The following is a 115,343-nucleotide window of genomic DNA, read 5'->3' as shown; positions in this document are numbered from 1 at the left end:
TTCAGATTCTTGAACCACCCCATCATCACCCGCCCCTGATCGAATTGAATGTCACCCATGTCGCAACGGCGCGCCTGTTGTTCTTCTGAGTGGCGTACCGTTCCCCGCGAGAATTATCATGAAATCTCCCCTGCACCGATCGCCGGAAGAGAAGCGCTTTTATGGCGCAGATGCCTTGCTGCAACACCTTCCTGCACGCCGGGGCAAACCCTGTTAACATGCGCAGCGTTCATGCTGCAGCATCACGTCAGCAAACAGTCAGCAAACAGTCAGGCATCAGTGAGCAATACAGTCGCAACGAAGCACCAATACAGCACCGATACAGTAGCAAACCACCAGCAATACAGCTGAAAGACAGCTGCACGCATCCTCCACCACAAACCGCATCGTCCTGGCCATCGAGGCCCCCGCCTTCGGGCCCTCCTCGCACCAGGCACATGCCAACGCCGCCAATGAACCGATTTCCCCGTCAAGTCACCATGTCCCGGCGCAGCCTGCTGCTGACCGGCGTGAGCCTGCTGGGCAGCTACGTCGCCTTGTCCAGCCTGCCCTCCTGGGCCATCCCGCAGCCTGACAGCCCGCAACTGGCCCCCTTCATGCGCCTGTCCGCGCTGCTGGTCAATCACCGCCTCAATCCGGCGGTGGGTGCGCGCATGCTGGAAGTGGCCGCGCGCGAACACGCCGACCTCGACACCCTGATGCGCCAGTTGCTGGCCATCGCCGAACAAAAGCAGGCCCGCAAGGTGGAAGACTTCTTCGCCGATATCCCCGCCGGCCCGCAGCAGACGCTGGCCTACTGGATCATCTTCGCCTGGTATACCGGCTGCTCTTCGCCCAAGCGCAATGCCACGGTCTTCACTTATGAAGAAGCGCTGACCTACCAGACCACGCTGGACGTGGTCGCCATCCCCTCCTACGGCATCAGCGGTCCCAACCGCTGGCGTCAGGTCACGGTGCCGCTGGCCGACATGCCGCGCTTCTGATCCCTGCAACCTGTGGAAAATCAACGTATGAACAGCAACAACAAGGCCGAGGTGGTCATCGTCGGCACCGGCGTGGTGGGCGTGCTCATCGCCGAACAACTGCTGGATGCCGGCATCCCCGTACTGATGCTGGAAGCCGGTCCGCGCGTGGCGCGCGCCGAAGTGGTGGAAAACTTCCGCAACCTGCCGCTGGCGCTCAAGGGCGATCCTTCCTCCTGCTATCCGCCGCGCCCGTGGGCACCGCATCCCATGCCCTCCAGCGAGAATCCGGACGATCACTACCTGGAACTCTCCGGTCCCGACAAATACGCCCAGACCTTCATCCGCTATGCCGGCGGCTCCACCTGGCACTGGGCCGGTACCTGCTGGCGCCTGACGCCGGAAGACATGCAGCTGCACACGCTCTACGGCGTGGGCCGCGACTGGGCCTTCGGCTACGACGTGCTGGAACCGTATTACACCCGCGTCGAACACAAGCTGGGCATCTGCGGTCCGTCCGACCCGGCCCTGCAATGGCCGCCGCAGCGCTCGGCGCCCTACCCCATGCCGGCCCTGCCCTTCAGCCCGGGCGAGCAGCGCTTCACCGACGTGGTCCGGGAACTGGGTTACCACAACATCCCGACGGCCCAGGCGCGCAACAGCGGCATGCCCTACGATGAGCGCCCGGCCTGCTGCGCCAACAACAACTGCGTGCCGGTCTGTCCGGTCGGTGCCAAGTACGACGCCGCCACCGCACTGGCGCGCCTCGAATCCAAGGGTGCCACCATCCTCACCGATGCCGTGGTGTACCGGGTCGAGACCGATGAGGCCAACCGCGTGAACGCCGTCAACTACTTCGATGCCAACAAGGTCAGCCATCGCGTCACCGGCAAGATCTTCGTGCTGGCCTGCAACGGCATCGAAACGCCCAAGCTGCTGCTGATGTCGGCCAACAGCCGCAACCCGCAAGGACTGGCCAACAGCTCCGACCAGGTCGGGCGCAACATGATGGACCATCCGCAACTGACCATGACGCTCACGCTGTCCGAACCCTACTGGTCCGGTGTCGGTCCGGTGGTCAACAGCGGCATCATGGAAACCTCGCAGGGCAGCTTCCGTTCGGAACATGCGGGGGCCTATTTCCGCTACAACAATTTCGCGCGCAATCGTTTCGTCACGTTCGCCGCCTTGAAGAAGGGACTGGTCGGCCAGGCGCTGGACGAAGAAATCCGCCGCATGACCGCCTGCACCGCCGACGTCGTGCTGGCGCATGAAGTGCTGCCCGATGCCGACAACCGCCTCACGCTCTCGGCCAAGAAGGACTGGCTGGGCCTGCCGCGTCCGTCCATCCATTACGACGTGGGCGACTACACCCGCAAGTCGGCCGAACAGTATTCGCTGCCCATCGGCCGCAAGATCGCGCAAGCCATGGGTGCCACCGACATCAAGGTCAGCCCCGCCTTTGCGCAGAGCAAGCACATCATGGGCGGCACCATCATGGGACTGGATGCGGCCAATTCGGTGGTCGATCCCGACTGCCGCGCGCACGATCACGACAACCTGTTCCTGCCCGGCGGCGGTGCCATGCCCAGCACCGCCTGCGGCAACAGCACCCTGAGCATGGCGGCACTGGGCCTGAAGGCGGCCGATGCCATCGTGCGTCAACTGCAGAAAGCCTGAGGACGAGCATGCGACCATTGAACCTCCTCGCCCTCGCCGCTGCCCTGCTGGCCACGTCTGCAATGGCGCAGACACCCGAGCCGGCGAGCGCGCCACCTGATGTGCCCGCCGCAGCACCGGCCCCGGCCGTCTCGCCCGAAGCGGCACTGATCGAGCGCGGCCGCTACCTGGCGGTGGCCTCCGACTGCATCGCCTGCCACACCGCGCCGCGCGGCAAACCCATGGCCGGTGGCCTGGCCATCGCCTCGCCGGTCGGTGAGATCATCGCCACCAACATCACGCCCTCCAAGTCGCACGGCATCGGCAACTACAGCGAAGCGCAATTCGCCGCCGCCCTGCGGCGCGGCGTGCGCGCCGATGGCGCCAACCTGTATCCGGCCATGCCGTACACCGCGTATGCCGCATTGAACGATGCAGACGTGCATGCCCTGTATGCGTATTTCATGAAGGGAGTGGCACCGGTCGATACCCCGACGCGCGAGACCGCCCTGCCCTTCCCGATGAATATCCGGGCGTCGATGAAGGTGTGGAATGCGCTGTTCCTGAAGGACCAGCCGCTGGCCCCGGCCCCGCAGCGTTCTCCGCAATGGCTGCGCGGACGCTACCTGGCCGAAGGCCCGGCGCATTGCAGCAGCTGTCATACACCGCGCGGCTTCCTGATGCAGGAGAAAACCAATCTCGCGCTCTCCGGTGCCCAGGTCGGCCCCTGGTATGCGCCCAACATCACGCCGCATCCCACGGCCGGCATCGGCACCTGGAGCCAGGATGAGCTGGTCGCCTATCTCAAGACCGGCCGCGTGGAAGGCCGTGCCCAGGCCGCCGGCAGCATGGCCGAGGCGATCACGCACAGCTTCTCCAAACTGACTGACGAGGACCTGCGCGCCATCGCCGTCTACCTCAAGGAGACCCCGGCCATCGGCCCGGATTCGTCGACGCCGCCCACACTCGGCACGCGCTTCGAACAGGGCAAGGCCGGCAATGCGCTGGCGCAGTTCCGTGGCCGCACGCTGGCCGCCGACAGTTCCGAGGAGATCCGCGGTGCGCGCCTGTTCTCGGCCAGCTGCGCTTCCTGCCATGGCTACAACGGACAAGGTACGCGCGATGGCTACTATCCTTCGCTGTTCCACAACTCGGCCACGGCGGGCGTCAATGCCAACAACCTGATCGCCACCATCCTCTATGGTGTGGAGCGCGAGACCGAAGACGGTGGCCATGTCTTCATGCCGCCCTTCGGTGACCAGCCCAATGCGCTCAACAAGCTTTCCAACGAGGATGTGGCAGCGCTGTCGAATTACCTGCTGAAGTATTACGGCAACCCCGACCTCAAGGTAAAACCCGAGGACGTGGCCGTGATCCGCGAGGGCGGCCCGCGTTCGCCGCTGCTGCTGGTGGCGCGCATCGGCATGGGCGTGGGCGCGGTGGTGGTGGTATTGCTGCTGTTGCTGGGGGCACTGATGCTGTTGCGGCGCAAGCGCATCGATCCCGAGCACGACTGGAAATAATTTACGCGCCATACAAAAAAGCGCTGTTCCTCTCAACAAGGAACAGCGCTTTTTTTACTTCTTTTCTACAGTCAGACCGGATCAGGACTTGGCGTAACGTCCTTCCAGATCAGCCTGCGCACGCAGACGCTCATACTCGTTGAGCGGCATCGGCTGGGCATCACGCTCACCCAGTTTTTCCAGCGGAATGCGATAGGTCTCGCGGGCGGACAGCGCTGCCAGTGCCGACACGATGGTGATGCCGAAGGCGATGCTGCCCACGGTCAGCCAGATATTGCTGGAGCCCGGAGGTGCCACGGCGGTGAAAAGTGCCGGCAGCATGGCCGTGATGGCGGTCCCCACGTTCTGCGCGATGGCCATGGCCGAGACACGCGAACGGGCCGGGAACAGTTCCGGATAGAAGCTGGGGAAGACCGCGTTGTAACCCTGGTAGACCACGCCCCACATCAGGATCGACATCACGAAAGCCAGTTCGACGTTGCGGATGCTGATCGCATACAGGTAGGCGAAGGCGAACAGGCCGGCCAGCAGCGAACCGACGATGATGGGCGGACGGCGGCCGATGCGGTCCGACAGCTTGCCCACATAGGGAATCACCAGCACCGCCACGATATTGCCGACCACCGGAATCCACAGGTAGACATCCTTGGCGAAGCCGATGCCATAGGCCGGCTGCACCGCATAGGCCGCGCCGAAGATGGTGGCCACCACCGGGATCACGTTCATGAGCGCCATGCAGACCACGCGCAGCATGTTGGGCGAACTGTCGCGGAAGGCTTCCACCACCGGCGAGCGGCGCTTCAGTTCATTCTTGTCGGCGGCCTTGAACAGCGGGGTCTCATCCACGGTGCGGCGGATGATCCAGCCGGCGATGATGACCAGGAAGCTGAGCAGGAATGGAATGCGCCAGCCCCACACATTGAACTGCTCGGCCGGCATGTAATGCGCCAGCGGCAGGAACACCGCGGCCGCCAGGATCTGCCCGGCCTGCACCCCTTGCAGGGTAAAGCTGGAGTAGTAGCCGCGCCGTCCGAAGGGGGAGTGCTCCAGGATCATGGAACTGGCCCCGGAGATTTCACCAGCCACGGCAAAGCCCTGGGCCAGGCGCATGATGACCAGCAGTGCAGGTGCCCACAGGCCGACCTGGTCATAGGTTGGCAACAGCCCGACCCCGATGGTGGAAAAGCCCATCAGGAACATGCACCACAGCAGCACCTTCTTGCGGCCGTGGGTGTCACCCAGGTGGCCCAGCACGAAGGCACCGATGGGACGCGCCACATAGCCCACGCCATAGGTGGCCAGCGAGGCGATGATGGCGGTGGTCGGATCGCCCTTGGGGAAGAACAGCTGCGGGAAGATCAGCGAGGCGGCCGTAGCATAGATGAAGAAGTCATAGTATTCGAGCGCCGAGCCGATCCAGCCGCTGGCGGCGGCCTTCTTGCTCTGCTGCGAGTGATCGCTGGAATGAGAGGATTGCATGGTGTCTCCGTGGTGTTGCCGGGCAGGCCGTCATGCTGATGCGATGACGGCCCGCCGAAATTAAGAAATGGCTGGCTCGGGGCGAACTCAGAAGCGATGCAGGATCCCCATCTGCAGTCCGATCAGGCTCTTGCCATTGATGTCGGCCCCGGCCAGGTTGCTGCCCGGTCCGGCCGAGCCGCTGAAGCGCCAGCCGGCATTGGCCTGGTTCTTCATGTAGTTGGCGAATCCATAGAGCGTGGTCCGCTTGGAGAGGTCATAGTAGGCGCCCACGTTGCCGCCCTGTGCACCACCATCCTTGTGGGAGGTGTCGACCATCACGCCGTACAGCGCGCCGATGCGCAGCTGCGGGGTCAGGCGATAGTCCGCCGAGACCTGGTAGACGTTGTAGAAGCGCTGGATATTCGGATCGTTACCGGCAAAGAAATTGTTGGGATTGCTGACATTGTTGAGGATGGTCGCGGCATTGTTGCCATTGGCGTTGGCGGTGGTGTTGTTGCTCCGTACGTAGGCCAGGTAGATCTTGCCCGGGCCATAGTCGTAGTCGGCATACACGTTATGGTATTGCACCGTATTGCTGTACAGGCCGCCGGCATTGGGTTTTGCCACCAGGCCGGCATAGCCTGCGCGATACGGGCCGTTAGTGTAATCCAGACCGAACTGATAGACACCACGGCGGCCCAGTCCCTCGCCTGCGGTCTCCGGCATGGCGTAGTGGATATCGAACTGGAAACCGGCCCAGCGCGGCGACTTCCACGACAGGTCATTGTCGAAGCGCGACGGCACGCCGAAGGTATTGATGATGGAGCCGTAGGTGGTGCGCTCGGTATAGTCGATGGCACCGCCGATGAAGAAGGGCACGCTGTTCTGGCGGCCCACGCGGAATTCACCGGCGGCCGGGGTCTTGATGCCGACCCAGGACTGGCGGTCGAACAGCCGCGTGCTGTCGGCCAGGCCGCCGGTGTCGCCGGCGAATCCGTTTTCCAGCGTGAAGGTGGCGGCATAGCCACCGCCCAGATCCTCATAGCCTTTGAGGCCGATGCGGCTGCGCAGGATCGCGCCATCGTTGAGCGCCCACAGGCTCTTGCCGCTGCTGCTGTGCATGTAGCCCAGGTACTGGTCGACCGTGCCATACAGGGTGACGTTGCCGGTGCTCTGCGCCAGGGCCGTGGTGGAGGCGGCCAGCAGCAGGCCCATGGCGACGGGCCTGCGCAGTGCGCTTGTTGGGCGGGTGGATCGTGTTGTCATGTCTCGGATCTCTGTTGTGTTTGTGGTTATGGTTGTGATGATGGTGGTGGAGCGTAACTCCCGGCACACGCAATGCGTCCCCTGCCGGCGCGCTGCGCGGCATGTTCCGAACGGGAGGAAACGGTGGGCCCGCTGCACCCTGGCGTGTTCAGGGAAGGGGCCGGTGGATCAGGATGAAGGGCGCTGCGGTGTCATGGGGTCTCCTCTGTTGTGATCATGCGGCCCGCCCCCTGAAGGGACGGTGTCGCATCGTCAAACCCGCTCGCTATGGTTTTGTTGTGGCGAGCCGGTGGTGCTGCTGATGCTGATGCTGATGCTGATTTCTGATTGTTGACTGCAGGTTAAGGATCGCTTTATGCGTCTACGCCGCCACCGCTTCACGCACCCGCAGGCCGCGCCGCAGCACCTGGTCGGTCACCCACTTGGCCGATCGCCGCGCCCGCTCGGCCACCACGGCCGGCGACATCTGCAGGTAATCGTCATTGAACACTTCAAAGCTGTAGTCGCCGCGATAACCGCCGCGATGCAGGCGGCGCACCATGTCGGAGAGCTCCAGCGAATGCTCGCCCTCACCGGGGAAGACGCGCAGATGGCGCGCCGTCTCCAGCCGTTCTTCGGGCGTACGGATCTCGCGCCACATGAAATCGGACAACTGGACCATGACGATGCGGCGGCCGGGAATGGCATCCAGGTCTTCCAGCGCGCCGCGATTGGCAAGGATGTGGAAGGAATCGATCACCACGCCGAGATTGGCGTGATCGGCCATCTCCACCACTTCCCAGGCTTGCATGTATTGATTGATGTGACGTCCCCAGGACAAGGCTTCGAAGCCCACGCGGATGCCCAGCGGCACCGCCAGGTTGGCCAGCTTGGCCAGGTCGCGCGCGATGTGGCGGGTGTCGCCGCTGGCGTGTTGCGAGGTCGAGGAGCACACCATCAGCAGCGGCGCACCGACCGCCTTGCAGATCTGCAGCAGGTTGCGGGCCACGTCCACCTTGTAGTCGTGCAGGCTGCCCTGCAGGCCTTCGTAATCGCGCATGACCTGGATGCCGGTGACGCGCACGCCGCTTTCGCGCACCAGCTTCACGGCCGCCTCCAGCCCGCCGGGATAGCCGACCAGATCCTTGGACCACAGCATGAGCTGCGAGAAACCAGCCGCCTTGGAGGCGGCCAGTTTGGATTCCAGTCCACCCGGCAGGGTGATGGTATCCATGCCGAAATTGTCGAGGTTCACAATGCCTCCAGATGACGGAAGTCGTCCGCGGCCACGCCCGGCCAGCCGAACAGTTCGAGATACAGCGGCGCCTGCTCGATGAGCATCTCCTTGCCCTTCTGGATGCGGCAGCCCTTGGCCTGCGCCTGCACCAGCAACTGGCTCATCTCGATCTTCATGCCGCAGTCGGCGACGATGGCCTCCGTACTCACGCCTTCCAGCGCGAAGGGCATCGGGTCGCCCACGTGCATGCCCAGCGGCGTGCAGTTCACCAGCAGGTCGACACCGCTGGCATCCGGCTGCGCGAAACGCACGCGGGTCGCCGGATAGGCGGCTTCCACGCGCGCCAGCAAGGCTTCGGCCCCGGCGCGATTGGTATCGAAGACGCTGATCTCGGCGATGCCCTGCGCGGCCAGCGAGGCGACGATGGCGCAACCGACGCCGCCGGTGCCGACCACCAGGGCGCGCGTCCTGTTCCACACCAGCGGACGGTCGGCAGCGGTACGCGCCAGTGCGCGGATGAAACCTTCGCCATCGATCAGGTCGCCCCAGACCACGCCCTCGGCATCGCGATAGACCGCATTGCAGGCACCGGCGACACGGGCGCGCAGGGTGGCCTGTTCGACCGCCTCCAGGGTCATGGGCTTGTGCGGAATGGAGACGAAGATGCCGCCCACGTTTTCCGTCTTCATGAACATGCGCACGGCTTCGCAGTAGCGCTCCGGTTCGATCTTGAACGGGATCACGCGCGCATCCAGCCCGTGGCGCTTGAAATACGCGTTGAACAGAGTCGGTGCCTTCACCTGTTCCACCGGCCAGCCGATCACGGGGAAGATGCGGGTGGTGCCTGTGATTTCCTTCATGGTCTCAGTTCTTGTCTTTCTGGCTGCGGACCAGTTCAAAACTGACGCCGCCCTTGTAAAGCTGGGTGAGCGCACCGCGCTCGCTGATCTGGGTAGGCGCGCGGTCGACGAAGATCACGCCGCGCTCCTGCAATTGCCGCACCGCCTGCAGCACGTCGGGCGTGCCCAGGCCGAGGCGCAGCCACTCTTCTTCCCACTGGATGTCTTCGGTGCCTTCGGGGGGTTCCACCAGCTGGATGTAGAACTGGCGGCAGGGGCTGGCCAGCAGGTTGCCCTTGGGCAGGATGCCGAAGAACTGCCCCTCGGGCAGCACCGAAAATCCCATCAATGACGAATAGAAGTCGATCCATTCACGCGTGCGCTCCGGCCCCACGGCCTGCACCAGGCCGAAGAAATGCATGCCCGACAGCGCCGTGGTCTTGCGCCGCTCCTGGCTGGAGGGCTTGAAGTCGACGTCGTAGATGGAGAAGTCGCGATAGCGGTCGACGAAGTAGATGATGGAGTCGCCACAGCCATGCACGCCCGGGATGTTCAGTTCCATCGCCCCGGCGCGGGTGGGAATGGGCCAGGCCCCCAGTTCGGTCACGCGGCGATAGGCCTCGTTGGCGTCGCGCACGCGCAGCGCGATGGCGCTCAGGTTGGTGGCCTGCACCTCATGGTCGAAACCGGACCAGGCCGACACGTCGGCGTTGACGATCACGTTCATCTCGCCTTGCGTGTAGAGCACCACTTCGCGCGAGCGATGGCGGCCGACCTGTTCGAAGCCCATGCGCTCCAGCACGGCACCCAGCGCCAGCGGCTCGGTGGTGGCGTATTCGATGAACTCGATGCCATCGATGCCCAGCGGATTGGTGGGGACAGGATTGTTTTCTATGGTGTTCATCATGATCCCGATGATTTGTCTCGGAGCCGAGTATAGCCAAGCCCACCCCCTGCAAAAAGGCCGATATGAAGCAAAGCGTGCGATAATCGCGCAACTTGTTCGCCAATCACTCATTTCTGGACTTTTTTTACGATGATCGACCAAAACTCGGTAGAACTGGACATCCAGAAGCGAGACCTGATCGAAGGATTGATGAAGGGTTTTGACGTCATCACGGCCTTCACCAGCGAGTCGCCGCAGCTGACCGCCAGCGAAGTGGCCGAGCGCGTGGGCCTGACCCGCAGCGCTGCGCGCCGCTATCTGCTGACGCTGGTGCATACCGGCATGGCGGCCTCGGACGGCAAGAAATTCTGGCTCATGCCGCGCCTGTTGAACCTGGGCCAGTCCTATCTGGAATCGGCGCGGGTGCCGCGCGCGGTGGTGCCCTTCCTGCAGCGACTGACGCAGCAGCTGCAGGAGTCCACCAACTTCTCGCTGCTCGATGGCGACGAGATCGTCTATGTCACCCGCGTCACGGCCGCGCAGCTGGTCAATGCCGGTTTCGAACCCGGCACGCGCCTGCCGGCCTACACCACCACGGCCGGCCGGGTGCTGCTGGGCATGCGCGAGGATGCGGAGATCACCGCCTATCTCGACCGCGTGACCCTGATCCCGCACACCCACATGGCCATGACCGACAAGGCCGCGCTCTTTGCCGAGATCGTCACCATGCGCAAGCAGGGTTACGGCATTACCGAGAACCAGTTCGAGATGGGCATGCGCGGCATCGCCATTCCGGTGAAGAACCGCAATGGCCGCGTCATCGGCGCCCTGAGCGTGACCTCCAACATCGCCGCCTGCTCGCGCGAGGACGCCATCGCGCGCGGCGTGCCGGCCCTGCAGACCACGGCCAACACGCTGATGATGTGGGTATGAGGACCATGCACAAGAGGAATCCGCGATGAGCGATGTGGAGAAAATCGACGCGCCGGAAGATGGCAGCGAGGCCGGCGAAGGCGGCCTGGCCCGGCGCGACTGGATCGCCGGACTGGAGAAGGGCTTGCTGATCCTGGAAGCCTTCGACTACGACAACCAGCGCATGACCTCGGCGCAAGTCGCGGCCCGCACCGGGCTTTCGCGCACGGCCGCGCGGCGCTACCTGCTCACGCTGGAACACCTGGGCTACCTGCACAGCGAAGGCAAGACCTTCGCCCTGACGCCCAGGGTGCTGAAAGTGGGCTGGTCGTATTTCGATTCGGCACCGCTGCCGCGCATCCTGCAACCGCACCTGCAGCAGATCACCGGGCAGACCGGCGAGGCCGTCTATGCCAGCGTGCTCGATGGCTGGGACCTGGTCTTCATCGCGCGCAATGGTACTTCACGCGTAATGACCACCGGCTTCGTGCTGGGCGCACGGGTGCCGGCGCAACTGGCCTCCCCGGGCATCGTGATGCTGGGCGCGCTGCCCGAGCAGCAGGTGCGCGAGTGGCTGGCCACCTGTGCCATGACGCCCTTCACGCCGCACACCATCACCGATCCGGATCGTCTCTACGAGCTGATCGCACAGGCGCGCCAGCAGGGTTATGCGCTGGTGGAGCAGCAATTGCAGACCGGTGTGCGCGGCATTGCGGTGCCGCTCAAGAATCGGCATGCCAAGGTCGTGGGCGCGCTCAGTCTCAGTTTTCCGCTGGCAGTGGAATCGCAGGAACAAACACTGGCGCGCGTGCTGCCCGCTTTGCAGCAGGCAGCCAATGCGCTGATCCATCAGGTGTGAGGGACCAGCGCGTGCTGCCGATTACAGATCGGTGAAGACGGTCTCGGCCGCCAGGCGCGACTTCGGCAGCTTGGCGTTGAAGTCCTCGGCACCGCTGTAGCCCAGGCTCACCAGCACGACACTGGTGAAGCCCTTTTCGCGCAGGCCCAGTTCTTCGTCCAGCACCTTGGCATTGAAACCTTCCATCGGCACCGCATCCACTTCCAGTTCGGCCGCGCCCAGCAGCAGCGTGCCCAGGGCCAGGTAGACCTGCTTTTCCATCCAGTGCTGGGCATCCTTCAGTTCATAGCGATGCAGGTTGCTGTAGAGCAGGCGCGAACCGCGCTGGCCGGCCTTGGCCTCGGCGTTGACGAAACGGCCGTCGGCTTCTTCCTTTTCCAGCAGGGCTTCCAGGTGCGGTTCGCTGATGCCGGTGCGGGCGCACAGCACCAGCACGTGCGAGGCATTCAGGATCTTGGGCAGGTTGTAGGGATAACCGGCTTCGGCAGCCTTGCCGATGCGGGCCTTGGCGGCATCGCTGGAAGCCACCACGAAATGCCAGGGCTGCGAATTCACCGAAGACGGGGCCAGGCGCAGCAGCTCGCGCAGTTCGGCGATGATGTTCTCGGGGACCTTGCGGCTGGGATCGAAGGCCTTGGTGGAGTGGCGTTTGCGGGCGGCGTGGAGCAGGCTCATGGGGGTTCCTTGCGTTTAATGGTGTTGGCGTTGAGCATTCAATTTTGCTTAATGCTCTGAAATGCGCATCAATGATCGACTGCGGCTTGAATGACATCATCGGGCAGGATGCGGTTTCAAAAAAGCGGAGCGTGGCAGAAACATTTTCAAAAATAAATTGAAAGTAGAATGAGCGCGTTGATTCGTCTTCTTCATCGTTCCCGCTCATGATCCGCCTGGAAGACCTTGCCATCTTCGTCTGTGCCGCCGACAACGGCAGCCTCTCCGCTGCCGCCCGTCAACACGATGTCACCCCGGCCGTGGCCAGTGCCGCCATGAAACGCCTCGAAGGCGAACTCGGCGCACGCCTGCTGGCGCGCTCCACCCGCAGCCTGCGCCTGACACCCGACGGCGAACGCTACCTGCAATACGCCCGCAACGTGCTGGCCGAAGTCAATGCCGGACGCGATGCCGTGGCCCATGGCCGGCGCGTTGTCGGCGGCAACCTGTCACTGTCGGTGCCCTCCGATCTCGGGCGCAACCTGATGTGCCAGTGGCTCGATGAATTCCTCGCCCAGCATCCGGCAGTGAGCCTGCAGGTGCGCATCAGCGACCGCGTGGCCGACATGTTCCGCCAGCCGGTAGAGGTGGCGATCCGCTACAGCCCGCCGGAAGATTCCAGCCTGGTGGCCCTGCCCCTGGCCCCGGACAACCGCCGCGTGCTGTGCGCCTCGCCCGATTACCTGGCTCGCCACGGCCGCCCGCGCACGCCGGCCGACCTGCGCCAGCACAATTGCCTGCGCTATCTGCTGTCGGACATGCTGCATTCGCAATGGACCTTCTTCAAGGACGGTACGCCGGTACAAGTGCAGGTCAGCGGCGACCGCGTCTGCGACGATGGCGAACTGGTACACCGCTGGGCCGTGGAGGGCCGGGGCATTGCCTACAAGTCGCGGCTGGACGTGCTGGCCGACCTGCGCAACGGAAAACTGGAAGCGCTGATGGAGGATTACCAGGGCGAGGCGTCACCGCTGAACCTGGTCTGCACGCATCGCATGAGCCTCTCGCCCACCGTGCGTGCCCTGCGTGAATTGCTCGGTGAGCGCGTTGCGCGTTATCTCACCGATCGCTAGTAGAAAACATCAAGCCTTGCTGAGCACGCGACGCAAACCCAGCGAAGGCAGCGCCGGCAACACCAGGCCCAGGCACAGAAGGCCCATGCCCAGCAGCAGGTCCGCCGAGAGCGTCTCGCCGAAGATCAACGAGGACAGCGTCAGTCCCACCACCGGCACCCCCAGCATGCACACCGACACCGTCACCGGCGAGAGGCGCTGGGTCATCTGCAGCACGATCAGGAAGGTCAGCGCAGTGGCCAGCGGACCGGTGTAGGCGATCACGCCCCAGGAGTGCGGATCGGCCAGGAAAGTCGGCGCACCATCCACCAGCAAGGCCAGCACGCACAGCGGCACGGCGGCCACCAGGGTCTGCCAGGGCAGCAGGTCGAAGTCCAGCTTCACGCCCGGCGTCATCTTGATCTGCAGGATGTTCATGGCCCAGGACAGCGACGCCGCGCCCAGCATCAGGTAGCCGATCATGCTGTGCATGTCCGCATGCAGCAGTGCCGGCAGCACGATCACCGCCATGCCCGCATAGCTGCAGACGGTGGCCAGCGATTGCTGGGTGCTCAGCTTGTGCTTCAACACCAGCGCTGCGCCCGGCACCACCCAGATCGAGGTGGCATAGGCGATCAGCGAAGCGCGGCCCGGCATGACGAAGTGCAGCGCGCCGGTCACCAGCGCCGTGAACAAGCCCATCTGCAGCACGCCCACCCCGGCCACCACCGGCCACTCCTGGCGGGTGGGCAGGCGCAGCTTGCCCAGGGCCGCGGCGATGATGAAACTGAGGATGGCCGCCGACAGGAAACGGCTGGCCGCAAACCACAGCGGCGGGATGAACTGGCTGCCGAACTTCATCACCGGCCAGTTGCCGCCCCAGATGCAGATCGCCACCACCACGCACACCAGGAACAGCCGGCTCATCGGCTGCGGCCGGGAGGAAGCGGGGCTGGCGGATCGGGCGGGTGCGGCAATGGCGGTGGACATCAGGGGCTCCAGAGGGGAAACGGCGCGCCGCAGCAGGCATGCTGCAGCGCATCCAAACGGCTCCCATGGTAGAGAAGAGGCGGCCAATAGTGCTGCCGTATTTGATGGCAGGAAACGGCCCTGGCAGCACTTCCTGCTGCCAAATCGCATTTTTGAAAATTATTTATCCGCGATAACGCATTTGGTGCAGCATGCACCACTGCGGGCCGCCGACCGCCCCATGTAAAAGGGGCGGCCTGCCGTCCCGCAGCAACCGCCCCGCTTTTGGTCGATATGAAAGAAAAAGCGGCCTGGCGGCCGCCCAGCCTCAGCGCACGGCCAAGCCCCCCTGCCCCGGTCGATCCAGGGTGAAGACGCCGACCAGATTGACCAGCTTGTCGGCCTGCTCCTGCAGCGACTGCGCGGCGGCGGCGGCCTGTTCCACCAGGGCGGCATTCTGCTGGGTGGTTTCATCCATCTGGGTGATGGCTTCACCGACCTGTTCGATGCCGGCGCTCTGCTCGTGGCTGGCGGTGGCGATTTCGCTGACGACCGTGGAGACGCCCTGGATGCTGGCCACCACTTCCTGCATGGTCTGCCCGGCCTGCTGCACCAGATGGGTACCGGCATCGACCTTGCCGACCGAGTCATCGATCAGCTGCTTGATCTCCTTGGCAGCTGCGGCCGAACGCTGGGCCAGCGAGCGCACTTCGGACGCCACGACAGCAAAGCCGCGCCCCTGCTCACCGGCGCGCGCCGCTTCCACGGCGGCATTCAGGGCCAGGATATTGGTCTGGAAGGCGATGCCGTCGATGACGCTGATGATGTCCACGATCTTGCGCGAGGAGGCATTGATGGAGGCCATGGTCTGCACCACCTGCCCCACCACTTCGCCGCCCTGAATCGCCACCTTGGCAGCCCCCGAGGCCAGCTCGTTGGCGTGCTGGGCATTGGCGGCGTTCTGCTTGACGGTGGAGGTCAGTTCTTCCATTGCGGAGGCAGTCTCCTCCAGCGAACCGGCCTGTTGCTCGGTGCGGTTGGAGAGGTCCATGTTGCCATTGGCGATTTCATCGACCGAGGTCTTGATGGAGGTGGTCGCGCCCTGGATGCCCTGCACGGTATCGACCAGGCGGTCACGCGTGTAGGCCACGGCCGCCACCAGGCTGTGCTGGTCGCCGCCGCTGGTGCGGATGGTGCCGGTGAGGTCGCCGCCGGCGATCTTGCGGGCCATCTCGGCGGCTTCGGCGGGCTCGCCGCCGATGGAGCGGAAGATGTTGCGCGAGACCAGTCCGGCGATGATGGACAGCAGCACGCCCAAGGCCACCAGTACCACGACGGCCTGTACCAGGGCGCGGCGGAAGTCGGCCTCGATGTCATCGGAATAGACGCTGCAGATCAGGTCCCAATTCCAGGGCTTGAAACGCTTGACGAAGCCCATCTTGGGACTGGGCTTGTCGCTGCCGGGGCGCGGCCACCAGTATTCGAGGAAGCCCTTGCCGGCCGGCGAGGCACCGGCTGCGGCGATCATCTTGTAGAGTTCGTTGCCCTTGGCATCCTTGAAGGAGAGCATGTTGCGGCCATCGAGCTTGGTGTTGATGGGATGCATGACGATGGTGGAGTCCGCACCCACCAGGGTGGCGTAGCCGTCACCGGTATAGCGCTGGTCGCGCACGCGGGCGATGGCGCCCTGCTGCGCCTCGGCGCGGGAGAGCTTGCCGTCGGCCTCCAGCTTGGCGAAGCCGGCCACGGTGGTATAGGCCATTTCGGTCACGTCCTCCAGGCCGCGCTGGCGCTCGGCGATCTGCAAATCACGGGTCTGGTAGGCGTGCCAGACGGAGAGGAACAGCAAGGCTATCCAGGAAAACACCAAAGGTAGCCAGAGTTTTTTCTTCAGCGAGAGTCGATTCATCATGGGCGTGGAGGCGTGGTCGTTGTCGGAAATGTCGAACGGAACGTCATTGGCGGGAATGACACGACCATGCGGCCCCAGCTTGCCGCCAGGCAATGCATGGCGATCCTCCCCCCATGCAGATTACGGCTTGCAACACGCGCGCTAAAGGCCAAACTGACAATTAATCGATAAATTATTTATAAATTCCTGTTATTCAGGAATCTGCACCTTGGGCCGAGCCGGATCCGGCAAGCCGCAAGGAAGGAATTGCCCGCGCCCCGGTGTGCCCAGCACCTCGCCATCGCGCCAGACAATCTCGCCGCGTGAGAGCGTGAGCACCGGCCAGCCCGTCAGCTGCATGCCTTCATAGGGGGTGTAGTCGACGTCGTGATGCAGCATGCTGTTGCTGACCGTGACCTGGCGATGCGGATCCCAGACGGCGATGTCGGCATCGCTGCCGATGGCAATGGTGCCCTTGCGCGGATAGAGGCCATACATCTTGGCCGGGTCGGTGGCGGTCAGGGCCACGAAGCGGTTGAGATCGATGCGGCCCTTGCCCACGCCTTCGGAGAACAGGATGGGCATGCGCGTCTCCAGTCCCGGCGTGCCATTGGGGATGTAGCGGAACGGCACCTCCTTGCCGCCCGGCTTCTTGCCTTGCGGATCCTCGTAGCGGAAAGGCGCATGGTCCGAAGAGAAGACCGTGAACAGCCCGCTGGCCAGGCCATCCCAGACGTATTGCTGGTTGGCCTTGTCGCGCGGCGGCGGGCTGCAGACGCACTTGGCACCGTGGTAGCCGTCATCGAGGTGATCCGCCGTCAGCACCAGGTACTGCGGGCAGGTCTCGGCGTGGATGCGCAGGCCGTGGCCGTGCGCCCAGCGGATCTGTTCGATGGCCTCGCGGCCGGAGACATGCACGATCAGGATGGGCACATCCACCAGCTCCGAGAGCGCAATGGCGCGATGGGTGGCTTCGCGCTCGACCATCATCGGGCGCGAGTGGGCGTGATACTTCGGCGCGGTCAGGCCGGCCTCTTCCAGCTGTTCGGTGAGCCAGCCGATGCAGTCGGCGTTTTCCGCATGCACCATGACCAGCGCGCCTTCCCGCCGCGCCAGCGCCAGCAGGTCCAGGATCTGGCGGTCATTGAGCTTGAGATCGTCATAGGTCATGTAGATCTTGAAGGAGGTATAGCCCTCGCGCACCAGTTGCGGCAGTTCGTTCTTGAGGACCTCCTCGCTGGGGTCGCTGACGATCATGTGGAAGGCATAGTCGATCACCGCCTTGCCCTCGGCGCGGCGATGATAATCCTCCACGGCCGCTCGCAGCGAGCCGCCCTTCGCCTGGGCCGCAAACGGGATCACCGTGGTGGTGCCGCCGCAGGCGGCCGAGATGGTGCCGCTGCGGAAATCGTCGGCCATGCGCAGGCCCTCCTCCATCGGCTGGTCCAGGTGGCAATGGGCATCCACGCCGCCGGGCAGCACCAGCTTGCCGCTGGCATCGATCTCCTCGCGGCCGGGCGGCAGGCCCCGTCCCAGCATGGCGACCTTGCCGTCCTTGATGCCGACGTCGCATTGCATGATGTCGGAGGCCGTTGCAACAGTGCCGTTGCGGATCACCAGGTCAAAGCTGTCCATCCGTATTCCTTTCGAACAAGCGTGGTTCACCCCGCGCCGCCGGCATGCGCCGGGGCGTGAGACTGAAGTTGAAAATGGAAGAAGCCGCCGGTGCGGCCGGTGCCCGCGCCGGCGTGAGCGTTAGCGCACGTCGCGGAACAGGCTGCCCCAGCCGCGAATGCGCGAGGGATCGGCACCGGCCTGCTGCAGCGATTTCCAGACCACGGTGGAGATGGTGTCGTAGATCGGGATGCCGACCTCGCGCTCCAGTTCTTCCACCAGCGGTGCGCCGCGCAGGTTGGTGCAGAAGATGGTGATGGCCTGCGGCTTGTCTTTGGCCACCTCATGCACCATGGCGCGCAGCTCTTGCGCGCCCACTTCGGAGAAGGAGAAATTGTCCTGCTTGCGCAGGTGGCGTTCGGAGACGCACTCCAGGCCCGAGGCCGCATAGTTCTTGATGATGGCGGCCTGCACGTCGTCCAGGTAAGGCGTGACCAGCCCGAAGCGCTTCACCCCGGTGAGATCGAAGATCTCGTTCAGGGCCAGTACCGAGGTGCAGGCCGGGATGCCGGTGGCTTCGGTGATGCGGCGGCACAGGCGCTCATCGGCATCGAAACCCAGCCAGCCCGAGGACGTCCCATTCCATGCGATGCTGCCAACCTTGGCATGCGAGAGCAGTTCGGCGGCGCGCAGGATTTCGCTGTCATCGAACTGCGCCAGCGCCTGGTTGGACAGCGCGATCTCGGTCACGCGGAAGCGGCCGAAGTGGGCGCTGGCTTCCGGGATATCGGCCAGCATGGCGGTGGTGACCGGCTCCAGCGTGGTATTGGAGGACGGCGTGAGCATGCCGAGCAGGGTGCGGGGGATCATTGGTTTTCCTTTCAGGCTGCCAGCAGTGCAGCGTCGGCATGGGCCAGCGCCGATTCCTCGCGGATCAGGCTCAGCACGTGGCGTTTGTACTGGTTGAATTCGGGCGTGGTGGTATCGCGCGGACGCGGCAGGTCGATGTCGATCAGCTCGCGCATGCGACCCGGACGATGCGTCATCACCGCCACCTTGGTGGCCAGGATCAGGGCTTCGTCGACGCTGTGGGTGACGAAGACGATGGTGCCCTCATAGCGCTGCCACAGGGCCACCAGTTCTTCCTGCATTTCCATCTTGGTCTGCGCATCGAGGGCGGCGAAGGGTTCGTCCATCAGGATCACCGAGGGGTTCTGCAACAGCGCGCGGGCAATGCCGACACGCTGCGCCATGCCGCCCGAGAGTTCGCTCGGATAGTGGTTCTCGAAGCCCTTGAGCTTGACCGTCTCGATGAAGGGCTGGGCCACCGCGCGCCGCTCGGCCGCACTCTTGCCCTGCAGCTTGAGCGAGAAGGCGACGTTGTCCCACACCGGCAGCCAGGGCATGAGGTTGGCCTGCTGGAACACCATGCCGCGATCCGCGCCGGGGCCGGTGATGGGCTTGCCGGCCACCGTGACCACGCCGCTGGTCGGGAATTCAAAACCGGCGATCATGTTCAGCAGCGTGGACTTGCCGCAACCGGAGGGGCCGAGCAGGCAGAGGAATTCCTTCTTCTCCAGACGCAGGCTCACGTGGTCGATGGCCAGCATGTCGGTGCCGCGCTTGCGGTCCTTGAAGACCTTGACGATATCGTTCAATTCGATGAATGCCATGATGCGATGTCCTTGATGGTTGAATGCGTGCTCAGGCCTTGCCCTGCACGGTGGCCACGTGCTGCCAGCGCAGCATGGAATGCATGATCTGCTTGAGGATCCAGTCGGCCAGGAAACCCAGCAGGCCGATGCTGATCATGGCCGCGATCACCAGGTCATAGCGCAGGAAGTAATACGAATCCCACAGCGCATAGCCGAGCCCGCTCTTGACGGCCACCATCTCGGCGGTGACGGTGAGCATCCAGGCGCTGCCGATGCCGATGCGCAGGCCCGCAAAGATGCTGGGCATGGCCGCCGGCAGGATCACGAAACGCAGCAACTGGCTCTGCTTGGCACCGGCCATGGCGGCTGCGCGCAGCAGATTGCGGTCGGCGGTTTTGACGCCGTGGACGGTATTCATCAGGATCGGGAAGAAGGCCCCCAGGAACACCAGGAAGATGGCCGGCTTGTTGGCGATGCCGAACCAGATGATGGCCAGCGGAATCCACGACACCGGCGGAATCGGCCGCAGCATCTGCACCGTCGGTTCGATGGTGCGCTCGACCCAGCGCCACCAACCGATGGCCACGCCCAGGGCGATGCCCGAGAGCGCCGCGATGAGGTAGCCGGCGGTCACGCGCAGGCAGCTGGCCATGGCGTCGTAGATCCATTTGCCGCTGCTGTCCTGGGCCGCTTCATTGATGCCGAAGATCCAGTCCATCCAGGTGGCGAACACCCGCGAGGGTGCCGGCAGCAGCGACGCCGGAATCACGCCCGAGCGGGAGAAGGCCTCCCAGAACAGCACCAGCAACAGCGGCACCGCAAAGCGCCACTTGGCTTCCGACAGGGATTGTTTCCATCCGCTCATGATGATTCCTTCAATGCTGTGGGGTGCTGGATCAATAACCCAGTTCGGTCTTGGGCTTGCCGGTCACGCTCATCAGGAAGCTGTAGTCCATGTTCTTCTCGGCCAGCGCAGAGACGTCGGTAGAAACGTATTTCAGATCCTTCATCATCCCGGCGATGGCCTTGGTTTGCGTGCGGTACATGCGGTAGTCGGGATAGGCATTGTTGAGGGCTTCGGTGGCGATCTTGGGATCGAGGCCGGTGCCCTTGACGATGCTGTTGATCCAGCCCTGCTTGTCCTTCTGCAGGCCATCCACCAGCCTGACCACGGCGGCCACGGTTTCCTTGACCTCGGCCGGATGCTCCTTGATGACATCCGAACGGGTGACGATCAGGTTGGTCAGACGCCCCGCCGCCTGGTCATACGGATACGCAAAATGCTTGCCAACCCCGGTCATGCGGATCTGCGACGCGAAGGGTTCGACCGAGCAGATCAGTTCCACCTCGCCGCGCGAGAGTGCGGCGGCGTGGTCCGAGGGATTGGGGATGTTGACGAACTGCACGTCCTTGGACGGATCGATGCCGTGGCCGGCCAGTTCGCCGCGCATGTGCAGGTCCTGCGCATTGCCGCGCGAGGCGGCGATGCGGAAGGGCTTGCCTTCGGCCTTGTATTGCGCGATCAGCTTCTTGAGGCCGGCCCAGTCATCCGAGGCCAGCTTGCTGTCCTTGCCGACCAGCATCTCCGAACCGCCGTTGACCTGGCCCGACACGGCCACCAGGTCAAAGCCCTTGTCCAGACCGCTGACGTAGGCCAGGTAGGTGACCTGGGCGATGTCCACGCTCTTGGAGACCAGCGCAGTCAGCGCATCGCTGCCGGCGGTGAAGTTGATGCCTTCGATCTCCACGTTCTGCGCCAGCCCCGGCACCATGGCCATGGACATGCAATGCGCACACTTGGCATAGGCCAGCTTGATCTTGGGCTTGGCCTGGGCCATGGCCGAACCGGCGCCCAAGGTACTGCAGGCCACGAGGCTGGCCAGGGCAAGCGCCTTGAAGAACAGGCCGGAGGGGGACTTGCGGACTTGCTGTTGCATGGTTTTCTCCCAGGTGGACATCGGAACGAATTATTTTGTGACAATCCTGTTTTCTATTGCCACCGTTTATGCAAAGCCTGTGCCAGCTTGAAAAACGCCCGTCGCACGGTTTGGGAAATCGTCCCAAATCCCTTTTGCAACGGGCTTTTCCATAGAATTTTCCGACTTCAATTGCCGACGAGAAACGAGAGCGCACGCACCAAAGCAATCCAATCCAGCCAAGCCGGAGCACAAATCCGCCCCGCAAGAGTGCAACATTCATTACCCAATTTTGTGACAATCCATTCCCACAATTTTCCGCTATCATGGCGGGCAAACCCATGTCATCACAGAGACCCATGCGCCCGACTTCCGCCAGCAGCCCCCGCAAGAAAACCAGCAAGCACGAGCATCCGGACACCAGCCCCCTGCCCGGCCAGGCCTTCAGCGTGCGCCCGCTGGCAGGCGACGCCATCTATGAGCGCATCGTCGGGGCCATCATGGAACACCGCCTCACGCCGGGCACCAAGCTGGTCGAGGAGAAGCTGGCCGGCATCTTCAGCGTGAACCGTACGCGGGTGCGCGAGGTGCTGGCGCGGCTGGCGCATGAGGGCCTGATCACGACCATCCCCAATCGCGGCGCCTTCGTGGCCAGCCCCACGCCGGAAGAGGCGCGCAACATCTTTGCCGCGCGCCGCCTGCTGGAACCGGCGCTGCTGCGCCACCTGTGCGAGCACACGCGGCCCGAGCACATCGCGCTGTTGCGCGCCCACGTGGCCGAAGAAGCGCAGGCCCGCGCCAGCAATGACCGGCGCGCCATCATCCGGCTCTCGGGCGAATTCCACATCCGTATCGCCGACATGGTGGACAACCCGGTGATGAGCAAGATGATGCGCGAGCTGGCATCGCTGACCTGTCTCATCATCGTGCTGTACGATTCGCCGACGGTGCCGGCCTGCACCCACGACGACCATGGCGACATCATCGACGCCATCTCCGCCGGCCGCACCGAAGACGCCGTGGCGACCATGCTGGCGCACCTGCACCACATTGAAAGCGTGCTCGACATGTCCGCGCCGCAGGGCGAGGACGAAGATCTGGAAGCATTGCTGGGCATGGTGTAAGGCAACACACGGCGCCCATCACCAATGGAGGAGACACCATGCAAGACGCAAGCCAGGACCTGTTGCTGCGCCATGACGCCCAGGGCATCACCACCCTCACCCTGAACCGGCCGGCGCAATTCAATGCGCTCTCCGAAGCGATGCTGGAGGCCTTGCAGGCGCAGCTCGATGCACTGGCGCAGGACCCGCAGGTACGCTGCGTGATCCTGGCCGCCAACGGCCGCGCCTTCTGCGCCGGCCATGACCTGCGCGAGATGCGTGCCACGCCCGAGCAGGCGTATTACCAGCAATTGTTTGATCGTTGCAGCCACCTGATGCAATCCTTGCGCGCGCTGCCGGTGCCGGTCATCGCCAAGGTACAGGGACTGGCCACGGCAGCCGGCTGCCAGCTGGTGGCGGCCTGCGACCTGGCAGTGGCCAGCGAGGCTGCGCGCTTTGCGGTCTCGGGCATCAACGTCGGTTTGTTCTGTTCCACCCCGGCGGTGGCCTTGACGCGCAACCTGCCGATCAAGCGCGCCTTCGAGATGCTGGTCACGGGCAAATTCATCGATGCCGACACGGCCGCGCAATGGGGGCTCATCAACCAGGCGGTGCGTGCGGATGAACTCGATGCGGCCACCGAAGCGCTGGCGCGCGAGATCTGCAGCAAGCCTGCCATCTCGATTGCGCGCGGCAAGGCCATGGTGTACCGCCAGCAGATGATGGCGCTGCCCGATGCCTATGCGCATGCAGCCGAGGTGATGGCCTGCAACATCATGGATGCGGAGGCGATGGAGGGGATACAGGCGTTTCTGGAGAAGCGGCCGCCGCAGTGGGAATGAGCTGGCGCTTCTTTATGTGAAGTTTACGGGACCGGGTTCAAGTTTTACCAGGATTAAACGCCGGCGATTCTAAGCTTGCGGCTCTTCAACCCACGGAGCCACCAGCATCATGAATCGCCGCACCCAACAACACATCCAGGATCCCGCACAGCAAGACATGGCACCGCTGGGCCAGCGCCGCCTGCGCAATGCGCAACTGGCCGGTCTGGCTACCCTGGCCGCCGCCGGCGCGCTGCTGGCCATCGCCGTGATCGCACCGGCCCAGGCGCAGGAAGCCGCACCAGCCGCCCCGGATGCCAACGCCTCTCCGCTGCACCTGGCCGGCAACATCGGCATCGTCAGCCAGTACGTCTTCCGCGGCACCACCCAGACCAACCAGAAACCGGCCCTGCAAGGCGGCTTCGATCTGACCCATGACAATGGCCTCTATGCCGGTGTCTGGATGTCCAACATCAGCTGGATCTCGGATACCAACCCGGCCGCCTCGGCCAGCCTCGAAGCCGATGTCTACGGCGGCTGGAAACCGGCGCTCACCGACTGGCTCACCGGCGACATCGGCGTGCTGCACTACGCCTATCCCGGCAGCTATCCGGCCGGCATGACCAAACCCGATACCACCGAGGTCTACCTCGGCGTGGATGCAAAGTGGATCGCCTTCAAGTATTCGTACAGCACCGGCAATACCTTCGGCAATGCCGATACGCGCGGCAGCACCTATGCCGACCTGACGGTGACGCATGAACTCTTCGCCGGCATCACCGGACTGGCCCACATCGGCCGCCAGCGCTATACCGGCTCCAATGCTTCCAACCTCTCCTATACCGACTGGAAGCTGGGCCTCACGCGCGACTTCTCCGGCTACGTGCTGGGGCTGGCCTGGACCGGCAGCAATGCGCCCGACGCCGGCTACACCCTGCGTGGCAAGAACATCGGCAGCAACCAGTGGATCGCTTCGGTCAACAAGAGCTTCTGAGCCCTGTCCGTCTTCTGACAAGACAACATCACAAGGAGGTGCATCATCATGCGTAGCCGTCTGCACTGGAAACGTGGCGAAGATCGCCTCCACCCGCTCTCGCCGCGCCATCTGTTCCTGCGTACCGCACAGCGCCGCCGCTATCGCTGCGTGCTGGTGGCGCTGCTGATCTTCGTGCTCTGCGCCAGCATCGCGCCGCTCACCCAGGCCGTTGCGCCCTACCGCGCACCGGAAGACTACGGCCCCTCGCCGCAGGCCCTGCAGCACCGCGCCGAGTGCCGACAGCAGATCAGTGCCTTCATGCCCGGCAAGATCGAGAGCGAGGAATTCGTGGCCCGCACCGACCACGAATACTTCCGCTACGTGGTGCGCCATGCCCTGCGGGAAGTTCTCTTCATCTGCGATGCACGCACCGGCCAGATCCGCCGCCAGATTGATATCTGGGGGGATCTTTAGGTTCATATCACGCTAGAACCGCCGTCTGGCGGGCCTCCCGGTCCTGCGCACACAGCCGGGCTGGACAATCAGGCGGGCTGACGGCAAGATGCGGCATCCTTATCGATGCCCCTACTGACCGACCTGCCCATGCAAGCCGACTACGCCACCATCCTGCAGTGGATCTACCTGTTCAATTCCCTGGCCCTGGCCCAGCTGGCCCTGAAGCAACTGGGCCGACGCCGCAAGGCGCGCGCGCTGGAACAGCGCTTCCGCGCCGCGCAGACCGCCGAATGGCGCAACACCGCACCTGAGTTCATGAACACGCGGCTCGGCACACCCCATGCCCAGGAGACGCGCGAAGACGGCACCCTGCTCTATCGCTGGCGTGGCGAGCGGCACTGGCTGGAAGCGCTCTATCGCGAAGGCCGCTGCGAGAGCGTGGAGGTCTCCGATCATCTGGAAGAAAGCTTCCCGACCGTCAATACCTATTTCAACTGCGCCGTGCTGGCCGCCCTGGTCTGCGCCTGGAAATTCTCCGGACTGGCCGATGCGCCGGAGTTGCCGGTGGCCGCTGCGGGCAAGCAATACCTGGCCAACTTCATCGTCTTTCTGGCCGGGGCGTGGCTGCTCTCGTTCGTGCTCAAGCGCCAGCGTCTGCTGCTCAATCTGGGCTGCATCGTGATGGTGGTACTGGCCCTGCCGCTGCTGAACTGGCCCTGAGGCCGGTTCACTGCAGTTTCATTCGGCCACCACATCGGCTACCCGATAGCCCACGCCGATTTCGGTGAGGATGTGCACCGGCTGGGCCGCATCCCGCTCCAGTTTCTGGCGCAGGCGCTGCATGTAGATGCGCAGGTAGTGGCCATCCTCCGCATGCGAAGGTCCCCATCCGGCCACCAGCAACTGGCGGTGCGTGATGACGCGCCCGGCATCGCGCAGCAGGGTGGCCAGCAGACGATATTCGATCTGCGTCAGGTGCAGCGCCTCGCCGTTGCGGCTCACGCTGCGGGCCGGCAGGTCCACCACCACATCCCCAAGACGATAGCGGCCGCTGGACTGCCCTGCGCCTGACGCCCGCGCATGGCGGCGCAATTGCGCGCGCATGCGGGCCAGCAGCTCGGGCATGCCGAAGGGCTTGACCAGGTAGTCGTCGGCGCCGGCATCGAGCGCTTCCACCTTCTCGGACTCCTGCGTGCGGGCCGAGAGGATCACGATGGGCACGCTGCTCCAGTTGCGGATCTCGCTGATGACCTGCTTGCCGTCGCCATCGGGCAGACCGAGGTCGAGGATGATGAGGTCGGGCTTGCGGGTCCCGGCTTCGGTGACGCCTTCGCGTGCGCTCTTGGCTTCGTGGACGATGAAGCCCTCCTGTTCGAGCGCACTCCTGACCAGTTTGCGGATGTGCGGATCATCTTCGATGAAGACGATGTTGCCTGCGTGTTCTTGCATGGGGTGTCCTTATTCCTCCGGCAGGGCGGGTTGCGTTTCCACCGGCAGCATGAAGCAGACGGTCGCACCCTGCCCGGCTTCCTGCGGCGCGATCCAGATGCGGCCCTGATGCGCCTCGATGATGGCGCGGCAGATCGCCAGGCCCAGGCCGACGCCGGGGGTGGACGATTCATTGTCGCCGCGCGTGAATTTTTCAAAGGCGTGCTGCGTCATGGCCGGCGGGAAGCCGCGCCCATGGTCGCTCACGCACACCTTGACCTGGGGCTGGCCATCGCTTTCTTCCACATGCGCACTGATGGCAATGGGGCTGCCGGCGGGCGAATACTTGATGGCGTTTTCCACCAGGTTGGCCAGCACGCGTTCCAGCAATACCGCATCGACGCGCAACAGCGGCAGGTCGGGTGCGATGCGCGTTTCCACCTGGCGTCCTTCCAGTGCTTTGGAGAGCAGGCGCAGGGCCGAGCCGGTCAACTCTTCCAATGCATTCCATTGGCGATTCAAGGTCACCACGCCTGCCTGCAGGCGCGCCATGTCCAGCAGGTTGTTCATCAGCCCGACCATCTTCTGCGACTGTTCGCTGATGGTGCGCGCCATGGCGCGGGCATCCTCATCCAGGCGCTCGTTGGCGGCCAGCACGTCGGCACTGCCCACCAGCGAGGTCAGCGGCGTGCGCAGATCATGCGAGATGGCCGAGAGCAGCGAATTGCGCAGGCGTTCCGATTCCATGGTCACCAGCGCATCCTGGGCCACCTCGGCATAGTGCAGGCGCTCGATGGCCATGGCGATCTGCGAGCAGAAAATTTCCAGCATCTGGCGGTTCTCGGGCAGGGCCAGTTGCGCGGCAGCCAGCTGGCGCTCCTCTTCACTGGCGCCTTCGATGGCAAAGGCCAGCACGCCACGCGTGCGCATGGTGGCCGTCAGCGGCAGGTACAGCGCCGCTGCCGAGGGCAAGGTGGCCGTGCCCTTGCCGGCGGCCTGGCCGTTGTCGTAGACCCATTGCGCCACGCCCGCGTCCACGCTTTTGAGGACGTGCGGACCGCCGCTGTCCTGCTCGGGCTCGGCCAGGCGCAGCTGGTCGGCGCTGTCGGGCAGGAAGAAGGCGATGCGCGCCCCGAACACGGCGGCCAGATGGCGGCGGCCGATTTCCAGGATCTGGTCCAGCGTCAGCAGCGCCGACAATTCCTTGCCCAGCATGTAGAGATTGGCGGCGCGTCCTTCACGCTGCATGGCCACGCTGGCCTGGCGGCGCAGGCGCGCGGTGAGCGAGCTGATGAACAGCGACACCGCCAGCATCACCGCCAGCGTCAGCAGGTACTGCGCGTCCGACACCGTGATGGAAAAACGCGGATCGACGAAGAAGAAATCAAAGGACAACACGGACAGCACCGACACCAGCGCCGAAGCCGCGCGGCCATAGCGCATCGCCACCAGCATCACACCCACGAGGTACAGCATGATGACGTTGGCCGGATGCAGCTTGCCATCGAGCACGAAGGCCAGCGTCGTGGTGGCCATGCAACTGGCCACGGCCCACAGCGTGCCACGCGTGCGGCGGCGGCGGGTGAGCAGGGCTTCGGCGGCGCTGGCCGCACTGTCGGTGCGGGCCTGTTCCTGCTGCACGCGGGTGCGGCTGCGGGCGATGGTGTAGAGGTCGATCTCGCCACCGCTACGCGCGATGCGCTGGGCCAGAGTGCCGCGCGGCCAGCGCAGCAAGTGGCGCAGGCCGCCCTCCTCCTGGCCGATCACCAGCTTGCCGGCATTGCGGCTGCGGGCGAATTGCAGCAACGCGGCGGACAATTCCTCACCGCTGATGCTGGCCGTTTCCGCACCCAGGGATTGCGCCAGTTTCAGATAGGAGACCACGCGTTCGCGCGCCTCCATCGCCTGGCGCTGGCCCGGCAGATCCACGTGGACTGCCAGCCATTCGGCCTGCAGCTTGGCGGCCAGGCGGGCCGCTTCGCGGATCAGGCGTTCCTCGCCGGCCCCGCTGCCGACCGCCACCACGATGCGCTCGCGCGCCTGCCACAGCTGGGCGATGGAGCGGTCGGCGCGGTACTGGCGCATGTCGGCGTCGACCCGGTCGGCGGTACGGCGCAAGGCAATCTCGCGCAGCGCGATCAGGTTGCCCTTGCGGAAAAAATGGCGCCCGGCCTTCTCGGCCTGCTGCGGCAGGTAGACCTTGCCCTGCTGCAGGCGGGCCAGCAATTCATCGGGCGGAATATCCACCAGCATGACATCGTCGGCTTCATCGAAGACATGATCGGGCACCGTCTCGAAGACGCGGATACCGGTGATCTGGCCGACCACGTCGTTGAGACTTTCGATGTGCTGCACGTTGAGGGTGGTGTAGACATCGATGCCGGCACGCAGCAGTTCGTCGATGTCCTGCCAGCGCTTGGCATGGCGCGAGCCGGGCACGTTGGAGTGCGCCAGTTCGTCGACCAGGATCACGCCGGGCTTGCGCTCCAGTGCGGCATCCAGGTCGAACTCGGGCAGCTGGCGATCACGGTAGGGCACCATGCGCATGGGCAGGCGCGCGAGGCCGGCAAGCTGGGCCTCGGTCTCGGCGCGGCCATGGGTCTCGACCACGCCGGCGATCACGTCCGTGCCTTGCGCGACCAGCGCCTGGGCGGCTTCCAGCATGGCGAAGGTCTTGCCGACACCGGCCGAGAAGCCGAAGAAGATCTTCAGGCGGCCGCGCGCCTGGCGCTCTTCGTCGCGCATCACGCGTTCCAGCAGGTCGTCGGGATCGGGGCGGGTGTTCATATCGGGCGTTCAGGGTTGCTGCATTGTAGTGGCAAAAAGCCAGTGGCACGCGGGTTGCGTGCCACCGGCCATCCTGCAGACAGCGAAGGGCTTACTTGGCCGCTTCCGTCTTGGGCATGGGTGCGGCCGCATCCAGCGCCAGGTTCAGCTTGAGCACATTGACGCGCGGTTCACCGAACAAGCCCCATTGCGGCGCCTCGCTGTTGACGCGCACCAGCGCACGCACCTGCTCCACCGTGATGCCACGCGCACGGGCGACGCGACCGGCCTGGTACTCGGCCGCGGCCGGGCTGATGTGCGGATCCAGGCCGCTGGCCGAGGCCGTCAGCAAGTCAATGGGAATCGCACCCTTGTTGTCCGGATCGGCTTCCTGCAAGGCCTTGGCGCGGTCTTCAGCGGCCTGCTTCAGGGCCGGGTTGGTCGGGCCCAGGTTGCTGCCGCCGGAGGCCATGCCATTGTTGGGGAAGGTACCAGCGGCCGAGGGGCGGCCCCAGAAATAAGCCGGACTGGTGAAGTTCTGGCCGATCAGTTCCGAGCCGACCACCTGGCCCTGGCGTTCGATCAGGCTGCCATTGGCCTGCTGCGGGAAGAAGGCTTGCGCCAGACCGGTCACCAGCAACGGATACAGGCCGCCCAGCAACACGCCCAACAGGATGAAAAGCGTGATGGCCGGACGCAGCGGATGGGGAGTCGAGGTTTTCATGTGACTTTCCTTGAGAGTCGTAATCGGGTTCAGACCAGACCGAAGGCGGTCAGCAGCAGGTCGATCAGCTTGATGCCCACGAACGGCACCAGCAAGCCACCCACGCCATAGATCAGCAGGTTGCGGCGCAGGAGCACGGCCGCACCCAGCGCGCGATAGCGCACGCCACGCAGGGCCAGCGGGATCAGTCCCACGATCACCAGCGCATTGAAGATCACCGCCGACATGATGGCCGAATCGGGACTGGTCAGGCGCATCACGTTGAGCGCGCCCAGCTGCGGATAGTTGGCCACGAACATGGCCGGAATGATGGCGAAGTACTTGGCCACGTCATTGGCGATGCTGAAGGTGGTGAGACTGCCGCGGGTCATCAGCATCTGCTTGCCGATCTCGACGATCTCGATCAGCTTGGTCGGATTGGAATCGAGGTCGACCATGTTGCCGGCTTCCTTGGCCGCCTGGGTGCCGCTGTTCATGGCCACGGCCACGTCGGCCTGAGCCAGCGCCGGGGCGTCGTTGGTGCCGTCGCCGGTCATGGCCACCAGCTTGCCTTCGGCCTGATGCTGGCGGATCAGGGCCAGCTTCTGTTCCGGCGTGGCTTCGGCCAGGAAGTCATCGACCCCCGCTTCAGCGGCGATGGCCGCGGCGGTCAGGCGGTTGTCGCCGGTGATCATGATGGTCTTGATGCCCATGCGGCGCAGTTCGCCGAAGCGCTCCTTGATGCCGCCCTTGACGATGTCCTTCAGCTCCACCGTACCGAGGATGCGGATAGGTGCGCCCTGGTTGATGACGGCCGCCTCGTTGTTCCATTCGATCACCACCAGCGGTGTGCCGCCACGGCGGGCGATGGCTTCCACATCGCTTTCCACCTGGGCCGGCAGGCGCTGGTCGGCCGAGCGCACCAGCTTGCGGATGGCGTCGGCAGCGCCCTTGCGGATGCGGCGGTTGCCGATGTCGATGCCGGAGACACGGGTCTGGGCCGAGAACGGAATGAATTCCGCGCCCAGGTTGGCCATCTCGCGTTCGCGCAGGTTGAATCGGTTCTTGGCCAGCACCACGATGCTGCGGCCTTCCGGCGTTTCATCGGCCAGCGAGGCCAGTTGGGCGACATCGGCCAGTTCTCGCTCGGCCACGCCCGGTGCCGGCATGAAGGCGGCGGCCTGGCGGTTGCCGAGCGTGATGGTGCCGGTCTTGTCCAGCAGCAGCACGTCGACGTCACCGGCGGCTTCCACCGCGCGGCCGGAGGTGGCGATCACGTTGGCCTGCATCATGCGGCTCATGCCGGCCACGCCGATGGCCGAGAGCAGGCCGCCGATGGTGGTCGGGATCAGGCACACCAGCAGGGCGATCAGCGCCGTCACCGTGACCGGCGAGCCAGCACCGGCGGCAGTGACCGAGAAGATCGAGAACGGCAGCAGGGTCACCGTCACCAGCAGGAACACCAGCGTCAGTGCCACCAGCAGCAGGGTCAGCGCCAGTTCGTTGGGGGTCTTCTGGCGACGCGCGCCTTCGACCATGGCGATCATGCGATCCAGGAAAGCTTCACCCGGATTGACCGAGACGCGTACCACGATCCAGTCCGACAGCACGCGCGTGCCGCCGGTGACGGCCGAGAAGTCGCCGCCGGATTCGCGGATCACCGGGGCCGATTCACCGGTGATGGCGCTCTCGTCGACAGTGGCCACGCCTTCGATGACGTCGCCATCGGCGGGTACCGTATCGCCTGCTTCGATGAGCACCAGGTCACCTTTGCGCAGGCTGCCGCCTTCGACCACTTCGCATTGGGCGGCGGCTGCGGCCACGCCACCGCGTGTCTGGTCGCTGCTGCGCAGCTTCTTGGCCATCACGCTCTTCTTGACGCCACGCAGGGCGGCGGCTTGCGCCTTGCTGCGGCCTTCGGCCAGGGCTTCGGCGAAGTTGGCGAAGAGCACCGTGAACCACAGCCAGGCAGCGACGGCGAAGATGAAGCCCGCCGGGGCTTCACCCTTGCCGGTGATGGCCTGGATGAACAGCAGCGTGGTCAGGATGCTGCCGAGGTAGACCACGAACATCACCGGATTGCGCCATTGCACGCGCGGCGACAGCTTGCGGAAGGAATCGGCCAGGGCCGGCTTGACGATCTTGGGATCGAACATCCAGCGCGCAGTCTGCGCGGCGGAAGGAATGGCATCGGCCGGCACGGCTTGTGTGCTGCTGGCCGGAGTATTGCTGGAAGGGGTAGTCATAAGGGTATCCGTTGCGGGTTGCTCCACCGGGCGCAGTGCCCGGCGGAATCCATCCAATCATTTACATCGCCATCATCTGCAGGTGCTCGACCACCGGTCCCAGCGCCAGCGCCGGCACATAGGTCAGGGCACCGACCAGGATCACCGCGCCGATCAGCAGCGCCACGAACAGCGGGCCATGCGTGGGCAGGGTGCCGGAGGTGGCGGCCAGGCGCCTCTTGCCGGCCAGCGAACCGGCCATGGCCAGCACCGGCACGATGATGCCGAAGCGGCCCAGCCAGGTGCAGATGCCGGTGGTGATGTTGTAGTACGGCGTGTTGGCCGAGAGCCCGGCGAAGGCGCTGCCGTTGTTGTTGGCGGCCGAGCTGAAGGCGTAAAGGATTTCCGAGAATCCGTGCGCACCGGGGTTGGCGATACCGGCCAGGCCTGCCTCCACCATCACCGACAGGGCCGTGAAGATCAGCACCAGCGCCGGGGTCATGAGGATGGCGATGGACATCATCTTCATGTCGAACACGCCGATCTTCTTGCCCAGGTATTCAGGCGTACGGCCGATCATCAGGCCCGCGATGAACACCGCCAGCACCGCAAAGATCAGCATGCCGTACAGGCCCGAACCGACCCCGCCGAACACCACTTCACCCAGCTGCATCTGCAGCATCGGCACCAGTCCGCCCAGCGGCGAGAGCGAGTCATGCATGGCATTGATCGCACCGCAGGACGCGGCCGTGGTGATGGAGGCGAACAGCGCCGAGGCCGGGATGCCGAAGCGGGTCTCCTTGCCTTCCATCATGCCGGGGCCGGAAGCGTGCAGCGAAGCGAGCATGGGATTGGGTTGCGACTCGGCGTACATCAGCACCAGCGTCAACACCACGAACAGGATCGTCATCGAGGCGAGGATGGCCCAGCCCTGGCGACGGTCGCCGACCAGCACACCGAAGCTGGTGCACAGTGCTGCCGGGATGATGAGGATGGCCAGCATCTGCAGGAAGTTGGTCAGCGGCGTCGGGTTCTCATACGGGTGCGCCGAGTTGGCGTTGAAGAAGCCACCACCGTTGGTACCGATCATCTTGATGGCTTCCTGCGATGCCACCGGGCCCATGGGCAGGGTCTGCTTGTCGGTGCTCTGCGCTTCGGTCACCGGTTCGCCCTTGGCATCTTTCAGGGGCTGGCCTGCGGCATCCAGCTTGGGCACGGTGTAGTTGGTCACTTCCAGCGTCTTCACGTCCTGATACGCACGGAAGTTCTGGATGCTGCCCTGCTGCACCAGTACCAGCGCGAACACCACCGACAGCGGCAGCAGCACGTACAGCGTGCTGCGGGTCATGTCGACCCAGAAGTTGCCGATGCCCTTGCTGCTGTGACGGGCGAAGCCACGGATCAGGGCGAAGGCGATGGCGATCCCGGTGGCGGCAGACAGGAAGTTCTGCACGGCCAGTGCGGCCATCTGGGTCAGGTAGCTCATGGTGGCTTCACCCACGTAGCCCTGCCAGTTGGTGTTGGTGACGAAACTGAGCGCCGTGTTGAAGGAGGAGTCCGGGCTGACGTTGGCCAGCGCGGCCGGGTTCAGCGGCAGCCATTGCTGCACGCGCTGCAGCAGGTAGACCACGATCAGGCCCAGGAAATTGAACAGCACGGCCGCGATGGCGTACTGCTTCCAGTCCATCTCGTGCTCGCGGCTGATGCCGCAGAGGCGATAGAAGACGCGCTCGATGCCGCCGAAGAGACGGTTCACGCGGGACTTGCCTTCCATCACGCGGGCCATGTACCAGCCCAGCGGCAGGGAGAGGACCAGCAGGACGGCCAGGTAGAGGCCGAGCTGGAAATAATTGTTGCTGTCCATGTCAGAAATCCTCCGGCTTGATCAGGGCGTAGACCAGGTACAGCAGGAGGGCGATGGAGACCACCAGCCCCAGCAGATACATGAGGTTCATTTCTTCTCCCCTTCCTGCCGTTCCAGACGGCTGCAAAGGGCGATGAAGGCCCACATCGAGAGGCCGCAGACGAGCAGCATGCCTATGTAGAGAAAATCCGTTTGCAACATTTCCCACTCCATTGTTGACGTTGTTGTTCGCTTCCAGGGACGGAAAACGAGACAGTCGAACGATAGGGAAAGCAGCATCAAATCCCGGTAAATGTTTGGCGCAGGAGCGTAAACAAACCGTAAATGAGACGGAGCGGCTCGTCAGCAATGACGAGTCCGGAGAGAGAAAGAAGGGAAAGGAAGGAAAGCGGAAACCGGGCGCGATCGCGCCCGGCGGATCAGACGTCTCCCGCGCGTCCCAGCTCGACGCGGTTCTTGCCCAGGCGCTTGGCGGCGTACATGGCCTTGTCGGCCATGGACAGCAGTTCCTCGGGGCCGACTTCGCCGTCCAGGTTGGGCTGGTAGACCGCCACGCCGATACTGCTGGAGATGTTGACGGTGGAGTGCGTCAGCTGGAAGGGTTCGCGGATGGTATTGAGGATCTTCTGCGCCACCATCAGCGCGTCTTCCTGGGTCTGCAGGTTTTCCAGGATCACCACGAATTCGTCACCGGCCAGGCGGGCCACGGTATCGACATCGCGCACCGAGCGTTGCAGGCGGCGTGCGAACTCCACCAGCAGTTCGTCGCCGGCCTCGTGGCCGTAGCGGTCATTGACGCCCTTGAAACCATCGATGTCCATGAAGAACAGCGCCAGCAACTGGTCGGCCCGGCGCGCCCGCATCATGCCCTCGGGCAGGCGGTCGCTGAAGGCGCGGCGGTTGGGCAGGCTGGTCAGCACGTCGGTCAGGGCCAGCTCGCGCATCTGGTCGCGGAAGGCCAGACGCTCGGTGATGTCGTGCAGGAAGGCGATGAACAGGTGGCCGCTCTGGCGCTTGACGTGGCCGACCGTGATCTCGATGGGCAGCTCGTGGCCATCGTGATGCTGGGCTTGCAGCTCGATGCGGTTGTTGATGACGACGCTGGTGCCATCCTTGAGGAATTGCGCCATGCCGCGATTGTGAGCCGCACGCATGTCCGGCGGAATGATCAGTTCGGCCATGTCGCGTCCCATGGCCTGGTCGCGCGGCCAGCCCAGCAGCAGTTCGGCCTGGCGGTTCCATTCGACCACGCGGCCCTGTTCGTCAGCGGCGATGAAGGCATCCTGGGCGTTTTCCAGAATGGCGCGCAATTCGGCGGCGCTCTCTTCCAGCTGGATCTGGTTGGCCTGCTGCTGGTCCAGCGCTTCCTGCAAGGCACTGGCGGTCTCGTGCAGGCGGCTGGTGCGCTCGGCCACGCGCTGCTCCAGGCTTTCGTTGAGGGAGCGCACTTCGCGCAGGTAGGTCTCTTCGCGCTCGACCATGTTGACCAGGGTCGAGGACAGCAGCTGGATCTCGCGGTAGCTGTTCACCTGCGGAATGGGCAGGTCGCCACGGCCCGCGGCACGCTGCTCCAGCGCGGCCGACAGCGCGTTGATGGGGGCCACCAGACGCCGCGCGAGGAAGAAGGCCAGCAGTACCAGGATCGCCCCGGAGAGCGCACCGACCACGATCACCCGCTTTTCCAGATCACGGAAGGCCTGCAGCGCCACGGTCTCGGGCTGGCGCACGATCACGCTCCAGTGCAGCTTCATGCCGCCCTTGTCGCCCGTGCGGGCATAGCCGCTGACGTAACGGCGGCCATCGGGCCAGGTCTCGATCAGCGAGCCGCCATTGTCGCTGCCTTGCGCAGCGCGCACGCTGGCGGTATCGAGCTTGGTCTCTTCCATGCCCTTGGGGCCGAGGATGACGGTGCCATCGTCGCGCACGATGATGACGTCGACGTCATAGCGGTTGCCGGCCGGGTCGAGCAGCTTGGCGGCGATGTCGCGCGCCCAGGACCACGACAGATGCAGGCCGACCACGCCGAGGTAATGGCCGTTCAGATCATGCACCGGGGCCGAGAGGTCGACGAAACGCCAGGGATTGGATTGCGGCGGCAGCTTCTGCGCCAGCAGCACGGCCGGATGGAAGTCGGCGCTGTACTCGCCCTTGCTGCCTTCCTGGAACCAGGGGCGCTGCGCCACGCTGGCCCCTTCCAGCAAGCCGTTGGTGGCCACCTGCACGATGCCCTCGGGATTGGCCAGGCCGATCCAGGCGTAATGCGGCACGTTGGCCTGCAGTTCGTTGAAGACCCGGCGGATGCGCGGCAGATCGCGGCCGGAACGGACCGACGGCCGCTGCACCAGCAGGCGCAGGTCGATTTCGCGCTCGTTCATGCCGCGCTCCAGCGCATCCTGCATCTGCCAGGCCAGCTGCTTCATGCGCGTTTCGCTTTCGGAACGCGCATAGCCGCGCGTGAACTGATCCACCAGGATCAGTACCGACACGGTCGTGATGAGCACGGTAATGACCACCCCCAGCGTAATCAGCGACGACAGATTGGGCGGGGATGGGGCTTTATTCTTGTTCAATTCAGACAAAATTGCGACGCGGCTTGATGCATGACGGCTCCCCTGTGAACCGCATAGGTTTACGGCATCTTGCCAGAACAGCTATGGTTTTTCATCGCATTTCCAGAAAAACTTCGAGAATTTTTTTCTACGGCAAAAAACTCATCAATCCTCTCGATTCAAAGTGGAGACAAAAGCGATAAAAGAGCGCAATAAGCCTCATTTCCTGTCAAACGGGAAATGCAAAAAGACAACGGAGGGCGAGTCTTGGTGAGGATCTTCGCCCTCCGCGAGAAGCGGCGCGCACACCGGCAGTGCCGGGAGCGCAGAGGATGGCAATGCAGAAAGGACGAGCAGCCCGTCAGACCCCGGCACACACGCCATCGGCACGCGGATCGGTCGCCCCTTCGATCAGCCCGTCCGGATGCACGCACACGGCACCGGCGTGACCCATCATGTCGGTGTAGTCCTCCACCACCTGCACTTCATGGCCGGCCTGGCGCAGGGCGTCGATGGTGGCGGCCGGCACCCGCCCCTCCACCTTCAGGTTGGTGGAGACATCGCCCCAGGTGCGGCCCAGCAGCCAGCGCGGTGCGCTCACGGCCGCCTGCAGGTTCTGCCCGAACAGCACGTGACGGGTAAAGACCGCTGCCTGCGTCTGCGGCTGCCCTTCCCCGCCCATGGTGCCGTAGGCCAGGGTGCGGCCATCGTTGAGGCGTGCCAGCGAGGGGTTCAGTGTATGGAAGGGCAGCTTGCCCGGTTGCAGCTGGTTGGCCCCGTCATCCAGGGTGAAGCTGGCCCCCCGGTTCTGCCACACGATGCCGGTGTCGGGCACCACCACGCCGCTGCCGAATTCCCAGAAGATGCTCTGGATGTAGCTCACCACGCGGCCTTGCGCGTCGGCGGCGCCCATCCAGATGGTGTCGCCCGGCTTGGCCGGATGCGGCCAGGGGGCGGCGCGCTGCATGTCGATCTCTTTGGCTTCCCGGTCCAGCGCCTCGGCCAGCAGCCAGTGCGCGGCATCCACGCTCATGTGGGCCGGATCGGTGACGTGCTGGTTGCGCAGAATGAAGGCGCGCTTGGTGGCTTCCACCAGACCGTGGATGTGGTCGAAGCCTTCGGCCTGCGTGATGCCGAGACGATCGAACAGGCCGATGATCATCAGGGCCGAGACGCCCTGTGTCGGTGGTGGCAGGTTGTAGACGCGGCCTGACGTTAACTGCACCATCAGCGGCTTGACCACTTGCGCGCGGAAGGCTTCCAGGTCGCTGCGGCGCACCGGGCTGCCCGCCGCTTCCAGGCCTGCAGCAAGGCGTTGCGCGAGATCGCCGCGATAGAAATCATCCAGACCGGCCTCGGCCAGGCGCGACAGGCTGTCCGCCAGGGCTGACTGTTTCAGCACCTTGCCTTGGGCCGGGATGCCGTCGGCGGCATAGGTGGCGGCAAAGCCGGGCTGGTCTTTGAGCTCGTCCCACTTGTCGCGGGTCAGTTCATGTTGCGAGCGGGTGATGGGCACACCGTTCTTCGCATGGCGGATGGCATCGGCCAGCAGCACCGGCAGCGGCAGCGCGCGGCCGTAGCGGCGCGCATGCTCCAGTGCCGCGGCCCAGCCACCGACCGCACCGGCCACCGTCAGCGCCGCATGCGGCCCGCGCGTGGGCACGGCGCTGTGGCCGTGCTGTGCATAGAACTCCTTGGTCGCCAGCGCCGCCGAGGGACCGCAGGCGCGAATGGCCACCGGTTCCTGCCCCGGTTCGCTGATGACCCAGAAGCCATCGCCGCCGATGCCGTTCATGTGCGGATAGACCACGGCGATGGCGGCCGCGGCCGCGACCATCGCTTCGACCGCATTGCCACCCTCGCGCAGGATCTGCGCGCCCGCCTGCGCGGCCAGGTGATGGGGAGCGGTGACCATTCCGCCCAGACAGGTCTTGCTGTACAACATGGCTGACTCCTGATGTTCTTGTCGAGATGAAAAAACTGCTGCGAGGATGATACCTGCGGATGGCCGGGCTTTCAGGCGGCCGGCGCTTTGGGCGCATCCATCCACGATACGTGCGCGGCCACGATGCGCCAGCCTTGCGGGCAACGCAGCCAGGTGTGGCTCTGGCGGCCGATGCGCGGTTCACCCTCGCGCATGAATTCGGTATCGGCCACCGCATAGTCCCGGCCATATGTGGTGATGACGGTGGCGCGCAGGCTGCGCATCAGGTTCTTCGGTGAACGTCCCTGACGGAAGGCGCGGATGGCCTCGGTGCCGACCAGATTCTCGGTGGCACCGTAGCGCACGGTGTGCGGGCCGTCGAGAAACAGTTCATCGAGAACTTCGACCTGGTTGGTGGTGAGCGCGACTTCGTAGCGTGCAAACGCTTGGCGTACTTCGGCCACCACGTCGGGCAGGTTGATGGCGTAAGGACGGGTCGATTCCATGTGCAATCCTTGCTGTGACTCAGTGTCAGTGCGCGCCGAGATAGGCCTTGGCCAGCGCATCATTGGCGGCGATCTCGGCGGCCGTACCTTGCGCCACCACGCGTCCGCCTTCGATGACGTAGGCGCGGTCGGCCAGTGACAGCGCCAGTGCCGCCATCTGGTCCACCAGCACGATGGTCATGTTCTCGCGGCGCAGTTGATCGAGGGCGGCAAACAATTCGGCGATCACCTTGGGGGCGAGGCCCAGCGAAGGTTCATCCAGCAACAGCACGCGCGGACGCGACATCAGCCCGCGCGCAATGGCCAGCATCTGCTGCTCGCCACCGGAGAGCAACCCGGCACGGTGATGCAGGCGCTCGCGCAAGCGCGGGAAACGGCCCAGCATGTCTTCCACGCGCGCCTCTACATCCTGCGGATAGAGGAAGGCACCGAGGCGGATATTGTCCAGCACCGAGAGTTCGGGAAACACCTGCCGTCCCTCCGGCACCAGCACTACGCCGTGGCGCACGATCTGTTCGGCGCGCAGGTGCATGAGGTTCACGCCACCGGCGTGGATGCCGCCCTGCACCGGCCGATGCAGCCCGGCCAGCGAGCGCATCAGGGTGGACTTGCCGGCACCGTTGGCGCCCAGCAGCGCAATCATCTCGCCCTGGCGCACCTGCAGGTTGATGCCGTGCAGGACCGGTTCGGCCCCATAGCCGGTGACCAGCTCGCCCACGCCCAGCAATTCGTCCGCGCCAGTGACGGCGTTGCGCACGGCCGCCACGGCCTGTTGCGTGCCCTCGCCGAGATAGGCCTTGCGCACCGCCGGATCGTTCTGCACTTCCTGCGGCGTGCCGATGGCCAGGCGCTGGCCGGCATCGAGCACGACGATGCGGCGCGAGATCTGCATCACCAGTTCCATGTCATGCTCGACCACCACCACACTGATGCCGGCCTCGGCGATGCGGGTCAGCAATTGCGCCAGCAGGGTCTTGTCTTCGCGCGAGAGACCGGCAGCGGGTTCGTCCAGCAGCAGCACATCGGGATCGGCCGCGAGCGCGCGCGCGATTTCCACCAGGCGGCGGTCAACGTGGGCCAGATCGGCGCTGGGGATATCGAGCGCACCGCGATAGCCGCAGAAGTCGAGCAGCTGGCGGCAACGCGCACGCACTTCGCCGGAGACGAAACCCCGCGCCGACAGCAGTCCGCCCAGACGCCCGCGGCCACAGGCCAGGGCCACGTTGTCGGCCACCGTGAGGCTGCCGAACAGTTGCGAGGTCTGGTAAGTGCGGGCCACGCCGTGGCGCGCAATGCGGAAGGCGGGCAGCCCTGCCAGCGGCGTCTGGCCCAGCGTGAACTGTCCGGCGCTGGGACGATAGAAACCGGAGAGCATGTTCAGCGCCGTGGTCTTGCCTGCACCATTCGGACCGATGAGGCTGGTGACGGCACCGCCGGGGACCTCGAAGCCGAGATCGCTGACGGCCCGCACACCGCCGAATACCATGGTCAGGCCGTCGGCAGCGAGGGTGCGGCGCGCGCGTACCGGCAGCGCGACCTCTTCCGCATCCTCCTGCAAGGCGGCAGCGGGAACGGCCTCCACCGGCCTGCGCAGGCGTGCCGCCAGCTTGCCCAGCAGGCCGGTCACGCCATCGGGCGCCACCCACAGTACCAGCAGCAGCAAGGCACCGAAGAAAAGCAGGCGATAGTCTTCCAGGCTGGAGAGCAATTCCGGCAAGGCCCCCACGATGACGGCACCGATCACCGGACCGAGGATGGAGCCCGAGCCGCCCAGCACCACCACCAGCACGAACAGGATGGACTGCATGAAGCTGAAGGTATCCGGTGTGACGAAGGTGGAGAGCGGCGCGAAGAGACCGCCGGCCAGACCGGCCAGTGCCGCCGAGAGTGCAAAGGCCACGGTCTTGATGACCAGCGGATTCAGGCCGATGGATTCGGCGGCCGTCTCGCTGTCGCGCACCGCGCGCATGGCCGCGCCCCAGCTGCCGCGCGAGAGCCAGCAGTAGGCAGCCAGCACTGCAGCAGCGGTGATCAAGCCCAGCACCGCAATTGCTCGCTCTGCCTGCAACCCCAGGAAGGCAGGGGCCGCCAGGCCCATGATGCCGTTCTGTCCGCCGGTCAGGTCGCGCAGTTCGATGATGGCGTGCTGGATGATGAAGCTGAAGGCAATCGTGATCATCGCCAGGTACGGCCCCTTCACGCGCAGCGCCGGCAAGGCCAGCAGCACGCCCAGCGCCCCCGCCACCACGGCCGCCAGCGGCCAGGCCAGCCAGAAGGAGAGTCCGGCCTTGGTGGTGAGGATGGCGACCGTATAGGCACCGACGGCGTAGAAGCCGACATGGCCGAAGGAAACCTGGCCGGTCAGCCCGATGAGCACATTGAGTCCTATGCCGACGATGGCCACCAGGGCGATGCCGGCCAGCACGAAGACGTAGTAGCTGTTGATCGACAAGGCCAGCGTGATGGCCGCGATCAGGCCGACGGCAGAAAACGCCAGCGCAGCCGGCGTGCCCAGCCCGAGCTTGATCCTGCCTGCCGCAGGAGCCGCTGCCGGATGCGCCGCCGCCTGCAGGCTGCGGGCGATGGAATGGGGTAAGCGATTCATACCTTTTTCACCTGTGCGCGGCCGAACAGGCCATTGGGACGAATGGCCAGCACCGCGATCACCAGCGCGAAGGTGATGATCTGGGTATAGCCGGAACCGAGGGTGGCCGTGATGAGCGCCTCGGCCATGCCAAACAGCAGGCCCGCGATCATCACGCCCCAGGCGCTGGTGATGCCGCCGAGGATGGCCACGGCAAAGGCCTTGAGGCCGAACAGCGTGCCCATGTCGGCATTGACGTTGAACAGCGGCGCAATCAGCATGCCCGCCACGCCGGCCAGCAGTGTCGAGAGCGCGAAGGCGACCGCGATGGCGCGCGTGATCGGGATGCCCATCAGGCGCGCCGCATCACGGTTCTGCACCACGGCCAGCAGGGCCGTGCCCCAGCGCGTGCGGCGCGAGATGGTGTGCAGCAGTGCGGCCAGCGCCAGGCCGATGGCGGGAATGAGAAGGTGCAGCGGATACACGCCCAGCCCCATGCCGCCCAGTTCGATGGAGGACAGCGCCAGCGGCGAAGGCAGGCTGCGCGGTTCCTTGCCGAAGGTATGCATGACCAGGTTGTCCAGCACGATGCCCAGGGCCACGGTGGACATCAGCCAGGCATTGGAGCCCTGGCGCGCGAAGGGACGCACGGCCAGTACCTCGACCAGCATGCCGTAGAGCGCGCAGGCGGCCAGCGCCAGCACGATGGCCAGCCACATCGGCCAGCCCAGCGTCTGGGCGAAGGTGAAGCACAGCACGGCCCCCAGCATCATGGAACTGCCCTGCGCAAAATTGACGGTGCCGGAGACGGCATACGTCATGTAAAAACCCAGCGCCATCAGACCGTACATGCTGCCCAGTCCGAATCCGCTGATCAGTGCCGACAACAGCAGCATCGCGTTCTCCTGGCGCCACCCTGCCCGCTCATGCAGGCAGCGGCGGCGCATCGTCTTTGCAAAAGGTGTTACTGGGCCAGGCCAACCGGCAGGATGCGGTTGTCGATGAATTGCGCCCAGACGTAGTCATCGGCTTGCAGGGCGTCATGCACGGTCGGGCTGAAGGGCTTGACGTAGGTCTTGATCAGGCCTTCATAACGATCGATCTTGTAGAAGCCTTCGCGCACCGCATCGCCGTTGGTGGAGCCGGCCTTGGCGATGGCCAGTGCGGCCAGCTGCATGCCGTCATAGGCATTGGCCACACCCACGGCCGGGCTGATGTCGTCCGGGCCCTTAATGGCGGGGTACTTGGCCTTCAGTTCGGCCACCACCTTCTCGCCCACCGGCGAGAGCTTGCCGAAGAAGCTGAAGGTCTGGATGAAGTGCACGTTCTTCGCGTTCGGTCCGGCCAGTTCGGTGAAGCGGCCGCCGGCCGGTCCCCAGTGCGAGACCACCGGCACCTTCCAGCCCATGCGGTCGAGCGACTTGACCACCTGGGCCGAGGGGCCGACGTTGCCGACCAGATACAGGGTGTCGGCACCGGCCGCCTTCAGGCGGCTCAGTTGCGGCACCACGTCGACGTCGCTGGCTTCGAATTTCTCGATGCCGGCCGGCTTCAGGCCTTTCTCGGCGAGCGCGGCGACGATGCCTTTTTCATTCGATTCGCCCCACGGGTTGTTGACCAGGATCAGGCCGGCCTTGCTGCTCTTGAAGGTCTTTTGCGCGTAGTTGAGCATGGCCTTGTCCACCAGTTCATCCACCGCCGAGACGCGGAAGGCGTAGTTGGGGTTGGCACCATTCTTGGTCACACCGGTGCCGGCTGCCCAGGGGCCGACGAAGGGCACTTTCTCCTGGTTGATGATGGGCACGATGGCCATCGAGACCGGCGTATCCAGGCCCCCGAACAGCACCGTCACCTTTTCCTTGAAGATCAGTTCGCGCGCGGCCACCACGCCCTTGGCCGGATTGCCTTCGTCATCGCGGCGCACCAGTTCCAGCTTGCGCCCGCCCAGCAGGCCGCCCTTGGCGTTGATCTCGTCGATGGCGATGCTCATGCCGCGCGTCAAGGCTTCGCCGGCCTGGGCCGACTGGCCGGAAAGGGCCGTGACCAGGCCGATCTTGATGGGGTCGGCGGCCAGTGCCAGCGGCGACAGCGCGGCGGCGAGGGTGGCGGCTGCGGCGGCGATGAGGGTACGGCGGGTCAGGCGAATCATGGTGTTGCCTCCATAAGGTTCCGAGAAGTGAGTGTGTGGCTTTGCCCGGCATGACTTATGCAAGGGCTATGCCAAGCGCAGCAGGAAGCATTAATTTTTGCCGACAATATCTCTCTAATAGTGACGGCATTAAATACGGCATATTGCTGCTGATCGGATATTTAACTTGCATTCAATAATGCACAATGCTTGTGCAAACCATGGAGAAAATGATGCACGCCGCACCATCATCAATCACCGGACAGGGAACAACCCTGCCTCCCCTGCCCTATGATCCGGCCGCCCTGGTGGACGAATACCTGCGCGTGCTGATGATTCCCGACCCGGTGGCCGCGCGCCGCTTCGTCTCGCCGGAGCTGAAGATCCGCTTTACCGGCGGCCGGGAAATGATCGACCCGGCGCAATGCGCGGCCTTCAACGCCACGCGCTATGGCTGGGTCAAGAAGCGTTTCGAGGGCACCGAAGTGGTAGCCGGTGCCACGGTCGAACAAGCCATCGTCTACAACCGTGGCACGCTGTTTGGCGTGTGGCCCGATGGCGAGGCCTTCGAAGGCAATCGCTACGTGGACCGCTACGTGATCCGCCACGGGCTGATCGTGCAGATGGATGTGTGGAACGACAGTGCCGAACGCCTGCTGGTGCGCGCCGGCCTGGCCGAGCTGTAAGGAGGCCGCATGCAAGCGACGATTCTGCCGCCCAATGCGGGCGAAGCGCTGGGCCATGATGATGGACGGGATGCCTATGGCGTGCTGCGCTCGCATGGCCGCTTCGGCTATTCGCCCATCCATCGCCGGCCTGATTACTGCTGGCCCAATGGCGCAAGACTGGCGGTGTACCTGGGCTTCAACATCGAGCACTTTGCCTTCGGCGAGGGACTGGGGCCCAAGCTGGGGCCGGTCTGTCCGGAGCCGGACGTCCTCAACTATGCCTGGCGAGAATACGGCAACCGTGTCGGCGCCTGGCGCTGCCTGGAACTGTTCGAACAACTGGGCCTGCCGGCCGGCGTGCTCATCAACACCGCGCTCTACGATCATTGCCCGGAACTGGTGGAAGCCGTCGCCGCGCGCGGCGATGAACTGATTGGTCACGGCCACACCAATGCGCATCAGCAAGGCACGCTGGACGAGGAAGCCGAAGCGGCCCTGCTGCGCCACTGCCGCACCCGCATCCAGGCTGAGAGCGGGGTAGAGCCCACGGGCTGGCTCTCGCCCTGGATTTCGGAGAGTCTGGTCACGCCCGACCTGCTGCAGGAAACCGGCTATCGCTACAACCTGAACTGGGCCCATGACGACCAGCCGGTACGCATGCGCACCCGCACCGGCGAGACGCTGTGGTCGATTCCCTATCCGCAGGAATTGAACGACATCCCCATGATCGTGGCGCGCCAGATGGATGGCCGCGACTTCGCCCGCATGATCGTGGACAACTTCGACGAGATGCGCGAACAGGCGTTGCGCCAGCCACTGGTGATGGGCATTGCCCTGCATCCCTACCTGGTCGGCCAGCCTTATCGCCTGCGCCATCTGCGCACCGCCCTGCAGCACCTGGCGGCGGCGCGCGATCGCGGCGAGATCTGGTTCACCACACCCGGCGCGATCTGCGACCACGTGGACAGCCTCGAACAATTACGCCAGCCGTTCTGAGCCGGCATGACGCATCAGGAGAATGAATTGAGCACTGCCCAGGCCACGGCCACCCGCACCACCGCTTTCGAGATCAATGACCACGTGGGCGCCTTCGTGCCGCATGGCCGCTTCACCCTGCCGGGCGCCGCCCGTGGCCCGCTGGCCGGATTGCGCTTCGCCGCCAAGGACTTGTTTGATGTGGCCGGGCACCCGACCGGCGCCGGCAACCCGGACTGGCTGCGCAGCCACCCCATCCCCACCCGCAGCAATGCCCTGGTGGATCAATTGCTGCAGGCCGGCGCCACCCTGGTCGGCAAGACCCTGACCGATGAACTGGCCTACAGCATCCACGGCGACAACCATCATTACGGCACGCCGGTCAACAGCGCCGCACCGGAGCGCGTGCCGGGCGGCTCCTCCAGTGGCTCGGCCGCTGCGGTGGCCGCGCGCCTGTGCGACTTCGCGCTGGGCACCGATACCGGCGGCTCGACCCGCGTGCCGGCCAGCTATTGCGGCGTGTGGGGCCTGCGCACCAGCTTCGGCCTGCTCTCCACGGCCAATATGGCACCGCTGTGCCCCAGCTTCGATACGGCCACCTGGCTGGCCCATGATGCCGGCACCTTCGAGCGCGTCGGCCAGGTCCTCTTGCCCAAGACCGGCACGCTGCCCTTGCGCCAGGTCCTGCTGCCCTTCGACATGCTGGAACTGGCCGAGGCCGATTTCCACCCCGTAGTGCAGCGGGTCTACGATGCGCTGCGCAGCGAAATGTCCGGCCAGCACATGCGCCTGTCGGGCGACGAAGGCGAACTGGAGAAATGGCGCCTGGCCTACATCCATGCCTCGGCCTTCGATGCCTGGCAATGCCATGGAGCGTGGATCAGTTCGGCGCGTCCGGTGTTCGGTCCGGCGGTGCAGGCGCGCTGGGACATGGCGCAGAACATCAGCGCCGACACCGCCCGCGCCGCGCGCGAGAAACAGGATCTGGTGCGGCATCGCGTGCGCTCCCTGCTGGGCGCTGACGGGGTAGCGGTGATTCCCTCGGCCTCCAGCGTGGCGCCCTTGCGCGATGCCAGCGCCGCCGAGATCGACCAGGTGCGTGCGCGCACCTTCCGCCTGACCTGCGTGGCCGGACTGGCGGGCTTGCCGCAGGTGAGCATGCCCTTCACCACTCCCGCCGGACTGCCGATCGGCGTATCATTGCTCGGCCCGGCCGGCAGCGACCTGGCCCTGATCGGGCTGGCGACGCGCCTGTGGCGCAGCCTGCAGGCAGCGCAGTAAGACCGGGCATGATCCACCCCATGACTAGACGATGAGCGACCTCTCTCCCCGCAAGACGGCCAAGCCGACTTCCCGCACTGGCAAGTCCCAGGAGCACGCCACCAAACCGGCAGCGGCACCGGCCCGCCAGAGCCGCGCCGGCCGTCCGCGCGTGCGGCACGACGACCTGGCCGATACCGCGCCCCTGGTACTGGAAGGCGAAGCGGGCGAGGACATCATCGTGCGCATCTACCAGACCGTCTTCGACAGCGTGATGAGCCAGCGCCTCACCCCTGGCACCAAGCTGCCGGAGGCGGCGCTGTGCGAACTGTTCGGCGTGGGGCGCACGGTGGTGCAGAAGGCGCTGCAGAAACTGGCGCACGAACACATCGTGGAGTTGCGGCCCAATCGCGGTGCCGTGGTGGCCATGCCGACACCGGAAGAGACCCGCGAGATCTTCGAGGCACGGCGCGCACTGGAAGGCGCCATCATGCGGCTGGCCGTGCGCAATGCGACGCGCGCCGACCTGGCCAAGCTGCGCCGCCAGCTGAAGGAAGAGCACCAGGTCATGCACAGCTATGCGCAGACCCACTGGGCGCGCCTGGCCTCATCTTTCCACATGCGGGTGGCCGAGCTGTCGCGCAATGCCACGCTGCAGCGCTATCTGGGCGAACTGGTGTCACGCTGCTCGCTGATCGTGGCGCTGCATGAGCCGGCCGGGTATGCGGCCTGCGAGCATGATGAACACACCCATATCGTCGACCTGATCGAGCGCGGCGATAGCGAGGGTGCGGTGGCGGCCATGGAAGCGCATCTGGTCTCGCTGGAGGAACACATTCACCTGGTCAGCGAAAAGAGCGGCAACAGCCTGGCACGGATGCTGGGGATGGAATAAGGTCATCACCCGCATCACCCGCATCACCTGCATCACCTCGCAGGGATGAAAAAATGGCGGCAAGGAATGAAGTCCCTGCCGCCATTTTTACGTGCAAACCGTCGATCAGATCGTGACCGATTCCTTCAATGCCTGCCGCGCTTGTGCTGCAATCTCGAAGGAGTGCAGGCGCGCCGCGTGATCGTAGATCTGCGCGGTGATGATGAGCTCATCGGGCGCATGTTCATCGATGAAGGCTTGCAGGCCTTCTTCCACGGTCTCGCGGTCACCGACCACGGCGCAGGACAGAGAGCGCTCGACATGGGCCTGTTCACCCGGCTGCCACAGGGCATCGATGTCATCCACCGGCGGGCGCAGCTGGCCGGGCGTGCCCCGGATGAGATTGAGGAACTGCTGCTGCAGCGAGGTGAAGAGACGCTCGGCTTCGCGCTGGGTATCGGCGGCGAAGACGTTCAGGGCCAGCATCACGTAAGGCTTCTTCAAGGTGGCCGAGGGCTTGAAGCGCTCGCGGTAGATCTGCACGGCCGACTTCATGAAGCCCGGCGCGAAGTGCGACGCGAAGGCAAACGGCAAACCCAGTTCTGCCGCCAGCTGCGCGCTGAACATGCTGGAACCCAGCAGCCAGATTGGCACTTTGAGGCCACTGCCCGGAACGGCGCGCAGGTTCTGGTAGTCCGAGGGCTCGTCGAAATATTCCTGCAGTTCGATGACGTCCTGCGGGAAGTTGTCTGCCGTATCCCCGCCCATGTGGCGGCGCAGGGCGCGCGCGGTGCGCTGGTCGGAACCTGGCGCACGGCCCAGGCCCAGGTCGATGCGGCCGGGATAGAGCGACTCCAGCGTGCCGAACTGCTCGGCGATGACCAGCGGTGAGTGGTTGGGCAGCATGATGCCGCCCGAGCCGACGCGGATGGTTTTGGTGTTGGCCGCCACATGCGAGATCACCAGGGACGTGGCCGCGCTGGCGATGCCGGGCATGTTGTGGTGCTCGGCCAGCCAGTAGCGTTTGTAGCCCAGGGCTTCGGCGCGCTGTGCCAGTTCCTTGCTGTTGTTGAAGGCCTGGCCGGCGGTGCTGCCCTGGTTGATCGGCGACAGATCGAGGACGGAAAACGGAATCATGCAGGAATCCTTGTCGAGTCGGCACGGCCTTCGCAGGCCGTGCCGGTGGCCGGGTAGCTTCCCCGGAAGAGGCGTGCTGTGGACGGTGAGCGGACTCAGTCCAGCTTCACCACCAGCTTGCCGAAGTTCTTGCCTTGCAGCAGGCCCATGAAGGCTTCAGGGGCCTTCTCCAGGCCTTGCACCACGTCTTCGCGGTAGTGCAGCTTGCCTTCCTTGAGCCAGGTGCCGACTTCCTTCTGGAAGGCCGCATACAGGTCGGGACGATTGACGTAGTAGTCGAAGATGATGAAGCCCTGCACGCGGATGCGCTGGGTCAGCAGGCGGCGCAGGATGGCGCTGCTCTCGGTGGCCAGGCCGCCGCCGTTGTAGTGGGCGATCAGGCCGCACACCGGCACGCGGGCATGGATGTTGAGCAGCGGGATGACGGCATCGAGCACGGCACCGCCGACGTTTTCGAAATACACGTCGATGCCGCGCGGGCAAGCCGCTTTCAGTTGCTCGGCAAAGTCAGGCGCACGGTGGTCGATACAGGCATCGAAGCCCAGTTCCTTGACCGCCGATTCACACTTCTGTGCGCCACCCGCAATACCGACCACGTGGCAGCCACGCTGCTTGGCGATCTGGCCGACCAGCGAACCGACCGCACCGGTAGCGGCGGCCACGACCACGGTTTCACCGGCGCGCGGCTGGCCGATGTCGATCAGGCCGGCGTAGGCGGTGTAGCCGGGCATGCCCAGCACGCCCAACGCATGCGAGGGATGGGCGAAATCGGCGGGCAGCTTGTTGGCACCGCTGCCGTCGGAGATGGCGTATTCCTGCCAGCCGGTATAGGCCATGACCAGGTCGCCTTCCTTGAAATCGGGATGGCGCGAGGTGACCACGCGCGACACCACGCCGCCGGTCATGACGCCATCGATTTCCACCGGCGGTGCGTAGGAAGGCGCATCACTCATGCGGCCGCGCATGTAGGGGTCCAGCGAGAGCCATTCACCGCGCAGCAGCATCTGGCCTTCCTGTACTTCCGGAATGGCCACTTCTTCCAGGCGGAAATTCTCGGCGGTGGGAGCGGCAGCGGGACGCGAAGCGAGGACGATGCGGCGGTTGGTCTTGGGCAATTGAGTCATGGAAATCCTTTCCGTATTCGGTTCATTGAGAGGCGCGGCGCGCCATCGAATCCTTCTGGCCTGATATGGCTTGATTACTGCGGCGCGACCAGCACGTGCCGCGTGACCAGCATGGCCGCTTCCATCGGTGCGCGGTCACGGCCCAGCTTGGACAGCAGGCTGGCACCCAGCCACTGCTGGTACAGCATGGTGGCCGTGGCCAGCGGTTGCAGCACGGTGTGCAGCGAGCCTTCGGCGATGCCTTCCTCGATGCAAGCGGCGATGCGTTCGATGAAACGCTGCGTGCCGCCGTGCAGTACCTGGCGCATGTCGTCGGAGAGGTCGGCCACTTCGGCGGAGAGCTTGACCACCAAGCAACGCTGCTCGGCTTCTTCGCAGCACTGGCTTTCCAGCCAGTAGCCCCAGTAGGTCAGCAGGCGCTCGCGGGCGCTGCCGCCCTGGCTGCGGTCGGACAGGACGTGATCCAGCCGGTCCAGGTAGCCGGCCACATAATGCTCGATCAGTTCGCGGCCATATTGTTCCTTCGATCCGAAGTAGTGATAGAAGGAACCCTTGGGAATCTGCGCCGCCGCCAGGATCTCGGCCAGGCCGACGCCGGTGTAGCCCTTCTGCGCAATGAGCGCATGGCCGGCTTGCAGGATGTGGCGCTTGTTGTGGTCGTAGTGTTCTCGCATGCGGCCCATTCTAACGGAAAATTAGACCGGTCGTCTAAGACAGGTCTTTTTCGCCGGATCAGCTTGATGCCGGTGCCTTGCGCGCAGGTGGAAACAGCGGCCACACCAGCAAGGCCACCGCTGCCGTGACTATCCACACGGCGGGCCAGCCGTGCCAGTGCAGCAGCAGCGGAATGGCCTGGGCGGTGAGGAAGAAGACGCCGAACACGCAGCTGTTGCCCAGCCCCAGCGCGGTGCCAACCTGTGCCGGACCCGCAGCCACCGCCAGTTCGGTATAGGCCACGCCATGCCATGCGGAGACCACCACGCCCGCCGCCACCAGCACGCCGCCCAGCCATTGCAGCGAGATGGAGAAGCCGCTGAGAGAAGACACGCCGAGCAGCAGGAACAGCAGCGCACTGCCCAATGCGCAAGCACGCAGATAAGGACGGCGCTGGCCGCGCCGGTCGGTCCAGCGGCCACTGGCGATGCGCGCCACCGCCGCGCCCACTTGCACCAGCGTCAGCAACACGCTGATGAGGAGCAGACCGGCCTGCCCCACTTCATGCAGGAAGATACCGCCGAAGCTGATCAGCGCCACCTGGGGCGCGCACAAGAGGCCGGTGCCCAGCGCCAGCCGCCAGACCAACGGACTGCGCAAGGCCGGCATCGCAGGAGAAATTGCCGTGTGCGAGGGTGATGCCTTGTGCGGCTCGCGCAGCCACAGCAACACCAGCGCGACGCTGGCCAGGCACAGTGCCATCAGCAAGCCATACACCGCACCGAACCCGGCCCGCGCAGCCAGCGTGGGCAAGAGCAAGGCGCCGATGCCGCCGCCGAGCGGCACTGCCGTCTGGCGGATACTCATGGCGAGTCCGCGCTCGCCCTCGGCGAACCAGGCCATGATGGCGCGTCCACTGGCGCCGTTGACACTGCCGCCGAGCAATCCTGCCAGCGTTAGACCAACGCATAGCCACACGAAGGCCGAACCGCCCTGCCCCGGCCGCGCCATCGCCATCAACAGGCACAGCGCGGCGCTGGTCCCCAATAGTCCAGCCAGCAGCACCTTGCGGTCCCCCAGGCGATCGGTCAGCACGCCCCAGGGCAGTTCGCCCAAGGCCACGCCCAGACTCAGCAACCCGAGCGCCAGGCCCAATTGCACATTGCTCAGGTGATAGTCGCTGCGCAGCACCAGCGAAGTCACGGGGATCCCGGAAAACACGGCCGAGAAACTGGCATTGGCGGCAACGCCTGCGGCCAGGACCTTCCAGCGATGGGCGGACGGGCTGCCGGGGAGGGTGGCGGGATGAGTGGATAAGGTAGACAAGGTGGACTCCATCAGGGATCAGGCCTTGCAGTGTGGCGTGCAGCCGCATGGCTTGAATGTCATAATTCCGGCATTACCAGCCATTTGACGTTTTCTGCACCATGCCCGCGCGCGACATTGCCTTCCTCATTTTTGCCGATTGCAGCATGCTCGATTTCACCGGCCCGCTGTCGGCCTTCGATGCCGCCAACCGCGTGAGTGGACGCGCGCTCTACCGGATCACGCTGCATTCCGAGCCGGGCGGCCTGATCCGCAGTTCGGCCGGGGCGATGATCCAGACCGAGCGCATTGGCCGCGCCAGTTTCGATACGCTGGTGGTGGCGGGGGGCGGTGCGCCGCGCGAGGGGCTGGTGTCCGAGGCACTGCGTCGCTACATCCTGCGCGCAGCCAGCCGTTCGCGCCGCATCGCCGGTGTATGCACCGGGGCCTTCGTGCTGGCGGCCGCCGGACTGCTCGATGGCAAGCGCGCCACCACACACTGGCGCATGGCGGCCAAGCTGCAGCAGATGCATCCGCTGGTGAAAGTAGATAGCGACCGCATTTATTCCTGCGATGGCAAGGTGTGGACCTCGGCCGGCATTTCCGCCGGGATCGACCTGGCGCTGGCCCTGATCGAGGAAGACCACGGTGCGGAACTGGCCAAATCGGTGGCGCGCGAACTGGTGGTGTATCACCGCCGTCCGGGCGGCCAGTCACAATTCTCGGCCTTGCAGGAAATGGATGGGGGCTCGGAGCGCATCCGCCGCGCACTCAGTTTTGCGCGCGCGCATCTGCATCAGGAAGTGACCGTCGACACGCTGGCCGAAGTGGCCTGTCTCAGTCGCCGCCAGTTCGATCGCAGCTTTGCGGCCGAGACCGGCCAGACCCCGGCGCGCGCCATCGAACAGATGCGCGCAGAAGCGGCGCGGCTGCGCATCGAACAATCACAGGACAGCCTGGAGAGCATCGCCCGCGCCACCGGCTTTGGCGATGCCGAGCGCATGCGGCGCGCCTGCCTGCGGCTGTTCGGCCAACCGCCGCAAGCCATGCGGCGGCTGGCGCGACTGGACGAGGAGTGACTCGGTTCAGCCGGTGATCAGGCGCACGCGCGTGATTTCGGAAGGGGCCAGCAGCCGTTTGGGCGGGCCCCAGTAGCCGGTGCCGCGACTGACGTAGATCCACAGACCCTGCAGGCGCTTGAGACCGGCGACATAGGGCTGTTGCAGCGGCACGAAGAAATTCCACGGAAAGAATTGGCCGCCATGCGTATGGCCCGACAATTGCAGGTCGAAACCGGCCTCGACGGCCGCCGTGGCGCTGCGCGGCTGGTGCGCCAGCAGCACGCGAGGATGGCCGCTGGGCGCATCGGCAATGGCCGCATGCGGATCGCTGCGATGGGCTTCATCGAAATGATGGGCTGTGTAGTCCGTCACCCCGGCCAGCACCAGACCCGCCCCTTCATGGCGCAGGACCACGTGTTCATTCATCAGCACGGTCACGCCCAGGCGACGGACTTCATCGATCCATTCGTGGGCATTGGAGTAGTACTCGTGGTTGCCGGTGACGAAGTAGGCACCATGCCGCGCCCGCAGTTGCGCCAGCGGTGCCGTGTGGGGGGCCAGCTGGCGCACGCTGCCATCGACCAGGTCGCCGGTGATGGCCACCACGTCGGGCTGCAGGGCGTTGACCTTGTCGACGATGGCTTGCAGATACGGTGCCTTGATGGTGGGGCCGACGTGGATGTCGCTGATCTGGACGATGGTGAATCCCTCCAGCGCCGCGGGCAGGTTGGCGATGGGCACGCTGACCTCCACCACGGCAGCGGTGCGGCGGGCGTTGAGATAGCCGATGACCGTGGCCGCTGCGGTGAGGGCCAGCACCAGCCAGGCGCTCAGTTCCACCATCTCGTGCTGCTGGATGGGCGGCAGGTGCAGCCACGGAAGCGCGGCCAGCGCCAGCGCGCGCAAGAGCGTGAGCAGCAGCGCCGAAGAGAACGCCCCCATGGCCAGCATGCCGGCCCAGGCCACGCGGTCGGCGGCGATTTCGGACAGGCCGCGCCGCTTGAGGTAGGGCACGGCCAGCGCTACCGGCATCAGCAGGAAAGAGAGCAGCAGCACCGCTGCGCCCAACGTGATCCAGCCCGCGTGGGTGGTCAGGGCAGGCAACAGCTGCCAGCCTATCCAGGCATGCAGCGCGGCCAGCAGGCCGAGGACGGTCAACAGCGAAAAGAGGCTACGGCGCATGGAAAACCTTTGAAAGAGGACACATCGCCCGGGACTGCGGGGGCCGGACCAAGCTTGCCGGAAAGCAAGCATATGAAGGCTTGAGACATGCTTTTCAAGCAATTTCTGCGAAAAACCTCGTAAATCCTGCCCAAAATGGCTCATCGGCAGGCAGCAGAAATGGCCAGATGAAGAAAAAGTACGCCACAGGCATGCAAGAAGACGCGCGGAGGAGGATAATATTGCCTCTATCCCCCCGTTTTTAATTCGCGCGACCTTGGCGGCGACAGCCGCATCGATGGCAAGAGCATCGACACCAGGCCGCGCCTGCATCATTGGAAGAGTTATTTTGAGTTCAAGCAAAACCAAACGCTGGCATGGCAATGTCGAGGCGATCAAGGCCGAATTCCTCAACGGCGTGATTACCCAGATGAGCTCCTACGGCGACCGCGTCCATTTCAGCATGTTCGGTTCGGTGCAGAAGCCGCACTATGAAGTCATCAACAGCTTCGACAAGAAGATGGCCTTCGATGGCAACCATCACCTGCACCGCGCCGAGGAAACCGAATTCGGTCCCGGCAACGTGACGCCCATCTTCACCCTCGACCAGATCAAGCGCATCGTCGCCACCGGCGGCAGCGGCACCCGCAGCACGCCGCGTTCGGCGCGTGCCTCCTCGGCCCGCAGCGCCGCCGGCAGCGCCCGCCCGACCACCGCCGCCGCCCGTGCGCGCGAAGCGGTCGATGGCGAGAAGTACGCTTACTTCAAGGCCAACCGCCACATGCTGCCGGATGAAATCAACCAGCATTCCGATGAGATCAGCAAGCTGATGCTCAATGGCATGTCGGCGGAACAGGCTTTCGGCGAAGTCATTTCCAAGTACTTCGACTGAGACTGATCGCACTTCGAGATAGTCGCGGCGCAACCCGCCGCACTCTCCAAATGAAAATGGCCGGAGCTCAGTCTCCGGCCATTTTCATTGCGGCGCCCTGCTCTGCCGATCAGTAGATTTCCGGCACGATCATGGAATCGGGCACCGGATGGCGCTCGTAATCCTCATGGCGTTCACGCTCGGGCAACTGCACGGGCGGATGCGGCACTTCCGCGTAAGGCATCTGCTGCAACAGATGGCTGATGCAGTTCAGGCGGGCCTTCTTCTTGTCCACCGCCTGCACGATCCACCATGGTGCTTCCGGAATGTGGGTGCGTTCCAGCATCACTTCCTTGGCCTTGGTGTATTCCTCCCAGCGGCGGCGCGATTCCAGGTCCATGGGGCTCAGCTTCCATTGCTTGAGCGGATCGTGGATGCGCGAGAGGAAGCGCAGGTGCTGCTCTTCATCGGTGATCGAGAACCAGTACTTGATGACCTGGATGCCGGCACGCGTGAGCATGCGTTCGAACTCGGGCACCGAGCGGAAGAATTCCTCGTATTGCTCGTCGGTACAGAAACCCATCACGCGCTCCACGCCCGCGCGGTTGTACCAGCTGCGGTCAAACAGCACGATCTCGCCGGCGGCCGGCAGGTGCGATACATAGCGCTGGAAATACCATTGCGTGCGTTCGCGGTCATTGGGTGCCGGCAGCGCGGCCACGCGGGCCACGCGCGGGTTCAGGCGCTGGGTGATGCGCTTGATGACGCCGCCCTTGCCGGCCGCATCGCGTCCCTCGAAGACGATCACCACCTTGTGGCCGGTCTGCACCACCCAGTCCTGCAGCTTGACCAGCTCGCCCTGCAGGCGGAACAGTTCGCGGAAATACAGGCGGCGGTATTCCTTTTCCTCGCTGCCGTGCGCGCTGGAAAATTCGCCGGTGACCGGATCGACGGTACGGTCTTCCAGCTCCAGTTCCATTTCTTCGTCGTAGCTGTCGGCCAGTTCGCGGTGGACGCGCTTGACCAGTTCTTCCTTATCCATCATGTCCTCGTATCCAAGATAAAGTGGCGAACGCTGCACTCCCCTTCGCCTGAAAAGTGCGTGACAACATACCTGCCCATTGTGACCAAGACATGACAGGCGGATAACATTGGAGTCAAAGGTGGCCGGGACCGGCCGATCCCCTTGCATCCTGCGCCATCCTGCGGGAAAACGCCATGATGCCGTGCAGAACCGCGGGCGCGAAAATAGGCTATAGTCCCGAAAACGATTCCGGCATAACAGCATGACACTTACAGAACTCAAATACATCGTGGCCGTCGCGCGGGAAAAGCATTTCGGCCATGCAGCAGAAGCTTGTTTCGTCGCCCAGCCCACGCTGTCGGTGGCCATCAAGAAACTGGAAGATGAGCTGGGCGTGGTCATCTTCGAACGCGGCGGCACCGAAGTCTCGGTCACGCCGCTGGGCGCGCAGATCGTGGCCCAGGCCGAACGGGTGCTGGAGCAGACCGCCGCCATCAAGGAAATCGCCAACCAGAACAAGGACCCGCTTTCCGGTCCCTTGCGCCTGGGCATCATCTACACGATCGGCCCCTACCTGCTGCCCTCGCTGGTCAAGACCATGATCGAGCGCGTGCCGCAGATGCCGCTGATCCTGCAGGAAAATTTCACCACGCGCCTGATCGAACTGCTGCGCCAGGGCGAACTCGATGCGGCCATCATGGCCCTGCCCTTCCCCGAACACGGACTGAACGTGATGCCGCTGTACGATGAGGAATTCATGGTGGCGCTGCCACGCCAGCACAAGTGGGCCGAGCGCAAGGAAATCGATGCCCGTGAACTGAAGAGCGAGACCATGCTGCTGCTGGGCAATGGCCACTGTTTCCGCGATCAGGTGCTGGAAGTCTGCCCGGAGATGTCACGCTTCTCCACCAATGGCGATGGCATCGCCCGCACCTTCGAAGGCTCGTCACTGGAGACCATCCGTCACATGGTGTCCTCCGGCATCGGCGTGACCGTGCTGCCGCGCGCCTCCATTCCCGATACCGATACGCGCGAAGGCATGGTGCGCTATGTGCCCTTCGTGGCGCCGGCCCCCTCGCGCCGCGTGGTCATCGCCTGGCGCAAGAGCTTTACGCGGCAGGCGGCCATCGATGCCGTGCATCAAGCGGTGCTGGCGTGCAAGCTCAATGGCGTGGAGATGCTGGTGGGCGAAGCGGCGGCGGCCAACTAGGAGCTGTCACGCACACGCCATCAGATGTCAGCGCCATCAGGGCGCTGACATCGCCGTCCTCAAGGCATGGACGTCACGATACAGCGGGGGTAGATCGCGCTGTATGGTTTTCCAGACGACACCGACATCCACTTTGTCATATCCATGCGCGACACGGTTGCGCATCGTGTACATGATCATCCACGGAATATGGTCGTTGCGGGTGGCGAACTCCGGATCAACCCGCATGACGTTGTTGGCGGCCTCGCCGATGATTTCGATATTGCGGATGACGGCATCCTGTACCAGCTCGCTGTCGAGGAAGACCGTTTCCACCATATCGGCCGTATAGCGCTCGATGCGCGCAATGGCCTCAAGAATGTGGTCGAGGTAATCGGGCACACGCCCGGACCTGTTCATACCGGCCGAGCCTCCGCCAGAATCCGGTTGCGAGCAGCCTCGGGCAGTGCCTTGGGCGTCAGTACGTCGACCGTCACCCCCAACAAGCGCTGCAGTTCTACCTGAATGGCGGCGACGTCCATGAGCGTCGTCTCCGGCGTCGGATCGATGAGGAGATCGAGATCACTGCTCTGGGTATCCTCTCCATGCAGGACCGAACCAAATATCCTGGCGTTGCGCGCGTGATGCGCTTCCACGACTTGCCGGATGGCAGCGCGATGAGAGGCAAGGGCTTCAGAAGGTTTCATGGTGTGATCTTCCTCGGTAAGGCGTTCATCATAGGTGAAGCCCGGAGCAGAGGCAACCGGCCCTGCGCTGCGCCACAACGCCCCACCAGCTCAACCCAAACGCTTGGTCGTCGTCACATCAAACCAATGCACATCCCCCGCCCCAAAGGACGCCCCGATGCGCTGACCGGTGCTGACCGGCACATTGGCCGGGCAACGCAGCACCAGCGACTGTCCGCCGCAGCGCGCATGCACCAGCAATTCCGCACCCAGCGCTTCGACCAGCTCCACTTCCAGTGACAGCTGCGCAGCCGAGCCATCGAGGATGGGCAGCAGGTGTTCCGGCCGCACGCCCAGGATGCGCTCCTGGCCGGCCGCACCAGCCACCGGCTGCGGCAGGCGCACGGTAGCGGTGGCCTCGTCCTTGCTGGCGTCGAAGCTGGCCCCGTCAGCCGACAGGCTGCCCTGCAGCAGGTTCATCGGCGGCGAACCGATGAAGCTGGCCACGAAGGTGGTGGCCGGACGGGCATAGACTTCAGCCGGGGTGCCGATCTGTTCGGCCACGCCGCGATTCATCACGATCATGCGCTGGCCCAGGGTCATGGCCTCGACCTGGTCGTGGGTCACATAGAGGCTGGTGGTGCGCAGGCTGGCATGCAGCTTCTGGATTTCCAGCCGCATCTGCACGCGCAGCTTGGCGTCCAGGTTGGAGAGCGGTTCGTCGAAGAGGAACACGGCGGGCTTGCGCACGATGGCGCGGCCCATGGCCACGCGCTGGCGCTGGCCACCGGAAAGCTGGCGCGGCGTGCGTTCCAGCAGCGCGCCCAGTTCCAGGATGGCGGCGGCACGCTGCACGCGCTCGTCGATCTCGGTCTTGGACAGGCCCTGGATCTTCAGGCCATACGCCATGTTCTGGTACACCGTCATGTGCGGATACAGCGCATAGTTCTGGAACACGATGGCGATGTCGCGCTCCTTGGGTTCCAGGTCATTGACCACGCGCTTGCCGATGACGATCTGTCCGCTGCTGACCTCTTCCAGCCCGGCGACCATGCGCAGCAGCGTGGATTTGCCGCAGCCCGAGGGCCCGACCATGACGATGAATTCGCCATCGGCGATGTCGGCATCGATGCCATGGATCACGTCGACGGCCTTGGCGCCGGCGCCATAGGTCTTGCGGACTTGCTTGAGATGGATTGCTGCCATGATTGTCAGTCTCTAACTCTCGGAATGATATAAATTATTTCTCGGAATCAACCAGGCCCTTGACGAACCATTTCTGCATCACCACCACCACCAGCCCGGGCGGGAGCATGGCCAGGATCATGGTGGCCATCACCAGGTTCCACTCCACCGCCGAATCACCGCCCGAGATCAGCGTCTTGATGCCGATGCCGATGGGATACATGCTGGTGTCGGTGGCGATGATGAGCGGCCACAGGTACTGGTTCCAGCCATAGATGAACATGATCACGAACAGCGCGATGACATTGGTGCGCGACAGCGGCCACAGCACATCCTTGAGAAAGCGCAGCGGCCCGGCCCCGTCGATGCGCGCAGCTTCGGCCAGCTCATCGGGCACCGTCAGGAAGAACTGGCGGAACAGGAAGGTAGCGGTCGCCGAGGCGATCAGCGGTACGCTCAAGCCCGCATAGCTGTTGAGCATGCCGAGATCGGACACCACCTGATAGGTCGGCGTGATACGCACTTCCACCGGCAGCATCAGCGTGACGAAGATCATCCAGAAGAACAGCCCGCGCCCCGGAAAACGGAAATACACGATGGCAAAGGCCGACAGCATGGAGATGGAGATCTTGCCGATGGCGATGATGAGCGCCGTGGCCAGGCTCACCCACAGCATGTTGAGCACCGGCGGTGCGGTCACCTGCCCGGCCGCGCCCTTGAAGAGCACGGCGCTGTAGTTGTTGATGAATTCCCCGCCCGGCACCAGCGACAGCGGCGACAGGGCCGACTGCTCGGCGGTCTGGGTGCTGGCCACGAAGGCGACATACAGCGGGAAGAACACGATCAGCACACCCAGCACCAGGACCACGTGGCTGAGGAAATCGAGGACGGGACGGCGTTCGATCATGCGGCCACCTCTGCAGTGAGGAAGATCAGGAAAGCGTTGTTGAGGATGGGCATCATGCGTATTGCACCTTCTTTTCAACGTACTTGAACTGCACCACGGTCAGCAGGATCACCAGTGCCATGAGCACCACCGATTGCGCCGCCGAGCCGCCCAGGTCGCCGCCCTTGAAGCCATCGGTGAAGACCTTGTAGACCAGGATCTCGGTATCCTTGCCGGGACCGCCGTGGGTAGTGGCGTCGACGATGACGAAAGTATCGAAGAAGGCATAGACCACGTTGACCACGAAGAGGAAGAAGGTGGTCGGCGAGATCAGCGGGAAGACGATGGTGAAGAAGCGCTTGACCGGACCCGCACCATCGATGGCGGCCGCTTCGATGAGCGACTTGGGAATCGATTGCAGGCCGGCCAGGAAGAACAGGAAGTTGTAGCTGATCTGCTTCCAGATGGCGGCAATGACGATGAGGATCATGGCGTGCGTGCCATTGATCATGTAGTCCCAAGGCAAGCCCAGCCAGGCCAGCACGTGCGAGAGGATGCCCAGCGAGGGACTCAGCAGGAACATCCACAGCACCCCCACCACCACCGGCGAGACCGCATAAGGCCAGATCAGGAAGGTCTTGTAGACCGAAGCGCCCCGGCGCACGCGGTCGGCGAAGACCGCCAGCAGCAGCGAGAGCGCCAGCCCAAAGAAGGCCACCAGCGCCGAGAAGAGCGCGGTGGTGCGGAAGGATTCGAGATAGGTCGGATCGGCAAAGAGCGTCTTGAAATTGTCGAACCAGACGAATTCGGAATAGCCGCCGAAGGCATCCTGCAGCAGCATGGACTGATACAAGGCCTGGATGGCCGGCCAGAAAAAGAACAGCAAAGTGATGATGATCTGCGGTGCCACCAGCAGATAAGGCAACCACTTCGAAGTGAATCGCGCGCGTTTTTCCACGATCGTTCCAGCCAGGGATCGCCTGGCCGCAGAAGTTGAATGAATCGGAAACGGATGTCAGCTTGCCGACATCTCAAAACGGAAGCCGGCGCTGCCCTCCGCGATCACGAAGTACAACGCCGGTTCCTGCCCCGTCACCGCGTTCAGGCAGGACGGGAGGTGTTGTTGATGAGACTTACTGGTTGCCCTTGTTGGCCTTCTCGAAACGAGCCAGCAGTTCGTCGCCGCGCTTGACGGCGGAGTCCAGGGCTTCCTTGGCGGTCTTCTTGCCGGTCCAGACGTTTTCCAGTTCCTCGTCGAAGACGGTACGGACCTGGGCGTAATTGCCCAGACGCAGGCCGCGCGACTTCTCGGTGGTCTTGACGATCATCTGCTTGACGGCGACGTCGGTGCCCGGGTTGCGCTCATAGAAACCGGAGCTCTTGGTCAGCTCGTAGGCGGCCTTGGTGACCGGCAGGTAGCCGGTGTCCTGGTGCCACTTGGCGGCCACTTCCGGCTTGGACAGGTAGCTGAAGAACTTGGCCACGCCCTTGTACTCTTCGCCCTTCTTGCCGTTCATGACCCACAGCGAGGCACCGCCGATGACGGTGTTCTGCGGTGCGCCCTGCACGTCGTTGTAATACGGCAGGGTGGCCACGCCGAACTTGAACTTGGCGTTCTTGCGGATATCCGCATAGGCCGAGGACGAACCGGTGATGATGGCGCACTCGCCCGCATTGAACTTGGCATTGGCCTCGTCCTTGCGGCCGGCGTAGGTGAAGTAGCCCTGCTTGGCCCAGTTCGACAGGTTCTCGATGTGGCGCACGTGCAGCGGGCTGTTCATCTTCAGACGGGCATCGAGGCCGCCGAAGCCGTTGTTCTTGGTGGCCAGCTCAACGTTGTGCCAGGTTGAAAACGATTCCAAATGCACCCAGGATTGCCAGGTCGTGGTGTAAGCACACGAGGCACCGCTGGCCTTGATCTTGGCGGCCATGCCGACGAATTCCTGCCAGGTGACGGGCGGCTTTTCAGGATCCAGACCGGCCTTGGCGAACATGTCCTTGTTGTAGAACATGATGGTGGTGGAGCTGTTGAAGGGGAAGGACATCATGCCCTTCGGGGTCGAGTAGTAACCGGCCACCGCAGGCACGTAGGCGTTCTGGTCGAACTTCTCGCCGGCCTGCTGCATCACTTCATACACCGGCTTGACCGCGCCCTTGGCGTAGATCATGGTGGCGGTGCCCACTTCGAACACCTGCAGAATGCTGGGCGCATTGCCGGCACGATAGGCGGCGATGGCGGCCGACATCGATTCGTCGTAGGTCCCCTTGTAGACCGGCACGATCTTGTAATCGCCCTGGGTCTTGTTGAAGTCGTCGGCCAGGGCATTGACGCGTTCGCCCAGGGCGCCGGTCATGGAATGCCACCAGGTGATCTCGGTTGCAGCGAAGGAAGAGGATGTGATCGTCGCCAGGACACCGGTCGCGATCAGCGTTTTCATCATGTTCATCAGAGGGGACCTCTCGAAAAAAGGGGTTTTGATGCTAACAACGCTCCATGACAGCCGCGTTACATTAGCCGTACTGCCGGCTTTGGGCAAAAGAAATGCATGTGGCCTTGCAGCACGAAACCCGGGGATGTCTCGGAATATAAGAATTCGTTTTTATAAGTTTTGCTGATGTGTAGCACACAGCCTCCACTGTCAGCACTTTGTCAGCTCATCCGCAAACAAGCCTTGAAAAGCACGACGGTGCGGAAAAGGCGACGCGAATTATAATGCGGACTTTCGATTTTGCGGACATTCCATGGACAGGCTCAGGCTTTACGCGCTGCTGGTGCGCGCCCACAAACCCATCGGCATCCTGCTCTTGCTGTGGCCCACGCTCATTGCGCTGTGGCTGGCCTCGGGCGGCGTTCCCGACTGGCGCATCCTGGTGATCTACGTGCTGGGTACGGTGCTGATGCGTTCGGCCGGCTGCGCCATCAACGACTATGCCGACCGCGACTTCGACCGGCATGTGAAACGCACCGAACAGCGCCCTCTCACCTCCGGCAAGATCAAATCGTGGGAAGCGCTGATGGTGGCCGGGGTGCTGGCGCTGGTGTCCTTCCTGCTGATCCTGCCGCTCAATGCGCTGACGCTGCAACTGTCGGTGGCAGCCGTGATCATCGCGGGCAGCTATCCGTATTTCAAGCGTTTCTTCGCCATCCCCCAGGCTTACCTGGGCATCGCCTTCGGCTTCGGCATCCCGATGGGATTTGCCAGCGTGACCGGCAGCGTACCGCTGGCGGCGTGGGTGCTGCTGGTGGCCAACATCTTCTGGGCCGTGGCCTATGACACCGAGTATGCGATGGTGGACCGGGACGACGACCTGAAGATCGGCATCAAGACCTCGGCGATCACCTTTGGCCGCTACGACGTTGCGGCCATCATGCTGTGCTACGTGGTGGCGCTGGCGCTGATCTGGGTGGTCGGCCTGCAATACGGACTGGGACTGTGGTTCACGGCGGGCATGCTGGTGGCCTGCGGTTTTGCCGTGTATCACTACACCCTGATCCGCGAGCGCGACCGCATGCGCTGCTTCGCGGCCTTCAACAACAACAACTGGCTGGGTGCGGCGATCTTCGCCGGTGTCGCGCTCGATTACCTGATGCGCTGATGTGCTGATGCATTGATGCCAGGCAGGCCCTGCGGCTGCTTGGCGAAAATTCAAAGGAAACAGGATGAAAGCGGAATTTTGGCTCGAACGCTGGCGCGATGGACGCACGCACTTTCACCAGTCGCGGGTGACCCCGCTGCTGCAGAAATACTGGCCGCAACTGGCGCTGCCGGCCGGCAGCACGGTGCTGGTGGCCTTGTGCGGCAAGTCGCTGGACATGCTGTGGCTGGCCGAACAGGGCCATCGCGTGCTGGGGGTGGAGTTGTCGGAACTGGCCATTACCCAGTTCTTCAGCGAACATCAACTGTCCCCGCTGGTGCATGACAGCGCGCAGGGCCGCCATTACGTGGCGGGACAGATCGAACTGATCTGCGGCGACATCTTCGCGCTGGAGGATGCCACGCTGGCCAGCTGTGCCGGTGCCTACGACCGCGCCGCCCTCATCGCCCTGCCCCCGGACATGCGTGCGCGCTACGTGGAAGAGATCTATGGACGGCTGCCAGCCCAGGCACGCAGCCTCCTGATCACGCTGGAATACGATCAGGAAAAAATGGAAGGCCCGCCGTTCTCGGTGGCCGAGGAAGAAGTGTTGCGCCTCTACGCATCGCACAGCGAGGCGGTGGCCATCGACCGGCGCGATATCCTGGAGAAGGAACCCAAGTTCATGGAGCGCGGATTGCGGGCGCTGGATACGGTGGTGTATCGGTTGGAGCGGAAGCGTTGATTGACGGGACGCATGGCGGAGAAAGCGAAGTCCGCCGTGCCTCTGTGCCGAGTGCTCCAAGCTGATGTATTAGGCCGTACGGCGATAGGGATGCTCCAATTTGACCTCGATGGTATTCTTGCCTCCCTGCTGACCAACTTCCTGGCAGGCGTCCGCTACAGCGGTCAAGATCGACTTCATTTGCGCATCGGCGAAGCGCCGCAAGGCTTCACGCATCAGCGGCTGGTACGCCATGTGATGAATGCGGGCAATCTGCTTGAAGGTCTCGATCAGCTCGTGGTCCACTCGGATCGACATGGCTTGCAAGGTCACGGATTCTTCAATATCAACCGTGGACTCTTGTGACGCAACCTCGGCCTGTTTCTTGTCCCGACCGGAAACGGCTTTCTTGAGATTGCGCGTCGACTCCTTGATCTTCTTCGGCTTGCTCATTTAAAGCTCCTGTTAAGTTGGCATGACGGGCATCGCGCCCAGCCTCGTATATACAAGATCCCTTGAGCCCGCCGAAAACAGCAGCGGAATTGATGGAAGAAGATCGAAGGATGTCGACAGGCGTATTACACCTCAGCCGTAGTCCTCACCACCGTCACCCGGCTGATGAGGAACTCCCCCTCCACCACCACCCGAAACGGCACCCCGGCCACGTTGAAGCCGGGGCCGCCTTCGTCGTCCCATACCTGGGCCAAGGCGTCGAATTCGCGCGGAGTCATCTGCAGCATCTGTGCGCTGATGACGAAGGTGGCGCCGGTCTTCTGCCGGCGCACGATGTCTTCCAGTTTGGCCATGTGAATTCCTGATTCTTGAGATGGCGTCAAGGGCGGCACGCGTAGATGCGCGTGCCGCTGCCTCAACGCGCCGGCAGCAGCGCCATCACGTTGACCGGCTTGCCGTTGCGGCGGATTTCGAAATACAGCTTGACCTTGTTGGTATCGCTGTTGCCCATGGTGGCGATCTGCTGGCCGCGCGTGACCATCTGGCCTTCTTTGACCGTGATCGTCGCATTGTGCGCATACACCGACAGCAGCTGCGGCGTGTGCTTGATGATCACCATGTTGCCGTAGCCGCGAATGCCATGCCCGGCATACGTCACCTTGCCCGCCGCAGCGGCCACCACCGTCTGGCCCTGGGTGCCGGCGATGTCGATGCCCTTCTTGTAGCTGTCAGCACTGGGCGCGGACTTGCCCTGCGTCGGCCACATCCAGTCCAGCTTGGCATCGGCCGGGGCCGGGGCATCGTCATCATCTTGCGACTTGGGCGCTGGTTTGGCGGCGGGCTTGCCGGCATTCTTGCGCGGTGTACTCTCCGCACCGGAAGAGGCGGACGCACGCGGCGTCTGCCCGGCACCGGTACGGGCCACCACGCCAGCCGGCGGACGCACCAGGATGCGCTGTCCGACTTCGAGATCATCCGGATTGCGCAGGCGGTTCCAGGTGCGCAGGTTGGCCGGGCTCTGGTCGAAGTCGCGGCCGATGCTGTAGAGCGTGTCGCCGCGCTTGACCGTGTAATAGCCCTCGCTGTCGGCCGTGGAGGCGCAACCGGACAGCAGCAGCACGGAAGCCAGCGGCAAGGCCGCCAGCAGGCCCAGGAAGCGGTCAGCCTGTCCCATCAGGCCTTGCCGAACTCGTCGCCCAGCTCTTTGCTGCGATGGGCGGCGGCTTGCAGGGCCTGCACGATGGCCCCCTTCACGCCCGATTGCTCCAGGCTGGTCAGCGCGGCATAGGTGGTGCCGCCCTTGGAGGTCACGCGCTCGCGCAGCGTGGCCACGGATTCATCGGAGCGGCGCGCCAGTTCGGTGGCACCGGCGAAGGTCGCCTTGGCCAGTTGCAGGCCGTCTTCCGGCGACAGGCCCAACTGGGCCGCTGCCTGCTCCATCGCTTCGAGGAAGTAGAACACGTAGGCCGGGCCGCTGCCGGAGACGGCGGTGACGGCGTCGAGCTTTTCTTCGCTGTCCAGCCACAGGGTCTCGCCCACGGCCTTGAGGATGGAATCGGCTTGGGCGCGCTGCAAGGTCGAGACCTGCGCATGCGGCACCACGCCCGAGATGCCCTTGCCGATCAGGGCCGGGGTATTGGGCATGGCGCGCACGATGGCCTGATGGCCATCCAGCCAGCGCGACAGGTCCACCATGCGGATGCCGGCGGCAATCGAGACGATCAGCTGGGCCCCGATGAAGGGCTTCAAGCTGGCCACCACCTCGCGCATCTGCTGCGGCTTGACCGCCAGCACCACCACGTCCGCGTTGGCGAGGGTGCCATCGATGGACTGCGCGGTCGTCACACCGAACTTGTCCTTGAGCGCCTGCAGCGCATCGGCATTGAGATCGACCACGTGGATGTCTTCTGCCGCCGCGACCTTGCCGGCCAGTCCACCGATCAATGCCGCTGCCATGTTGCCGCCGCCGATGAACGCTATCTTCACTTCCGCTCCTTGTGTCTTGTGTTGAGGCTTGATGATTGGGTAAAAAACTTCACAGGGGCCAAATCGCGCGGCCCCTCACGTGCCGTCACGCGTAATGCCGCGCCCCGAAGATGGCGCTGCCGACCCGCACGATGGTGGCCCCTTCGGCCACCGCTGCCTCCAGGTCGGCCGACATGCCCATGGACAGAGTGTCCAACGGCAGTCCGCCTGTGCGCAATTGTTCATACAGGCCGCGAACCGCTGCAAAGGCGGCGCGCTGTTGCTTCATATCGTCGCTGGGGGCCGGGATCGCCATCAGGCCACGCAGGCGCAGCCGGGGCAATTGCGCCACCTGGGCCGCGACCTCGGGCAATTCCTCCGGGGTCAGGCCGCTCTTGCTGGCTTCGGCGCTGATGTTGACCTGCAGACAAATGTTGAGTGCGCCCAGTTCCTCAGGCCGCTGTTCCGACAGGCGCTGGGCGATCTTGAGACGGTCCACCGAATGCACCCAGTCGAAGTGCTCGGCGATGGGCCGGGTCTTGTTGCTCTGGATGGGGCCGATGAAATGCCATTCCAGTGGCGTATCCGGTACCAGGGCGGGCAGCGCGGCGATCTTGTCGAGCGCTTCCTGCAAATAATTTTCGCCAAAGGCGCGCTGGCCGGCGGCCACTGCTTCGGCCACCGCCTCCGGTCCAAAGGTCTTGGAAACGGCCAGCAGTTGCACCGAGGATGGAGCCCGCCCGGCCTGGCCGGCAGCCTGGGCGATCTGTTGTTGCACGTGTTGCAAGTGTTGAGCGATTGACGACATAATCCGGGAGCCGGAAGGGGCAGCCTGCAGGGAGATAACGATATTGTTGGTCCAACCTTGCCGGGATTATAAATGGACATTGCCACCCTACTGGCATTTGCCGTCAGGAATCAGGCTTCCGATCTGCATCTTTGTGCAGGGCTGCCCCCCTTGCTGCGGGTCCACGGGGCCATTCGCCGCATCAACCTGCAGCCGCTGGACGGCGCTCACCTGCAGCAATCCCTGCTGGCGGTGATGCCCGCGCCCCTGCAGCCGCACTACCGCGCCGGGACCGATTGCGACTTCGCCCTGGCGCTGCCGGGACTGGGCCGCTTCCGCATCCACGCCTTCCGCCAGCAACGCGGCCCGGCCGCCGCCATCCGCCCGCTGGGCCAGCAGCCGCCGGCATTGGCCGAACTGCACGCACCGCCCGCCTGTGCCGAACTGGCCACCCGCCCGCATGGCCTGGTGCTGGTGAGCGGGCCGACCGGGTCGGGCAAGAGCAGCACGCTGGCGGCCATGGTCAGGCTCATCAATGAGACGCGCCCGGTCCACATCCTCACCCTCGAAGATCCCATCGAATTCCTGCACGCGCCCAGCCGCGCCCTGGTCAGCCAGCGCGAGATCGGCACCCACGTCGCCAGCTTCGCGCAGGCCCTGCGGGCGGCGCTGCGCGAGGATCCGGATGTCTTGCTGGTCGGCGAGCTGCGTGATACGGAGACCATCCGCCTGGCCCTGACCGCCGCCGAGACCGGCCATCTGGTACTGGCCACGCTGCATGCGGCCTCGGCCGCGCGGGCAGTGGATCGCATCATCGATGCCTTCCCCGAAGGCGAGAAGGACACCGCGCGCGCCCTGCTGGCCGAGGCACTGCAGGGCGTGGTCGCGCAGGTCCTGCTGCCGTCCGCTGACGGTGCCGCACGGGTGGCGGCCCATGAAGTGCTGGTGGCCACGGCGGCGGTGCGCAACCTCATCCGCGAGGGACGCAGCGCGCAACTGCTTTCGGCCATGCAGGCCGGTGCCGCGCAGGGCATGCAGACACTGCCGGCGAGCCTGTCGCTGCTGGTGCAACAGGGCCGCATCAGTGCGGCGAGCGCACGCGAACGCGGCCTGCAGGCCTGATCCCCGGTACGGGCGGCCCCGAGCAAGCCCGCCCGCAGCGGTTTAGAATGGCGGCCACACCGATGCTAGCCTCAAGGAACGATCCATGACCACTCTCTACGATTTCCAGCCCAAGCTGGCCGACCAGACGCCCTTCCCGCTGGAACAGCTGCGCGGCAAGGTGCTGCTCATCGTCAATACCGCCAGCAAGTGCGGGTTCACCCCGCAATACAACGGCCTGGAAGCCATCCATCGCCAGTTCCACGCACGCGGGCTGGAAGTGATGGGCTTCCCCTGCAACCAGTTCGGGGCGCAGGAGCCGGGCAATGCCGAGGAAATCGGTGCCTTCTGCGAAAAGAATTACGGCGTGAGCTTTCCGCTGTTCGCCAAGATCGATGTCAATGGCGACCAGGCCGATCCGCTCTACCAGTACCTGAAGAAGGAAGCACCGGGCCTCTTGGGCAGCAAGGCCATCAAATGGAATTTCACCAAGTTCCTGGTGCGCCGTGACGGCACCGTCTTCAAGCGCTACGCGCCGCAGACGCGCCCTGAGGAAATGATTTCCGATATCGAAACGCTGCTGGCCGAATAAACCAGTCCACTCTTCATGCCGGCCAGCAGCCCTCGTGCAGCTCGCGCCCGGCAGCGGCCAGCGCGGCCGGCATGAAATACGCATGGGCCATCAGCAAGCGGCCCGGCTGCGCAGGGTCCGGCGCTTCAAGCTCCACCTCGATCTCCTGCCGCGTGTAGAGCACCGGCACTTCCTCGAAGCGATCCAGTTGCGCCATCATGGTCTCGGGCACCTCCCACACTTCTCCGGCGATGCGGCACGGCCCCTGCTGCCACACCAGCGCCGGATAATGCGGCAAGGCCACCAGCCGCCAGCACTGCACGCTGCGGGCCGGGGCCACGAACTGCGCACCATCCATCATGAAAGCATTGGATTGCCCGCGCTTGAGCGAACCATAGACGAACACCTTGGGCACAGCTTCTCTCCTGCAAAGCGCCGTGCAGCCCGCCGTTACGGCAATGCACGGATGATCTGGTAAGCCGCGTCGTGCACCGGCACGAAGTGGGTGGCACGCAGGTTGTCCAGGGCCAGCTTCACGCGCAGCGCGTTCTTGTCCAGGAACACTTCGCGGATCTTGTTGCGGATATCGGCGCACAGCTGGCCCCGATAGACGAAGGGGTCGAAAGGAATCGGCCCCGAACGCCATAGTACCCGCACATCGCTCTTCTTGAGTTGGCCGTCGCTGATCATGCGCGAGAGATTGGTACTGGCCACGAATGCCGCATCGGCATTGTGGTTCAGCACGGCCAAGACCGATTTCTCATGATTGCCTGAATAGCCGATGCGCGAGAAATACTGGTCGAACTGCAGCTTGTACTGGCGCGCAAAGAGGTGGCGCGGGATCAGCGCGCCGGACGTGCTGTCGGGATCGGCCAGCGCCAGCACCTTGCCCCTGAGCGAGGCCACGCTGTCATACGGCCCCTGCTGGCGCGTGATCAACAGCGCGTAATACACCGACGACACGCCTCCCTGCGCCGCAAAATTGGGCTCCACCTGCTCCATCGAGGCAAAAGGCGTAATCTGCGGATCGCCCTTGCGCGCCGTCACGTAGGATGCCGGCCCCAGCCGCGCGACATCGATGGCACCGGCGATCAGTCCCTCGATGACACCGCCGTAGGAGGTCGGGATGATCACGTCCACCGGCATCTTCAACCGTTCGCGCAATTCTTCCACCAGGGGGGCCAGGGCCGATTGCTGGTCGACGTCGCGCCCCTGCGGCACGAAGGAAAAGCGCAGCCGCTGCGGCCGTTCACAGGCGCTGCGGTTGGCGGCCATTGTCGGCATGGCCATCAGCAGGGCGCAAAGCGCAGCGGCGGCCAGGGACAGGGAAGCGATGCGGGTCTTCATGAGAAATCGAAGCTGCCTTTCTGCAGGAGCGGCACCAGCTGTGCGGCGGCGACCGGGCGTTGCAGATAGAACCCCTGCACTTCGTCGCAGCCCATCAGCTTCAGGTGCATGAGTTGTTCACGGGTTTCCACGCCTTCGGCCACCACCTTCAAGCCGAGATTGCGTGCCAGCGTGACAGTGGAAGCGACGATCATGCCGTCGCTGTTGTCGTTGCGGATGTCGCGCACGAAGGAACGGTCGATCTTGAGTGCATACACCGGCAGCGCCTTGATGTGGCTGAGGCTGGAATAGCCGGTGCCGTAGTCATCCAGGTAAATGCGCAGCCCCTCGTCGCGCAGTTTTTCCAGGGTCTGGCGCGCCTGTTCCAGGTCGGCGATGAAGCAGCTCTCGGTGACCTCGATCTCCAGCCAATGCGCGCTCAGCTGATGGCGCTGCAGGGATTCGCGCACGGTGGCGATGAGGCGCTCGTCATTCAATTGCTTGGCCGAGACATTGATGGCCACCGGCACCAGCGGCAGCCCGTCGGCACGCCATTGCGCCAGTTGCCGGCAGACTGCCTCGATGATCCAGTGGCCCAGCGGCTGGACCAGGTCATGCGTTTCGGCCAGGCCGATGAACTCGCCGGGAAAGATCAGGCCATGCTCGGGATGCTGCCAGCGGATCAGCGCTTCCATGCCGACCACGCGATAATCCTGCAGCGCGACCTTGGGCTGGTAGTGCAGGCAGAATTCGTTTTCCTTGAGGGCCTGGCGGAAGCGTCCCAGCAACTCCAGCCCGCGCACCGCAATCGCATTGAGCGAGGCATCGTAGAAACGATAGAGGCCGCTGCCAGCGCTCTTGGCGGTGTACATGGCCGAGTCGGCATTGGTCATCAGCGTGGTGATGCTCTGGCCATCGCGCGGATACAGCGCGATGCCGATGCTGGGCGCGGTTTCGACATCGCAGCCCAGCAGGTCGGGATACGGTGCGCGCAGGGTTTCGACCAGCTTGTCGGCGATTTCGGCGACCACTTCCTCGCTGCAGATCTCGGACACCAGCACCACGAATTCATCGCCGCCCAGGCGCGCCACCAGATCGTATTCGCGCACGGCCGCGCGCAGGCGGCGTGCCACTTCCTGCAGCAGGGCGTCGCCCACGGCATGGCCGAGCGTGTCGTTGATGAGCTTGAACTTGTCGAGATCGAGGAAGAACAACGCATACAGGTTGCGGCTGCGCTGCGCCCGCGAGAGTTCGGTGGCGGCCAGTTCGTAGAACAGCATGCGGTTGGGGATGCCGGTCAGGTAATCGTGCGAGGCGAGCTGGTAGGCGCGGCTCTTTTCCTGTTCCATCTGCTGGATCAGGCCGCTCTTCTCGCGCTCGGAATACAGCAGTTGCTCGTACAGGAAACGGCGACGGTGCGCCATCGCGATCAGGCCGCCCGAGAGCACCACCACCAGCAGCGAAATCAGGATCGCCTGCAGGTAATACTGCCGGTGCGCCGGCCACAGCTTGCCCAGCAATACCTGCTGGTCGCGGCTGACCACCACCGCCAGCGGGTAATGCGCCAGCCGGCGCTGCACGCCCACATGCTGGGCCGCATCACCCGGACGCAGTGCATGGATGAGGCCATCGCCCTTGCCGGTGAGCAGGAAGGTGGCGTACTCCTGCCCGGCGTAGTTGGAGCCGCCCGAGAGGATGCCCCCGGCCAGCTCGGCCAGTTGCAGCCCGGCGGTGTTGATGATCTCGATACGGCTGGCACCATCCACGCTGACCTCTTCATAGGTCTTGAGGAAATAGCCCAGATCGAGAATGGCGGCGAAGAATCCCTGCAACGTGCCCTTGCCATCCTGCAAGGGAATGAGCAGCGGCACGCGCCAGCTGTAGCCGTCGCGGTTCAGGGGCGGCTTGATGATCATCTGGTTCTGTTCGCCGGTACTGGTGAGCGTACTCATGAAACCGGCATTGATGAGACGGCTCAGTTCCGGCTCGCTCTTCTGGCGTGCCGAGGAATAGACCAGCCGTCCGCGCGCATCGAACATGGCCACACGCAGGTAGGCCGAATAGCCATTGAAGAGCGGATTGAAATACGCCGAGGATGATTGCTCGCCATTGAGCATGGATTGCCCGATGCGCGAATACAGCAGGGTCTTGCCCAGCACTTCATCCAGATTGGCCGAGACGATGGCGGCCACGTTGCGGCTGTCGGCCACCGAGCCGGCGATGGCCAGCTGTTTTTCATTCTCGATGCGGATCAGCGTGAAATACCACAACAGCGACAACGCGCCGGCGGCGAGCAGCACCATCCCCGCCGACACGCCCCTGCCCGCGAGCAGTCTGGTCAGCAGCCCTTGTGGCTCGAACGATAACGGCTTACGCAATCCCCACCCGCCTGATCATGGTGCCGAGACCGGCACCTTCGCTTGTCCCTTTTTGACTGGCTGAGGGTAGCGGGCATTTATTTCAAGTGAATGACAAACGCACGAGCATTAACAGAAATTTAATGCTGGCAAGAACGCGACCGGGAGCGCTCCTGGCCCGCCGGAGTGGATATAAATGATTTAGACCGTTTCAGGCAACCGCATAGGCAGCATGCGCAGGCATGGCCTGATCGCGCACATGCGGGATATCCAGCTGCCGCAGCTTGCGGTACAGCGAGGCCCGGCACATGCCCAGTTGCCGCGAGGCGGCGGAGATGTTCCAGCGGCTGCCGTTCAGGGCTTCGATGACGCGGGTGCGTTCATCACGCCCTGGATCGGCGGCGTTGGCCTGGCTGCTGCTCCCGGCAGCCATGCGCGATGCCGGACGGTGCAGCGGCAGCACCTGCGCCAGCGTGGCGGGCTGGAACTGCATCAGTTCTTCCGGCAGATCACGCAGGGTGATGCGGCCGTCATTCATGACGGCACAGCTGTAGCGGATCACCGCATGCAGCTGGCGCAGATTGCCCGGCCAGGGATAGGCCAGCAGGCGCTGCAGGGCGGCGGGATCGAGCATGCCCTCGTCGGCCGCATGGCCAAGCTCATCGGCGATCATCTGCATCACCAGCGCACGCCGGTCGCTGCGGTCGCGCAGGGCCGGCAGGCGCAGCACGCCACCGGCGATGCGGTAATACAGGTCTTCGCGGAAGCGGCCTTCGGCGACCAGGGTCTTGAGGTCCTGGTGCGTGGCGCAGATCAGTTGCACGTCCACCGGTACCGGACGCAATGCGCCCAGCGGAATCACTTCGCGCTCGGAGAGCACGCGCAAGAGGCGTGTCTGCAGGGCGAAGGGCATGTCGCCGATTTCATCGAGGAAGAGCGTGCCGCCATCGGCCTGCTGGACCTTGCCCTTCATGCCGCCGGGCAGCGCACCGGAGAAGGCCCCCTTGGCGTAGCCGAACAATTCGCTTTCGGCCAGGCTCTCGGGGATGGAGGCGCAGTTGATGGCGATCCAGCTGGCGCGGCGGCGTGCGCTGTAGTCATGCAGGGCGCGCGCGAGGTATTCCTTGCCGGTACCGGTCTCGCCCAGGATCAGCACGGGAATGCCGCGATCGATCAGGCGCTTGCCGCGCTCGACCAGGTCGCGCATCAGCTCGTCGCCGGCGGCGAGCTGGCCGATGTCGCGATAGCGTGGCGCGTGGCGCGGGGAAGCCGAAAGGGATGCGGGGGTGAGGCAAACGTCACTGTCAGGCAAGGGCTGCGCTACCGGGGTGGTCGGCATGATGGTCTCCTGTCTTGGACTGCTTTTTTTATCGAGCCGGCTTCCCTCGGGACCGGTTCTTTATGCGCGGGAAGCCGCCTGGGGCGGGCCCGGAGACGTGTCGCAACGGCACGTCTGCGGCAAAGAATAGCCAGTCCGATCCATGACTTCCAATACAATGTACAGACAGAATCAATACCTTGAAGGTATCAAATGATCGAATTGAGACACCTCACCTATTTCCGCACCGTAGCAGAAACCCTGCATTTCGGACGCGCGGCAGAGTTGCTGCATATCTCGCAACCGCCGCTGACACGGCAGATTGCGGCGCTGGAGAGGGAGTTGGGGGCGCAATTGTTCGACCGCAGCAAACGCGCCATCCAGCTGACGTCAGCGGGCAAATATTTTTATCGCGACACCACAGAAATTTTCAAGGCACTGGAGCGGGCCAAGCGCAATGCGGCCTCGTCCAGCACCGGGCAGAGCGGTGCGCTGAAGGTGGGGTTCATGATGTCCTCGGCCTACAACATCCTGCCGGCGGTGACGCGCCATTATTCGGCGGCCTATCCGGAGGTGGACATGCGCCTGAGCGAATACGTGCCCAACCTGCTGGCCACCGACCTCGAGGATGAGAAGATCGACGTGGGCATCATGTATCGGCCGGAGGATTGCCGCCGGCTCGACAGCCACACCATCTATGCCGAACCTTTGCTGGCGGTGCTGCCGCGCGGGCACCGGCTGGCGCACAAGCCCGACATCTCGGCTGCCGAGCTGGCCGAGGATGTCTTCATCAGCATTCCGCGTCCGATTGCGCCGGTGGTGTATGACCTGATCCAGCAGCATTGCCAGCTGCATGGTTTCCGTCCCCGCATCGTGCTGGAGACCAACCTGCAGCAGACCATCGTCAACCTGGTCGGTGAAGGCCTGGGCGTGGCCCTGGTGCCGACCTCGATGCAGGCCATGCATCTGGACACCACGGTCTTCAAGCCGCTCATCGGTGCGCCGACGGTGGAGGTGGCGGTGATCTGGAACCGAGAGAATACCAATCCCTGCATACGGACGTTTGCGGAGACGGCGGTGGAGGTGTGGGGGAGGATGCAGACCGGCTAGGCCCAGCTCGCAATCAATACCCGCGATCTTTGCTCAGATAGAACTTGTGATGGTCATCAAGGAAGACGACGTAGAAGGTGTTGGCGCAGAATGCGGAGCCGTTGTGCTGCTTGCCCGCATACGCCTTGGGAATGACAAAGCCGCAAAGCCGTGAAGACCAATCCAGCCGGAAGCGCGCCCAACATGCCTCGTGCGGCACATGCTTGGGATGGACGAATTCGGACCGCGCCGGAAAGCCGCCATACAAGGACAACACGCTTCCGGTCTTGCCAACGGGTTGCCTGGTCCAATAGTCCAGTGATTCCCTGGTGAACTCCTTGAGCTTCTGCATGAAAGCCACCAGCTGCTCCCTGGACCACTGGCTGAAATCCTGGCCCGCAGCCTGATGCTCGAAATACGAGAAGTTGAATTTGCAACGCGCTGACAAGCTGTCTGAAGGATGCTCAATGCTGCACGTCGGTATCGACGCCAGGAAATTCTGCTTGGCCTGATTCTTGAACCTCGTCATAAGCGCGGGACTCCCCCTACTCTGCCTTCGTTATACACAGGAATGATGGATCGATCGTTGCGGAGCATTTCTCCGGGGATCTCATCGAGCCGGTAAGCATAACTGGCGTTGTTTTCCTTGTTGACCAGATAGGTCCGATACTTGCCGCAGATATCGAGAATTTCCGAGTTGTGGGCGCTGAAGAGGAACTGCGCGCCATGGCCATTGATTTCCTCATCGAGGAAAAGGCGCAGGATCTTGGGCAGGATATGGGGGTGCAGGTAGATATCGAATTCATCCAGCACCAGGACGCTGCCCTCGGCAATGGTGAGGAAATACGCCAGCATCAGGCGGTAAAGATAAAGCGTTCCGCTCGATTCGGTGCTGGGTGTGACCATTTCGGTCTTGTTGCCCACCTTGTGATGGAAGACCGGAAAATAGCGCTTTTCCTTGTCGACGCTTTCCTCGACAGAGATGGTGATATCGGAAATGCCGACGTCGCACTCCTGCAGGAATTGCACTGCCTGCCGCAGATACGTAGGTTGATCGACAAAGAATCGCGAGACCGTGTTGGCGTCAAAAATCCTTCCGCGTGTCGAGAATCCGGACTGCGTGACATTGAAGCGGATGCGGCTGAAGAATTGGTGCACGCCCTTGAGCGCATCGCCTCCGTGCTGATTTGAAATGGAGATCACTGATGCATTGGAACGGATCTTGATGGAAGACAGGTAATGGAGGCGCTTCACCGGATGCACCTCGTCGCCAAGACGCTCGAACAACAAGGTCTTGCGCTTGACCGTCTCATAGAGCGCTTCACGCACCACCTTCTTCCTGGTCACCGACAGTTCGTACAAGTACTGCGCCTCCTCCGTGCGAAATTCGACGTAAAACTCGGTGGGCTTTTTGGACGAGAAAAAGGGATCGATTGCGATCTCGGCGTCAGGATTTTCGCTGAATGAACTGGAGGCAAAACTGCCGACAAAGGCGAGCGCTTTCAGTAGATGCGTCTTGCCGCTGCCATTGGCCCCCTTGACGCACATGACGGTCGCGAAGTCGCGTCCTGAACGGACCGTTTCCGGCGTCTTGGAATCCAGCTTGAAGGAAACCGAAGTCCCTTCCTTGAAGGACAAGAAGTTCTTGAATCCGAATTCGAGCAGCATTCTTAATCTACTTTCATGACAATTTTTGTCTAAAAAAGCAAACAAGATATGCGAATTTCCTCCGAGAGACAAGTTTCATCATTGCCGGGACGATGAAAAAAGCCCGGACGTTCTTGCACGTCCGGGCATCAAACCGCAGCAGGTCGGCTTCCACGCCCGCCTGGCCGCGGTCAACAAACAAGGTTCAACAAGCGGCACTCAGCCGACACAGCGCAGCGACAGCCCGCCATCGACGATCATGTCCAGCCCCGTGATGTAGCGCGCGTTGTCGGAAGCGAGGAACAGCGAGGCATGCGCCACGTCCCACGCATCCCCCATGAAGCCCATCGGACATTGCGCATTGCGCTTGGCGCGCATCTCCTCGATGTCGCCGCCATAGGAAGCCTTGAGCGGCTCGCGGATCATGGGCGTGTCCATCATGCCGGGCAGCACGCAATTGGCGCGGATGCCCATGGGCGCATACTGCATCGCCACGTTCTTGGTGAAGGCCAGGATCGCCGCCTTGGTCGCCGTATAGCCCAGGTAGGGAAAACCGATCCAGCGCAAAGCCGCCATCGAGGAGATGTTGACGATGGCGCCCTTCCTTTGCTTTTCCATGATCGGCAGCACATGCTTGTGCGTCAGGAACAGGCTGGTCTGGTTGACCGCCACCAGCCGGTTCCAGCTTTCTTCGCTGGTCTCCACCGGCCCGCCGACTTCGGCGATGCCGACGTTGTTGTGCAAGACGTCGACCCGCCCGAAATGCGCCATGGCCGCCTCCGCAATGGCTTTCACATCGGCACTGCGCGAGACGTCCGCCGCCAGCACTTCACACACGCCACCTTCGCGGCGGATGATCTCCTGGGTCTCCAATGCGGCTTCGATGCTGCGATCTACCGCCAGCACCCGGCCGCCCTCGCGCGCATACAGCACGGCAGCGGCCTTGCCGTTGCCCCAGCCCTCGCCCACCGAACCGGCACCGGTGACGATGATGGCCTTGTCTTGCATGAGCTTGTCCATCGATGCCCTCTCAGATTTCCAGCACGCCACCGGCAACGAAGCCGCCATCGACCGGAATCACGTGACCGGTGATGTAGGCCGATTCCTCCGCCGCCAGGTAGCAGACCGCCGAGGCGATTTCATCGGTGGTGCCATAGCGGCGCATCGGGACCAGCCGGTAATAGCTCTCGCGCGTCTGCTCCGAATGCATGGCCTGGGTCATGGGCGTGTCGACAGGACCGGGTGCGACGCTGTTGACGGTGATGCCGTACTGCGCCAGCTCGATGGCCATCTGGCGCGTGAGCCCGATGACCGCGGCCTTCGAGGTGCCATAGGCCGTGCGGCCGGCACCGGCGCGGATGCCCGAGATGGAAGAGATGTTGACGATGCGCCCCCAGCCTTTGCTGACCATCAGCCGCGCCGCATGCTGGCCCGCCAGCAGCACGCCAGTCACGTTGACGTTCATGGTCTGCAGCCAGTTGTCGAGGGGATAGTCCAGGAAGGAATAGGTGCGCGCCACGCCCGCATTGTTGACCAGCACGTCGCAGCGTCCGTAATCCTTCTCGATGTGGGCGAAGGCCTGGGCAATCGCCTCCGGACTGCCCAGATCCATCTGCAGCGCGGCTGCGCGATGGCCGGCAGCCACCAGCGCATCGGCGGTCTTGGACGCCGCTTCCAGGTTGATGTCGGCCACCAGGACGGTGTGTCCCTTGGCGGCCAGTTGTGCAGAAATGCTGGCGCCGATGCCCATGGCTCCGCCCGTCACGAGCGCCACGCGGGCGCCGCTATCATTGCGATTCATATTGTCTCCGTGGATGTGGGCGGCCCCGCAAGGAGGTGGGGCCGCCGTTTTTAATTCGTCGTTGGCAGGTCAATCAAGGAAGCTTCCCGATCGCTCGCAAGACTCATGCGGGGATCAGAGGAAACCGATGGAAATCCAGGGCACGAAGGCCACCACCAGCAGCGCTACCACCAGCGCGGCCAGGTAGCCCCAGACCCGGTTGAACACGCCATCCGGCGAGACCTTGCCGATGGCGCAGGCGGCATAGAAGCCGACCCCGAAAGGCGGTGCGAACAGGCCGATGCCCATGGCCAGGATCACCACCATCGCATAGTGCACGTCATGCACGCCCAGCGAACGCGCCACCGGGAACAGCAGCGGCCCGAACAGCACGATGGCGGGAATGCCTTCCAGCAGGCTGCCCAGCACGATGAAGATGACGATGGTGATCAGCAGGAACCCGGCACCGCCGCCCGGCACGCCCTGCATCAGCGCCACCAGCTTGGCCGAGAATCCCGATTGCGTGAGCGCCCAGGCCATCGCGGTAGCCATGCCGATGATGAGCAGGATGGCGCCCGACAAGGCCGCCGATTCGATCAGCATGGGATAGAGCCGCTTGAAGTTCAGGTGCTTCAGGAACAGGTGCATGATCAGCCCGACCACCACCGTATAGGCCACGCCGATGGTGGCCACTTCGGTCGCCGTAGCCACGCCTTCGATGACGGCCACGCGGATGAGCATCGGCAGCGCCAGTGCCGGAATGGCCGCAATCAAGGTCTTGACGATCAGCGAGACCGGCGCACGCTGCACATCCGGCATCGGCTCGCGGCGCGCCCGCATCCAGCACACGACCGCAATGGCGATGGTGGCAATCGCGGCCGGCATCAGCCCGCCAATGAACAGCGCCGTGATCGACACGCTGCAGACCGCACCGATGGTGATGAGCACCAGGCTCGGCGGAATGGTTTCGGTCATGGCACCGGAGGAGGACAGCAAGGCCACCAGTTCTTCCGGCTTGGAACCGCGCTTCTTCATCTCGGGGAACAGCGCCGGGGCAATCGCGGCCATGTCGGCTGCCTTGGAACCGGAGATGCCGGAGACCAGGAACATCGCCCCCAGCAGCACGTATTGCAGGCCGCCGCGCACGTGGCCCAGCAGCGCGGCCATGAAGTCGATCAGGGTCTTGGCCAGGCCCGACATTTCCAGCAAGGAGCCCAGCAGCACGAACAGCGGCACCGACAGCAGGATCAGGCTGGACATGCCCTCGTCCATGCGGCTGACCACGATCATCAGCGGTGCCGTGGTGGCCAGGGCCAGATAGGCCATGGTGGCCGTACCGAAAGCGAACGCGATGGGAATGCCACCGGCCACGCATACGCCGATGAGCAGCACGAAGAACACGATCAGGTTGTAATTGCCCATGCCCAGCAGCATGGGCTTGGCCAGCCACAGCGCGCCCGCAATCACGGCCACCACGGCCAGTGCCGAGAGCAGCAGTCGCATCGTCGTCATGGCCGCCATGCGCGAGACCGCCGCCAGCAGCATCAGGATCGCGCCGACCGGCAGGGCCGCAGCGCGCAGGCCATCGGGGATTTCCAGCGCCGGCGTGGTGATCGGCATCTGCTCCACCGCATGGTCCACGGCCGGATGGATCACCATCAGCACGAAGATGCAGACCACCAGTGCCGCCACCGTTTCGAGCCACACGCGGCCTTTCTCGGAACACTTGTTGATGATGGCGGTGAGCCGCATGTGCTCCCCACGATCCAGCGCCAGCACGGCCCCCAGCATCGACAGCCAGATGAACAGAATCGAGGCCAGTTCATCCGACCATACCAGGGGGTCATGCAGCGCATAGCGGTAGATCACGCCGGTCAGCAGCACCACGGTTTCAGCCACCACCAGGGCGGCCGCCACGGCACCGACCACGTGCATCACCATGCGATTGAATGCGACCAGCGCGCGCGCAGCCGGGTTCATGTTGACCGGGGCGCGGTAAGTCATTGCAGCTTCCATCATCAAGCTCCAGCGAAATGGATTCAGGGCGGGAGCGCTGCCCTCACGGCGAGGGCAGCACTCCGGCGCACGGGCTCATGCAGGCATGAGCCCCGGCAAACGAAGCGCTCAGGCCAGCTTGCCGGTGTACTTTTCCAGCAGGGCCCAGGGCTCGTCGCCGAACTTCTTCTTCCACTCGGCATAGAAACCGGCACTGCGCAGCTTGGCGCGGAAGGAATCGGCATCGGCATTGTTGAAGGCCAGACCCTTGCCCTTCATTTCATCGACCAGCGAATCGTTGAGCTTGCGCACGTCGGCGCGCTGGTTCATGGCGGCTTCGTTGATGATGCGGGCCATCATGTCTTGCAGATCCTTGGGCAGGCGCTCGAAGGATTTCTTGTTGCCCAGGAACCAGAAGCCATCCCACATGTGGTTGGTGATGGAGCAGTACTTCTGCACTTCGTAGAGCTTGGCGGTGGAGATGATGGCCATGGGGTTTTCCTGGCCTTCCACGATCTTGGTCTGCAGGGCCGAATAGACTTCGGCGAAGTTGATCGAGGTCGGGGCCGCATCGAAGGCCTTGAACATCGAGGTCCACAGCGGGCTGGGCGGCACGCGCAGCTTCATGCCCTTGAGGTCGTCGGCCGCCTTGATGGGCTTGGTGCTGTTGGTGATCTGGCGATAGCCGTTGTCCCAGATCTTTTCAAAGGCGAACAGTGTGGACTTGGCTTCGATCTGCTTGCGCACGTGCGCGCCCAGTTCGCCATCCATGGCCGGCCAGACCTGGCTGTAATCCTTGAAGGCAAACCCGATGCCGGAGATCTGCGCAGCCGGCACCAGCGTGCCCAGGATCAGCGGCGAGAGCGTGAAGAAATCAATCGCGCCCGCACGCACCTGCGAGAGCATGTCGGTATCGGTGCCCAACTGGTTGTTGGGGTAGAGCTGCAGTTCGATGCGGCCCTTGGATTGTTCCGCGATGGCCGCGGCCATTTCCTTGGCGCGCGCATTCATCGGGTGCGTGACCGGCAGATTGTTGGCGTACTTGAAGGTGAATTCGGCCGCATGCGCGGAGGTCGATACCAGGCCGGTAGCGGCGGCAGCCGAGGCCACCGAAGCCGTCTTCAGAAAATGGCGGCGCGTGATCTTGCCAGTGGATTGTTCCATCTGCTTGTCTCCTGTCTGTCTGTTTGTAATTTTGAAATTTGCTGAATCCGGCGCTACCAGGGCTTGCTGGATCGGGCGTGCAGCTCCCTGTCCCGGGTGGTCAACACTGCCTGTGCCTCGACAGAGCAAATTGGATGCCAAGCCCCCGGTCCTCCCTGGTCGGCATGGCCTCGCCCCGCTCCCTCAACGGCACTGCGCCTGTATTCTCTGCGATAAGGGCGGGCCTGTACAAGCACGCAATCATCGCCGCCCTCATTTATTTACGTGCAGCGGGGCTGCGACACCTGTCGCAGGAGTGTCGCTGCACTGTCGCAGGAATCGACACCTGTTCATGCTGCTCACCGGCAATAGTGATGCCTGCCGGCTGCTGCAGCGCAATGATTTACGTTAACGTAAAGTACGTGCTATCTTCATGCGGTCGGCGGGCACGGCCCTGCCCTGTTCCATTTTTTCCTGCATGTCGGGAATGAGCGGGCCGCCTGCCGAACACATCAGCACGCATCAACATCAACAACAAAGCGAGACCCGGCGCGGCTTTGCGCCGGCACTCTCAGGAGACGGGCAAGATGCAGGCCGGCACCTGGCACGATGGCGCCATCACCGGCTGCGCGATGCCGAGGCAAGGGACCTTCGACACCGGCTGCATGCGGTGGCGCAAGCGGTCCTGCGCGTGGCACCGATTTTGCATATTGCCCCTGTGTGTAACGGAGCGACCCCGCTCCATTGACCCCGTGATTACGGACACAAGGACAACCCCATGACTGTTTCTGCATCCTCACCCTGCATCACCGGCTGGAACCATTCGCAGTTCGGCAAGCTCGACGGCATCGATCCGGAAGTGCTGATCGGTCAGGTCGCCAAGGCCGCCATCGAGCACGCCGGGCTGCAACCGGAAGACATCGACTCGGTGCATTTCGGCACCTTCAATGCCGGTTTCCTGTACCAGGATTTCCCTTCTTCGCTGGTCCTGAACACGCTGCCGCAGCTGCGCTTCAAACCCGCCACGCGCCTGGAGAATGCCTGCGCCACCGGTTCGGCGGCCATCCATTCGGGCCTGCAGGCGATCAAGGCCGGCGAATCGAAACACGTGCTGGTGATCGGCTTCGAGAAGATGACCGAGCTGGCCACCGCGCAAGTGGGCGAGGTGCTGCTCAAGGCCTGCTACGCCAAGGAAGAGGCGGGCATTCCGGGCGGCTTTGCCGGGGTCTTCGGCAAAATCGCGCAGAGCTACTTCGATCGCTTCGGCGACCAGTCCGATGCGCTGGCGATGATCGCGGCCAAGAATCACAAGAACGGCATGGTCAATCCCTATGCGCACATGCGCAAGGATTTCGGTTTCGATTTCTGCCGCACGGTCTCCGACAAGAACCCGTACGTGGCCGGTCCGCTCAAGCGCACCGACTGCTCGCTCGTTTCCGACGGCGCAGTGGCCCTGGTGATCAGCGCCGCCGATGTGGCCAAGTCCATGCCGCGTGCCGTGCAATTCCGCGCGGCGGTCCACGTCAATGATTTCCTGCCGCTGTCGCGCCGCGACCCGACCCGCTTCGAGGCCGCCGAGCTGGCCTGGAAGAAGGCGCTGGGTCAGGCCAACCTGAGCCTCGATGATCTCTCGCTGGTGGAAACGCACGACTGCTTCACCGTGGCCGAATTGCTGGAATACGAAGCCATGGGCCTGGCCCCGCACGGCCAGGGCGCGCGCGTGATTGCCGAAGGCATCACCGCCAAGGACGGCAAGCTGCCGGTCAATCCCTCGGGCGGGCTGAAGTCCAAGGGCCATCCTGTCGGTGCCACCGGTGTCTCGATGCACGTGATGGCGGCCATGCAGGCATCCCATGATGCGGGCGACATGCAGATCGCCAATGCGCGCTATGCCGGCGTGTTCAACATGGGCGGTGCGGCGGTGGCCAACTATGTGAGCATTCTGGAGCGTGTGAACTGAAAATGCGGTAGCAGCCCCGGCGCGCCATCCTGGCGTTGAAGGATGGCGCGCCATATGAAGTGATGTGCAAAAAAAACAGAACAAGGCAGCACGCCAATTTCCATCAGAATTCCATCAGAAGAATCGGGACGAGTGAGACGATGTTAAGCAAAGTGATGAACCTGGGCCGCCTGCTCTCGGACGTGGCGCGCCGCTTTCCGGAAGAGCCGGGCCTGATCCTGGCGCAAGGCGCAACCGATGGCAGCGACCGCCTGATCCCCTGGCGCGAGATCAATGCCCGCGTCGATGCGCTGGCCCACGCCCTCACCCGGCGCGGCGTCAAGAAGGGCGACAAGATGCTGGTCCACTCGCGCAACAACCAGCAGATCTTCGAGAGTGCCTGGGCCGCCTTCAAGATGGGCGTGGTCTGGGTGCCGACCAATTTCCGCATCACGCCGCCCGAGGCCGCCTATCTCGGCCAGTCCAGCGGCGCCTGCGTGATGCTGTATGACCGCGGTTTCGCACCGTATGTCGATGCGGTGAAATCCGCCTCGCCCACGCTCGAACACGTGGTGGCCCTGGCCGACGCACGGCCGGGCGAACTCGATTACGAAACGCTGGTGGCCGATGGCAGCGGCGAAACCTTCCGCGAGGCCGAAGTCGATTACGACGATCCGCTGTGGTTCTTCTATACCTCCGGCACCACCGGCCATCCCAAGGCGGGCATGCTCTCGCACGGCCAGATGGCCTTCGTGGTGACCAATCACCTGGCCGACCTGATGCCGGGACTCACGCATCAATCGCGCTCGCTGGTGGTGGCACCGCTGTCACACGGCGCAGGCGTGCATGCCGTGGTCAATACCGCGCGCGGTGCGGCCAGCATCCTGCTCTCTTCCGAACGGCTGGTGGTCGAGGAAGCCTGGCAGCTGGTGGAAAAATACAAGGTGGACAATCTCTTCACGGTGCCCACCATCGTCAAGATCCTGGTCGAGGATGAGTCGGTGGACCGCTACGACCACAGCTCGCTGAAACACGTCATCTATGCCGGCGCCCCCATGTATCGCGCCGACCAGATCCATGCATTGAAGAAGCTGGGCAAGGTGCTGGTGCAGTATTACGGCCTGGGCGAAGTGACCGGCAATATCACCTTCCTGCCGTCCTATTTGCACTTCGAGGATGACGCCCATCCGCAGGCGCGCGTGGGTTCCTGCGGCATGCCGCGTACCGGCATGCAGATCGCCATCCTGAACGAGGATGGACAAGAACTGGCGCCCTTCGAGACCGGCGAAATCTGCGTGCGCGGACCGGCCGTCTTCATGGGCTATCACAACAATCCGGAGGCCAATGCCAAGGCCTTCAAGCATGACTGGTTCCATACCGGCGACCTCGGGCATGTGGACAAGGATGGCTTCCTCTACATCACCGGACGTTCCTCTGACATGTACATCTCGGGCGGCTCCAACGTCTATCCGCGCGAGATCGAGGAAGCCCTGCTGACGCACCCGGCCGTCTCCGAAGTGGCGGTGCTGGGCGTGCCCGATCCCAAGTGGGGCGAAAGCGGGCTGGCGGTGATCGTCTGCAAGGCTGGCCAGCAGGTCGATGGAGAGGCCTTGCTGGCGCATCTGGAAACCCGCATCGGCAAGTACAAGTGGCCGCGCCGCTTCGTCTACTGGGACAGCATGCCCAAGTCGGGCTACGGCAAGATCGTCAAGAAACAGATCAAGGCGCTGCTGGAAGAGCAAGGCGACTACCGCCTATGAAACTCTCCAGCCAACCAGGCGAGACCACGGCCAGCGCCGGTTTCCTGGCGGTGCGCAAGTTCCTTCATGCAGGCCAGCCAAGCTATCCGCGCACGCTGGACCTGGAGGCCGACCCGGCCGAGGAACTTCGTATCACGCTGCAACCAGGCACCCCGGTCGGCCCGGCCTTGCGCCGCGTGCTGGCACGCTACGGCCAGCGCGGCGGCGTCGGGCGACTGTGCGGCGGTACCGCGCGGCGCCTGCATTACCACCGCATCGAACAGACCGGTGATCCCGACCGGCCTTATGACTACGGACCACCGCATGTATTGGAAGGCGTCATCAGCTTCGTGACCGGCGCCATCACCATCGGCCAGAACGCCGATGGAAAAGTATTACTGCATTGCCACTCAGGTTTCATCGATGGCGATGGCACGCTGCATGGCGGCCATCTGCTGCTCGACACGGTGGAGGTGGGCGACGATCCGCTCATCCTGCGCCTGTGCCTGTTCTCCCGCAGCGCCTTCGTCGTCAACAGCGATGAAGAGACGCACTTCAGTCTATTGCATCCGACACCCATGGAATGATGATGACGCTCCCCGCCCATGACAGCGACTCCCTTGACGACCACATCCACGTAGAACAGGGCCAGCTCGGCAAGCTGGTGATGGCCCGGCTCAAACCCAACCAGGACCTGACCGAAAGCGTGGAAGCGCTGTGCCGACAGCACGGCATGGACAAGGCCATCGTGCGGGGCGCCATCGGCAGCCTCATCGATGCCCATCTGCAATACGCCACCCCGGCCGGGGTGCGTGCGATGGAGATCAACGGGCCGGGCGTGGAAATCCTCAATGTCTTCGGTGAAATCGGTTTTAGCGATGGACCGGGCAGCACTCATCCGCTGCAAGGCGTGGTGGCCGATACCGAGGGCCGCATCTTTGCCGGGCGCTTCGTGCGCGGTGCCAATCTCTCTTTCATCACCATCGAGATCACCCTGCAGGAATGGATTGCGGTCAAGCAATCCGAGGCGCTGCCGGCCTGAATCACTTTCCTTTCACCCATGAAAAATGCCGCGCGGCTCATCACCGGGCGGCATTGTTTCATTCTTGGACTAACTATCGGATCAGGCTTCCGTATGCAGCGTGGCTTCGGCTTCCTGTTCGATCTCGACTTCGGCGCGCGCGGCTTCTTCTTCGCTCAGCAGGCCGCCTTCCCACTTGGCCACCACGGCCGAAGCGATCGAGTTGCCCACCGCATTGGTAGCCGAACGGCCCATGTCGAGGAAGGTATCGATGCCCAGGATCACCAGCAGGCCCGCTTCCGGGATGTTGAACTGGTGCAGCGTGGCGGCGATCACCACCAGCGAGGCGCGCGGCACGCCGGCGATGCCCTTGGAGGTCAGCATCAGCACCAGCATCATGGTGATCTGGGTGGAGATGGGCATGTGGATGCCATAGGCCTGCGCGATGAAGAGCGTAGCGAAGGTGCAGTAGATCATCGAACCGTCGAGGTTGAAGGAATACCCCATCGGCATGACGAAGCTGGAGATCTTGCGCTTGACGCCAAAGCGGTCCAGCGCGTCCAGCAGCTTCGGATAGGCCGCTTCCGAGCTGGCGGTGGCGAAGGCCAGCAGGAAGGCTTCCTTGATCAGCGCCAGCAGGTGGAAGATGCGCTTCTTCAGGAACACGAAGCCCACCGCGATCAGGATCACCCACAGCAGCACCAGCGAGAAGTAGAAGTCACGCATGAAGACCGCGAAGCTGACCAGGATGTCCAGGCCATTGACGGCGACCGTTGCGGCCATGGCGGCAAACACGGCTACCGGCGCGAACTTCATGACGTAGACGGTGATCTTCAGCATGGTGTGCGACAGGTCGTCGATGACGAGCAGCAGGTGCTTGCCGCGTTCACCCAGCGCCGCCAGGGCGATGCCGAAGAACATGGAGAACACCACCACCTGCAGGATCTCGTTCTGCGCCATGGCTTCCACAATCGACTTGGGTACCAGGTGGTTGAAGAATTCCTTGACCGTGAACTTGCTGGTGGCCAGGCCCGCGCCGGCAGCATCCGGCGAAGGCAGCGCCACGCCGGCGCCCGGTTGCAGCAGGTTGGCCATGATCATGCCCAGCGCCAGCGACACCAGCGAAGCGATGAAGAACCAGGCCAGCGACTTGCCGAAGATGCGGCCCACCGACTTGGCGTCGCCCATGTGGGCGATGCCCACCACCAGGGTCGAGAACACCAGCGGTGCGATGACCATCTTGATGAGGCGCAGGAACAGGTCCGAGGCAATCGAGATATAGCCCGCCAGCTCCTTGGCCTCGCCCTTGTCGTAGTGATTGAAAATCAGGTAGCCGACCAGGATGCCCAGCAGCATGGCTGCAAAGATGTAGGCGGCTTGTGGAATGCGTTTCTTCATGTGTTCTCCTGCCCTCGCTCGCCACCGGCACCAGGCACCGGTGAGAGGACGATGATGTAAGGCTTGCGGGCGGCGCCGGCCGGTGCGGTGACAGGGGCGCCATGCTTTTGGATGGTCAGAAAGCGTCAGTTTCTGATGAGAAACCCTGACCGTTTTTTCCCGCCGCGCGGAAAAAAGGACGAAGCTTATTGACTTATGCCCCCCGCCGTCAAGGCTAAGCAGGTAAAACTGCCCCAAAACGCAGCAAACCGTCCACAGGAGCCGGAATGTGGCGATTTTGCCAACATGCCTGAAGCCAACTTGTCAGCACTTTGTCAGCCACAAAACACCCGCCTGCAGGAGCTTCAGAGCGCGGTCGTCACCGGTGCCGTGGCGGCCGGATCGCTCATGCTGGGGCGGCCGGTTTCCAGATGGCCCGCCAGCCGGCGCAGCCAGTGCGGTTGCTCCTGCAGTTGCCACTGCAGGTCGTACCAGTGGTGGCTGGCCGCCAGATCCCAGGCGCTGCTGACGCTCTGCCCGGCCGGCACGTGCAGCACGCGCGGGGGGTGGCCGTAGGCCAGATCGGTGACCGTGGCGATCAAGGATGCCGGGCCGGGATTGAGCAAGCTGACGTTCAGCACGCCGCGGGCCGCATCGTAATGGCTGCGCAGTTCCGGTTCCGGCTGCGACGTGCTTCCGGCCTGCCCTGCGAAACGGCGAAAATAGCCGTTCGGTCCCCACACGCTGAACTGGTAACGGCCTCCGGCAGCAAGCGGCCAACTGTCACCGAGCTGCTTGCCGGCCTCCACGGTATAGCCGCGCGGTGCGCTACCGAGGACATCGTCGTGGACCTGGAAATGCGCGCCCTGCCGGCCGACATTGTCGAAGCGCAGGATGTAACGGTCGCCCTCGCGGCTGCCATGCACGTGCAGCGCATAGGGCAAGGCACAGGCAGTCCGCACGCCCGCTTCCTGCGGCGCGACGGACAGCGCGGCGCCGGGTGCGGGCGCGCTGATGGCGACCGGACGTTTGCATTGCAGGTCGGAATCGGCCAGGTAGTGGGTGGTATCGGGCAGGCGCGGTGCCGAGGTATCGCGCCGGCTGAAATCCAGCGTCGATGTGAGGTCGCCGCACACCGCACGCCGCCAGGGAGAAATGTTGGGCTCGATGACGCCGAAGCGGCGCTCGATGAATTGCAGTACGGACGTGTGATCGAACACCTGCGAATTGACCCGTCCGCCGCGCGACCATGGCGAGACCACGAGCATCGGCACGCGCGGGCCCAGCCCGTAGGGCAGCTGGTCGGCAGTGAACTTGCCCTGCTGGCTCGCGGCCACCACGGCATGGCGCTCCAGCGCGATGTCCACCGTGCTCTTGCCGGAACCCGGCACCGTGGGGGCCTGCGGCGGGACCACGTGGTCGAAGAAGCCATCGTTCTCGTCATACATGATGAAGAGCACGGTCTTGCTCCACACCTCGGGATTGGCGGTGAGCGCATCGAGGATGTCGGAGAGATAGCGCGCGCCATACAGCGGCGTGTAATCCGGATGCTCGGAATACACCGCCGGCGGCAGCAGCCACGACACCTGCGGCAGCTTGCCCTGCTCCACATCGGCCCTGAGCTGCGCGACGCTGCGGGACCTCATGCCGCGCGCGTGCAGGGAGGAACCGATGGGGGCATGCACGAAGTTCTCGAACGAAGCCAGCATGTTGGTACCGTAGTTGCCACTGAACTTGTCGAAGTCAGTGCCCTGCTGGTAGACCTGCCAGGAAATGCCGGCCTGCTCCAGCCGTTCCGGATAGGTGGTCCAGGTGAAGGGCGGCAGCTTGGTGCTGCTGAACTGGTTGTCGATGTAGTCGGTATTGTCCAGCAGCGGTCCACCTCCGCTGCCCAGCGGATCGATCATGCCCGTCATCAGGTACATGCGGTTGGGATGGGTGTTGCCGGGAATCGAGCAGAAATACTGGTCGCAGACGGTGAAGGCATCGGCCAGGGCATAGTGAAAGGGAATGTCCTCGCGCACGTGGTAACCCATGCACAGATTGCCCTTCTGCTGCGCCCATTGATCGGCGCGTCCGCCGTTGATGGCCCCCTGGGTGGTGGCCCAGGTGTGCGGCAGGCTGCCGACGCATTGCGCATTCATCGCCGGATCGGTGGTGTCGTAACGGAACGGTGCGATGACGGCGGCGGGATCCTCCTGACGTGGCTGGAACCAGACCGGACGGCCATTGGGCAGCGTCACCGGAAAGCGGTCGTTGTAGCCGCGCACACCGGACAGATGCCCCAGATAGTGATCGAAGGACCGGTTCTCCTGCATGAAGACCACGATGTGTTCGACATCCTCGATGCTGCCCGTGCGCACCTGGGGCGCGATGGCCAGGGCCTTGCTGATCGAGGCCGGCAGCAGTGCGGCGGCGCTGGCGGCACCGGCCACGCTGGCCGACAATCTTAGGAAATCGCGTCGACTGGTTCCGCCCATGATCCTGGTCCTCGTGCAGGCAGCCAGGCGCAACAAGACCTTGCGGGCTTCGCCTGACTACACCGCTGGTATCGGTGAAGGCGAAAGTCTAAGTTTTTGATCTGACAGGACAATGACATCGTGAGACGCATCACGATGTCATCCGGACTATCCGGACTATCCTGACTATCCGCGTCCTCAGGCCTGTTGCAGGGCGCTGTCCAGCAATTCGATCCAGTGCCGCACCGGCGTGTCGGTCCCGGATTGCAGGTGCGTGACGCACCCGATGTTGCCGGTGACGATCATGTCCGGATCGGTAGCCTGCAGCTTGCTGATCTTGTTGTCGCGCAGACGATAGGACAGTTCCGGCTGCAGTACCGAATAGGTGCCGGCCGAACCGCAGCAGAGATGGCTGTCCGCACACAGCTGCACGTCGACGCCGGCGGCGCGCAGGATGCCTTCGACCTTGCCGCGGATCTTCTGGCCATGCTGCAGGGTGCAGGGCGGGTGATAGGCCACGCGCTTGCCGTCGAAATCCTTGAGCTTGTGCTGCAGCTGCTCTTCGAACTCGGGCAGGATCTCGCTGATGTCGCGCGTCATGCGGGAGATGCGGCGCGCCTTCTCGGCGTAATCCGGATCATGCTGCAGCAGGTGGCCGTATTCCTTGACGGTGGCACCGCAGCCGGAGGCATTCATGACGATGGTGTCGGCACGCACGCCGTCACGTCCTTCGATGTAGGGCCACCAGGCGTCGATGTTGCGGCGCATGTCGTCGAGGCCGCCGTCCTGGTCATTGAGGTGATAGCGGATGGCCCCGCAGCAGCCGGCCTTGGGCGGCGCGAACAATTGCACACCGAGGGCATCAAGCACGCGCGCGGTGGCACTGTTGATGTTGGGGGCCATCGAGGGTTGCACGCATCCTTCGAGCAACAGCATCTGGCGCGCATGCGTGCGCGTGGGCCAGCTTCCCGCATCCTGCGGCAGCGGCACCTTGTTCTGCAACAGCTTGGGCAAGAGCGGGCGCATCATCTGCCCCGTCTTCATGGCCGGACGGAAGATCCACTTGCGCGGTACCAGTTCCTTCAAGGCGGTGCGCAAGACACGCTCGCCGAAGGGGCGCTGTACCTGCTCTTCCACCACCTTGCGGCCGATGTCGACCAGGCGTCCGTACTGCACGCCGGAGGGGCAAGTGGATTCGCAGTTGCGGCAGGTCAGGCAGCGGTCCAGGTGCGATTGCGTGGCGGCCGTGGCGGGCTTGCCTTCGAGCACCTGCTTGATGAGATAGATGCGGCCGCGCGGGCCATCCAGTTCATCGCCCAGCAGTTGATAGGTGGGACAAGTGGCGATACAGAAACCGCAATGCACGCAGGAACGCAGGATGCTGTCGGCTTCCTCGCCGGCCTGGGTGTTGCGGATGAAATCAGCCAAGTTGGTCTGCATGATGATCGCTTGGAAAAGAGGCGCTTACAGGCTGGCGTACAGGCGGCCGGGATTGAAGATGCCCTGCGGGTCGAATTGCTGCTTGAGACGGCGATGGATCGTTTCCACGGCCGGCTGCAAGGGGTGGAAGACACCGATGGCCTTGTCGCCGCCACGATGCAGGCTGGCGTGTCCACCGACGGCCAGTGCAGCGGCGCGGATGGCCACGGCATCCACATTTCCCTCTGGCCGCAGCCAGCGCTGCGCCCCGCCCCACTCGATCAACTGGCGGCCGGGCAGGTCGATGGGCGAGGCCACCGAGGGCACCGACAGGCGCCACAGCGGGGCTTGCGGGTCGGCGAAGAAAGGATGGGTCTGCTCGCGCAGGTCGGTCCAGTAATCTTCCGGATTGCTTAATTCGGTGCCACCCATCTTTTTGATTGCTGAATCGACGGCGGCCTGTGCGCCCGACAAACGGATCGTGAGCACATTGTTGACCCAGGCGCTGGCCACCAGCGGCAGGGGTTGCCCTGCGCTCTGGTTGAGCAGGCGCAGCGCCCCTTCCTGGTTGATCTCGAAGACGCGGGTACTGCTGGCGATGGGACGCGGCAGGACCTTCAGCGAGACCTGCAGGATCAGTCCCAGCGTGCCCAGCGAACCGGCCAGCAGGCGCGAGATGTCATAGCCGGCGACGTTCTTCATGACCTGTCCGCCGAAGTGCAGTTGCTCGCCCTGTGCATCCATGAGCACCGCACCCAGTACGAAATCGCGCACGGCACCTGCGCTGGCGCGCGAGGGACCGGACAGGCCGGCCGCGACCATGCCGCCGACGGTGGCCGCCCCGCCGAAACGCGGCGGCTCCCAGGCCAGCATCTGGTTGTGCTGGGCCAGGGCCGCATCGATCTCGGCCAGAGGCGTACCGCAGCGGGCGGTGATGACCAGCTCGGTCGGTTCATAGTCGATGATGCCGCTGTAGGGGCGTGTGTCGAGCAGGTCGCCGGCGGGCTCCTGTCCGTACCAGTCCTTGGTGCCGCCGCCACGGATCTGCAGGGCACGGCCGGAGAGGATGCGTTCGCGGAAGGAGGCCAGCACGGCGTCCATGTCTTGTTGTGCTTGCATGGTCAGAATCTCGGCAGATCGGGAAAGCGCAGCTGGCCGCGCTGCACGTGCATCTTGCCGTACTCGGCACAGCGATGCAGGGTGGGAATGGCTTTGTCCGGATTGAGCAGGAAGGCCGGGTCGAAAGCGCGCTTCAACTTGAAGAAGGCCTCGCGCTCGGCGGGTGAAAACTGCACGCACATGGAGTTGATCTTCTCGATGCCCACGCCGTGTTCACCGGTGATGGTGCCGCCCACTTCCACGCACAGCTCCAGGATCTCGGCACCGAACAGTTCGGCGCGATGGAATTCGTCAGCGATGTTGGCATCGAAGAGGATCAGCGGATGCAGGTTGCCATCGCCCGCATGGAAGACGTTGGCGCAGCGCAGGCCGTATTTCTTTTCCATCTCGGCGATGCCCAGCAGCACCTGCGCCAGCTTCTTGCGCGGGATGGTGCCATCCATGCAGTAATAGTCGGGCGAGATGCGGCCGGCTGCCGGGAAGGCGTTCTTGCGGCCGGACCAGAAGCGCAGGCGCTCGGCTTCCGACTGCGAGCAGGCAATGGCCGTCGCGCCGCTGGCGTTGAGCACGTCGGTCATGCGGCCGATTTCTTCTTCCACCTCTTCCACGGTGCCATCGGATTCGCACAGCAGGATGGCTTCGGCATCGATGTCATAGCCGGCTTTGACGAAGGGCTCGACCATGCGCGAACTGGTCTTGTCCATCATCTCCAGTCCGGCCGGGATGATGCCGGCGGCGATCACGTTGGCCACTGCATTGCCGCCTTTGACCACATCGTCGAAGGAGGCCATGATCACGCGCGCGGCCTGGGGCTTGGGCACCAGCTTGACGGTCGCTTCGGTGACCACGCCCAGCATGCCTTCGGAACCGATGAAGACGGCCAGCAGGTCCAGGCCCGGCGCATCCAATGCACCGCTGCCCAGTTCCACCACCTCGCCTTCGATGGTGACCATGCGCACGCGCAGTACGTTGTGCACCGTCAGGCCGTATTTCAGGCAATGCACGCCGCCGGAATTCTCGGCCACGTTGCCGCCGATGGAACAGGCGATCTGCGAGGACGGATCCGGCGCGTAATACAGGCCGTGCGGGGCTGCTGCTTCGGAGATGGCCAGGTTGCGCACGCCGGGCTGGACCACGGCGGTGCGCGAATACTTGTCCATCTTGAGGATCTGGTTGAACTTGGCGGTGGAGACCACCACGCCATCAGCGATGGGCATGGCCCCACCCGACAGGCCCGTGCCGGCCCCGCGCGGCACGATCTGCACCTGCAGCGCGTGGCAGGCCTTCATGATGGCGATGACCTGCGCCTCGTTTTCGGGCAGCACCACCACCATGGGCAGCTGGCGGTAGGCGGCCAGGCCGTCGCATTCGTAGGGGCGGGTGTCTTCCTCGTCGAACAGCACGCAGTGCGCGGGGACGACCCGGCGCAGGGCATCGACGACTTCGCGCTGGCGGGCCGGCGCGAAGGACGGTTGGGCGGGAGCATTCATGCTGGACCTCGGCGGTAAGCTAGGCAGGCGTGCGGCGCTGGATGTCCCTCTTCTTGCATCCGGTGCTGCGGCTCACGCTGTCTCGTTTGTTGTAAGCCCGCATGGGGCGGGCTTTTTCAGTCCGACAAGTGTAACGAATTTTGCCACCCTGCACGGTGCCGTGTTGCCTGGAGGCCCACTGAAAAGAATTTCCGGCCGCCGTGAATTATTTTCAGGGCGGCCGGACGGGATGGGCGATACAAAGCCGGGTCAGATGTTGCGGAAGGCGTTCTGCATCCAGCTGATGAAGGTATCAACCTCGGGCCGCTCGCGCACCGCGCGCTCGTAGACCACGTAATACGCATGTGGCGGGGTACGCAGGCGCACATCGAACAATTCCACGATCTCGCCCCGGGCCAGCAGTTCTTCGGCGAAGTGCTGGCGCGTCAGGCCAATCCCGTAGCCGTGGCGCACGGCCTCCAGCAAGAGGCCGAGGTCGTCCACGCGCAGGCCGGACGAGGGTTCCACCCAGTCCTTCAGGCCAGCCGCTTCGAACCAGGGCTGCCAGGGTTCCAGCGCCGAGCGCAGCAGGGTCGCATGCTGCAGGTCGGAGGGCGACTTCATCGGCGGCAGGGTCTTCAGGTAGCCGGGGCTGGCCACGGCGAAGGCCGGTTCCTCGAACAGCTTCTCGGTGATGATGTTGGGATAGTTGCCTGCACCGAACCGGATCTCGACATCGCTCTCCGAGAGCGACAGGTCATACAGCGGTACCGAGAGGTACAGCTCGACCACGATCTCCGGATGGCGCTGGGTGAAGTCGGCGATGCGCGGCATCAGCAGGTGGCGCGCGAAGGTCGGCGGCAGCATCACCTTGATCTTGGGCTGCACGGCCGCATTGCGGTGGGGCATCGGGAAATCGGTCAGCGTGCGCAAGGCGCTGCGCACCACATCGAGATAGCGGCGGCCGAATTCGGACAGGCCGATGGAACGGCCATCGCGATAGAACAGGCGCTCGCCCACGAAATCTTCCAGCAGGCGGATCCGGTGCGACAGCGCCGACGGGGTGATGCACAGTTCCTCGGCGGCGATCGCAAACGAGTTGTGACGGGCTGCCGCTTCAAAGGCGGACAGGGCGTGAACGGGGGGAAGGCGGGTGGCCATGAATGGTGGATTCCTGCTGCGGTTCAAGCAAAACTGATGACTAACATTGCGTTGCCGAAAAACTAAACGGCCAGGTGCGCAAAACTAAGTTTTTCTCCCCTGGCCTGCGTGATACATCGACCTCACTGTTCCCAGCGCAGGATCTTGCCGGGGTTCATGATGTTCTTCGGATCGAGCGCATGCTTGATGGCGCGCATGACGGCAATGGCACCATCACCGTGTTCCTGGATCAGGAAATCCATCTTGTGCAGGCCGACGCCGTGTTCGCCGGTGCAGGTGCCATCCATGCCGAGGGCCCGCGCCACCATGCGGGCGTTGACGCCTTCGGCGCGGGCGATGTCGGCCGGGTCGTTGGGGTCCACCATCATCTGCACGTGGAAGTTGCCATCGCCGACGTGGCCGATGATGGCGTGAATGAGCCCCTGCTCTTCGCAATCGGCCTTGGTGGCCAGCACGCATTCGGCCAGGCGCGAGATCGGCACGCAGCAGTCGGTGGAAATCGCACGGGCACCGGGGCGCAGTTGCAGCAGCGCGAAGTAGGCGTTGTGACGGGCGGTCCAGAGACGGGTACGGTCTTCGGGGCGGGTAGCCCATTCGAAACCGAGCGCATGGAATTCCTTGGCGATGTCCTGCACCAGCTCGGCTTGTTCCTTGACGCCGTTCTCGCTGCCATGGAATTCGAACAGCAGCAGCGGGTTGACCGGCAGGCTCAACTTGTCGTGGGCATTGATGGCGCGCACGCCGTTTTCATCGAGCAGTTCCACACGCGCCAGCGGCACGCCCATCTGGATGGTCTGGATGACGGTGTTGACCGCATCGGCCACGCTGGGGAAGGAGCAGATCGCGGCCGAAATGGCTTCCGGCTGCGGATACAGGCGCACGGTCACTTCGGTGATGATGCCCAGGGTGCCTTCGCTGCCCACGTAGACACGGGTCAGGTCGTAGCCGGCCGAGGATTTCTTGGCGCGGGTGCCGGTCTTGATGATCTCGCCCTGGGCCGTGACCACGGTCAGGGTTAGCGTGTTTTCCTTCATCGTGCCGTAGCGCACGGCATTGGTGCCCGAGGCGCGGGTCGAGGCCATGCCGCCCAGCGAGGCGTCGGCGCCCGGATCGATGGGGAAGAACAGGCCCGTATCCTTGATCTCCTGGTTCAGCTGCTTGCGGGTGACGCCGGCCTGGACGGTGGCGGTCAGGTCTTCAGCGTTGACGGCCAGCACCTGGTTCATCTGCGACAGATCCACTGTGACGCCGCCCTGCAGGGCCAGCACGTGGCCTTCCAGCGAGGTGCCGGCGCCGTAGGGGATGATGGGGGTGTCATACTGGCTGCAGAGCTTGACGAAGGCGGCGACTTCCTCGGTGCTGTGGGCGAAGACCACTGCGTCCGGCAGCATGGGATCGTAGGAGGATTCGTCGCGGCCGTGGTGCTCGCGCATGGCCAGGGTAGTGGAGCAGCGCTCGCCGAAGAGGGCCTTGAGCTCGTCGAGCAGGGCCTGGGGCACGGGGCGTTTCAGTTTCCGGGCGTCAACTAGGTGGTTCATGCAATGTCTCTCAGGGGTCTGGTGTCTCGGTGTTCTTATGGTGTTGTGCGGGGAAGATGCAGGGCCGGTGAAGCGGCGTCCCCTGCCGCTCCAGTGGACTGACCACTGATCCAATCGATGAATTTTACTCTCTTGCCGACTTTAGTTTGCGCAAATGTCCCCCTCCATGCTGCGTGATCGGACAAATCAAGTGAATTGTTTACGCCTTTTTCCAGCAGACGCGTCACGGCTCGCAGCGCATGGGAAGCGCTTGCCTTGGACGGGCCTTGCGCTTAAGCTCCCCGGCGGATCAACAAGGAGCAATGATGGGCAACCGACTTTCGAAGATCGCCACCCGCACCGGCGATGATGGCAGTACCGGACTGGGCGATGGCAGCCGCGTGGGCAAGGACAACCTGCGCATCCAGGCGCTGGGCGATGTGGATGAGCTCAATTCGCAGCTGGGCCTGCTGTTGTGCGAGACGCTGCCGGCTGCTCTGCGGGAGGAACTGGTGTCGATCCAGCATGACCTCTTCGACCTCGGCGGCGAGCTGTGCATCCCGGGCTATACGGTGCTGGCCGATGCGCACTTGGCCCGGCTGGACGCCCTGCTGGAAAAGTACAACGCCACCCTGCCCCCGCTCAAGGAATTCATCCTGCCGGGTGGCTCGCGCACGGCCGCGCTGGCGCACGTATGCCGCACCGTGTGCCGTCGCGCCGAGCGCAGCGTGGTGATGCTGGAGAAGGCCGAGGCCGGCGTGAATGCGCCGGCGCGGCAGTATCTGAATCGCCTCTCCGACCTGTGCTTCGTGCTGGCGCGCGTGCTCAACCGGGAGGCGGGTGGACAGGATGTGTTGTGGGAGAAGGGGCGGGAACGCTGATCGCGTTCCCACTGCGGGCAATGAAGGCAGCGCTGCAGCAACGCTGCCTTCTGCCTGCGACAGCTAGCGGGAGCCTTCCACCGGCTTGCTGCGCGCCAGCCGCCAGGCCATGGCGCCCAAAGCCGCCACGGCAATGATCAAACCCACCCACAGCACGATATTGCGGGTACTGGCCGAAGCGGCCGCCGCGCTTTCCTGTGCCATCGGCAGCCGAGCTCCCAGCGTGGCGCTGCCCATCTCGGGGGTTGCCCCCATCAGCAATTCCGCTGTCGGCTGCGCCACCGGTGCCAGCGCTGCATCGCCCGCGCCTATTCTGAAGGGCGGAGATCCCCGTGCCACGAAAGTCAGCTGCGCCGGCCGCCAGCCCAGGCTCACTTGCGGCAAGCCGCTGCCCAGACCGCCATTGCGCATGTCCACCATGATCCGCCAGTTGCGCTCGGGCGTGACCTGGAACTGCAGCGGTGCGGAACGCTCCTCGCCTGACTTGCCTTGCAGACGGAATACGTTGCCCGTAGCGACTTCCCGCCAGGGTGCCTGGGCCTCGCTGCGGCTTTGCAGGCTGACCTTGGCGATGGTATTGGGCTGCGGCAAATCGATGCGCACGCTTTCGGCCGGATAGACTCCGCCGCTCTCGAACAGATATTCGCCCGCCAGACTGCCGGTGCGTACCTGCGCGGCAGCCTGCCAGCGCAGAGCAGGCGCATCGTTCCCGGGGACCGCTTCCACCACAACGGTCTCGGCGTCGATCGCCGTGATCTCGGGCACGCCATCCGGCCAACTCAGCCGCAGGTAGCGCTGCCGCAATCCGTCCAGCGGCACCCGCTCCTGGCGCAACTGCTTGCCATTCGAGGACGCCTTCAGCAAGTCGGCTTCCGCCACGCTGTGCCATTGCGTCAGATCGGCACTGCTCTCGACCTGGACACGGCCCTGATAATGCGTCCCGCCCAAATGGATACGCAAGCCGCTCACCGACGCTTCCCGCCCCAGATCGACCAGCACCGACTCGTCAGCCCCGCGCGGCGCGGCCGGTGCGCCGACCTCGGCACGCAAGCTGCCGTCGGGCGCAATCGAGACACCCAGGCGAGGCTGGCCGCCGGCTCGGTTGGCGGAGGGCACGGCAAACCAGGTCACCGGTGCCGGCACCACGCGTTTGACCGGAGCGGGAACGGTGGCCGCCTCCAGTGAAAACGGCACCCGTTCTCCGGCACCGTTGACGATGCGCACATCGCCCAGATCGCTGCGCTGGCTGGCCGCGTAGATCTCGGATGGCAAGCGCATGCGGTAATACGGGCCGCTGCCGCTGAGATTCACTTCGTACCATTGCACAGCTTCCACCGGCGCGGCTTCCCTGGCGTGGGCGCTGAACGCCAGCAAGCCCGCGCACAAACTCATCAGCATCGATTTCATGGCGTGACCTCCTCGGCGGCAGCGCGCTTGGGCGGCAAGGGCGAGAAATACCCCACCAGCAACAGCAGCACACCGACCCCGATGAACGCGACGATGCGCTCCAGGCCCTGGATGCGCGACAGGTCGAACAGGAACAGCTTGATCACGGTCACTCCCAATAACGCGCCGCCGACGAACCACAGCATGCGCAAGCCGCGACGCGTGGCAATGACCTGCGTGGTGAGGGCACACAAGGCCCAGAACACCGTCAGCGCCGCCTGGGCCAGCGTCGAGTGCGAGATGTCAGCCAGCGTGTAAGGCAGACCGGTCCAGTGATGCAGGGTGCGCAGCAGCATGGCGTTGAGCCAGAGGAAGGCCGTCGCGCCCACCGCGCTCACCAGCGCCGTGCGATACGGCGCAAGCAAACCGGTCAGGCTGGCCAGGCGCGAGAGCCAGAAAGCGATCAGTGCATAGATTGCCAGAAGGACCGCATCCAGCGGATTGAGCAAGGGCAGGCGCATCCAATCGCCACCGGCCTCGGTAAGGTTGACGTTGATCGTCCACAGCCAAAGCACCAGCATCAGCGGCAGCGAGGCCAGCACGCACAGCTTCTGCAGGCGTTCGCTGCGGACCAGCCACAGCGCGGCAAAGGCAAAGACACCCCAGCCCAGCATGAAGACCTGTTGCCAGCGGAACGAGGCCAGCACGGCAGCTACTTCATATTCCACGCCGAAATAGTGATGCAAAATGCGCAGCAGCAGTGCGTTGAACCACAGGAAGACCGTGGCGAACGCCAGATAATTCACTTCCAGCGGCGGCTGGCCCACCTCCAGCTGGCGCAAACGCCCTATCCATGCGGCCACGGCCAAAAAACCCAATAATTGCGCCACATCCAGGGGGTTCAACAGGGGTAGCCAGAACAACGGCGAGGCATCGCCGTCGCTCAGCGCACTGCCGATGCTCCACACCCACAGCAGCAGCGCCAGCGGTGCCGCGCCCCAGACCTGATAGGACCAGGCCTGCACGGCGACCGGCCAGCGCAGGCGGGTGCCCAGGGTCGAGATTGCCAGCAGGCACAGTCCCACTCCACAGGCCCAGGCGCTCCAGCTCCACGCGCCTTCGGGGACAAACTCACGCAAGCGCCAGTAGCCCTCGAAGGCCAGCAAGGCGCACAGCATCCAGAAACTCAAGAGGTGCTGCAGGGCATAGGGTGGCCAGGGGGAGGTCTGGCCGCGTTCGTGCTCGCCTTCCAGGTGCCACAGGATGGCATAGGTCGAGACCAGTGCCAGCGGCCAGGCCAGCCAGCCCCATCCGGTCAGCGGCGCAGCTTGCGTCATGAACAAGCCCAGGGTCAGCAGACCCAGCACCGGTGCCAAGGCCTGCTCGACGCGCCGGGCCAGCGGCCAGGCCAGCAGGCGGCGTGCGGCGTGGGCCAGCCAGGCGGTGAGGATGGCCCACAGCACCAGCGCAGGCAGGATGAACGGGACCAGCGCGTCCGGTGCCAGCGTGGCGGCGTGCGCCTGGATTTCGCGCAGGCCGGCAGCGGCCCACCAGCACAGGCCCCAGACTGCAGCGGCCATGCCCACTTTGGGCAGCGATGCATGCCAGCGGCCCGCATCGCTGCGCACCTGCAGCCACCAGCCGATGAACAGGCCCGCCAGCGCAATCATCAACATCGCCAGGAGGCCGGTATGGACGACCGGCATCAGCACCGCACCAGGCGGCTCGCCCCAAGACGCCAGGAACGCCAGCGCCGCCACAAGCTGCATCAGCAAGCCGGACAGCAGTGCCAGCAGCCGACGCTGGCGCACTGCCATCCACACCAGAGCCGCGCCCTCGATCGCCCATGCGGCTCCCGTGGTCTGGCCGGAGCAGGCGAAGGGGATGGCCAGCGTCGCGAAGATCACGCCCAGGACCAGCATGGCATCGAACAGCAAACCCAGCCGCTGCCGCCAGCGCACCAGTCCGGCTGCGGCCAGCAGATAGAAGGCCGACAAGGCAACCGCACTCCACGCCAGGCCGAAGGGCATGGACTTGACCAGGGCCGCCTGCAGCGCGGTGGCCGCAATGGGCGTGCCGAATACCAGCGAGCCATCCACGTAGTGCCGCACCACGCACTCGCGCCGCAAGGCATACAGGAGCGAGATGCCGACGTACATGAGGAAGAACAGCACCAGGAAGGCTTCGGTACTGGCGAAGTGTTCCGGTGCGTAGGCGGTCGCGCCCCAGATCGAACCGATCACGAAGGTGAAGGAAAATCCCAGCAGGTTGAGCGCGCGCCAGGCCTTGAACCAGGCGATGGCAAAGATGCCGGCATTGAGCAAGGCGTAATAGCTGAAGAGCGCGACATGGCTGCCACCGCCGCTGCTGACCAGCACCGGGGCCAGGAAACCGCCTGCACTGCCCATGAAGGCCAGCACCGCCGCATCCTGCCGGATCGCCAGGAAAGCGCTCAAGGCGCAGATCACGACCATCAGCGGGAGAGCCATGCCCGAGGGAATCAGCGCATACAGTTTGACAGCAGCAAACACCGTCAGATACAGCACCCCTACCCCGCCGCCTTGCAGCACCAGTCCGTACACGGTGCGGCGCTCGCGCAGGTGCCAGCCGGCTCCCAGCAGGACGGCAGCACCGAGGGCGGTGCCGGCCAAGCGGAATTCGATCGGCAGCAGGCTGTTGCTGGCGGCGTACTTGAGCAGGAAGGCTACGCCGAAGAACAGCACGATGATGCCCACACGCACCACCGTGTTGCCGCCCAGCAGCCAGTCCCGCGCGGCATTGAAGGCGCGCTCCAGCAGGTCCGGTGTTGCGGGCGCAGCGGGCTTGGCAGGGAGGGATGGCGGCAATTCAGGCTCGCTCCATGCAGCGCCAGTGGCCAGCGGAGCGGCTTGTTGTTCGTGCGAGGTCTGTGGTTCTGCCTCAGCCGAGACGAGCGGGACGGGCGCTGGCGGCAAGGTGGCGGTAACGGGGATGCGGACTTGATCGTGGGAGCGTACTTCTGCAGGGAGCTCCACCTCGACAGGCGGCTCAGGGGGCGCAAGGTAATGCGGTGATTCCTGTCGCAGCCGCTCCACTTCTTCACTGAGCATCGCGACCCGGTCTTCCAGGTGCTTCACGCGGGCGGCCAAGGATGCGGAAGGTGCCGTCCCGGTGAACGCGGCGGATGGCTCCTCCTGCTGGCTACCCGCAAACAGCACATTGCCGAGCCAGAAGCCCAGCCCCGCCATGATGGCCACCGTAGAACCGATCGACCAATCACTGGCCAAGGCCAGCACAAAGCCCGTCATACCACCGACTATCGCCGTCACCCATCTCATGGGTCTCTCCTCATTTGAATTCTTGCAGGAAGATTTCAGGAGCGCCCATGCGAAGCCGCCGGCCACCCCACAAATTATTTCCAAAAGGAAATTATTTTAATTGATGAGGTCTTGGACCGGCACGGCCACAGGATGTTCAACGGATGAGAAAACGCGCCGCATCCCCCGGCCAGCGCGGGCCGCCGGGGTGAGGCGTGGTGCGGGAAGACGGCGCTTAGCCGTTGTTGACGACCAGACGGGGCTGGTCCTTGCCGAAGCGCTGCACGATGGACTGGGCGATGCCATCGGCATCCAGGCCGCACTGCGCCAGCAGTTGCGCAGCGTCGCCATGATCGATGAAGCGGTCCGGCAAGCCCAGGTGCAGCACCGGCTTGTTGATGCCGGCGGCGGCCAATGCCTCGGAGACGGCAGCACCGGCGCCGCCCATGATGCAGCCCTCTTCCACCGTCACCAGCGCATCGTGCGAGGCGGCCAGCTGCTTGACCAGTTCCACGTCCAGCGGCTTGATGAAGCGCATGTTGGCCACCGTGGCGTTGAGCTTGTCGCCCGCGCCGAGCGCCGGTGCCAGCAGGCTGCCGAAGGTCAGGATCGCGACATCCTTGCCCTGGCGGCGGATCTCGCCCTTGCCCAGCGGCAGGGTCTCCAGCGTCTTCTCGACCGCTGCACCGATGCCGGCACCGCGCGGATAGCGCACCGAGGCCGGGCCGGGATACTGATAAGCGGTCGAGAGCATCTTGCGGCACTCATCCTCATCGGAAGCCGCCATCACCACCATGTTCGGGATACAGCGCAGGAACGCCAGGTCGTAATTGCCGGCGTGGGTCGCGCCATCGGCACCGACCAGACCGGCACGGTCCAGGGCGAAGGTCACGTCCAGGTTCTGCAGGGCCACGTCGTGGATCAGCTGGTCGTAGGCGCGCTGCAGGAAGGTCGAGTAGATCGCCACCACCGGCTTCATGCCCTCGCAGGCCATGCCGGCGGCAAAGGTGACGGCGTGCTGTTCGGCGATGCCGACGTCGTAGTAACGGTTCGGGAATTTCTTTTCAAAGCCCACCATGCCCGAGCCTTCGCGCATGGCCGGGGTGATGCCGACCAGCTTCTCGTCGGCGGCGGCCATGTCGCACAGCCAGTCGCCGAAAACCTGGGTATAGGTCAGCTTGCCGCCCGCGCTGGGCTTGATGCCTTCGCTGGGGTTGAACTTGCCGGGACCGTGATAGAGCACCGGATCGGCCTCGGCCAGCTTGTAGCCTTGTCCCTTCTTGGTGACCACGTGCAGGAATTGCGGTCCCTTCAGGTGCTTCAGGTTCTGCAGCGTGGGGACCAGCGAGTCGAGGTCATGACCATCGATGGGGCCGATGTAGTTGAAGCCGAATTCCTCGAACATGGTGGCCGGGACCACCATGCCCTTGGCATGTTCTTCCAGGCGCTTGGCCAGTTCCAGCACCGGGCCGGGCAGTACCGACTTGCCCACGTCACGCGCCTTGGCGTAGAACTTGCCCGACATCAGGCGCGCCAGGTAGCGATTGAGCGCTCCCACCGGCGGCGAGATCGACATGTCGTTGTCGTTGAGGATCACCAGCAGGTTGATGTCCTCGTGCACGCCCGCATTGTTGAGCGCTTCGAAGGCCATGCCGGCGGTCATCGCGCCGTCGCCGATGACGGCGATGGCATGGCGGTCCGAGCCCTGGGTCTTGGCCGCCAGTGCCATGCCGAGCGCCGCCGAGATCGAGGTCGAGGAGTGGGCGGTGCCGAAGGTGTCGTATTCACTTTCGATGCGGCGCGGGAAGCCCGAGATGCCCTCCTGCTGGCGCAGCGAGGCCATGCGCTCGCGGCGGCCGGTGAGGATCTTGTGCGGATAGGTCTGATGGCCCACGTCCCAGACGATGCGGTCCTGCGGCGTATTGAAGACGTAATGCAGCGCGATGGTCAGCTCCACCGTGCCCAGGTTGGAGGACAGGTGGCCGCCGGTCTTGGAGACCGAGTCCAGCAGGAAACCGCGCAGCTCTTCGGCCAGCGGCTTCAATTGATGGCGGGACAGGCGGCGCAGGTCGGCCGGGTCGTTGATGGTATTGAGGAGCATCTGTTCTTACCGTGTTGGGGTCTGAAGGCCGCGCCTGGCACATGCCGCGCGGTCCGTCTTCATGCCGGGTTACGTCGCTTAAGTCTTTCTCTGCACGATCAGGTCGGCCAGCTCGCGCAGGCGACGGGCCTTATCGCCGAAGGGTGCCAGCGCCGCGTGGGCATTGCCGCGCAGCTTCTCGGCCAGCGCCTGCGATTCGGCCAGGCCCAGGATCGAGACATAGGTCGGCTTGTTGTCCGCCGCATCCTTGCCGGCCGTCTTGCCCAGCGTGGCCGAGTCGGCCGTGGCATCGAGGATGTCGTCCACCACCTGGAAGGCCAGGCCGATGGCCCGCGCATACTCGTCCAGCGCTGCGCTCTCGTCGGCGCTGAGCGCCTTGCCGCCCAGCGCGCCCAGCAGCACCGCCGCGCGCAGCAGAGCACCGGTTTTCAGGCGATGCATCTGTTCCAGCTCGGCCAGCGACAGGGTCATGCCCACGCTGGCCAGGTCGATGGCCTGGCCGCCGCACATGCCCACCGAACCGGCCGCCTGGGCCAGCAGGTTCACCATGCGCAGCTGGCGTGCCGTCACGCCGGCATCGCTCTTGCCAAGCTCGGCCTCCAGCGGGGCCGACAAGGTATCGAAGGCCTGCGCCTGCAACGCATCGCCGACCAGCAGCGCAGTCGCTTCATCGTACTGTACGTGCACCGTGGGCTTGCCACGGCGCAGGGCATCGTCATCCATGCAGGGCATGTCGTCATGCACCAGCGAATACACGTGGATCATCTCCACGGCCGCAGCAGCCCGGTCCAGCAGCGCGCGCGGGGTATCGAAGATGTCCCCGGCAGCATAGACCAGCAACGGACGCACGCGCTTGCCGCCATCCATGGCGGTATAGCGCATGGCTTCGTGCAGGCGCGCCGGCACCACCGAGGTCGCGGGCAGGAATCGGTCCAGCACGTCTTCCATGCCGCCCTGCACCTGGCGCATCCAGTCGGCAAACGTCAGCGGGGCCTGCGCACTGGCGGCCGGCATCTGTGCATTCATCAGTCGTCCCCGCCAGCAGCGTCCGCCGCATTGAACGGCTTGAGCATGTCGCCTTCGAGCAGCTTGACCTGGCTGTCCACCTTGTCGAGCTGGCCGGCGCAGAACTTCACCAGTTCGGAGCCGCGTTTGTAGGCAGCCACCGAGGCTTCCAGCGGCAGTTCGCCGGCTTCCATGCGGGCCACGAGCTGCTCCAGCTCTTCCATCGCTTCCTCGAAAGAAGCAGGCAAGGCGACGGCGGCCGCAGAGGCGGCAGCAGAGGAAGCAGCGGCAGAGGTTCTAGGCATATCGACCCATTCAAAATTCCAACCCGGTATTTTAGAACAAACCGGCGATGCCCAAGTCAATCAAGGGCGTGGAAATGTCAGCGGATTTCGAGCCGAGCTTGTAAATTCGGCCAATTTACTGGCATTTTGGCCACAAAACCCGGCCCCTTATGGGGGTTTTGTGGCATAATCCTCGGTTCTGTCCAAAATTTCCTCTTCATATTATTTGAACATAGGTTTTTGCGGATTTTCTTCCTTAGGTTGGTGCAAATTAATTTGGGGGCGGAAATGTCCGATCTTGCTACTTTTGCCAAATTGGCGCGTTCAAACGCGCAACTTCCAGTCCACGTCTACTTTGACGAACCGCTTCATCAGCGGGAACTGAAACTACTCTTCCAGCAGGGACCTCGTTACGTCGGCCATGAGCTGATGGTGCCCGAAGCTGGCGACTACTCCACGCTGCCCTGGGAAAACGAAGGCCGCATGCTGGTGCGCAATGCGCAGGGCATTGAACTGCTGTCCAACGTCTGCCGCCACCGCCAGGCCAAGATGCTCGATGGCCGCGGTCACGCCAGCAACATCGTCTGCCCCCTGCATCGCTGGACCTATGATCTGAAGGGCGAATTGATCGGCGCGCCGCATTTCGGCGAGACGCCGTGCATGAACCTGTCAAAGACCCCGCTGCAAAGCTGGAATGGCCTGCTGTTCGAGAACAACGGCGTCAACATCGCCGACAAGCTCAAGCATCTGGGCGTGACGCGCGACCTGGACTTCTCCGGCTACCTGTACGACCACACTGAAGTACACGAGTCCGACTACAACTGGAAGACCTTCATCGAGGTCTACCTGGAGGATTACCACGTCGAGCCCTTCCATCCTGGCTTGGGCAACTTCGTGAGCTGCTCCGACCTGAAGTGGGAATTCGGCCGCGACTACAGCGTCCAGACCGTGGGCGTGAACCACGGCCTGATCAAGTCCGGCTCGCCGACCTATGCCAAGTGGCAGGAAAAGCTGCTGCAGTTCTCCAACGGCAAGCCGCCCAAATACGGTGCCATCTGGCTCACGCTCTACCCCAACATCATGGTGGAGTGGTATCCGCACGTGCTGGTCGTGTCCACGCTCTGGCCGACCGGTCCGCAGAAGACCACCAACGTGGTGGAGTTCTACTATCCGGAAGAGATCGCCCTGTTCGAGCGCGAGCTGGTGGAAGCCGAGCGCGCCGCCTACATGGAGACCTGCGTCGAGGATGACGAGATCGCCCTGCGCATGGATGCCGGCCGTCGTATACTGATGGATCGCGGCACCAGCGAAGTCGGTCCCTACCAGTCGCCCATGGAAGACGGCATGCAGCACTTCCACGAGTGGTATCGCCAGCAGCTGGACGTGCCGCAAGGAACCAGCACACCATAACCAGGCCAACAGGCCGCGCAGGGGGAAAGCAGATGCAGGCAATGCGGCAAGCTCACGACGGACGTAGTCTGCGCCGTCATTGTCGCCCACCCTCCCGCATCCGCCCCTCCCGCTCCAGCTGCACGACGGCAGCCCCGGTTCACGCCGGGGCTGCCGTTTTATTTGGTGCTCGTGACGCGTGCACCTTCCCCACTCTCCCCTCCCACTACTGAACCGCCGCCATGCAATCGCTCTGGATGCTCGTCGCCTCATTCCTCTTTGCCGTCATGGGCGTGTGCGTCAAGCTCGCCAGCCAGTACTACACGACCTCCGAGATCGTGCTCTGCCGCGGCGTGATCGGCGTGCTCTTCATCCTTTGCCTGATCCGCCTGCGCGGGGGCACGCTGCGCACGCCTTTCCCGCGCGATCACTTCATTCGCGGCGGTGTGGGGGTGGTCTCGCTGTGGATGTGGTTCTATTCCTTCAGCCTGCTGCCGATCGCCACGGCCACCACGCTGAACTACATGTCCTCGATCTGGATTGCGGTGATGCTGTTCGTGGCCGGCTGGTGGCAGGGCCACAAGAAATTCGAATGGGGCCTGGCCGGCACGGTGGCGCTGAGTTTCCTCGGGGTGGCACTGCTGATGCGCCCATCGCTCAATGCCGAGCAGTTGCTGGGCGGTGCCATCTCGCTGGCCTCAGGTGTGCTCTCGGCACTGGTCTACTTGCAAGTACGCAAGCTGGGCCTGCTGGGGGAACCGGAGTACCGCGTGGTGTTCTACTTTTCTGCCACGGGCGTGTTGGCCGGCCTGGTCGGCAGCGTGGTGACGGGACGCGTGCCGCTGTGGCACAGCCACTCCTGGATCGGTGCGCTGCTGGTGCTCATGATAGGCTTGACGGCCACCACGGCGCAGATCGCCATGACGCGCGCCTACCGGCTCGGCAATACCCTGGTGACCGCCAACCTGCAATACACGGGCATCGTCTTTTCCAGCCTCTTCGGCGTGCTGATCTGGGATGATGCGCCGGGCTGGATCGGCTGGCTGGGCATGGCGATCATCTTGGCCAGCGGCATGCTGGCGACGTATCGCAACCAGCGCAAGAGCCAGGCCGTGGCCAAGAACGTACCCAAGGTGGACCCGATCGCCACCGAAGTCTGAATCCAGGAATCCATGAATCCCTGAATCCTGCCCGCTTGCAGGGCTTATGAACAAAAGGAGAGCCGCATGACCTACCAGACCCTCATCAGCGCCAGCGAATTGAAATCGCGTGCGCAGTATCTGAACGTTGTGGTCGTGGACTGCCGTCACGACCTGACCAACCCCGCTTACGGCCGTGAAGCTTACGCGGCCGGCCATCTGCCGCAGGCCCGCTTCGCCCACCTGGATGAGCTGCTCTCCGGTCCCAAGACCGATGCCGCCGGCCGCTTCCATGGCCGCCATCCGCTGCCGGACCGCCAGCAGTTCGTGCAGGCGATGCGCGACCTGGGCATCAACAATGACACCCAAGTGGTGGCGTATGACGCCCACGGTGGCATGTATGCCGCACGCCTGTGGTGGCTGCTGCGCTGGATCGGCCACAGCGACGTGGCCGTGCTCGATGGCGGCATGGCGGCCTGGCAGGCGCTGGGTGAAACGCTGACCAGCGAGACGCCGGCACCGGCTGCGCCGGGCAACATCCAGGATCTGTCCTCGCTGGTCAAGACCGTGGATGCGCAAGCCCTGCTCGACAATCTAAAGAGCCAAACCCTGCAAGTGGTCGACGCGCGCGCACCGGATCGCTTCCGTGGCGAGAACGAAACCATCGATGCAGTGGGCGGGCACATTCCGGGCGCGAAGAACCGCTTCTTCAAGGACAACCTGCAGGCCGATGGCCACTTCAAGAGTGCCACGCAATTGCGCGAGGAATGGCTGTCGGTAGTGGGTGATCCGCAGGCTGCGGTCATGCAGTGCGGCTCGGGCGTGACCGCCTGCCACAACTTGCTGGCACTGGAAGTGGCGGGCTTGCCGGGGGCGCATCTGTATCCGGGTTCCTGGAGCGAATGGAGTTCCGATCCGCAGCGTCCGGTAGCCACCGGCAACTGATCCTTGCAGGGAGGCGTGCGGCACCCTATGGCAGGTCGGGTGCCACGCTACCTGTCATTCCCGTGATCCCCGCCTCCTGCAGGCGGGCCACGAAACCTTCCACGAACTGCTGCACCATGGCCGGCGCATCGCGTCGGCGCAGCAGGGCCACCTCCGAATGGAAATCGGCATCCTTGAGCGCGGGAAAACTGACGCCCGCCGAGAGTGAAATACTGGCCATGCTCTGCGGTACGACAGCGATGCCGAAGCCCGCATTGACCAGGCTCAGCAAGGAATTCTTGCGCGAGGTGGCACGCGCCACGCGCGGATAGAAACCGTGCGCAATACAGCGCTCGGCTACCAGATAACTCAGTCCGCCGCGATCGCGGTGCGGCACCGTCACGAAGAATTCATCCCGCAATTCCGCAATCTCCACTTCGCTGCGCGCGGCCAGTCGATGGGTGGCTGGTACGGCCGCCACCAGACGCTCACGGTAGAGCACGGTGCTCTCCAGATTCGGATGCGCACGCAGGATGGGCAACCGCGCCAGGCCGATATCGGCACTGCCTTCGACGATCTCGCGGGCCTGGTATTCGGAGGGAGCCTGCGAGATTTCCAGCGAGATGCCGGGGAAGTCTTTCAACGCTGCATTGAGGGTCGGACCCAGCGGTGCAGACAACGGCACCGAACTGGAATGCAGCAGGCGCAAGGCCCCGTGCTCGCCCTTGCCGATGGTGCGTGCCTGCGCTACGGCGCGGTCCAGGTCGAGCAGGATGCGGCGGCTGCGTTCATAAAAATCCTGGCCCGCCTGGGTCAGCTCGAAGGCCTTTGCCTCGCGCTTGATGAGCAGCACATCGAGGTCTGCTTCCAGCTCCTTGATCTGGCGGCTCAACGCTGATTGCGCGATGAAGAGGCGCTCGGACGCGCGGGTATAGCCGCGTGCCTCGACGATCTCGACGAAGTAGCGCAACTGCCGGATGGAAATCATGCTGTTCTCCCCTGCCCGGTTTCGCCGGCGCATCCATCTCGTTTCGAGATGGCGGGCCGGCTGATTTGATATTGGCGTACCGCGCGCGGCACCCCTACAGTGAAGCCATCCGCAACCCCGCCTTGAGGCGATGAAAGGATGGATCGTGCTCCAGGATCTCTTGTTGTTCTTCGGCCTGCTGGGCCTGGTCTGCAGCGTGGGCATGCGCTGGATAGTGCGCCGGCAACGCGACACGTCCGCGCGGCCGGATGCCCTCAGTGAACGTGCGCCTGATGCGTCAGTGCCAGCACGATCAGCACGCCCGCTGCAATCAGGATCACCTGCGGGATCGTCTCGCGCAGCGTGGCGCGGCGCTGCATCTGCGGCATCAAATCGGAAACGGCGATGTAGATGAAGCCCGAGGAGGCAAACACCAGCACGAAGGGAATCCACTCCATGCCTCGTTCCAGCATGAAGTAGCCCAGCACGCCGCCGGCCACCGCCATCAGGCTGCAGATGAGGTTGTAGACATAGGCGCGGGTGCGCGAAAAACCGGCATTGAGCAGCACGATGAAGTCACCGATCTCCTGCGGGATCTCATGCGCGATGATGGCCAGTCCGGTGACCAGGCCCAGGTGCGGATCCGCCAGGAAAGCCGCCGCAATCAGGATGCCATCGGTGAAATTGTGCAGGCCGTCGCCGACCAGGATCATCCAGCCGGCCTTGCCGGCTTCCTTCTTGTCGTGACCGTGGTGATGGCCGTGGCCATCGTCTTCGTGGTGGTGCGAGTGGCGCAGGATGGCCGTCTTCTCCAGCAGGAAGAACACCAGCAGGCCACCCAGCAGCACCGCGAAGAGCGTATGCGGTTCGGCTTGCGATTCAAAGGCTTCCGGCAGCGCATGTAACAGCGAGGTCGACAGCATGATGCCCACCGACAGGCTGACCATGCGCTCGACCACCTTCGACAGCAGCGCGAAGGAGAACACCGCCGCAGCGGTAATGCTGACCACGCCGGCCAGGGTGGTGGCCAGCAGGATGGAGACGAGTGTGGAGTCGATGACGGACCTCGGGCGAAAGACGATGCAGGGGCAAATGGCAGGCGTGCCAGCCGCGCAGCCAAAGCCCGCTATTGTACGCCCGCCGCCCGGCCGCTGCCATCGACGCGGCGCGAGCCGGCCAGCAGCAGCGGATTGATGATGAGCACGATCTGCCCATCCCCCAGTACGGTGGCCCCGACCATGCCGGCCAAGGTCGCCACCTGCGGCCCGACCGGCTTGACCACCACTTCGCGGTTGCCGCTGACGTGGTCGGCCATGATGACCATCAGTTCATCGCCATTCTTGATGAGCAAGGCAAAGGCCGAACCGGCATCACTCGTACCCGGCAGCGGCACCGGCGGCGGCTCGTCCAGCAGGACGTGCAGCGGATGCAGCAGCAGCTCGCGGCCATGGACCTCCAGCGCGCGCCGCGCCAGAGCCTGGCGCGCCTGGTCGCTGCGCAACTGGATGACGCTGTCGATGAGGGTGGAAGGAATGGCGTACTGCTGCTGCCCGTGATGCAGCAGGCAGACCTGCTGCACCGCCAGCGAGAGCGGCAGGTAGAGCGTGAAGAGCACGCCCTGGCCGGGCCGCGAATGCACCGTCATGCGCCCGCCCAGTGCCGCCACTTCGGCGCGCACCACATCCATGCCGATGCCGCGTCCGGCCAGGGCAGAGACTTGCGATTGCGTACTGAAGCCGGGTTCGAAGATCAGCTCGGCCAGGCGCGTTTCGCTCCACAGTTCCACGCCCGGCAATCCGCGTTGCATCGCCTTGTGGCGAATCGCGGCGAGGTCCAGCCCGCGGCCGTCGTCGCTGACGCGGATGACGGCTTCATTGCCCTCGTGCCCCGCCTGGATGCGCAGGCAGCCATTGGGCGGCTTGGCGGCCGCGCGGCGCACCGGCGCTTCTTCGATGCCATGCACGGCGGCATTGCGCAACAGGTGCTCCAGCGGGCCCATGAGGCGTTCCAGGATGGCGCGGTCGATTTGCAGCCGACAGTCCGACAGGTCCAGTACCAGTGGCTTGCCGGTTTCGGCCGCGACCTGGCGCACCAGGTGCTGCATGCGCGGCTCCATGCTGTTGAACTTGACCATGCGCGCATGCATCAGCTCCTGCTGCAGCTCGCGCGTGGTGCGGCCTTGCTGGCGCAGGCCTTCGCGGGTTCTCACCACCCGTTGCAGCAGCCGCTTCTGGCGCGCCACGGCCGCACCCAGGGCGGCTTCCATGGCCTTGGCCAGTTCGGTCAGGCCGGTCGCGGCCTCGTCCCGGGGCTGCAGGCTGCCCTGCTCCCAACTGCGCTGCCATCGCTGCAGCTGCTGTGCCATGGCGTCCAACTCTTCACCCAAGAGGCGCGCGTCGCCCTGCAGGGCCCCGATTTCGTTGTCCAGCTGGGCACGGCTGATGGAAACTTCACCTACCTGATTCAGCAGCTTGTCCAGCACGGTGGTACGGATACGGACCAAGGGCGCGGTCAGCCGCCCCTCTGCCGCTGCGGTGCCGGGCAAGGTGGAAGGAGCGGCCTGTGTGCCGGTTGCCGACAACGTGGCCATGCCTTGTTCCAGCGTACTGAAATGCTCCACGGCCTGGTCATACAAGGCCAGCAGCGCCGCCACGCTCCGGGGGGCCGGGCTGCCCTCGCCGAGACGCTGCAGGGCTCCTTCCATGTCGTGCAGGCAGCGGCTCAGGTGCAAGGCCCCCACCATGCGCGCACTGCCCTTGAGCGTATGCAGCGGGCGCGCCAGTTCGGCCAGCAGACTGGCATCGACCGCACCAGGCTGCCCGCCCTCCGACAGCACCAGCAAGGTCTCGCCGATACCGGCGATGAGCTCTTGTGCTTCTTCCAGGAAGACCGGCAGCAGGAGTGGATCGATCAGCTCCGGTGCCTGCGGTTCGCTGGCCGGGGCAAGCGGGCCTTCCAGCTGGCTGGTCAGGGAATGGATGCCGGCTTCCAGCAGACTGCGGGTGCCTGCGTGTGAGCTGCCATCGCTGCCCTGCTGCTGCAAGGTCTCCAGCAGTGCCGAGGCGGAGGAGGCAAAGGCAGCGGCACCGCTGGCACCGGCATAGTCACGCAGCGCTGCCAGCGTACGCAGGACCAGTGCCGGCAGGCCGGGACGCGCTTGCTGCTGGTCGAGGCGGGCACACCAGGCGGCGCTTTGCTGGCGCACGATGGCCAGCAGCGGACGCAGAGTCTCGCGCAGACGCTCATCGCCCGCGCCGGACCGGATGCCGGATCCGGCCTGAGTCTGGACTGCTGCGTTGTCGGTACCGAGGATCATGGCAGCAGCACCGGCTCAGGAAACTTTGACGCGGAAACGCGAGACCGAGCTTTCCAGCTGGCGCGCCGCATCCCACAGTTCTTCATAGAGCGAGGCGACCTGTTCGCGGCTCTGCTCGATGATGTCGTTCTCGCTCAGGATGCCCTGGATCTGCTGGGCCACCCCATTGGCCGAGACCGCCTGTTCGCGGGTCGATACCGCCATGCCCTGGATCAGGTCGGCCAGGCGCTTGGAGACGCTGCGGATATCGGCCAGGGCGCTGCCGGCCGCGTCCGACAGCACGGCACCATCGGTGACGCCATTGGTGGATTTTTCCATGGCCACCACCACGTCGCGGGTATCGGCCTGGATCATGCGCACCAGCGCGCCGATCTCGCGCGTGGCGGCGCTGGAGCGCTCGGCCAGGTGCTGCACCTCCTCGGCCACCACCGAGAAGCCGCGCCCGGCCTCGCCCGCCGACGCTGCCTGGATGGCGGCATTGAGGGCCAGCACATTGGTGCGTTCAGTGATATCCGAAATCAAGTCGGTGATCTCGCCGATCATCTGCGAGGACGCGCCCAAGCGCTTGATGCGCTCGGAGGTCTCGCGGATCTGCTCGCCGATGCCATCCATGGCCTTGACTGCATCTTCCACGGCACGCGCGCCGCGCTCGGCCACCACCACGGCGTGGCGGGCCACATCAGCGGATTCATCGGCCGACACCGAGATGCCGGTGATCTGGTTGGACATTTCCAGCATGGCCTGGGCGATGCGCTGGATGCGCCGGGCCTGCGCACGGGCAGCGGCCCCCAGCTCGGTGGTGGTGCCGCGCACGTGTTCGGAACTCCAGGCCACCTTGGCGGCCATCTGCGTGACCTGTTCGACCAGCCCGCGCAGGGCTTCCACGGTGTAGTTCACGGAATCGGCGATGGCACCGGTGACGTCGTCCGAGACCGTGGTGTGCACCGTCAGATCGCCATCGGCCACGCGCTGCAGCTCGGTCATCAGGCGCAGCACGGCAGCCTGGGTCAGATGATTGGCGCGCATGGCCTTTTCTTCTTCCTGCTGGGCCAGCTGGCGCTGCAGTTCGGCTTCCTGGCGGCGGGCTTCGGCGGCGGCGGCATTGTTGCGGCTGCTCTGCAATTGCACCAGGGCGATGCCGATGGCACTGAGCAGGGCCATTGCCATGGCGCACAGCATGGCCCAGAAGGTCCAGGAGCGCGCCTTCAGGGCGACTCGGTAGGCCTCCTGCAATTCGGTGAGGTGGCGTTTCAAGGTTTCGTTTTCCATGAACACCAGTTGCTCGGAGCGCTTGGCCGCGATGAAATTCTGCAGGTTGCCGAGGATGCCGGCGATCTGCGGCTGGTACTCGCCGAAGACCCGCGTGAGTTCCTGCAGCTTGCTGCGCAGGTCGGCATCGGTGGCTGCGCGCAGGCGCAGCATCTCATTGCCTTCCAGCAGGCTCTTCAACAGGTCGCCAAAAGCGGTGATGTCCTTGCCGAGCATGAAGGCAGTTTCCGCATTGACGCCGTCGGAGGTGAGGAACTCATTGGAGCTGCGGCCCAGGCGCAGGGTCAGCATCACCAGCTGGCTGGCGGCGGCCATCTCGCGCGTGGTGGGCCGGCCCTGCGACTGCAGCATGGCGATCTGCTCGCTCAGGTCCAGCATCACGGGCAGCAGCTGGTTGAGGCGCTTGAGCGTGGTCCCGAAACCGGTCAATTCCTTTTCCATGCCGAGGATGGTCTCGCCGGCCAGATCGGTACGACGCCACATGCGGGCCACGTTGTCCAGCGCCGGCTTGAGCGCAGGATCGGGCAGGCCGATGTTCTGCCCTTGATACGGACCGCCGCTGCTCAGCAGCAGCAGGCCGCGATTGAATTCGAGCCGGCTTTGCGCCAACTGCACGAAGGCTTGGGGATTGCCCTGGATGGCATTGGGCACGGCCTTGCCGATGCGCTGGGAATGCATCACCAGGTCCGACGCCAGGTTGGTCTGCAGGGTCGCCAGCAGGTACAGGCGCGCGCCCAGCCACATGAACAGGCACAGGGCCGCCAGCGACAGCGCCAGCACGCCCAGCAGCACCCGGGTCTGGGTACGCAGGGAATAACGGTGCAGCCAGGGCAGGCGCAGGCCAGGG

100 protein-coding genes (2 of these 100 running past the window's edge) are annotated in these 115,343 nt (G+C 64.2%); 31 read left to right on the top strand and 69 right to left on the bottom strand.

The window, feature by feature from the left end:
* Positions 1–23, bottom strand: the start of a protein-coding gene (locus ACWHXP_RS00790; protein ID WP_489635887.1) for a methyl-accepting chemotaxis protein. Its footprint begins 1,528 nt before the window's first position; the window shows 23 of its 1,551 coding nt (coding positions 1–23); it begins with the start codon at positions 21–23; its stop codon lies off the left edge, out of view.
* Between the two features lie 456 nt (positions 24–479).
* Between ACWHXP_RS00790 and ACWHXP_RS00785 the strand changes: the two genes are divergently transcribed.
* Genes ACWHXP_RS00785 through ACWHXP_RS00775 form a run of 3 tightly spaced genes read left to right on the top strand, consistent with a single transcriptional unit; the run spans position 480 to position 4,144 of the window.
* Positions 480–983 carry a sorbitol dehydrogenase family protein gene (locus ACWHXP_RS00785; protein ID WP_232729669.1) on the top strand — a complete coding sequence of 168 codons (504 nt, stop codon included), beginning with the start codon at positions 480–482 and terminating at the stop codon, positions 981–983.
* Between the two features lie 27 nt (positions 984–1,010).
* Positions 1,011–2,642: a GMC family oxidoreductase gene (locus ACWHXP_RS00780; protein WP_489634703.1), complete on the top strand. Its 1,632-nt coding sequence runs from the start codon at positions 1,011–1,013 to the stop codon at positions 2,640–2,642.
* 8 nt (positions 2,643–2,650) lie between these two features.
* On the top strand, positions 2,651–4,144 hold the full coding sequence (locus tag ACWHXP_RS00775; protein WP_489623709.1) for a c-type cytochrome: 1,494 nt from the start codon (positions 2,651–2,653) through the stop codon (positions 4,142–4,144).
* 81 nt (positions 4,145–4,225) lie between these two features.
* On the opposite strand, the gene ACWHXP_RS00770 is transcribed toward ACWHXP_RS00775, so the two are convergent.
* From ACWHXP_RS00770 to ACWHXP_RS00750, 5 genes are all read right to left on the bottom strand, one after another.
* Positions 4,226–5,623 carry an MFS transporter gene (locus ACWHXP_RS00770; protein ID WP_310837856.1) on the bottom strand — a complete coding sequence of 466 codons (1,398 nt, stop codon included), beginning with the start codon at positions 5,621–5,623 and terminating at the stop codon, positions 4,226–4,228.
* 87 nt (positions 5,624–5,710) lie between these two features.
* On the bottom strand, positions 5,711–6,871 hold the full coding sequence (locus tag ACWHXP_RS00765; protein ID WP_489634704.1) for a porin: 1,161 nt from the start codon (positions 6,869–6,871) through the stop codon (positions 5,711–5,713).
* Positions 6,872–7,232: 361 nt separating this feature from the next.
* A complete protein-coding gene (locus tag ACWHXP_RS00760) occupies positions 7,233–8,105 on the bottom strand; it encodes a sugar phosphate isomerase/epimerase family protein (RefSeq protein ID WP_034330567.1) in 873 nt (290 codons plus the stop codon).
* Positions 8,102–8,947, bottom strand: coding sequence for a shikimate dehydrogenase family protein (locus ACWHXP_RS00755; RefSeq protein WP_134136621.1), 846 nt, complete (start codon positions 8,945–8,947; stop codon positions 8,102–8,104). Before ACWHXP_RS00755 ends, ACWHXP_RS00760 begins: the two co-directional genes overlap by 4 nt.
* Positions 8,948–8,951: 4 nt before the next feature.
* A complete protein-coding gene (locus ACWHXP_RS00750) occupies positions 8,952–9,833 on the bottom strand; it encodes a 4-hydroxyphenylpyruvate dioxygenase (RefSeq protein ID WP_088755638.1) in 882 nt (293 codons plus the stop codon).
* Between the two features lie 129 nt (positions 9,834–9,962).
* Between ACWHXP_RS00750 and ACWHXP_RS00745 the strand changes: the two genes are divergently transcribed.
* Together ACWHXP_RS00745 and ACWHXP_RS00740 are read left to right on the top strand one after the other, a co-directional pair.
* Complete coding sequence (locus tag ACWHXP_RS00745; protein ID WP_039787035.1) at positions 9,963–10,745, top strand: IclR family transcriptional regulator domain-containing protein; 783 nt, start codon at positions 9,963–9,965, stop codon at positions 10,743–10,745.
* A gap of 25 nt (positions 10,746–10,770) precedes the next feature.
* Positions 10,771–11,583, top strand: a complete 813-nt coding sequence (locus ACWHXP_RS00740; protein WP_051156421.1) for an IclR family transcriptional regulator domain-containing protein — start codon at positions 10,771–10,773, stop codon at positions 11,581–11,583.
* Positions 11,584–11,604: 21 nt separating this feature from the next.
* On the opposite strand, the gene nfsB is transcribed toward ACWHXP_RS00740, so the two are convergent.
* Entirely contained in the window at positions 11,605–12,258 is a 654-nt protein-coding gene (nfsB, locus tag ACWHXP_RS00735) for an oxygen-insensitive NAD(P)H nitroreductase (RefSeq protein ID WP_489623712.1), read from the bottom strand.
* A 206-nt stretch (positions 12,259–12,464) separates the two neighbouring features.
* Between nfsB and ACWHXP_RS00730 the strand changes: the two genes are divergently transcribed.
* On the top strand, positions 12,465–13,370 hold the full coding sequence (locus tag ACWHXP_RS00730) for a LysR family transcriptional regulator (protein WP_034330560.1): 906 nt from the start codon (positions 12,465–12,467) through the stop codon (positions 13,368–13,370).
* A 9-nt stretch (positions 13,371–13,379) separates the two neighbouring features.
* Here the strand turns inward: ACWHXP_RS00730 and ACWHXP_RS00725 are convergent, their stop codons facing one another.
* The 7 genes from ACWHXP_RS00725 to ACWHXP_RS00695 form a co-directional block, all read right to left on the bottom strand.
* Positions 13,380–14,339, bottom strand: coding sequence for a DMT family transporter (locus tag ACWHXP_RS00725; RefSeq protein ID WP_121043695.1), 960 nt, complete (start codon positions 14,337–14,339; stop codon positions 13,380–13,382).
* A gap of 307 nt (positions 14,340–14,646) precedes the next feature.
* Positions 14,647–16,227, bottom strand: a complete 1,581-nt coding sequence (locus ACWHXP_RS00720; protein ID WP_209534335.1) for a methyl-accepting chemotaxis protein — start codon at positions 16,225–16,227, stop codon at positions 14,647–14,649.
* 192 nt (positions 16,228–16,419) lie between these two features.
* Entirely contained in the window at positions 16,420–17,844 is a 1,425-nt protein-coding gene (gene hydA / locus ACWHXP_RS00715) for a dihydropyrimidinase (protein WP_209567553.1), read from the bottom strand.
* Between the two features lie 120 nt (positions 17,845–17,964).
* Positions 17,965–18,693 (bottom strand): maleate cis-trans isomerase family protein, encoded by a 729-nt coding sequence (locus ACWHXP_RS00710; protein WP_039787027.1) that lies wholly within the window; start codon positions 18,691–18,693, stop codon positions 17,965–17,967.
* Positions 18,694–18,704: 11 nt separating this feature from the next.
* Positions 18,705–19,496, bottom strand: coding sequence for an ABC transporter ATP-binding protein (locus ACWHXP_RS00705; RefSeq protein WP_489634705.1), 792 nt, complete (start codon positions 19,494–19,496; stop codon positions 18,705–18,707).
* Between the two features lie 31 nt (positions 19,497–19,527).
* Positions 19,528–20,343, bottom strand: a complete 816-nt coding sequence (locus tag ACWHXP_RS00700; RefSeq protein WP_034330553.1) for an ABC transporter permease — start codon at positions 20,341–20,343, stop codon at positions 19,528–19,530.
* A 31-nt stretch (positions 20,344–20,374) separates the two neighbouring features.
* Positions 20,375–21,415 (bottom strand): ABC transporter substrate-binding protein, encoded by a 1,041-nt coding sequence (locus ACWHXP_RS00695; protein WP_489634706.1) that lies wholly within the window; start codon positions 21,413–21,415, stop codon positions 20,375–20,377.
* Between the two features lie 338 nt (positions 21,416–21,753).
* Between ACWHXP_RS00695 and ACWHXP_RS00690 the strand changes: the two genes are divergently transcribed.
* The 5 genes from ACWHXP_RS00690 to ACWHXP_RS00670 all read left to right on the top strand — a co-directional run bounded on the left by ACWHXP_RS00690 (position 21,754) and on the right by ACWHXP_RS00670 (position 25,470).
* Positions 21,754–22,518 (top strand): GntR family transcriptional regulator, encoded by a 765-nt coding sequence (locus tag ACWHXP_RS00690; RefSeq protein WP_085946179.1) that lies wholly within the window; start codon positions 21,754–21,756, stop codon positions 22,516–22,518.
* Positions 22,519–22,556: 38 nt separating this feature from the next.
* A complete protein-coding gene (locus ACWHXP_RS00685; protein WP_204725955.1) occupies positions 22,557–23,339 on the top strand; it encodes an enoyl-CoA hydratase in 783 nt (260 codons plus the stop codon).
* Positions 23,340–23,448: 109 nt separating this feature from the next.
* The gene (locus tag ACWHXP_RS00680) at positions 23,449–24,312 is read left to right on the top strand and encodes a TorF family putative porin (protein WP_489634707.1); all 864 of its coding nucleotides are present in this window, start codon (positions 23,449–23,451) and stop codon (positions 24,310–24,312) included.
* Between the two features lie 48 nt (positions 24,313–24,360).
* Positions 24,361–24,768, top strand: coding sequence for a hypothetical protein (locus ACWHXP_RS00675; protein ID WP_039787016.1), 408 nt, complete (start codon positions 24,361–24,363; stop codon positions 24,766–24,768).
* 105 nt (positions 24,769–24,873) lie between these two features.
* On the top strand, positions 24,874–25,470 hold the full coding sequence (locus ACWHXP_RS00670; RefSeq protein ID WP_402707468.1) for a hypothetical protein: 597 nt from the start codon (positions 24,874–24,876) through the stop codon (positions 25,468–25,470).
* Positions 25,471–25,488: 18 nt separating this feature from the next.
* Here ACWHXP_RS00670 and ACWHXP_RS00665 read toward each other — a convergent pair whose 3' ends face one another.
* The 12 genes from ACWHXP_RS00665 to ACWHXP_RS00610 form a co-directional block, all read right to left on the bottom strand.
* Positions 25,489–26,199 carry a response regulator gene (locus ACWHXP_RS00665; RefSeq protein WP_039787013.1) on the bottom strand — a complete coding sequence of 237 codons (711 nt, stop codon included), beginning with the start codon at positions 26,197–26,199 and terminating at the stop codon, positions 25,489–25,491.
* Between the two features lie 9 nt (positions 26,200–26,208).
* Positions 26,209–28,965 (bottom strand): DUF4118 domain-containing protein, encoded by a 2,757-nt coding sequence (locus ACWHXP_RS00660; RefSeq protein WP_489634708.1) that lies wholly within the window; start codon positions 28,963–28,965, stop codon positions 26,209–26,211.
* 91 nt (positions 28,966–29,056) lie between these two features.
* The gene (gene kdpC, locus ACWHXP_RS00655) at positions 29,057–29,668 is read right to left on the bottom strand and encodes a potassium-transporting ATPase subunit KdpC (RefSeq protein ID WP_121043713.1); all 612 of its coding nucleotides are present in this window, start codon (positions 29,666–29,668) and stop codon (positions 29,057–29,059) included.
* Between the two features lie 29 nt (positions 29,669–29,697).
* The gene (gene kdpB, locus ACWHXP_RS00650; RefSeq protein WP_121043716.1) at positions 29,698–31,893 is read right to left on the bottom strand and encodes a potassium-transporting ATPase subunit KdpB; all 2,196 of its coding nucleotides are present in this window, start codon (positions 31,891–31,893) and stop codon (positions 29,698–29,700) included.
* Between the two features lie 61 nt (positions 31,894–31,954).
* Complete coding sequence (gene kdpA, locus ACWHXP_RS00645; protein ID WP_489634709.1) at positions 31,955–33,736, bottom strand: potassium-transporting ATPase subunit KdpA; 1,782 nt, start codon at positions 33,734–33,736, stop codon at positions 31,955–31,957.
* A gap of 1 nt (position 33,737) precedes the next feature.
* Positions 33,738–33,827, bottom strand: a complete 90-nt coding sequence (kdpF, locus tag ACWHXP_RS00640; protein WP_017452361.1) for a K(+)-transporting ATPase subunit F — start codon at positions 33,825–33,827, stop codon at positions 33,738–33,740.
* Between the two features lie 328 nt (positions 33,828–34,155).
* Positions 34,156–36,306: a diguanylate cyclase domain-containing protein gene (locus tag ACWHXP_RS00635; protein ID WP_489634710.1), complete on the bottom strand. Its 2,151-nt coding sequence runs from the start codon at positions 36,304–36,306 to the stop codon at positions 34,156–34,158.
* A gap of 340 nt (positions 36,307–36,646) precedes the next feature.
* Positions 36,647–38,230, bottom strand: a complete 1,584-nt coding sequence (locus ACWHXP_RS00630; RefSeq protein WP_489623718.1) for a gamma-glutamyltransferase family protein — start codon at positions 38,228–38,230, stop codon at positions 36,647–36,649.
* Between the two features lie 71 nt (positions 38,231–38,301).
* A complete protein-coding gene (gene hpxZ / locus ACWHXP_RS00625) occupies positions 38,302–38,715 on the bottom strand; it encodes an oxalurate catabolism protein HpxZ (RefSeq protein ID WP_489634711.1) in 414 nt (137 codons plus the stop codon).
* Positions 38,716–38,740: 25 nt separating this feature from the next.
* Complete coding sequence (locus tag ACWHXP_RS00620) at positions 38,741–41,320, bottom strand: branched-chain amino acid ABC transporter ATP-binding protein/permease (protein WP_489634712.1); 2,580 nt, start codon at positions 41,318–41,320, stop codon at positions 38,741–38,743.
* Positions 41,317–42,195 (bottom strand): branched-chain amino acid ABC transporter permease, encoded by an 879-nt coding sequence (locus ACWHXP_RS00615; RefSeq protein ID WP_489634713.1) that lies wholly within the window; start codon positions 42,193–42,195, stop codon positions 41,317–41,319. Before ACWHXP_RS00615 ends, ACWHXP_RS00620 begins: the two co-directional genes overlap by 4 nt.
* Positions 42,196–42,263: 68 nt before the next feature.
* Positions 42,264–43,448, bottom strand: coding sequence for an ABC transporter substrate-binding protein (locus ACWHXP_RS00610; RefSeq protein ID WP_489634714.1), 1,185 nt, complete (start codon positions 43,446–43,448; stop codon positions 42,264–42,266).
* Positions 43,449–43,660: 212 nt separating this feature from the next.
* Here ACWHXP_RS00610 and ACWHXP_RS00605 point away from each other — a divergent pair, with 212 nt between their 5' ends.
* Genes ACWHXP_RS00605 through ACWHXP_RS00590 form a run of 4 tightly spaced genes read left to right on the top strand, consistent with a single transcriptional unit; the run spans position 43,661 to position 47,225 of the window.
* Positions 43,661–44,113, top strand: a complete 453-nt coding sequence (locus ACWHXP_RS00605; RefSeq protein ID WP_051156467.1) for a hypothetical protein — start codon at positions 43,661–43,663, stop codon at positions 44,111–44,113.
* Between the two features lie 9 nt (positions 44,114–44,122).
* A complete protein-coding gene (locus ACWHXP_RS00600; RefSeq protein WP_489634715.1) occupies positions 44,123–45,091 on the top strand; it encodes a polysaccharide deacetylase family protein in 969 nt (322 codons plus the stop codon).
* 27 nt (positions 45,092–45,118) lie between these two features.
* A complete protein-coding gene (locus ACWHXP_RS00595; protein ID WP_489634716.1) occupies positions 45,119–46,351 on the top strand; it encodes an amidase in 1,233 nt (410 codons plus the stop codon).
* Positions 46,352–46,382: 31 nt separating this feature from the next.
* A complete protein-coding gene (locus ACWHXP_RS00590; protein ID WP_204725962.1) occupies positions 46,383–47,225 on the top strand; it encodes a GntR family transcriptional regulator in 843 nt (280 codons plus the stop codon).
* Between the two features lie 105 nt (positions 47,226–47,330).
* Here ACWHXP_RS00590 and ACWHXP_RS00585 read toward each other — a convergent pair whose 3' ends face one another.
* The 4 genes from ACWHXP_RS00585 to ACWHXP_RS00570 form a co-directional block, all read right to left on the bottom strand.
* On the bottom strand, positions 47,331–48,341 hold the full coding sequence (locus ACWHXP_RS00585) for an LLM class flavin-dependent oxidoreductase (protein WP_489634717.1): 1,011 nt from the start codon (positions 48,339–48,341) through the stop codon (positions 47,331–47,333).
* 95 nt (positions 48,342–48,436) lie between these two features.
* Positions 48,437–49,465, bottom strand: coding sequence for an NADP-dependent oxidoreductase (locus ACWHXP_RS00580; RefSeq protein ID WP_489634718.1), 1,029 nt, complete (start codon positions 49,463–49,465; stop codon positions 48,437–48,439).
* 74 nt (positions 49,466–49,539) lie between these two features.
* Positions 49,540–50,139, bottom strand: a complete 600-nt coding sequence (locus ACWHXP_RS00575; RefSeq protein WP_039787399.1) for a TetR/AcrR family transcriptional regulator — start codon at positions 50,137–50,139, stop codon at positions 49,540–49,542.
* A 58-nt stretch (positions 50,140–50,197) separates the two neighbouring features.
* Complete coding sequence (locus tag ACWHXP_RS00570; RefSeq protein WP_489634719.1) at positions 50,198–51,445, bottom strand: MFS transporter; 1,248 nt, start codon at positions 51,443–51,445, stop codon at positions 50,198–50,200.
* A gap of 101 nt (positions 51,446–51,546) precedes the next feature.
* Here ACWHXP_RS00570 and ACWHXP_RS00565 point away from each other — a divergent pair, with 101 nt between their 5' ends.
* A complete protein-coding gene (locus ACWHXP_RS00565; protein WP_134223252.1) occupies positions 51,547–52,503 on the top strand; it encodes a GlxA family transcriptional regulator in 957 nt (318 codons plus the stop codon).
* A gap of 6 nt (positions 52,504–52,509) precedes the next feature.
* Here the strand turns inward: ACWHXP_RS00565 and ACWHXP_RS00560 are convergent, their stop codons facing one another.
* Positions 52,510–53,667, bottom strand: coding sequence for a metallophosphoesterase (locus ACWHXP_RS00560; protein WP_489623723.1), 1,158 nt, complete (start codon positions 53,665–53,667; stop codon positions 52,510–52,512).
* A 328-nt stretch (positions 53,668–53,995) separates the two neighbouring features.
* Between ACWHXP_RS00560 and ACWHXP_RS00555 the strand changes: the two genes are divergently transcribed.
* Complete coding sequence (locus ACWHXP_RS00555; protein ID WP_034341298.1) at positions 53,996–54,538, top strand: hypothetical protein; 543 nt, start codon at positions 53,996–53,998, stop codon at positions 54,536–54,538.
* A gap of 109 nt (positions 54,539–54,647) precedes the next feature.
* Here the strand turns inward: ACWHXP_RS00555 and ppk2 are convergent, their stop codons facing one another.
* Positions 54,648–55,559: a polyphosphate kinase 2 gene (gene ppk2 / locus ACWHXP_RS00550; protein WP_034341306.1), complete on the bottom strand. Its 912-nt coding sequence runs from the start codon at positions 55,557–55,559 to the stop codon at positions 54,648–54,650.
* A 244-nt stretch (positions 55,560–55,803) separates the two neighbouring features.
* Between ppk2 and ACWHXP_RS00545 the strand changes: the two genes are divergently transcribed.
* Positions 55,804–56,751: a LysR substrate-binding domain-containing protein gene (locus tag ACWHXP_RS00545; protein ID WP_134223254.1), complete on the top strand. Its 948-nt coding sequence runs from the start codon at positions 55,804–55,806 to the stop codon at positions 56,749–56,751.
* Positions 56,752–56,787: 36 nt separating this feature from the next.
* On the opposite strand, the gene ACWHXP_RS00540 is transcribed toward ACWHXP_RS00545, so the two are convergent.
* From ACWHXP_RS00540 to ugpB, 6 genes are all read right to left on the bottom strand, one after another.
* Complete coding sequence (locus tag ACWHXP_RS00540; RefSeq protein WP_489634720.1) at positions 56,788–57,132, bottom strand: HepT-like ribonuclease domain-containing protein; 345 nt, start codon at positions 57,130–57,132, stop codon at positions 56,788–56,790.
* Positions 57,133–57,146: 14 nt separating this feature from the next.
* On the bottom strand, positions 57,147–57,437 hold the full coding sequence (locus ACWHXP_RS00535; RefSeq protein WP_343725779.1) for a nucleotidyltransferase family protein: 291 nt from the start codon (positions 57,435–57,437) through the stop codon (positions 57,147–57,149).
* A 90-nt stretch (positions 57,438–57,527) separates the two neighbouring features.
* Positions 57,528–58,622 carry a sn-glycerol-3-phosphate import ATP-binding protein UgpC gene (locus tag ACWHXP_RS00530; protein ID WP_489634721.1) on the bottom strand — a complete coding sequence of 365 codons (1,095 nt, stop codon included), beginning with the start codon at positions 58,620–58,622 and terminating at the stop codon, positions 57,528–57,530.
* A 34-nt stretch (positions 58,623–58,656) separates the two neighbouring features.
* Complete coding sequence (gene ugpE, locus ACWHXP_RS00525; RefSeq protein ID WP_034341291.1) at positions 58,657–59,508, bottom strand: sn-glycerol-3-phosphate ABC transporter permease UgpE; 852 nt, start codon at positions 59,506–59,508, stop codon at positions 58,657–58,659.
* 52 nt (positions 59,509–59,560) lie between these two features.
* The gene (ugpA, locus tag ACWHXP_RS00520) at positions 59,561–60,445 is read right to left on the bottom strand and encodes a sn-glycerol-3-phosphate ABC transporter permease UgpA (protein WP_088755676.1); all 885 of its coding nucleotides are present in this window, start codon (positions 60,443–60,445) and stop codon (positions 59,561–59,563) included.
* A 175-nt stretch (positions 60,446–60,620) separates the two neighbouring features.
* Positions 60,621–61,934 carry a sn-glycerol-3-phosphate ABC transporter substrate-binding protein UgpB gene (gene ugpB, locus ACWHXP_RS00515; RefSeq protein ID WP_489634722.1) on the bottom strand — a complete coding sequence of 438 codons (1,314 nt, stop codon included), beginning with the start codon at positions 61,932–61,934 and terminating at the stop codon, positions 60,621–60,623.
* 295 nt (positions 61,935–62,229) lie between these two features.
* Here ugpB and ubiA point away from each other — a divergent pair, with 295 nt between their 5' ends.
* Positions 62,230–63,084: a 4-hydroxybenzoate octaprenyltransferase gene (ubiA, locus tag ACWHXP_RS00510; RefSeq protein WP_039786971.1), complete on the top strand. Its 855-nt coding sequence runs from the start codon at positions 62,230–62,232 to the stop codon at positions 63,082–63,084.
* Positions 63,085–63,148: 64 nt separating this feature from the next.
* Positions 63,149–63,808 carry a thiopurine S-methyltransferase gene (locus ACWHXP_RS00505; RefSeq protein WP_489634723.1) on the top strand — a complete coding sequence of 220 codons (660 nt, stop codon included), beginning with the start codon at positions 63,149–63,151 and terminating at the stop codon, positions 63,806–63,808.
* 69 nt (positions 63,809–63,877) lie between these two features.
* On the opposite strand, the gene ACWHXP_RS00500 is transcribed toward ACWHXP_RS00505, so the two are convergent.
* From ACWHXP_RS00500 to ACWHXP_RS00480, 5 genes are all read right to left on the bottom strand, one after another.
* A complete protein-coding gene (locus tag ACWHXP_RS00500) occupies positions 63,878–64,240 on the bottom strand; it encodes a BrnA antitoxin family protein (RefSeq protein ID WP_489634724.1) in 363 nt (120 codons plus the stop codon).
* A gap of 125 nt (positions 64,241–64,365) precedes the next feature.
* Positions 64,366–64,593, bottom strand: a complete 228-nt coding sequence (locus ACWHXP_RS00495; protein ID WP_134136588.1) for a hypothetical protein — start codon at positions 64,591–64,593, stop codon at positions 64,366–64,368.
* Between the two features lie 62 nt (positions 64,594–64,655).
* Positions 64,656–65,414, bottom strand: a complete 759-nt coding sequence (locus ACWHXP_RS00490) for a peptidoglycan DD-metalloendopeptidase family protein (protein WP_252695661.1) — start codon at positions 65,412–65,414, stop codon at positions 64,656–64,658.
* Positions 65,414–66,226, bottom strand: coding sequence for a pyrroline-5-carboxylate reductase (proC, locus tag ACWHXP_RS00485; protein WP_121043767.1), 813 nt, complete (start codon positions 66,224–66,226; stop codon positions 65,414–65,416). Before proC ends, ACWHXP_RS00490 begins: the two co-directional genes overlap by 1 nt.
* Before the next feature lie 85 nt (positions 66,227–66,311).
* Positions 66,312–67,013 carry a YggS family pyridoxal phosphate-dependent enzyme gene (locus tag ACWHXP_RS00480; protein ID WP_489634725.1) on the bottom strand — a complete coding sequence of 234 codons (702 nt, stop codon included), beginning with the start codon at positions 67,011–67,013 and terminating at the stop codon, positions 66,312–66,314.
* A gap of 72 nt (positions 67,014–67,085) precedes the next feature.
* Between ACWHXP_RS00480 and ACWHXP_RS00475 the strand changes: the two genes are divergently transcribed.
* Together ACWHXP_RS00475 and ACWHXP_RS00470 are read left to right on the top strand one after the other, a co-directional pair.
* Positions 67,086–68,114 carry a type IV pilus twitching motility protein PilT gene (locus ACWHXP_RS00475; RefSeq protein WP_489634726.1) on the top strand — a complete coding sequence of 343 codons (1,029 nt, stop codon included), beginning with the start codon at positions 67,086–67,088 and terminating at the stop codon, positions 68,112–68,114.
* Positions 68,115–68,199: 85 nt separating this feature from the next.
* A complete protein-coding gene (locus ACWHXP_RS00470) occupies positions 68,200–68,685 on the top strand; it encodes a glutathione peroxidase (RefSeq protein ID WP_039786962.1) in 486 nt (161 codons plus the stop codon).
* A 13-nt stretch (positions 68,686–68,698) separates the two neighbouring features.
* Here the strand turns inward: ACWHXP_RS00470 and ACWHXP_RS00465 are convergent, their stop codons facing one another.
* The 4 genes from ACWHXP_RS00465 to ACWHXP_RS00450 all read right to left on the bottom strand — a co-directional run bounded on the left by ACWHXP_RS00465 (position 68,699) and on the right by ACWHXP_RS00450 (position 73,686).
* Complete coding sequence (locus ACWHXP_RS00465; RefSeq protein ID WP_209567588.1) at positions 68,699–69,079, bottom strand: gamma-glutamylcyclotransferase family protein; 381 nt, start codon at positions 69,077–69,079, stop codon at positions 68,699–68,701.
* A 35-nt stretch (positions 69,080–69,114) separates the two neighbouring features.
* On the bottom strand, positions 69,115–70,011 hold the full coding sequence (locus ACWHXP_RS00460; RefSeq protein ID WP_489623731.1) for a phosphate/phosphite/phosphonate ABC transporter substrate-binding protein: 897 nt from the start codon (positions 70,009–70,011) through the stop codon (positions 69,115–69,117).
* Complete coding sequence (locus ACWHXP_RS00455) at positions 70,008–72,293, bottom strand: bifunctional diguanylate cyclase/phosphodiesterase (RefSeq protein WP_489634727.1); 2,286 nt, start codon at positions 72,291–72,293, stop codon at positions 70,008–70,010. The genes ACWHXP_RS00460 and ACWHXP_RS00455 overlap by 4 nt, the downstream gene beginning before the upstream one ends.
* A 265-nt stretch (positions 72,294–72,558) precedes the next feature.
* Positions 72,559–73,686 carry a sigma-54-dependent Fis family transcriptional regulator gene (locus tag ACWHXP_RS00450; protein WP_489623733.1) on the bottom strand — a complete coding sequence of 376 codons (1,128 nt, stop codon included), beginning with the start codon at positions 73,684–73,686 and terminating at the stop codon, positions 72,559–72,561.
* 192 nt (positions 73,687–73,878) lie between these two features.
* On the opposite strand from ACWHXP_RS00450, the gene ACWHXP_RS00445 reads away from it, so the two are divergent.
* Positions 73,879–74,775, top strand: coding sequence for a LysR family transcriptional regulator (locus ACWHXP_RS00445; protein WP_489634728.1), 897 nt, complete (start codon positions 73,879–73,881; stop codon positions 74,773–74,775).
* A 13-nt stretch (positions 74,776–74,788) separates the two neighbouring features.
* Here the strand turns inward: ACWHXP_RS00445 and ACWHXP_RS00440 are convergent, their stop codons facing one another.
* From ACWHXP_RS00440 to ACWHXP_RS00415, 6 genes are all read right to left on the bottom strand, one after another.
* Positions 74,789–75,283 carry a hypothetical protein gene (locus tag ACWHXP_RS00440; RefSeq protein WP_489634729.1) on the bottom strand — a complete coding sequence of 165 codons (495 nt, stop codon included), beginning with the start codon at positions 75,281–75,283 and terminating at the stop codon, positions 74,789–74,791.
* Positions 75,280–76,422, bottom strand: a complete 1,143-nt coding sequence (locus tag ACWHXP_RS00435) for an AAA family ATPase (RefSeq protein WP_252695716.1) — start codon at positions 76,420–76,422, stop codon at positions 75,280–75,282. Before ACWHXP_RS00435 ends, ACWHXP_RS00440 begins: the two co-directional genes overlap by 4 nt.
* 198 nt (positions 76,423–76,620) lie before the next feature.
* The gene (locus ACWHXP_RS00430; protein WP_121043791.1) at positions 76,621–77,421 is read right to left on the bottom strand and encodes an SDR family NAD(P)-dependent oxidoreductase; all 801 of its coding nucleotides are present in this window, start codon (positions 77,419–77,421) and stop codon (positions 76,621–76,623) included.
* 10 nt (positions 77,422–77,431) lie between these two features.
* The gene (locus tag ACWHXP_RS00425; protein ID WP_121043794.1) at positions 77,432–78,202 is read right to left on the bottom strand and encodes an SDR family NAD(P)-dependent oxidoreductase; all 771 of its coding nucleotides are present in this window, start codon (positions 78,200–78,202) and stop codon (positions 77,432–77,434) included.
* A gap of 114 nt (positions 78,203–78,316) precedes the next feature.
* Entirely contained in the window at positions 78,317–80,200 is a 1,884-nt protein-coding gene (locus tag ACWHXP_RS00420) for a TRAP transporter large permease (RefSeq protein WP_034329143.1), read from the bottom strand.
* 105 nt (positions 80,201–80,305) lie between these two features.
* Positions 80,306–81,340: a TRAP transporter substrate-binding protein gene (locus ACWHXP_RS00415; protein ID WP_034329140.1), complete on the bottom strand. Its 1,035-nt coding sequence runs from the start codon at positions 81,338–81,340 to the stop codon at positions 80,306–80,308.
* A 757-nt stretch (positions 81,341–82,097) separates the two neighbouring features.
* On the opposite strand from ACWHXP_RS00415, the gene ACWHXP_RS00410 reads away from it, so the two are divergent.
* The 4 genes from ACWHXP_RS00410 to ACWHXP_RS00395 all read left to right on the top strand — a co-directional run bounded on the left by ACWHXP_RS00410 (position 82,098) and on the right by ACWHXP_RS00395 (position 86,039).
* The gene (locus ACWHXP_RS00410; protein ID WP_489634730.1) at positions 82,098–83,279 is read left to right on the top strand and encodes an acetyl-CoA acetyltransferase; all 1,182 of its coding nucleotides are present in this window, start codon (positions 82,098–82,100) and stop codon (positions 83,277–83,279) included.
* A gap of 62 nt (positions 83,280–83,341) precedes the next feature.
* Complete coding sequence (locus tag ACWHXP_RS00405; protein WP_489634731.1) at positions 83,342–85,018, top strand: acyl-CoA synthetase; 1,677 nt, start codon at positions 83,342–83,344, stop codon at positions 85,016–85,018.
* The gene (locus ACWHXP_RS00400) at positions 85,015–85,584 is read left to right on the top strand and encodes a PPC domain-containing DNA-binding protein (RefSeq protein WP_134223270.1); all 570 of its coding nucleotides are present in this window, start codon (positions 85,015–85,017) and stop codon (positions 85,582–85,584) included. Before ACWHXP_RS00405 ends, ACWHXP_RS00400 begins: the two co-directional genes overlap by 4 nt.
* Positions 85,585–85,586: 2 nt before the next feature.
* A complete protein-coding gene (locus ACWHXP_RS00395; protein ID WP_240733769.1) occupies positions 85,587–86,039 on the top strand; it encodes a PPC domain-containing DNA-binding protein in 453 nt (150 codons plus the stop codon).
* An 81-nt stretch (positions 86,040–86,120) separates the two neighbouring features.
* On the opposite strand, the gene ACWHXP_RS00390 is transcribed toward ACWHXP_RS00395, so the two are convergent.
* From ACWHXP_RS00390 to ACWHXP_RS00360, 7 genes are all read right to left on the bottom strand, one after another.
* A complete protein-coding gene (locus ACWHXP_RS00390; RefSeq protein ID WP_121043809.1) occupies positions 86,121–87,416 on the bottom strand; it encodes a dicarboxylate/amino acid:cation symporter in 1,296 nt (431 codons plus the stop codon).
* 344 nt (positions 87,417–87,760) lie between these two features.
* Positions 87,761–89,875: a phosphocholine-specific phospholipase C gene (locus ACWHXP_RS00385; protein ID WP_489634732.1), complete on the bottom strand. Its 2,115-nt coding sequence runs from the start codon at positions 89,873–89,875 to the stop codon at positions 87,761–87,763.
* Between the two features lie 177 nt (positions 89,876–90,052).
* Positions 90,053–91,294 (bottom strand): glycolate oxidase subunit GlcF, encoded by a 1,242-nt coding sequence (gene glcF, locus ACWHXP_RS00380; RefSeq protein ID WP_489634733.1) that lies wholly within the window; start codon positions 91,292–91,294, stop codon positions 90,053–90,055.
* 24 nt (positions 91,295–91,318) lie between these two features.
* A complete protein-coding gene (gene glcE / locus ACWHXP_RS00375; protein WP_489634734.1) occupies positions 91,319–92,392 on the bottom strand; it encodes a glycolate oxidase subunit GlcE in 1,074 nt (357 codons plus the stop codon).
* Positions 92,393–92,394: 2 nt separating this feature from the next.
* Positions 92,395–93,882 carry an FAD-linked oxidase C-terminal domain-containing protein gene (locus tag ACWHXP_RS00370; RefSeq protein WP_489634735.1) on the bottom strand — a complete coding sequence of 496 codons (1,488 nt, stop codon included), beginning with the start codon at positions 93,880–93,882 and terminating at the stop codon, positions 92,395–92,397.
* Positions 93,883–94,131: 249 nt separating this feature from the next.
* Positions 94,132–95,022 (bottom strand): LysR substrate-binding domain-containing protein, encoded by an 891-nt coding sequence (locus ACWHXP_RS00365; protein ID WP_121043818.1) that lies wholly within the window; start codon positions 95,020–95,022, stop codon positions 94,132–94,134.
* Positions 95,023–95,144: 122 nt separating this feature from the next.
* A complete protein-coding gene (locus tag ACWHXP_RS00360; RefSeq protein WP_402707405.1) occupies positions 95,145–96,560 on the bottom strand; it encodes an FAD-binding oxidoreductase in 1,416 nt (471 codons plus the stop codon).
* Positions 96,561–96,865: 305 nt separating this feature from the next.
* On the opposite strand from ACWHXP_RS00360, the gene ACWHXP_RS00355 reads away from it, so the two are divergent.
* Entirely contained in the window at positions 96,866–97,420 is a 555-nt protein-coding gene (locus ACWHXP_RS00355; RefSeq protein ID WP_121043821.1) for a cob(I)yrinic acid a,c-diamide adenosyltransferase, read from the top strand.
* A gap of 63 nt (positions 97,421–97,483) precedes the next feature.
* On the opposite strand, the gene ACWHXP_RS00350 is transcribed toward ACWHXP_RS00355, so the two are convergent.
* From ACWHXP_RS00350 to ACWHXP_RS00330, 5 genes are all read right to left on the bottom strand, one after another.
* Positions 97,484–98,827: a DUF3999 domain-containing protein gene (locus ACWHXP_RS00350; protein WP_489634736.1), complete on the bottom strand. Its 1,344-nt coding sequence runs from the start codon at positions 98,825–98,827 to the stop codon at positions 97,484–97,486.
* Positions 98,824–102,123 carry a DUF2339 domain-containing protein gene (locus ACWHXP_RS00345; RefSeq protein WP_489634737.1) on the bottom strand — a complete coding sequence of 1,100 codons (3,300 nt, stop codon included), beginning with the start codon at positions 102,121–102,123 and terminating at the stop codon, positions 98,824–98,826. Before ACWHXP_RS00345 ends, ACWHXP_RS00350 begins: the two co-directional genes overlap by 4 nt.
* Before the next feature lie 214 nt (positions 102,124–102,337).
* Positions 102,338–104,203: a 1-deoxy-D-xylulose-5-phosphate synthase gene (gene dxs / locus ACWHXP_RS00340; RefSeq protein ID WP_134223277.1), complete on the bottom strand. Its 1,866-nt coding sequence runs from the start codon at positions 104,201–104,203 to the stop codon at positions 102,338–102,340.
* 78 nt (positions 104,204–104,281) lie between these two features.
* On the bottom strand, positions 104,282–105,229 hold the full coding sequence (locus ACWHXP_RS00335) for a polyprenyl synthetase family protein (RefSeq protein WP_489634738.1): 948 nt from the start codon (positions 105,227–105,229) through the stop codon (positions 104,282–104,284).
* Positions 105,229–105,513: an exodeoxyribonuclease VII small subunit gene (locus ACWHXP_RS00330; protein WP_259433170.1), complete on the bottom strand. Its 285-nt coding sequence runs from the start codon at positions 105,511–105,513 to the stop codon at positions 105,229–105,231. The genes ACWHXP_RS00335 and ACWHXP_RS00330 overlap by 1 nt, the downstream gene beginning before the upstream one ends.
* Before the next feature lie 267 nt (positions 105,514–105,780).
* Between ACWHXP_RS00330 and ACWHXP_RS00325 the strand changes: the two genes are divergently transcribed.
* The 3 genes from ACWHXP_RS00325 to ACWHXP_RS00315 all read left to right on the top strand — a co-directional run bounded on the left by ACWHXP_RS00325 (position 105,781) and on the right by ACWHXP_RS00315 (position 108,965).
* Entirely contained in the window at positions 105,781–106,902 is a 1,122-nt protein-coding gene (locus ACWHXP_RS00325) for an aromatic ring-hydroxylating oxygenase subunit alpha (protein WP_489634739.1), read from the top strand.
* A 221-nt stretch (positions 106,903–107,123) separates the two neighbouring features.
* On the top strand, positions 107,124–108,041 hold the full coding sequence (locus ACWHXP_RS00320; protein WP_034330513.1) for a DMT family transporter: 918 nt from the start codon (positions 107,124–107,126) through the stop codon (positions 108,039–108,041).
* A gap of 66 nt (positions 108,042–108,107) precedes the next feature.
* The gene (locus ACWHXP_RS00315) at positions 108,108–108,965 is read left to right on the top strand and encodes a sulfurtransferase (RefSeq protein WP_252695730.1); all 858 of its coding nucleotides are present in this window, start codon (positions 108,108–108,110) and stop codon (positions 108,963–108,965) included.
* A 25-nt stretch (positions 108,966–108,990) separates the two neighbouring features.
* On the opposite strand, the gene ACWHXP_RS00310 is transcribed toward ACWHXP_RS00315, so the two are convergent.
* The 4 genes from ACWHXP_RS00310 to ACWHXP_RS00295 all read right to left on the bottom strand — a co-directional run.
* Complete coding sequence (locus tag ACWHXP_RS00310) at positions 108,991–109,932, bottom strand: LysR family transcriptional regulator (RefSeq protein ID WP_489634740.1); 942 nt, start codon at positions 109,930–109,932, stop codon at positions 108,991–108,993.
* 254 nt (positions 109,933–110,186) lie between these two features.
* On the bottom strand, positions 110,187–110,921 hold the full coding sequence (locus ACWHXP_RS00305) for a ZIP family metal transporter (RefSeq protein ID WP_034330510.1): 735 nt from the start codon (positions 110,919–110,921) through the stop codon (positions 110,187–110,189).
* A 116-nt stretch (positions 110,922–111,037) separates the two neighbouring features.
* Positions 111,038–113,227, bottom strand: a complete 2,190-nt coding sequence (locus tag ACWHXP_RS00300; protein ID WP_489634741.1) for a chemotaxis protein CheA — start codon at positions 113,225–113,227, stop codon at positions 111,038–111,040.
* Positions 113,228–113,242: 15 nt separating this feature from the next.
* A protein-coding gene (locus tag ACWHXP_RS00295; RefSeq protein WP_489634742.1) for a methyl-accepting chemotaxis protein crosses the window boundary here: on the bottom strand, positions 113,243–115,343 show its 3' portion. 116 nt of this gene lie beyond the right edge of the window; the window shows 2,101 of its 2,217 coding nt (coding positions 117–2,217); its start codon lies beyond the right edge, outside the window; it ends in the stop codon at positions 113,243–113,245.

It is taken from the genome of Herbaspirillum sp. Her2, assembly GCF_057961375.1.
The sequence above is the reverse complement of the archived record's forward strand: the minus strand, read 5'-3'. Positions and strand labels throughout refer to the sequence as shown.

Bases quoted from the DNA above. Each gene is read 5' to 3' on its own strand.
- kdpC (WP_121043713.1), bottom strand. From the start codon at position 29,668: ATGAAAACCTCGACTCCCCATCCGCTGCGTCCGGCCATCACGCTTTTC.
- ACWHXP_RS00600 (WP_489634715.1), top strand. From the start codon at position 44,123: ATGCAAGCGACGATTCTGCCGCCCAATGCGGGCGAAGCGCTGGGCCAT.
- ACWHXP_RS00565 (WP_134223252.1), top strand. From the start codon at position 51,547: ATGCCCGCGCGCGACATTGCCTTCCTCATTTTTGCCGATTGCAGCATG.
- ACWHXP_RS00325 (WP_489634739.1), top strand. From the start codon at position 105,781: ATGTCCGATCTTGCTACTTTTGCCAAATTGGCGCGTTCAAACGCGCAA.
- ACWHXP_RS00385 (WP_489634732.1), bottom strand. From the start codon at position 89,875: ATGGGCGGAACCAGTCGACGCGATTTCCTAAGATTGTCGGCCAGCGTG.
- ACWHXP_RS00750 (WP_088755638.1), bottom strand. From the start codon at position 9,833: ATGATGAACACCATAGAAAACAATCCTGTCCCCACCAATCCGCTGGGC.
- ACWHXP_RS00720 (WP_209534335.1), bottom strand. From the start codon at position 16,227: ATGAATCGACTCTCGCTGAAGAAAAAACTCTGGCTACCTTTGGTGTTT.
- glcF (WP_489634733.1), bottom strand. From the start codon at position 91,294: ATGCAGACCAACTTGGCTGATTTCATCCGCAACACCCAGGCCGGCGAG.
- ACWHXP_RS00395 (WP_240733769.1), top strand. From the start codon at position 85,587: ATGACGCTCCCCGCCCATGACAGCGACTCCCTTGACGACCACATCCAC.
- ACWHXP_RS00575 (WP_039787399.1), bottom strand. From the start codon at position 50,139: ATGCGAGAACACTACGACCACAACAAGCGCCACATCCTGCAAGCCGGC.
- dxs (WP_134223277.1), bottom strand. From the start codon at position 104,203: ATGCTCCTCAATACCATCAACGACCCGGCCGACCTGCGCCGCCTGTCC.
- ACWHXP_RS00590 (WP_204725962.1), top strand. From the start codon at position 46,383: ATGAGCGACCTCTCTCCCCGCAAGACGGCCAAGCCGACTTCCCGCACT.
- glcE (WP_489634734.1), bottom strand. From the start codon at position 92,392: ATGCAAGCACAACAAGACATGGACGCCGTGCTGGCCTCCTTCCGCGAA.
- ACWHXP_RS00460 (WP_489623731.1), bottom strand. From the start codon at position 70,011: ATGAAGACCCGCATCGCTTCCCTGTCCCTGGCCGCCGCTGCGCTTTGC.
- ACWHXP_RS00310 (WP_489634740.1), bottom strand. From the start codon at position 109,932: ATGATTTCCATCCGGCAGTTGCGCTACTTCGTCGAGATCGTCGAGGCA.
- nfsB (WP_489623712.1), bottom strand. From the start codon at position 12,258: ATGAGCCTGCTCCACGCCGCCCGCAAACGCCACTCCACCAAGGCCTTC.
- ACWHXP_RS00780 (WP_489634703.1), top strand. From the start codon at position 1,011: ATGAACAGCAACAACAAGGCCGAGGTGGTCATCGTCGGCACCGGCGTG.
- ACWHXP_RS00705 (WP_489634705.1), bottom strand. From the start codon at position 19,496: ATGGCATTCATCGAATTGAACGATATCGTCAAGGTCTTCAAGGACCGC.
- ACWHXP_RS00475 (WP_489634726.1), top strand. From the start codon at position 67,086: ATGGACATTGCCACCCTACTGGCATTTGCCGTCAGGAATCAGGCTTCC.
- hydA (WP_209567553.1), bottom strand. From the start codon at position 17,844: ATGGACAGCTTTGACCTGGTGATCCGCAACGGCACTGTTGCAACGGCC.
- ACWHXP_RS00670 (WP_402707468.1), top strand. From the start codon at position 24,874: ATGCCCCTACTGACCGACCTGCCCATGCAAGCCGACTACGCCACCATC.
- ACWHXP_RS00440 (WP_489634729.1), bottom strand. From the start codon at position 75,283: ATGACGAGGTTCAAGAATCAGGCCAAGCAGAATTTCCTGGCGTCGATA.
- ACWHXP_RS00355 (WP_121043821.1), top strand. From the start codon at position 96,866: ATGGGCAACCGACTTTCGAAGATCGCCACCCGCACCGGCGATGATGGC.
- ACWHXP_RS00730 (WP_034330560.1), top strand. From the start codon at position 12,465: ATGATCCGCCTGGAAGACCTTGCCATCTTCGTCTGTGCCGCCGACAAC.
- ACWHXP_RS00765 (WP_489634704.1), bottom strand. From the start codon at position 6,871: ATGACAACACGATCCACCCGCCCAACAAGCGCACTGCGCAGGCCCGTC.
- ACWHXP_RS00740 (WP_051156421.1), top strand. From the start codon at position 10,771: ATGAGCGATGTGGAGAAAATCGACGCGCCGGAAGATGGCAGCGAGGCC.
- ACWHXP_RS00390 (WP_121043809.1), bottom strand. From the start codon at position 87,416: ATGAAGAAACGCATTCCACAAGCCGCCTACATCTTTGCAGCCATGCTG.
- ACWHXP_RS00545 (WP_134223254.1), top strand. From the start codon at position 55,804: ATGACACTTACAGAACTCAAATACATCGTGGCCGTCGCGCGGGAAAAG.
- ACWHXP_RS00745 (WP_039787035.1), top strand. From the start codon at position 9,963: ATGATCGACCAAAACTCGGTAGAACTGGACATCCAGAAGCGAGACCTG.
- ubiA (WP_039786971.1), top strand. From the start codon at position 62,230: ATGGACAGGCTCAGGCTTTACGCGCTGCTGGTGCGCGCCCACAAACCC.
- ACWHXP_RS00615 (WP_489634713.1), bottom strand. From the start codon at position 42,195: ATGCTGCTGTTGTCGGCACTGATCAGCGGATTCGGACTGGGCAGCATG.
- ACWHXP_RS00315 (WP_252695730.1), top strand. From the start codon at position 108,108: ATGACCTACCAGACCCTCATCAGCGCCAGCGAATTGAAATCGCGTGCG.
- ACWHXP_RS00755 (WP_134136621.1), bottom strand. From the start codon at position 8,947: ATGAAGGAAATCACAGGCACCACCCGCATCTTCCCCGTGATCGGCTGG.
- ACWHXP_RS00665 (WP_039787013.1), bottom strand. From the start codon at position 26,199: ATGCAAGAACACGCAGGCAACATCGTCTTCATCGAAGATGATCCGCAC.
- ACWHXP_RS00530 (WP_489634721.1), bottom strand. From the start codon at position 58,622: ATGGCAGCAATCCATCTCAAGCAAGTCCGCAAGACCTATGGCGCCGGC.
- ACWHXP_RS00775 (WP_489623709.1), top strand. From the start codon at position 2,651: ATGCGACCATTGAACCTCCTCGCCCTCGCCGCTGCCCTGCTGGCCACG.
- ACWHXP_RS00700 (WP_034330553.1), bottom strand. From the start codon at position 20,343: ATGAGCGGATGGAAACAATCCCTGTCGGAAGCCAAGTGGCGCTTTGCG.
- ugpB (WP_489634722.1), bottom strand. From the start codon at position 61,934: ATGAACATGATGAAAACGCTGATCGCGACCGGTGTCCTGGCGACGATC.
- ACWHXP_RS00630 (WP_489623718.1), bottom strand. From the start codon at position 38,230: ATGTTGTACAGCAAGACCTGTCTGGGCGGAATGGTCACCGCTCCCCAT.
- ACWHXP_RS00405 (WP_489634731.1), top strand. From the start codon at position 83,342: ATGTGCAAAAAAAACAGAACAAGGCAGCACGCCAATTTCCATCAGAAT.
- ACWHXP_RS00370 (WP_489634735.1), bottom strand. From the start codon at position 93,882: ATGAATGCTCCCGCCCAACCGTCCTTCGCGCCGGCCCGCCAGCGCGAA.
- ACWHXP_RS00675 (WP_039787016.1), top strand. From the start codon at position 24,361: ATGCGTAGCCGTCTGCACTGGAAACGTGGCGAAGATCGCCTCCACCCG.
- ACWHXP_RS00770 (WP_310837856.1), bottom strand. From the start codon at position 5,623: ATGCAATCCTCTCATTCCAGCGATCACTCGCAGCAGAGCAAGAAGGCC.
- ACWHXP_RS00480 (WP_489634725.1), bottom strand. From the start codon at position 67,013: ATGTCGTCAATCGCTCAACACTTGCAACACGTGCAACAACAGATCGCC.
- ACWHXP_RS00725 (WP_121043695.1), bottom strand. From the start codon at position 14,339: ATGTCCACCGCCATTGCCGCACCCGCCCGATCCGCCAGCCCCGCTTCC.
- ACWHXP_RS00535 (WP_343725779.1), bottom strand. From the start codon at position 57,437: ATGAAACCTTCTGAAGCCCTTGCCTCTCATCGCGCTGCCATCCGGCAA.
- ACWHXP_RS00585 (WP_489634717.1), bottom strand. From the start codon at position 48,341: ATGATTCCGTTTTCCGTCCTCGATCTGTCGCCGATCAACCAGGGCAGC.
- kdpA (WP_489634709.1), bottom strand. From the start codon at position 33,736: ATGGACAGCAACAATTATTTCCAGCTCGGCCTCTACCTGGCCGTCCTG.
- ACWHXP_RS00320 (WP_034330513.1), top strand. From the start codon at position 107,124: ATGCAATCGCTCTGGATGCTCGTCGCCTCATTCCTCTTTGCCGTCATG.
- ppk2 (WP_034341306.1), bottom strand. From the start codon at position 55,559: ATGGATAAGGAAGAACTGGTCAAGCGCGTCCACCGCGAACTGGCCGAC.
- ACWHXP_RS00500 (WP_489634724.1), bottom strand. From the start codon at position 64,240: ATGAGCAAGCCGAAGAAGATCAAGGAGTCGACGCGCAATCTCAAGAAA.
- ACWHXP_RS00400 (WP_134223270.1), top strand. From the start codon at position 85,015: ATGAAACTCTCCAGCCAACCAGGCGAGACCACGGCCAGCGCCGGTTTC.
- ACWHXP_RS00425 (WP_121043794.1), bottom strand. From the start codon at position 78,202: ATGAATCGCAATGATAGCGGCGCCCGCGTGGCGCTCGTGACGGGCGGA.
- ACWHXP_RS00450 (WP_489623733.1), bottom strand. From the start codon at position 73,686: ATGCCGACCACCCCGGTAGCGCAGCCCTTGCCTGACAGTGACGTTTGC.
- ACWHXP_RS00605 (WP_051156467.1), top strand. From the start codon at position 43,661: ATGCACGCCGCACCATCATCAATCACCGGACAGGGAACAACCCTGCCT.
- ACWHXP_RS00610 (WP_489634714.1), bottom strand. From the start codon at position 43,448: ATGATTCGCCTGACCCGCCGTACCCTCATCGCCGCCGCAGCCGCCACC.
- ACWHXP_RS00410 (WP_489634730.1), top strand. From the start codon at position 82,098: ATGACTGTTTCTGCATCCTCACCCTGCATCACCGGCTGGAACCATTCG.
- ACWHXP_RS00345 (WP_489634737.1), bottom strand. From the start codon at position 102,123: ATGAGATGGGTGACGGCGATAGTCGGTGGTATGACGGGCTTTGTGCTG.
- ACWHXP_RS00710 (WP_039787027.1), bottom strand. From the start codon at position 18,693: ATGATCCCCCGCACCCTGCTCGGCATGCTCACGCCGTCCTCCAATACC.
- ACWHXP_RS00360 (WP_402707405.1), bottom strand. From the start codon at position 96,560: ATGAACCACCTAGTTGACGCCCGGAAACTGAAACGCCCCGTGCCCCAG.
- kdpB (WP_121043716.1), bottom strand. From the start codon at position 31,893: ATGACTACCCCTTCCAGCAATACTCCGGCCAGCAGCACACAAGCCGTG.
- ACWHXP_RS00330 (WP_259433170.1), bottom strand. From the start codon at position 105,513: ATGCCTAGAACCTCTGCCGCTGCTTCCTCTGCTGCCGCCTCTGCGGCC.
- ACWHXP_RS00420 (WP_034329143.1), bottom strand. From the start codon at position 80,200: ATGATGGAAGCTGCAATGACTTACCGCGCCCCGGTCAACATGAACCCG.
- ACWHXP_RS00415 (WP_034329140.1), bottom strand. From the start codon at position 81,340: ATGGAACAATCCACTGGCAAGATCACGCGCCGCCATTTTCTGAAGACG.
- kdpF (WP_017452361.1), bottom strand. From the start codon at position 33,827: ATGAACCTCATGTATCTGCTGGGGCTGGTGGTCTCCATCGCCCTCCTG.
- ACWHXP_RS00495 (WP_134136588.1), bottom strand. From the start codon at position 64,593: ATGGCCAAACTGGAAGACATCGTGCGCCGGCAGAAGACCGGCGCCACC.
- ACWHXP_RS00620 (WP_489634712.1), bottom strand. From the start codon at position 41,320: ATGAATCGCTTACCCCATTCCATCGCCCGCAGCCTGCAGGCGGCGGCG.
- ACWHXP_RS00560 (WP_489623723.1), bottom strand. From the start codon at position 53,667: ATGCGCCGTAGCCTCTTTTCGCTGTTGACCGTCCTCGGCCTGCTGGCC.
- ACWHXP_RS00680 (WP_489634707.1), top strand. From the start codon at position 23,449: ATGAATCGCCGCACCCAACAACACATCCAGGATCCCGCACAGCAAGAC.
- hpxZ (WP_489634711.1), bottom strand. From the start codon at position 38,715: ATGGAATCGACCCGTCCTTACGCCATCAACCTGCCCGACGTGGTGGCC.
- ACWHXP_RS00695 (WP_489634706.1), bottom strand. From the start codon at position 21,415: ATGCAACAGCAAGTCCGCAAGTCCCCCTCCGGCCTGTTCTTCAAGGCG.
- ACWHXP_RS00455 (WP_489634727.1), bottom strand. From the start codon at position 72,293: ATGGTGCTGCTCGCCGCCGGCGCGTTGTCGCTGTTGTGGTATTTCACG.
- ACWHXP_RS00685 (WP_204725955.1), top strand. From the start codon at position 22,557: ATGCAAGACGCAAGCCAGGACCTGTTGCTGCGCCATGACGCCCAGGGC.
- ACWHXP_RS00335 (WP_489634738.1), bottom strand. From the start codon at position 105,229: ATGAATGCACAGATGCCGGCCGCCAGTGCGCAGGCCCCGCTGACGTTT.
- ACWHXP_RS00350 (WP_489634736.1), bottom strand. From the start codon at position 98,827: ATGAAATCGATGCTGATGAGTTTGTGCGCGGGCTTGCTGGCGTTCAGC.
- ACWHXP_RS00300 (WP_489634741.1), bottom strand. From the start codon at position 113,227: ATGATCCTCGGTACCGACAACGCAGCAGTCCAGACTCAGGCCGGATCC.
- ACWHXP_RS00785 (WP_232729669.1), top strand. From the start codon at position 480: ATGTCCCGGCGCAGCCTGCTGCTGACCGGCGTGAGCCTGCTGGGCAGC.
- ACWHXP_RS00690 (WP_085946179.1), top strand. From the start codon at position 21,754: ATGCGCCCGACTTCCGCCAGCAGCCCCCGCAAGAAAACCAGCAAGCAC.
- ugpE (WP_034341291.1), bottom strand. From the start codon at position 59,508: ATGATCGAACGCCGTCCCGTCCTCGATTTCCTCAGCCACGTGGTCCTG.
- ACWHXP_RS00490 (WP_252695661.1), bottom strand. From the start codon at position 65,414: ATGGGACAGGCTGACCGCTTCCTGGGCCTGCTGGCGGCCTTGCCGCTG.
- ACWHXP_RS00445 (WP_489634728.1), top strand. From the start codon at position 73,879: ATGATCGAATTGAGACACCTCACCTATTTCCGCACCGTAGCAGAAACC.
- ACWHXP_RS00470 (WP_039786962.1), top strand. From the start codon at position 68,200: ATGACCACTCTCTACGATTTCCAGCCCAAGCTGGCCGACCAGACGCCC.
- ACWHXP_RS00505 (WP_489634723.1), top strand. From the start codon at position 63,149: ATGAAAGCGGAATTTTGGCTCGAACGCTGGCGCGATGGACGCACGCAC.
- ACWHXP_RS00660 (WP_489634708.1), bottom strand. From the start codon at position 28,965: ATGAACACCCGCCCCGATCCCGACGACCTGCTGGAACGCGTGATGCGC.
- ACWHXP_RS00580 (WP_489634718.1), bottom strand. From the start codon at position 49,465: ATGACTCAATTGCCCAAGACCAACCGCCGCATCGTCCTCGCTTCGCGT.
- ACWHXP_RS00435 (WP_252695716.1), bottom strand. From the start codon at position 76,422: ATGCTGCTCGAATTCGGATTCAAGAACTTCTTGTCCTTCAAGGAAGGG.
- ACWHXP_RS00365 (WP_121043818.1), bottom strand. From the start codon at position 95,022: ATGGCCACCCGCCTTCCCCCCGTTCACGCCCTGTCCGCCTTTGAAGCG.
- ACWHXP_RS00430 (WP_121043791.1), bottom strand. From the start codon at position 77,421: ATGGACAAGCTCATGCAAGACAAGGCCATCATCGTCACCGGTGCCGGT.